Raw genomic sequence first — 101085 nt, forward strand, 5'->3', positions numbered from 1 at the left:
CCGACCAGGATCCGCAGCCGCTCGCCGATCTCGGTGTTCGTCGCCTTGATCCGGTCACGGACGCGACGGATCTCCTCGTTGCCCTCGCCCGCGGCCGCCGACGCGGAAACCCCGGTGGGAGCACGATATTCGCCGAACACCTCGCGCAGCGCACCCGACCATTCACCGGTGGTGACGCCGGCGCGAGCACACTCGATGGTGGCTTCGAACAGGTTCTGCGAGGTCTTCGCGACGGCCTTCAGCTTCTCCAGCGCCGACTCGGCGGCCGCGTTGTCGCGGTGCGTCCGCCATTCCTCGATCGCGGTGACCGCCTGCTTCTCGACGGCGGGGTCGATCGTTTCGATCGCCTTGGCGCCTTCAGCCTGCAACGGCGAAGGCTCGGTGGTCTCGAACTTGTTGACCCCCACCAGGATCCGCTCGCCGTTCTCCATACCGCGCCGGTACTCCGCGAGCGAGGCGACGAGCTGCGACTTCATGTAGCCGCTCTCGACGGCCGCCACCGCGCCACCGAGATCCTGCACCCGCGCGATCTCCTCGCGCGCGCCCGTCATGATCTCGTCGACCTTGGCCTGGATGACGTGCGAGCCGTCGAAGATGTCCTCGTACTCCAGCAGATCGGTCTCGAACGCCAGCACCTGCTGCATCCGCAGCGCCCACTGCTGATCCCACGGCCGGGGCAGGCCGAGCGCCTCGTTCCACGCGGGCAGCTGGATCGCGCGGGCCCTGGCACCGCGGGAAAGGGAGACCGCGAGCATCTCCAGCACGATGCGCTGGACGTTGTTCTCCGGCTGTGCCTCGGTCAGGCCCAGCGAGTTGACCTGCACGCCGTAGCGGAGCCGCCGCGCCTTGGGATCCGTGACGCCGTAACGATCCCGGGTGATCTCGTCCCAGAGCGCGGTGAACGCGCGCATCTTCGACATCTCTTCGACGAACCGCACACCCGCGTTGACGAAGAACGAGATCCGCGCGACGACCTTGGCCATGTCGGCCTGCTCGACCTGGCCGGAATCGCGGACCGCGTCGAGGACGGCGATGGCGGTGCACAACGCGTACGCGACCTCTTGCGTCGGTGTCGCACCGGCTTCCTGCAGGTGGTAGCTGCAGATGTTGATCGGGTTCCACTTCGGCACGTGGTGCACGGTCCACGCGATCATGTCGGTGATCAGGCGGAGACTCGGGCCCGGCGGGAAGATGTAGGTACCGCGGGAGAGGTATTCCTTGATGATGTCGTTCTGCGTGGTGCCGGTGAGCTTCGCCAGCACCTCGTCCACGTCACGGCCCTCGGCTTCGGCCTGCTCACGCGCCACGGAGACGTAGAGCGCCAGCAGCCACATAGCGGGCGCGTTGATCGTCATCGACGTGTTGGCCTCGGCGAGCGGGATACCGTCGAAGAGGCGCCGCATGTCGCCGATATGCGAGACCGGGACGCCGACCTTGCCGACCTCCCCCTTGGACAACTGGTGATCCGGGTCGTAGCCGGTCTGCGTCGGCAGGTCGAAGGCGACCGAAAGACCGGTCTGCCCCTTCGCGAGGTTACGGCGGTACAGCTCGTTGGACGCGGCCGCGGACGAGTGACCCGCGTAGGTCCGCATCACCCAGGGGCGGTCCCGTTCACGGTCCGTGGGATAGGGCACGGTCTACCTCCGGCGCTGGACGACCGTTTGAGTGTACCGGCCGGTAACATCGGCCGCGCAGTTGAATCGAACACAGTCGGGTCATTCTTAGCCGCTGGAAGGTGCCCGGGCCCCGGTGAACGTCACGGGACCCGAGCACCGGGATCAGACGACTTCGAGCCCGATCCGGAACCCGTCCGGGTCGAAGGCGTTGGCGTCCAGGGCGAAATCACTCTGGCCCCCGCCCTGGCTCGCCCAGCGGGTGAAGGTGGGCACGCCCTCCGGCTCGCCTCGGTCGACGGCCAGGATGGACAGGCGCAGGTCGTTGATCTGGACGCCTGGCGGCAGCGGGCGAGTCTCCAGGAACAGCCGGTACTGATCCGGGTCGAAGGAGTTGCTGTCGGTGATCAGGTCGGTCGTGCCACCGCCCTGGCTCGCCCAAGGGGTGTAGGCGACGGGGCCGAGTTCCCTGCCGCCGTCGCGAGCCTGCCCGCCGATCCGGAAGTCGATCTGGTTGAGCTGGCCACCACCGAACGCGGGATTGAGATCGATCCTGGCGCCGTCCGGGTCGAAGTTGTTGCTGTCCCCGGCCCATTGCGACACGCTGGTGCCGAAGTTGGCGAACCCGGTGAACTGCTCGACCCCGAATCCGCCCCGGCCGCCGTTGTCGGCCAGCTGGATGCCGATCCTGAAGTTGGGTGGCGCCGCCTCCGCCATCGCCGGGGAAACGGTGACGGAAAGCCCACCCGCGGCCAGCAGGGCGAGGGTGCTGCTCCAAAGCTTGCGCATTTCTCTCTCTCCTGTCGGGAATGCGTGCCAACGCGGAGAGATTCACATCCGGCACCACCGGGAAATGTTGTGAAGGTGTTGTGGCCGCTAAGGATTCCGGTTTCGCGCCTCTTCGACGGCCTTCGCCAGCTTCTCTCGCACCTTCGCGACGTCGCTGACACCCACCAGGATGACCGGCGGCTTCCGGTCCTTCCCGGTGCCGGCGCCGAAGTTCGCCGACGCCCACGCCAGTACTCCGAGCCTGCCGAAGGTGATCGTCCCGGTCTTGCCCGGCCCCGGGGTGACGACGGGATCCGCCAATCCGGCCAGCGCCGCGGACTCCTCCTTGCGGCGGACGAGCGAACTGGTCGCGATGACCCGGCCGTCCGTCACGGCATACGTCGTCGAGGCGAGCCTGAGGTAGCGGATCAGCGGCCGGCCGGCGAGATGGAGAACGCCCGCGACGGTGAGCAGGACCCACGCGGCCATGTGGAACGCCGTGTCGTGGTTGCCCACGAAGAATACCGTGACGGCGCCGAGCCAGAGCAGGCCGACAGGGACGTTGAAGTAGTCGCCGGGATTGAAGAGAGGCCTGCGCACCGGCTGCCCGGCCCAGATGACCCGTTCGCCTGGAAGGAGGTCGATCTGCCCCTCATGCATGCCACGGCACACTACCCGTCCGGAGGGCGGGCGACAGTGTCCGTTCGTCGGTTGCTCGGCTGGCCGACACGTGTGTCGTCCATCCAGTCACGCGTGTCGTCCGTCTGATCACACGCGCCGTCCCCTGAGACACGCATAACCGCCGAAGCGATACGGCGCCTCGCGACCGGGACTGTGACCGAAATCCGCGAGACTCGCCCGCGCCCGGCGTCTAGCGTGGGTGACCGTGACGTGGAGTTCGTACAGCAGCTATCTGGTCATCGTCGTCCTGATCGTCCTCGCGCCGGGGCCGGACACGATGGTGATGCTCAAGAACTCGCTGTCCGGCGGCACCCGCGGCGGGTTCCTCGCCACGGCCGGGATCTTCGTCGCCAACACTGTCCAGGGCACCGCCGCCGCGCTCGGTCTCGGTGTCGTGATCGCGCAGTCGCAGCCGGTGTTCGTGACACTCAAATGGGTCGGCGCCGCCTACCTCGTCTTCCTCGGTTTCCAGGCGTTGCGCGGCGCGTGGCGGGGCGACTACTCCGGTGTCACGGCGGTGAAGCAGCAACGGTCGAGCGGGTTCCGCCGCTTCCGCGAGGGCTTCCTCTCCAACATCACCAACCCGAAGGTGCTCGTGCTGTATCTGTCGGTGCTGCCGCAGTTCCTCGACCCGGTGACGACGTCGGCCTGGGACGCGCTGCTGCTCGCGTACACGGTCGCCGTGCTCGGCGCGATCTGGCTGCTGACGCTGCTGTTCTTCGTGCACCGCGTGCGGACCTGGCTGGAACGCCGCAAGGTGCGCCGCGCACTCGACGGCGTCACCGGCACCGCACTGGTCGGCTTCGGCGCGGCTTTGGTGCTCGAGTCATGACCTGGGGTGTCTACAGCGGTTTCGCGCTGATGATGCTGGCGCTCGCGCTCGTCCCCGGCCCGGACAACATGGTGGTGCTGAAGAACGCGCTGTCCGGCGGTGTCCGCGGCGGAGGTTGGGCCTGCTTCGGCGTCGGCGCCGCGAATCTCGCGCAGGCGACCGCGGCCGCGCTCGGTCTCGGCGCGGTCATCATGAACTCGCGGCCGGTGTTCGAGGCCGTGAAATGGGCGGGCGCGGCGTACCTCTGCTACCTCGGCGTGCGGGCCTTGATCGGCGCCTTCCGCGGCGACTACGACGGGCTCGCCGAGACCGCCGCCGCCCGGCGGAGCGGATTCCGCCGCTGGCGCGAGGGCTTCCTCTCCAACGTCACCAACCCGAAGGTCCTCGTGCTGTACCTGTCGGTGCTGCCGCAGTTCCTGACCCCTGGCGTCACCGGCACCGGTGACGCGCTGCTGCTGGCGTACACGATCGCCGCGGCGGGCACCGTCGCCCAGCTACTGCTGCTGTTCTTCGTGCACCGCGTGCGGACCTGGCTGGAACGCCGCAAGGTCCGGCGGGCACTCGACGGCGTCACCGGCACCGCGCTGGTCGGCTTCGGCGCCGCACTCGTGCTGGAGTAACCCCTTCGGTCGTTTACGCGATACTCCGGATGTCGCAATGGCGCGACCTCAAGGAGGCTTCGATGAACAAGAAGACCTACGGCGTTCTCGCCGGAGCCGCCTTCTCCCTCATCCTCCTCGGTGCCGGCCCCGCCGACGCCGGCGAGCGTGGCAACTCGGGCGCCCCGCCCGGACACGCGCAGGACACCACCAAACCGCAGCCACCGTCCAAAGCGGACTTCTCCGGGCACGGCGCGAACAAGCACGGGCCGTACGACTCCACCCGGGACGGTTCGCCGTCGGCCAACGGCAACGGCGGTGGCGAAGCGGCCGGGAAGCCCTGCGCCGGATGCGTCGGCAAGGCCGACAACAAGAACCCGCCCGGGCAGCTCCCCGGAGGCTCCGACGCGAACGCGGGCTACGAATGCGACCGCAACCACGGCGTCGGGCGCGGTAACCCCGCGCACACCGCCTGCGTGCCGGACCGGACGCCGCCCGCCACGAAACCGCCGGTCGAGACTCCCCCGCCCGGGGGACCACACGCCGAGGCCGTCCCGCCCGCGGTCGTGCCGGTGGCGGCCGTCTCCGCGGCCCCCGTGCCCCGCGCCGACGTCGCGGTCGCGAGTTCGCCCTCGCTGGCCAAGACCGGTTTCGATCTCGAACCCGTGTTGCTGGCCGGGCTGGGCTCGCTGGCCGCGGGCGGTGCGGCGGTTTTCGCGGGCACCCGGCGGCGCAGGGGCGCATGACTACTTTCGGCGGGTGACTTTCCGGCGTCCACCACGTTGAATCCCGTCTCCAGAAGCATCTAGCCGAGGAGGCCGTTCGTGAGGTTCACCCCCGCCGCCGCCGTCACGGCGATGGCCGCCGCCCTGCTGCTGGGCGGCGCCACCGCCGCGACCGCGATCAACTCCTACAACGCCACCCCGGCGCCCGAGCGCACCGAGGTCGGCGCGCTCGTCGCCACCTGGGACAACGACGGCAACCCCGCCACGCCGGACCGGGTCGACTGGGTGTGCTCCGGCACCATGGTGGACGCCGACACCTTCCTCACCGCCGCGCACTGCACCACCGGCTGGCCCGCCAACGTGCGGTTCTTCGTCTCGCTCGACCAGGACGTGCAAGCGGGTCTCGACGCGGCCGCGAAGAAGTACCCCGGCGACCCGGCGGCGATCGCCAAGGCCGTCGCCGTCGAAGGGGTCGCGCACAGCGAGCCCGGCTACCCCGGCAACTCCGCCGACTCGCACGACATCGCCGTCGTCCAGCTGCCCGCGAAGCAGGTCGCCGCACGCTGGACCTTCACCCCCGCGAAGCTGCCCAGCGCCGGTCAGCTCGACAAGCTCGCCCCGCAGGGGCTGAACTCGACGCCGTTCGTGGTCGCGGGCTACGGCACGCAGGAAGCCGTGAACGGGCCGGGCGGCCACACGCATCCCGGCGGCGGCGTCCGGATGAAGGCGCCCGTCACCTTCGACGCGCTCAACAAGACCTGGGTGCGGCTCGCGATGACGGCGCCCCAGGGCAACGGCGGCGCCTGCTACGGCGACTCCGGCGGGCCGAACTTCGCCACCATCGGCGGCCAGCGTGTCCTCGTGTCGACGACCATCACCGGTGACGGACCCTGCTACGCCACCAATGTCACCTACCGGCTGGACGCGCCGACGGCGCGTGACTTCCTCGCGCCGTTCGTCGCCCTGCCCTGATCGCGCGTGAAGGCCCCCTTCACTCGGCTCAGCCGAGGGAAGGGGGCCTTCACGCGCAATTCCGTCAAGCCCGGTCGGGTTCCCCCGCGACGCGTTCGATCCGGGCGCCGAGCCGGTTCAGGTTCTCCACGAAATGCGGGTAACCACGGTCGATGTGGAAGACGTCCCAGACCTCGGTGACGCCGTCCGCGCACAGCCCGGCCAGCACCAGCCCGGCGCCGGCGCGGATGTCCGCGGCCCACACCGGAGCGCTCGAAAGCTTCTCCACGCCGCGGACGACGGCGTGGTGCCCGTCGGTGCGCGCGTCGCCGGAGAGCCGCATCATCTCCTCGATGAACCGGAAGCGGGCCTCGTAGATGTTCTCAGTGATCATCGAGGTGCCCTCGGAGACCGCGGAGAGCGCCACCGCGAACGGCTGCAGGTCGGTCGCGAAACCGGGGTACGGCAGCGTCACCCAGTCGACGGCCTTCGGGCGCTCGTTCTGGACGATGCGGAAGCCCTTGTCGTCGAACGTCTCGACCTCGGCACCCGCCAGGCGGAGCTTGTCGAGGACCAGGTCGAGGTAGTGCGGGTTGACGCCGCGGACGGTCAGGTCGCCCCGCGTCATCGCGGCGGCGAACGCCCAGGTCGCGCCGACGATCCGGTCGCCGATCACGCGGTGTTCGGTCGGGTGCAGCTTCTCGACGCCCTCGACGGTGAGGGTCGAGGTTCCCGCGCCTTCGACCTTCGCGCCCATCTCGGTCAGCATCGTGCAGATGTCGACGATCTCGGGCTCGCGGGCGGCGTTGTCGATGACCGTGGTGCCCTCGGCGAGCACGGCGGCCATCAGGATGTTCTCGGTGGCGCCGACGCTCGGGAAGTCCAGCCAGATCTGCGCGCCGCGCAACCCGTCGGCCTTCGCCACGACGCAGCCGTGCTCGATGGTGCTGGTGGCGCCCAGTTTGCGCAGGCCGTTCTGGTGCATGTCCAGCGGCCGCGAACCGATGGCGTCACCGCCGGGCAGCGCCACGACGGCCTGCTTGAGCCGTCCGACCAGCGGTCCCAGCACGCACACCGACGCGCGCAGCTTGCCCATCGCGGCCGAATCGGCCCGGTGCGACAGCTCGGCCGGGGTGGTGATCTTGGCGGTGTCGCCGTCGATGACGACGTCGCAGCCGACGCTGCGCAGAACGTCGCCCATCAGGGGGACGTCCAGGATCTGGGGGCAGTTCGTGATGGTCGTCGTACCCTCGGCCAGCAGGGCCGCGGCCATCAATTTCAGGACGCTGTTCTTGGCCCCGACCACGTCGACCTCGCCGACCAGCCGTGCTCCGCCGTGCACGTCGAAGTGCTCGCTCATGGGCGCCAATCATGCCCTCTCGCCCGGATTTGCCTTACGCCGGGCCGGTAGAGTCGGCTTCATGGTCGTTCGCATCAACCGCGTGTACACGAAGGTCGGCGACAACGGCACCACGGCGCTCGGCGACGGCTCCCGCGTGCCGAAGACCTCGCCCCGGCTGGGCGCGTACGCCGACGTCGACGAAGCCAACTCCGTCATCGGGCTCGCACTCGCGATGGGCGGTCTCCCCGAGGAGATCACGCAGGTCCTGCGTGCGGTGCAGAACGATCTCTTCGACGTCGGCGCGGATCTGTGCGCGCCGATCGTGGAGAACCCGCCGTACGAGCCGCTGCGTATCACCGAGCGGTACATCGAGCGGCTGGAAGGCTGGTGCGACGAGTTCAACGAGCACGTGCCGAAGCTGACGTCGTTCATCCTGCCCGGTGGCACTCCGGGGGCGGCGTTCCTGCACCAGGCCCGCACGGTCGCGCGGCGGGCCGAGCGGTCCGGCTGGGCGCTGTTCGAGGCCGAGCAGGCCACGACGAACCAGCTGGCGATCAAATACCTGAACCGGCTCTCGGATCTGCTGTTCATCCTGTCGCGGCTGGCGAACCCGGACGGCGACATCCTGTGGCAGCCCGGCGGGGCGAGCTGACGACGAATCCGGCACCTGCCCGCGAACGCGAACAGGTGCCGGATCTGTGACGGGGTAGGGCTCAGCCCTGTTCTCGTGCTGCCCAATAGCGCTCGAGGTCGACGTCGGGCGTGCCGTCCTTGCCCGGGTCGATCGCCTTCATCGTGATCGTGTCCTCCAGGGACACGGCCTCGGGAAGGTGGCTCCAGCGGTTCGTGTCCTCGCTCTGAGTCATGGAGCGAGAATAGACGTGGATCACGTCCGAAGCCCGGTAGAAATGCCGCTTCGTGATGATCCCATGTTTCCTTTGACGCATTCAGAGGACTAAATGCCCCAGGAAGTCCGGAGCGAAGCGAGAGCTTCGTGGAAGCCTGGGAAGGTCTTCTTCACGCAACCGGGGTCGTCCAGCGTGATCCCCGGTGTCCGCAACCCCGTGACACTGAACGCCATCGCGATCCGATGGTCGCGGCGGCACTTCACGAGCGCCCCCGCCGGCGTGCCCGGCCGGATCTCGATCCAGTCGCGCCCGGTCTCCACCGAAACACCCATCGCGCGCAGGTTCTCTTCGCACGCCGCCAGCCGGTCGCATTCCTTGATGCGCGTGTTGTAGACGTCCTCGATCCGCACCGGCCCGTCCGCGAACGGCGCGATGGCCGCGAGCGTCGGCACGGTGTCGGAGATGTCGCGCATGTTCACGGTGACACCGCGCAGGCCGCCCGTGCCGGTCACGGTCACGGCGTCCGGACCGACCTCGACGTCCGCACCCATCTGCCGCAAAACCTCGACGAAGGCCAGGTCCCCTTGCAGAGCGCCCTGGCCGAGCCCCGGCACGGTCACCGAGCGACCGGTCAAAGCCGCCGCCGCGAAGAAGTAGCTGGACGTCGAAGCGTCGGGCTCGATCTCGTAGCGGCAGGCCTGATACGGCGTGGGCGGCACGACGAACGTGTCGCCGTCGCGGACGACCTCGACGCCGAAGCGCCGCATCATCGCGATGGTGATCTCGACGTAGGGCACCGAAACGAGGTCCGTGACGGTGATCCGCAGGCCCTCGGCGGTCAAGGGCCCGACCAGCAGCAACGCGGTCAGGAACTGTGAGGACAGCCCCGCGTCCAGCGTCAGTTCGCCGCCCTTGATCCCGGAGGCCCGCACCACCAGCGGATGGTGGCCCGGCGCGCCTTCGAAGGTCAGGTCGACGCCCAGCTCCAGCAACGCGTCGGTGAGCGGCCCCAGCGGCCGGGCGCGCATCTGCTCGGAAGCGTCGAACCGGAAGGTGCCGTGCCCGGCGGCGGCCAGTGCGGGCAGGAAGCGGGCGGTGGTGGCGCCGTCACGGCAGAAGACGTCGGCGCTGTCGACCGCGGGGCCCTCGGGCCTGCCCTCGATCGTCCACTCGCCGGGAGCGCGGGAGACCTGATAGCCGAGTTCGAGGAGGCCCTCGGCGAAGCCCTCGGAGTCGTCCGAACGCAGCGGCCTGCTCAGCACGGTCGTCCCGTGGGCGGCGGCCGCGAGGAACAGGCCTCGGGCGGTGATCGACTTCGAACCGGGGATGTCGACGATGGTCACGGCGTGAGCATACGGCGTGCCCGAAGGGCGAACTCGCGTGATCAGAGGCGCGACACGCGTGATTGGAGGCGGGACACGCGTGATCAGACGGACGACACGCGTGATCAGGAAGCGCGCGGCAGGCGGCGGCCCGGTGGGGCCGACTCCAGCCAGGAGAGGAAGCCGGTGAGGGCACCGGGCCCCATCGCGATCTCGATCGCCTCCTGCGTGGCGGACTCACACCGCAGGACGATCGAACCGTCGGGGACGGCGTACGCCTCCGTGCCGGAAGGGTCCCGCCGGTCCGCGATCTCCATGCTTTCGCGCTCGAACACGCGATCCGGGCCCGTCCGCAGGCTCCACACGCGGAACCAGACGAACTTCTCGCCCTCGTAGCGGCCCAGCCCCAGATGCCAGCTGGACCGCGCCTCGTCCGGACGCCACCGCAGGGCGACGCTCACGCCGCCACCGCGGCGCATCCGGACCCACCGCAACGAATACCAGGCCGCGAGAACGGCCAGGATGGTCAGGGCCCCGAGAACACCCACGGCGATTTCCACGGCCCGGCCCCTGCCTCTCGCCCGGTCAGACTGACTGACCGGCCGCGCGAAGCTGGGCGGTCGCCCTAGCCCGCTCTTGCTCGTCTTCGCCGCTCAGCGCCTTCTTGGCCGCATCGACGTCGATCTCGTCCGAAAGCTCGGCGCTCTCGGCGAGGATGCTCACGCCGGTCGCGGTGACCGACAGGAAACCGCCGTGCACCGCGGCGGTCACGGTCTCGCCGTCCGTCGTCGTCACCTTCACGACACCACCCTCGACGAGCTGGCCCAGAACCGGCTCGTGACCGGCCATGATGCCGATCTCGCCCTCGGTGGTCTGCGCCACCACGAACGTGGCGGTACCGGACCAGAGACGGCGCTCGACGGCTACCAGCTCGACAGAAATCTCAGCCACGTAGCTTCCCTTCACCTCAGGTGCTGGCACCGAGTGTAATAGTCAAAGGTTCCGGTATGCGAACGACGGGACCAGCGTCCACAGTAGACACTGATCCCGCCGCTCATCGGAACATCACTTCTTGGTGATTTCCTTGTACTTCTTCTCGAGGTCTTCGAGGCCACCGATACCCAGGAACGCCTGCTCCGGGTAGTGGTCGAAGTCGCCCTTGGTGATGCGGTCGAAGGACTCGATGGTCTCCGACAGCGGCACGGTCGAGCCCGGGATCTGCGTGAACGCCTCGGCGACCAGCATGTTCTGCGACAGGAACCGCTCGATGCGGCGCGCGCGCTGAACGGTGAGCTTGTCCTCTTCCGAGAGCTCGTCCATACCGAGGATCGCGATGATGTCCTGCAGCTCCTTGTACTTCTGCAGGATCCGGATGACCTCGGAGGCCACGCGGTAGTGGTCCTCACCGACGATGGCCGGGTCGAGAATGGTCGACGTCGACGCCAGCGGGTCCACCGCCGGGAAGATGCCCTTCTGGAACACCGACCGGGAAAGCTCGGTGGTGGCGTCCAGGTGGGCGAACGTCGTCGCCGGGGCCGGGTCGGTGTAGTCGTCCGCGGGGACGTAGATCGCCTGCATCGAGGTGATCGAACGACCACGGGTCGAGGTGATCCGCTCCTGGAGCTGACCCATCTCGTCGGCCAGCGTCGGCTGGTAACCCACGGCCGAAGGCATGCGGCCCAGCAGGGTCGACACCTCGGAACCGGCCTGGGTGAACCGGAAGATGTTGTCGATGAAGAGCAGCACGTCCTGGTTCTGCACATCGCGGAAGTACTCCGCCATGGTCAGCGCGGACAGCGCGACCCGCATACGGGTGCCCGGCGGCTCGTCCATCTGACCGAAGACGAGGGCGGTGTCGTTGATGACGCCGTCCTCGGACATCTCCAGGAAGAGGTCGTTGCCCTCACGGGTGCGCTCGCCGACACCGGCGAACACCGAGGTACCACCGAAGTTCCGGGCGACACGGGTGATCATCTCCTTGATGAGCACCGTCTTGCCGACGCCGGCACCGCCGAACAGGCCGATCTTGCCACCCTGCACGTACGGGGTCAGCAGGTCGACGACCTTGAGGCCGGTCTCCAGCATCTCCGTCTTGCCTTCGAGCTGGTCGAAGGACGGCGGGTTGCGGTGGATGCCCCAGCGCTCGAGGTCGTCGCCGTAGCCGGGCTCGTCCAGGCACTCGCCGAGCGCGTTGTAGACGTGGCCCTTGACCTTGTCGCCGACCGGGACGGTGATGGGGCCGCCGGTGTCGGTGACCTCGGCGCCACGGACGAGGCCGTCCTGCGGCTGGAGCGAGATGGTGCGGACGAGGTTGTCGCCGAGGTGGCTGGCGACCTCGAGCGTCACCGTCTTGCGCAGCTGCTCGAACTCGATTTCGACCTTGAGCGCGTTGAACTGGTCGGGAACGGAACCGCGCGGGAATTCGACGTCGACGACCGGGCCGGTCACCGAGACGATGCGCCCCTTGGCACGGGCTTCAGTACTGGTCATCAGTCATCACTTCCTGCTGCGGTGAGAGCGTTCGCCCCACCGACGATTTCGGAGATCTCCTGGGTGATCTGCGCCTGGCGGGCCTGGTTCGCCTCCCGCGTCAGCGTGTTCACCAGTTCGTTCGCGTTGTCCGACGCCGCCTTCATCGCGGTACGGCGGGCCGCGAGTTCGGACGCCGCCGACTCGAGCATCGCCGCGAAGATCCGCGTGTTGATGTACTTCGGCAGCAACGCGGCGAGCAGCTTCTCGGCGCTGGGCTCGAACTCGTAGCTCGGGAGCAGGCTTTCCGGCTTCTCTTCGCCCTCGACGTACTCGACCTCGAGCGGCGCGACGCGCTTGGCGACCGGACGCTGGGTGAGCATCGAGACGAACTCGGTGTAGACGACGTGGATCTCGTCGACACCCAGGATGCCGTCGGCGTTACCGGCCTCGTCGTCGGCGCCGTTCAGGAACGACTCGACGATGAGCTCACCGGCCTCCGCGGCGTTGACGTAGCCGGGCTGGTCGGAGAAACCCGTCCAGCTTTCGGACACGTCGCGGCCGCGGAACCGGTAGTAGCTCAGGCCCTTGTTGCCGGTCACGTACAGCACCGGCTCCTTGCCCTGCTCACGCAGCAGCGTGAGGAGCTCCTCGGTCGCCTTCAGCACGTTGGAGTTGTATCCACCGCACTGACCCTTGTCGCTGGTGATCACGAGGACCGCCGCGCGCTTCGGGTTGGGGCGCTCGACCAGAAGCGGGTGGTCGAGGTTGGCCGAGGCGCCGGCCAGGGCCGAGAGCACGTTCGTGATCTCGTCCGAGTAGGGCCGGGACGCCGCGACCTTCGCCCGCGCCTTGGTGATGCGCGCGGTGGCGATGAGCTCCATCGCCTTGGTGATCTTGCCGATGGACTTGGTCGCCTTGATACGCGACCGGAGTTCTCGGAGTTGTGCGGCCATGAGCTATCAGCTCACTTCTTCGGGGCGGGCTTGTTGACCTTGACGGTCTCCTGCCCGACCTTCTCGGCGTCCATCGCGTCGGAGACCTCGACGAGGCTCTTGCCCTCGGCGGTGGTGAACTCCTTCTTGAACTCGTTCACCGCGTCGACCAGCCCGGAAGCGGTCTCGTCGGAGAACTTGCCCGACTCGCGGATGTCCTTGAGGAGCTCGCCGTTCTTGCGGCGCGCGGACTCGATGAACTCGTGGTTGAAGCGGCGCACGTCCTCGGTCGGGACCGAGTCGTAGTGCCCGTTGGTGCCGAGGTACACCGTGACGACCTGCTCCTCGACCGGGATCGGGGAGTACTGCGGCTGCTTGAGCACCTCGTACAGGCGGGCACCACGCTCGAGCTGCGCCTTCGACGCGTCGTCGAGGTCCGAGGCGAAGGCCGCGAAGGCCTCCAGCTCGCGGTACTGCGACAGGTCGATACGGAGCGAACCCGAAACCGACTTCATCGCCTTGACCTGCGCGGCACCACCCACGCGGGAAACCGAGATACCCACGTCGATGGCCGGGCGCTGACCGGCGTTGAACAGGTCCGACTGGAAGAAGCACTGACCGTCGGTGATCGAGATGACGTTGGTCGGGATGTAGGCCGACACGTCGTTCGCCTTGGTCTCGATGATCGGGAGACCGGTCAGCGAGCCCGCGCCCAGCTCGTCCGAGAGCTTCGCGCAACGCTCGAGGAGGCGGGAGTGCAAGTAGAAGACGTCGCCGGGGAAGGCTTCACGGCCCGGCGGGCGACGCAGCAGCAGCGAGATCGCGCGGTAGGCGTCGGCCTGTTTGGTCAGGTCGTCGAACACGATGAGGACGTGCTTGCCCTCGTACATCCAGTGCTGGCCGATGGCCGAGCCGGTGTACGGCGCGATCCACTTGAAGCCGGCGGAGTCCGAAGCGGGGGCCGCGACGATGGTGGTGTACTCCATCGCGCCGGCGTCCTCAAGGGACTTCTTGACCGCGGCGATCGTGGAGCCCTTCTGGCCGACCGCGACGTAGATGCAGCGAACCTGCTTCTTCGGGTCGCCGGTCTCCCAGTTGGCCTTCTGGTTGATGATCGTGTCCACCGCGACGGCCGTCTTACCGGTCTTGCGGTCACCGATGATCAGCTGGCGCTGGCCACGGCCGATCGGGGTCATCGCGTCGATCGCGGTGATACCGGTCTGCAGCGGCTCGGCCACCGGCTGGCGCTCGACCACCGAAGCGGCCTTGACCTCCAGCGGACGGCGCTCGGTGGTCTCGATCTCGCCGAGGCCGTCGATCGGGGCGCCCAGCGGGTTCACGACGCGGCCGAGGTAGCCCTCGCCGACCGGAACCGAGAGGACCTGACCGGTCCGCTTGACTTCCTGACCTTCGACGACGGTCTCGAAGTCACCGAGGATCGCGGCACCGATGGAGCGCGCGTCCAGGTTCAGCGCCACGCCGAGGACCCCGCCGGGGAATTCGAGCAGCTCGTTGGCCATCGCCGAGGGAAGACCCTCGATGTGGGCGATACCGTCACCGGCGTCGACGACGACGCCAACCTCTTCCCGGCTCACGTCCGGGGCGTAACTCGAGACGTAGTTCTCGATCGCGCTACGGATCTCATCCGAGGAGATCGTCAGCTCCGCCATTTCGTTCCCGCTCTCGCTTCGTTCTTGCCAGTGTGCAAAGTCGTTGTTGTGGGTCAGCCGGCCAACCGGCGACGCAGGGCGTCGATCCGCCCCGCGGTGCTGCCGTCGATGACCTCGTCGCCGACGCGGACGACGAGTCCGCCGCCGAGTGACGGGTCGACCTCGACGTGCAGCGCGAGCTGCCGCCCGTAAAGGGCGTTGAGCTTCTCGCTCAGCCGAGCCTGCTGTTCGTCGGACAGCGCGCTCGCGCTGGTCACCCGGGCGACCGAGCGTTCACGGCGTTCCGCGGCCAGCTGGACCAGCTCCTCGAGGGCGTTGCCGACCCCGCGTCCCTTGGCGCGCAGGACCACCTGCTCGACGAGGGTCTTGGTGACCACGTCCACCTTGTCGGCGAACAAGGTGCGGACCAGGGTCCGCTTCGCCTCGGCGGGAGCGGTCAGGTCGGACAGTGCCCGTTCGAGCTCCGGCTCACCCGCGACGATACGGCTGACCCGGAACAGCTGGTCTTCGACAGCGTCGATGTTCCCGGACTTCTCCGCACTGGTGAGCAGCGCCGAGCGGCCGAGGGCCTCGAGCCCGTCGGTCAGTTCGCGCGGGCTCGACCAGCGGCTGCCCGCCACGGAGTCGAGCACCTGCAGGGCCGGTTCGGAAACCTTGCCCGCGAGGATCCCGCGGGCGAGGCCGATCCGGGCTTCGGACGAGGCCGAACCGTCGGCGACGGCCCGGCGCAGGCCGATCTCCCGGTCCAGCAGGGCGACGACCGAAAGCAGCTCGTCGCCGACCGTCGCCGGGTCCGTACCCGCGGCGGCCAGAACCTCGCCGAGACGCTTCTCGGCGAGGTCGAGCGCTTCACGGCTCGCAGCATGCAGCGTCATTCTGGTCTACTTCCCCGCTCCGTTGGAGGCACCAGCGGTCTCCAGCTCGGCAAGGAACCGGTCCACGGTGCCGTGGCGGCGCGCGTCGTCCGCGAGCGACTCGCCGACGATGCGGCTGGCCAGCTCGACGGAGTTACGGCCGAGTTCGGCGCGCAGTTCGGCGATGATCTGCGCCTTCTGGGCCTGCAGCTGAGCCTGCCCCTGGGCGACGATGCGCTGGGACTCGGACTCCGCCTCGGCCCGCAGCTCCGCCTTGATCTGCTCGGCTTCGAGCCGGGCGTCGTCGCGGATCTTCGCGGCCTCGGAACGGGCTTCCGCCAGCTGCGCCTTGTACTGCGCAAGGTTCTCTTCGGCTTCGGCCTGCGCCTTCTCGGCTCGCTCGATGCCACCCTCGATCAGCTTGGTCCGCTCTTCGTAGGTCGCCTCGAAACGGGGAACGACGTACTTCTTCAGAACGAACAGCAGCAGAAGGAAGGCGACGAAACCGAGGATGAGCTCGGGAATGTGCGGCACGATCGGGTTGGGCGCGTCTCCGGCGGCCAACACCAATTCGGTCTTCAGCACAACGTCTCCTTAAGCGATGAGCGGAACTCAGCCTTAGACGGAGGCGAGGAAGTAGATGACGATACCGATCAGCGCGAGCACCTCGGTCAGCACGAAGGTCGAGAAGGCGATGCTCTGCAGCTTGCCCTGCGCCTCCGGCTGACGGGCGGTGCCGTTGATGACCGCGGCGAAGATGAGACCCACACCGATGCCGGGGCCGATCGCGCCGAGGCCGTAACCGATGGCGGCGAGACCCGGGTTGATGTTGACAGCCTCGGTGGCGGCCTGCGCAAGAACGATGTTGCTCACGTGCGTTTCCCTTCAAACTCGGTCCGCGCGACTCACGCGGATCGGGGGCTTTTGGTGTTTCTCAGTGCTCCGACGCCAGCGCGGCGCCGATGTAGCCTGCGGACAGCAGAGCGAAAATGTATGCCTGCAGGACCTGGATGAATGCCTCCAGGAACGTCATCGCGATGGCGAACAGGAACGCCACCGGCGACGCGGCCTTGACGATGCCTTCACCGTCGGTCAGCAGGAAGCTCCCGCCGAGCGTGAAGACCATGATGATGAGGTGACCGGCGAACATCGCGGCGAAGACTCGGATGGCCAGAGTGGCCGGTGCGATGAAGAACTTCTGCGCGAACTCGATGGTGGAGTACAGCGGCAGAACGAACCCGGGAATACCCGCCGGCGCCAGTTCCTTCTTCAGGTAGCCCTTGAAACCGTGGCGCTTGAACCCGACGTAGTGGTACACCGGGTAAACGACAAGGAACGCGAGAGCGACCGGGAAGCCGATTCGCGCCATGGTCGGGAACTGGAAGAACGGGATGATCCCGAAGATGTTGTTCACCAGCACGAAGCTGAACAGACCCAGGACCAGCGGAATGAACGGCTTGAAGTCGGCAGAGCCGATCTGTTCCCGCGCGATGTTGTTGCGGCCGAAGTTGTAAATCGACTCGGCGATGAACTGTCCCTTACCCGGGACGACCTTCAGCCTGCGCGACGACACCATGAAGTAGGTGACGAGGATGATCAGGGAGATGACCACCAGCAACATCGGCTTGGTGAAGCTCAACCAATAGCCGGAGCCGAACAACGGCGGTAGGTTGAAGTCTTTGACGCCAGGCGGCGTGAACTCCGCACCCTCGGCTAGTACCAGCGCGCCCACTGGGCTCCTTCCGGTTCTCCCGGCCGGCGTTCACTCCGCCGGGGGAATCGTCACGATCTGGACTTAACGTACCCGACACGTATCGGGCCGTCGGAGGCGGCCACCCCACGATGTGCTGAACACGGCTTCACGTTCCGCACACGAGGATTCTCGATGCAGTGCTCCCGGGAGACAGACGCCTACCAGCGGGTAATGAGGGACGATTCAACGCCGCCGCCACACTGCTGTTCGGGGTTCGTCATCAGGAGCCGGCAGCCGAGGCCGCCGCCCATACGCGGACCATATCAGCAGGTTCCGACGGGCCGTACAGGCGTACTACATTGCCCCCGATCGGCCGAGGACCTAGGTCCCGTCCCAGGTCAGGACCTCGGTCCCGCGATCAGCGGGAGGCGGGGATGATCGTCGGGATCTTGGTCTTGCGGAAGGCCGCGAACTCCACCGCGGCGGCCACCAGGATCGCGACGATCATGGTGACACCCAGCGCCATCGGGTGGATCGCGGTCACCCCGCGAAGCAGGCTCAGTGCCGCGAAAAGGACGACGATCTTGAGCACGTAACCACCGAGCGCGATCACCATCACGAACATCGGGTCCATACCCGCGCTGAAGCGCATCAGGCCCAGCGTCGCGAGGGCGGACACGATGGCGAGCACGCCACCGATGACCGAGCCGAGCAGGCCCGGGAGTCCATTGAGGATGGTGAAGACCACGATGCAGATCAGCACCGCGGGCGGAACCAGCTTCAGGGAGGCCTTCATCATCGCGTTGGCCGCCTGCAGAACCACCTTGGCGTGGGGGTTCTCCTCCGCCTCGACGGTCTTTTCGGTCTCGCTCACAGAAAACTCCCTGGTCGTCTCAACCCGCCAGTGTAGGCCCGTGCTTATGCGCGCCGTTCAGGCGGTCCGGTTCCGGGACCGCAGCCTGGGCACGATCGACACCAGCGTCGCCAGCAGGAAGCCGAATCCGACAATCCAGAAAACCGCGACACTGTCGAAGAGCGTCACCGAGACGGCGCCGAACGCGAGCAGACCCGCCCACAAGTAGATGAGCAGCACCGCGCGGCGCTGGGAGTGGCCGATCTCCAGCAGGCGGTGGTGCAGGTGCATCTTGTCCGCGGCGAACGGGCTCTCGCCGCGGCGGGTGCGGCGGATGACCGCCATGATCAGGTCGAGCATCGGCACGAACAGCACCGCGGCGACCACGACGAGCGGCGAGAGCAGCGCGAGCGCGTCCTTCCCGCTGAACTGCGGGTACGGCACGCGGCCCGACGCGGACGTCGTCGCACCGGCCAGCATGAGACCGATCATCATCGAGCCCGAATCGCCCATGAAGATCTTCGCGGGCTGGAAGTTGTACGGCAGGAAGCCGAGACAGGCCCCGGCGAGCGTGGCGGCGATGAGGGCGGGCGGGTACGCGCCGACGTCGCCGCCCGAGGAGTCGAGCAGGCCGAGCGAGAAGGAGCAGGTCGCCGCGGCGGCGATGAAGCCGAGTCCGCCGGCGAGCCCGTCGAGACCGTCGACGAAGTTCATCGCGTTGACCATGACGACCACCAGCACGACGGTCAGCAGCGCGCCCTGGTTCTTGTCCAGCACCAGCACCTGGCCGAAGGAGTCGCCACCGCCGCCCCACGGCACCCAGAACGACACCCACTGCACACCGAAGATCACCAGGATCCCGGCGCACATGACCTGGCCGGCCAGTTTCGTCCAGGCGTCCAGCTCGAACCGGTCGTCGAGCGCGCCGATCAGGGAGATCACGCCCGCGGCGAGCAGGACGCCCAGCGAATCGAAGGAGAAGTCGAAGCCGCGGCTCAGCGCGGGCAGCTGGTGCGCGAGCCCCATCGCGGCGGCGACACCGAGGAAGATGCCGATCCCGCCCATCCGCGGGATCGGGGTGACGTGGACGTCGCGGGCCCGCGGGTTGGCGATCGCGCCGATCCGGATGGCGACCCGGCGCACGACACCGGTGAGCAGGAAGGTCACGGCCGCCGCGGTGAGGGCGACGAGGATGTACTCCCGGATCGGGAGGCCTTGCGTAGGAGGCATGGTGCGTTACGCCGCCGAGGTCCAAGTCACTCGAACACGCTACCGCGTGCGGGGGATACGGCGTCCGACGGTACTGACACCCGGTGAATCAGGCGAGTGACTCCGCGGGCACACCCAGTACTTCCGCGACGGCGGCGCGGCTGACCGCGCCCTCCCGCAGGATGACCGGGTCGTCGCCGGTGAGGTCGACCATCGTGGACGGAACGGGCGCTCCGGTGGAGCCGCCGTCGAGGTACACCGCGACACTGTCGCCGAGCTGGTCGACGGCCTCCTGCGCGGTGGAGGCGGGCGGCTGTCCGGAGACGTTGGCGCTCGAAACCGCCATCGGGCCGACGTCCCGCAGCAGTTCCAGCGCGACCGGGTGCAGCGGCATCCGCAGCATCACCGTTCCGCGTGACTGGCCCAGATCCCACTGCAGGCTCGGCGCGTGCGGCAGGACGATGGAGAGGTCGCCGGGCCAGAACGCCTCGATGAGCGCGCGGGCCTGAGGCGGCGTGCCGAGCACGAGTCCGTCCACAGTGGACCAGGAGCCGACCAGGACACCGACCGGCATGTCCGGGCCGCGGTTCTTGGCCCGCAGGAGGGACTGGACGGCGCCGCCGTCGAAGGCGTCCGCGCCGATGCCGTAGACCGTGTCGGTCGGGAGGACGACGAGGCGGCTGGAGCGCACCGCGCTCGCCGCCGCGGCGAGCCCGTCGGCCCGCGATTCACGCTTGCTGCAGTCGTACACCGCGCTCATGGCCAATGAGCGTAGCCCTGCGTCGTTTCGGGGCTCGCCAAGGTGCCCGTCTCGACCGGGCGTCCGCGTGGACGGCACGTGTGATCAGAGGGACGACACACGTGATCGGCCGGACGTCACGCGTGGCGTCCGAGCAGGCACGTGTGTCGTCCCTCTGATCACGCGAAATCGCCCGACCGTGCGTACCCGAGACCACGGCCGACTCTGGCCCGAATCGCCACTCACGAGCCAAGCCCGCGCTATGAACGGTCCGTTCCTTGCGAATTTTGCAAGGAACGGACCGTTCATGGCATCCGGAGCTCCCGTCAGAAGGCGAAAGCGGTACAGAACGACGTCGCCGTCTTCGCCGGGTCCGCGATCGACGTCGCGGTCAGCTTGATGTGCGCGACGTGGTCACCGCCCGCGGCCCGCTTGGCGTGCGCGGTCGCCGAAGACCGCCCGCCGAACGGGACGGTGGACAGCTCGTTCGGCAGCCGCACCTCCCAGCCCTTCGCGCTGGTGGACGCGCTCAGGCGATAGGTGTCGGTGTTGTACGGCGCCGCCGCACCCTTGGCATCGCCCGTGTTGAGCACCGGGAACGAGCAGCTCGCGAGCCCCTGTTTGGCGAACGCCGGGGCCGACGGCCACAGCGAAACACCCCTGGCCTGCGAGCCCGCGCCGTCGAGCGAAGCCACCGTGACGACGTAGGACAGCACGCCCTTGCGGTCGCGCTCGATGTCGGAGACGAGGAACTTCAGCCTGTTCGCCTCGTCGGTGTACTCGTACTTGCTCGCCGACCCGGTGCCCGCCTTGAACGCGGCGTCGTTGAGCTGGCGGTAGTCGCCGATCGGGATCGGCACCGGGGTGCCGTCCGGCTTCTTGTAGTCGGTCATGCCGATGTCGGCCGGGTTCGCGTCGACGATCCATTCGAACGGCGCGTTGTCCTGGTTCTTCGTCTTCGCGATGAGGACACCGGAATCGGGGGCGAAGGAATCGCTGCCCATCCGGTCGACGACCTCGACGGTGTAATTGTGGTATCCGCCGCCGTCGCAGAACGGATCCTTCGAGCGATCGCATTTCGGCGAAAGGTCCCCGCCGGTGAGCGCGATGTTGATGCCGCTGTAGGCGCCCTGTCCCGGCAGGACCGAACGCGCGGTGATCCTCGCCGAAACCGGGCCGGTCTTGGCGAGCTGGTTCCGGTCGAGCTTCAGTACGTCTTCGGGATCGATGATGTCGAGCTTCATCTTGGTGCGCAGCATGTGGTGCGAGCCCATCGAGCCGCCCTGCGTCGCCGGGATCTGCCAGCGCGTGTGCGGCCCGCCGGGGCCGTTGAAGCTGCCGCGCGACATCATCTCCCACGGACCGGTGTAGGTCCTGGACGGCGGGGTGCCGAACGGGTTGTTGTAGTTGTCACCGATGCCGAGGATATGACTCAATTCGTGCGCGTAAACCGCCTGACCCGAGCTTTCGGCCTGGGTCGAGGAACCGGTGACCGCGTTCGGCCAGATACTCGCCGCCGATTTCCACGACGTCCACGGAACGTACCGGGTGGACGCGGCGTTCGGCATTCCCGCGACACCGGGGCCGAATTCGTCGGGCACGTTCCCCGGCTCGCCGAACTTCATCACGCCGAATTCCTGCCAGGTCGCGCTTTCGTCCTGGCCAGCGGAAAGATAGAAGATGAAGTCGAACTGCTTGGAGACGTCACCGACGTCCGCCCGCCAGGCGGCGCCCGCGTCGGCGCGCAGGTCACGTTTGCAGTTCGCGCCCGGCGGACAGGCGTCGGGCTGGAACTCCATGCCGTATTCGAAGGACTTGCCGGGCAGGCGGTACGGCCCGAACGCGGTCAGTTCGACGCCCATCCTGCCGCCGGAGTCCTCCATCCAGTACTCGTTGATGGTGTGGCCCTGGTTCAGCGCCTGCGGCTTGTTGAGGAAGTCCTGATAGAACTTCGCGACGTTCGCGCGCGGGATGTTGCTCGCGGCGGGACCGGGGTTGCCGAACACCGTCGAACGCGGGGCCTGCGTGACGGCGAACTCCTGATCCGGGTAGTCCGCGAGCACCACGGCGCCCTTGAACATCCGCTTGGTCGGCTTCAGCGCCGGGTCGGCCCAGTTGGTGCCGGGCGGTTTGCGGTAGTCGTCCCACGTCATGTGGTCCTGGTTCTCCCAGGTCGACCCGTCGATGGCGGCGGGCCAGCCTCGTACCGGCGCCTCGGCGGACGCGGGCTGGGCGACCAGACCCGGCAGTAGCGCGACGGTGGCGAGGACGGCGAGTGTTCTGAGTGGGGCTCGTCGGAGAGACGATCGCATCGGGGTACACCTCCCAGTCGGACCGCCGATGAGGCGGCCGTGATCGACGTTAGGAGGTGGGCTTTGCCCTTGGCACCGCCGGAAGTCGTGAGTCCCGCTAACTATCCGGCCCAGCGCCCCTGCTCCATCGAAACGCGGGGAGGTCAGGAGACGCGCAGGGCGGTGACGAAACGCGGCCGTCCGGCGAGGTCGAGGTGGCCCTGCACGTCCGTGAGCACCCGCCGCGCCCGCACGAGCGCCGGGACGGCGGAGCCGTGCGTGTCGTCGTGCTCGATCGCCATCCCGCCGGTGGGCCGCAGCAGGCGCGCGGCGGCCGCGATCGCGTGCCGGATCACCGCCAGCCCGCTCTCCTCCGCGAACACCGCCCGCGGCGGGTCGTGCTCGGCGACCTCCGCCGGTACCGGCGTGCCCTCCGGGACGTACGGCGGGTTGCACAGGACCAGGTCGACGAGCCCGTCGAGTTCGGCGAACATCGTGCTGTCCGCCACGTCGCCGGAGTACAGCCGGATGGGCGTGTCCCCCGCGTCGGCGTGGACGTCGGCGTTGTGCCGGGCCCACGCGAGCGCCTGCGCGTCGATGTCGACGGCGTAGACGACGGCGTCCGGCCGCGCGTGCTGCACGGCCAGCGCCAGCGCGCCGGAGCCGGTGCACAGGTCGACCACCACCGGGTACTCGCGCCCGTGCAGCAGTTTGAGGCCCCATTCCAGGAGCAGTTCGGTCTCCGGGCGCGGGACGAACACGCCGGCGCCGACGTTGACCGTGATGTCGCCGAGCGCGGCCCAGCCGGTGAGGTACTGCAGCGGGATCCGTTTGGCCCGCTGGTTCACGAGCTGGCCGATCGCGTCGACGACCGGTGGGTCCACCAGCGGCACCATCGGCAGGCGGCCGCGTTCGACACCGAGGACGTGGGAGGCGATCAGTTCCGCGTCCGAACGCGGTGACGCCACTCCGGCCTCGGTGAGGATGCGGGTCGCTTCCATGATGGCGAGGCGCAACGGCTGCCGGTTCACTGGTGTTCCTTCACAAGGTCAAGCCTGACACACGAGGCATGCGTGCCGGGGTCGATACACGCGGGCTCAGGGTATCGATTCCTTTCAGCGCACCCGCCACGAGAGCGAGGACAACGTGAGCGCCGCTTCGGCCACCCGCCGCGCGAGGTCGGTCCGGAGGCTCTTCGTCGCGGAAGCGATCCATTCGTCCACGTTCCGTACACCGATGTCGCGATACTCGACGGCCTGAAGCAACATTTCGAGCTTGTCCGCGTCGCGCGCGTACAGCGCCTCCGGACTTGTCGCGGCTTCGTACTCGTCGACGGCGTCGCGCACCGAGTCGCGCGCGGCGTCCGGGAGGGCCGACGTCTGCGCGGCGGTGATCGCCCGGGGATCCGGCTTCTCGACGAAACCCTTGATCGTGTGCGGGAGGTCGCCGGTCCGCGTCTCCTGCGTGTCGTGCCACAGCGCGAGGTACGCCGCCTTCGCCGGGTCCGCGCCACCCTCGGCCGCGAGCAGGCCGGCCAGTTGCGCGACCCGCGTGGTGTGCTCGGCCACCGATTCGGGATCGCGGACCCCGGCCTGCCACCATCCGGCCCGCCGGATCCGCTTGAGCACACCCAGTTCGAATCCGAATCTGGCCAGGGCGTCCACAGTTCTCCTACGCGTTGACGGTGAGATATCCGGCCAGTGTCCCGCGCCGCTGCCGGAGCGTGTCGATGCGGTCGTCCATTTCGGCCAGTTCCCGCCGGATCTCCGCCACCACGGTCGGGCACATGTCCAGCTCGGGCAGTTCACCCGTGGCGCACGGCAGCATCTTCGCGATGACCTGCGTGGTCAGCCCCGCCGCGAGGAGCGCGCGGATCTGCCGCACCGTGGTGACCGCGTCGTCGTCGAAGGTGCGGTAGCAGTTGGCATCGCGCCGCGACACCAGCAGCCCCTGCTCCTCGTAGTAGCGCAGCAGCCGCTGGCTCACGCCGGTCCGCCGGGACAGCTCGCCGATCAGCATGTGACCCCCGTCATCCGAGTTTGACCTTCACATCGATGTCAGTACCTAACGTCGCCGGCATGACGAATCATTTCGCGCACGTCGTCCGCGGTTCCGGTCCCGGCCTCCTGCTCGCCCACGGCGCCGGCGGCGGCGTCGAGGGCAACTTCGGGAGCATCCTCGACGACCTCGCCCGCACCCACACCGTCGTCGGCCCCGACTACCCCGGCTCCGGGGCCACTCCGCGCAGCACCGAGCCGCTGGACCTCGACGCCGTCGCGGACGAACTGGTCTCCATCGCCGTCGACGCCGGTCTCGAACGCTTCGCGATCCTCGGCTACTCGCTCGGCACCGCTGTCGCCGTCCGCGCCACGACGCGGCACCCCGATCGGGTCACCGGGCTCATCCTGACCGCCGGGCTCGCGAAACCGGACAACCGGCTTCTGTTGGGTCTCGACGTCTGGCGCGAACTGCTGCGCGGCGACCGGAGGCTGCTGGCGAAGTTCCTCACCTTCGCCGGCACCGGGGAGAAACAGCTGAACGCGCTGACACCCGCGCAGCTCGAAGCCGCCATCGACGGGCTGGTCGAGTTCATCCCGGAGGGCAGCCCGGAACACGTGGACCTGGTCGCGAAGGTCGACACCCGGGCCGAACTGGCCGGGATCCCGGTTCCCACCCTCGTCGTCGCCACGGCCCTCGACCGGTTCGTCCCACCCACCCATTCGCGCGAGCTCGCGGCCGGGATCCCCGGCGCCGAACTCGTCGAGATCGAGGCCGGGCACGGTATCGGCGCCGAGGCGCCCGGCGAATGGCTCGGCGTGATCCAAAAGTTCCTCTCCGCAAGTGTTGGAGAGGGTACGAACTGATCACCCTGCGGAATCTTCTAAGGTGACGCGGGTGAAGATCCGGGAAATCCGACTGACCTTGGGCGTGTTCTTCGCCGCGCTCGGGGTGCTCCTCGTCCGTTTCCTGGTTCCGCGTCCGATCGGTATGGCGGACAACGGCGACGGCTGGCGCATTCTGTGCCAGCTCGGCGCCCGCGAGCTCGACAGGCCGTCGGAATACTTCGTCCGCTTCTCCTACGGTCCCGCCCCGGCCTGTAACAGCGAGTACATCTCCAGCCAGAGCTGGATCGACAAGATCGCCAGCGAGATCGGGCAGCTGCTCGGCTCGTCGGCGATCCTGAACCTGCTGGTACTGGGTGTGCTGGGCTGTCTCCTGGTCGCGGGCGGGATCGCCGCGATCGTGGTGGGGCTGCGCCTTTCGGTCCGGAACAGCGTCATCGCCACGGCCGCGCTGCTGCTGGTCGCGGCGGACTCGGCCTTCTTCGGGTATTTCGCCTCCGTGCTGAGCGAGGGCGCCGCCTTCGTCGGGATGCTCCTGCTCGCCGGTGGGCTCCTGCTCATGCACCGCACCGGGCCGTGGCGCTACACCGGGGCCGCGGTCACCGTGCTCGGCGCGATGATCGGCATCAACGCGAAATCGCAGACGCTCCTGCTGATCCCGCTGTTCGCGCTCGCGCTGCTGTTCGTCCGACCGGCGGGCAGCCGCGGCCTGGCCCGGTGGGCGCTGCCGCTGGCCGTGCTCGCCGTCGTCGGCACCGGTACCGCGCTGGTGCAGGGGGCGGGCGACTCGGCCAACGCGGAGTACCGCGAGGCCAACATGTACCACGTCGTGTTCAACGGGATCGTGGACGGGAAACACGACACCACCGGCGACCTCGCCGCGCTGGGCCTCCCGCCCGAGTTCGCGAAATACGTCGGCACGGGCTGGTGGAGCGCGAACGCGGCCTGGCGCGACCCCGCGTACGGCCAGTACCGCGACAAGATCAGCCGCCGCAACGTCGCCCAGTACTACCTCGACCACCCGGTGCGTGTCGTCGAGATGCTGCACCGGTCCGCGCAGGAGACGTTGACCGCGCGGGTGCCGAACCTCGGCAGCTTCGGTGAGCACGCCGGCCAGCCGCCGCTCGCCAAGGAGTACCGGATCCCGGTCCTGTCCGGGATCACCGGCTGGCTCGCCCCGCTGGGGCTGTTCGCCCTGCTGCCGATCTGGCTGCTCATCGGGTGGGCGGGGCTCCGCGCCTTCCGGAACCGCACGGGACGCCGCGACGTCGGCATCGTGGTGCTCATGTTCCTGCTCTTCGCGATGGGCCAGATCCTGGTGTCCGGCCTCGCGGAAGGCATCGAGAACGTCAAGCACCAGCAGCTGACGATCTACCCGACCCTGCTCGCCGCCGCCTTCGCCGCACTCTCGTTCCTGCCGCGGCGCAAGGAAGAACCGCCTGCGGCCGAGGAACGCGAGCCCGAGACGGCGGCCCTCTCCGCCTGAGGGATCAGCGCGCCGGTTCCCAGAATCCGGCGAAGCTCCCGCACGCGACCCTCGCGCCCGTGAGTTCGTCCTGGATCCGCTTTTCCACACCGCTGTGGGCGATCGTCCGCGCGTCCGGGCCGACGGCTTCGGGGACCGGCGCGCCCGCGGTCAGCGCAACGGCTTTCACCGTCTGGAAGAGCACGAGGTAATCCCCTTCGCGGTCAAGGTGTTCCGCCGCCTCGACCATCCTTTCCGGACTGTCGCCGGTCAGTTCCATCGGCAGCGGCCAGTCCAGCGGGAACGGGTTGCGGACCCCGAAGACCGGGGCGACGAACGGATTGTCCGGCAGGACCGCGACCTTCGACGCCGGATAGCGGTCAAGGCAGCCCCGGATCTGGGCGACGTAGGTGTAGACGCTGGGATTCGTGCGGACGCCGCGCAGCGCCGGGGCGATGTCCCCGAGATCCTTCGTCAATTCGCCCTGCGGCCGGTCCGCGTACGGCGCCTTGTCGTGCGCGGACATCAGCAGCAGCCCGGCGAGCACGAACGCGGCCGCGGCGAAGACACCACCCGCGAACTCGGGCGGGCGCGGCGGCGGCACGGCTTCCAGCACTCCCAGCGCGAAGATCCCGGCCAGCAGCCCAGGGAGCGGGTAGCCCCAGGAGAGGCTGGCCATCCAGCCGAGAGCGGCGATCGCCAGGTACCGCCATGGCAACCTTCTCCGGACGACGGCGTCGAGTACGGCGGCGGCCAGGAAGAGCCACAGCAGCGTGACAGGCCAGCCGCCCGCGTGCTCGAATCCGCCGTCGGCCACGACGAACACCACGACCGCCAGCACGCACAAGCCCGTCGCGCCCCGGAGCCATCGGCCCGGCTCGCCGATCCGGTCGCGGGCGGACCACGCCACGGCCAGCACGCAGACTCCGAGCAGCACCGGGAAGAAATACGTCCGAGGATCCGCCCGGCCCGCGAAGTCCGCCGTCCAGAAGCGGAAAAGGCCTTCACCCCACGTCTGGGTGCCGCTGGAGAGCTGCGCGATCGCCGACCGCAGGCCTCCGGCGACGGTGACCATGCCGAAGTACAGCAGCGGCGCCGCGCCGAGCACCAGGACGTCACCGAGCAGGCGCGACGGCTTTCTCGGCTGCGCGCTGGGATGGAACAGCAGGATCAGCACCCCGATCGGGGCCGCGAAAAGGAAACTCTGCTTGACGATCGCCGCGAACCCGAGACAGAACAGGCCGAGCAGGCGCCGCCACCGTGAGCCCGAGCGCAGCCCGCTGTCGAGTAGCCACCAGCCGACCGCGACCAGGAAAACGCCGTCGACGGTGTGCCAGGCCATCAGCGGATACGTGTTCAGGCCGACCAGCACGGCGGTGAAGACCAGCCCGAGCCGCAGCGGGCCCCAGTCCAGCGGCGATGTCCCGGTCAGGAACGCGGCGAGGGCGAACGTGGCGACGGTCAGCTGCACCATCATCACGAAGGCCGAGCCGACCATCAGCGGCGCGGGGACGAGATGATCGATCAGGTGCAGATAGGCGGAACCGAACGGCCTCGGCCCGAGGAAATCGACCTGCGGGATCTCACCGTGCCGGACGCGCCACACCTGGGCGAGCACGAATCCCTGATCGGTGGGGTTGAACCCGAACCGGCCGATCCTCGCGACGACGGCCGCGCTCAGCAGTCCCGTTCCGGCGGCGAGAACGAGAGCTCGCGGAACGCGTTTCCGGGTCGCCGGAAACGATCTTTCCATTCGTGTTCTCCCGGGACGGGCTCCCTTATCGACCAGGGACCGTAGCGGAAGCGGGGAATCGACGACAGGCCCGATCGGGCGCCCATCCCCGCCGCGGTTAGGCTGAACGAACCTGTACGCGCCGAAGGGCTCAAGAAACAGTCATGGATCTCCGGGAAACGACAGTCGTCACGCGGATATCGGCGAATATCGAAACCGAGGATCTCGCCGCGGCCGCCGCGCTGGGCGAACGTCTCATCGGCGAATTCGAGGCCACCGAGCTGGAGATCTGCCGGGCGGACCCGGAAGGCGGCTGGACGGGATACCTGGTCTCCGTCGGCTATCGCACGCCTCCGGCCGACGGCGAAGATCCCGCCGAAACACTGCATCGGGCCGCGGTACCCGCGCTTTTTCACTTCGGTCTGAATGCGGAATTCTTCGAAATCCACGGGACGCCGGAGACCGGCCAATACGGAAGCTACGACGCCTACGACACCCCAGCGGACGGATTCACGATCCATTCGCTGATGGCGTCCGTCGGCGGTACCGATCCCCGCGAGCCCGCGCACGTCACCAGGCACGATTTCACCCCGCGCGCGGAAACCGATGTCATTTCACGGGTGCATCTCTACGTCCCCACCGGCGACCTGCGGCTGGCCGTGGACCTGTGCGGCCGCCCCGCGACCGACCTCTCGGCGTCGCTGATCCGGATCAGCACGGACGCGGGACCTTGCGAAGCGGTGCTGCTGTCGGCTTTTCCCGCTCTCGCCGGGGAAAGCGGCGAAGAGGCGCTCAGCCGGGTGACGCACGAGGTGACCGACAGGCTTTCGCACGTGAGCATGTCCGTCCGGGCGATCCATACCGCGCTGGAGGACGATCCGTTCTACACCGAGCCGGGTTAGCGGCCCGGCGGAGAACGTCGGTCAGCCGGCGTGGGCGGCGAGCCGTTCCTCGCGGTCCGCGGTGATGAGCGCGTCCAGCACGCCGTCGAGGTCGCCGTCGAGGACCTGGTCCAGGTTGTACGCCTTGTAGTTCACCCGGTGGTCGGCGATGCGGTTCTCGGCGAAGTTGTAGGTGCGGACCCGCTCGGAGCGGTCGACGGTGCGGACCTGCGAACGGCGCGCGTCCGACGCCTTCGCGGCGGCCTCCTCCTCGGCGATCGCCTGGAGGCGGGCCTGCAGCACCTGCAGGGCACGGGCACGGTTCTGGATCTGCGACTTCTCGTTCTGGCACGAGACGACCACGCCGGTGGGGATATGCGTGATCCGCACGGCCGAGTCGGTCGTGTTCACGCTCTGGCCGCCGGGGCCCGACGAGCGGTAGACGTCGATCCGCAGGTCGTTGGGGTCGATCTCGACCTCGACGTCCTCGGGTTCGGGGTAGATGAGCACGCCCGAAGCGGAGGTGTGGATACGGCCCTGCGATTCGGTGGCGGGCACCCGCTGCACACGGTGCACCCCGCCTTCGAACTTCAGCCGCGCCCAGACGCCGTCGGCCTCGGCCGAACGGCTCTTGATGGACACCGTGACGTCTTTGAAGCCGCCGAGGTCCGAGTCGACGGAGTCGAGCACCTCGGCCTTCCAGCCGTGACGCTCGGCGTAGCGCAGGTACATGCGCAGCAGGTCGCCGGCGAACAGGGCCGACTCCTCGCCGCCTTCACCCGATTTGATCTCCATGACCACGTCGGAGCCGTCGTACGGGTCGCGCGGCAGGAGCAGTTCGGTGAGCTTGGACTCGAGCACGGGGATCTTGGCGGAGATCTCCTCGGCCTCGGCCGCGAAGGTGGCGTCTTCCGCAGCCAGTTCCTTCGCCGTCTCAAGGTCCTCGCGGGCGGTGTCGAGCTCACGGACGGTCTTGACGACCGGGCTCAGCTCCGCGTACCGGCGGCCGAGCTTGCGGGCGCGCGCCTGGTCGGCGTGCACGGACGGGTCGGCCAGCTGCTCTTCCAGCTGGGCGTGCTCTTCGAGCAGACCCTTCAGCGAACTCGAATCCACCACTCCACCTCTCAACGGACCCTGACAGAACCATGAAAAACGGCGCCCACCCGGACATGCGGGTAGGCGCCGTCGTTCAAGCTACTTGGCGTCTTCGGCCTTCTTGCGCTTGCCGTAGCGAGCCTCGAAGCGCGCGACGCGGCCGCCGGTGTCCATGAGCTTCTGCTTGCCGGTGTAGAACGGGTGGCAGTTCGAGCAGATCTCGACGTGGAGGTTGCCGGAGGTCTTGGTGCTGCGCGTGGTGAATTCGTTGCCACAGTCACAGTTCACGTGCGTGACGACGTACTCGGGGTGAATACCGCTTTTCATGGTGTCCTCTCTCGTTGGCCCCGGGTCCCCGAGCGGGGTGAACCGGTGCCGGACTTCAGCGGGTGATTTTGCCAGATGTGCTGGCAGTGGCGTCAACGCACCCCTCCCCCGGCATATTCCACCACGTTGAGTTATCAACTATCGACGTTGAGTTGTACGAAATTTGTACTTGATCACGGGACCGTCTTCCCTGTTGGTAATTCCTCAACAGGAGGTACTGATCATGCGCAGCATCCTCGCCAAGGTGGCGAAGCCGGCGTCCGTCGCCGCGCTGGCCATCGCGGCCCTCGCCGTGGCTCCGGTCGCCGGGGCCGCCCCGGCCGCCCCCGAAGCGGGCGCCACCATCACCGCCGCCGACATCAACCCGGCCGCGGGAACGTTCACCACCGTGTCCGACGGTGACCTGGCCATCCAGGGTGCCGGCGACGGCACGCCCGCCGGCGCCGTCCAGTGGTTCAAGAACCACCTGGGCTCCACCGCTTACCAGGGCCTCTGCGAGAAGGCCGTCGAGAACGCGTACGGGACCACCGGCGTCTGGGCCTCGGCCAACGCGCACTGGAACGGCGCGAGCCCGAAGCACACGACCGGGACGCCGCCGAAGGGCTCCTTCGTCTACTGGAACATCAGCCAGTGGGGTCACGTCGGCATCGCCGACGGCTCCGGCGGGATCTACGCCTCCAGCATCGGCGGCAAGATCGGCCACGCGTCGAGCGTGCACTACTTCAACAACTACCGCGGCTGGACCCCTGCGGCTGTTCCGCACCGCTGAGCCCCTGGCCTCTTGAGTTAGCGCCCCGACAGCGCGTGAAGGCCCCCTTCCCTCGGCTGAGCCGAGGGAAGGGGGCCTTCACGCGCTCAACGGCTACCCACCGCTCACGAGCCCCAGCCAACGCTCAGTCGCGCGCGGCGAGGTCAGCCGCACCACCGGCACCCCAGGATCAGCGACCCAGCCGCGGAGCGTGCGCCGTTTGCGCGCGAACGAGCGGAAGTGCCACACGATGATCGAATCGCCGGAGATCATGCCCCGCAGCGTTTCGACGTTGCCGTTGCAGATCCGGCGACGGGTGACGCAGCGCACCACGGTCCGGCGCAAGAGACGGCTCAGCGAAACCCAGCGTGGATAGTCCAGCGCCACGACCAGTTCGGCGCGGGGCAGCGCGATGTCTCGCCATTTGGCGAACATGCCGTCGATGACCCAGCGATCCCCGGAGACCAGCGCGGCGATCCGTCCCGGCACCCGGCAAAGCCGCCCTTCGCGAGGTCGAGGGGGGTTGTGGCGGGGGGGGGGGGGGGGGGGGGGGGGGGGGGGGGGGGGGGGGGGGGCGGGGGGGGGGGGGGGGGGCCCCCCCCCCCCCCGCCCCCGCCCCCGGCCCCCCCCCCCCCCCCCCCCCCCCCCCCCCCCCCCCCCCTGCCGGGTCCCTCGACAGGGCAAAGTACATGAAGGCCCCCTTCCTTGCGCCTGGCGCAAGGAAGGGGGCCTTCATGTACTAACGGGACCGAAGATCAGTCGTCGTCGTTCGAGCCGAGGGCCGTCTTCGAGACCTGCATGAGGAACTCGATGTTGGTCTTCGTCTTGCGCAGACGCGAGATCAGCAGGTCGATGGCCTGCTGCGAGTCCAGCGCGTGCAGCACCCGGTGCAGCTTGTGGGTGACCGCGAGCTCGTCCGGCGAAAGCAGCAGGTCTTCCTTGCGGGTACCGGACGGGTTGATGTCCACCGCGGGGAACACGCGCCGCTCGGCGATCTTCCGGTCGAGCTTGAGGTCCGCGTTCGCGGTGCCCTTGAACTCTTCGAAGATGACCGTGTCACCGGTGGACCCGGTCTCGACCATCGTCGTGGCGAAGATCGTCAGCGAACCGCCGTTCTCGATGTTGCGCGCCGCGCCGAGGAACCGCTTCGGCGGGAACAGCGCCGTCGAGTCGACACCACCGGAGAGGATCCGGCCGGACGCCGGGGCCGCCAGGTTGTACGCACGGCCGAGGCGGGTGATCGAGTCGAGCAGCACGACGACGTCGTGGCCCATCTCGACCAGGCGCTTCGCCCGCTCGATGGCCAGCTCCGCGACCGAGGTGTGGTCGGACGGCGGGCGGTCGAAGGTCGAGGCGATGACCTCACCCTTCACCGACCGCTGCATGTCGGTGACCTCTTCGGGACGCTCGTCCACGAGCACGACCATCAGGTGGCACTCGGGGTTGTTCGTCGAGATCGCGTTCGCGATGTCCTGCATGATCGTCGTCTTGCCGGCCTTCGGCGGCGACACGATCAGCGCACGCTGCCCCTTGCCGACCGGCATCACCAGGTCGATGACGCGGGTGGTGAGCTTGTGCGGCTCGGTCTCGAGGCGCAGCCGCTCGTTCGGGTACAGCGGGGTCAGCTTGGTGAACTCGGGACGACGCTTGGACTCGTCCGGCTCCAGGCCGTTGATCGAGTCGACGCGCACCAGCGGGTTGAACTTCTGCCGCTGCTGCTCGCCGTCGCGCGGCTGGCGCACGACACCGGTGATGGCGTCACCGCGGCGCAGGCCGTACTTGCGGACCAGCGAAAGCGAGACGTACACGTCGTTCGGCCCGGCGAGGTAGCCCGAGGTGCGCACGAACGCGTAGTTGTCGAGCACGTCCAGGATGCCCGCGACGGGCAGCAGGACGTCGTCCTCGCGGATCTCGGTGTCGGGCGAACCGCCCTGTTCGCGGCCACCGCCGGAACCCCGGCGGCGACGATCGCGGAAGCGACGGCCGCGACGGCCGCCTTCCTCGTCGTCGTCACCCTGCGGACCCTGGCCCTGGCCCTGGCGCTGGCTGTTGTCCTGGCCGCCGCCCTGCTGGTTGCGCTGGCGGTTGTCCTGGCCACGGCCGTCGCGGTTGCCCTGACGGTTGCCGCCCTGGTCGCCGCGGTCGCCCCGCTCGTTGCGGTCACCCCGGTCACCCCGCTCGCCCCGGTCACGCTGCTGGCCACCCTGCTCGGGCGAACCCGCGGCACGGTTGGAGCCGCGACGACGACGGCTGCGGCCGCCCTCCTCCTGCTGCGGCTGGCCGTCCTGCTGGCCCCCGTTGTCCTGCTGCGCGGGCCGCTCGGCGGCGGGCGCGGAGCCGTTCTCCGAAACCTTCTCGGCCTTTTCGGCGCGAGGAGCCTCGGCCGGAGCGGCTTCGGCCTTGGGGGCCTCCTGCTTCGGGGCCTCTGTCTTGGGCGCTTCGGCCTTCGGGGCCTTACGCGGTGCGTCGATCCCCTCGAGCGGAAGCGTTTCGCTCGCCGCGGCGGGGGTCTTGCGCTTGGTCTTGCCCTGGCGCTCGCGGATGGCCGCGATCAGATCGCCCTTGCGCATACCCGTCGTCTCGCCGATGCCAAGGTCCCCAGCGATCGAGCGCAGTTCGGCGACGGTCTTGCCGGTCAATCCGCCGACCGTGCGCTTGGGAGCGACGACGCCGTTCGACTCGGCGGCGCCACCTTCGACGTCGCTCAAAAGATCGGTGTTGCTCACAAATGTCCTTCCTGACCGATCCACGCCTCCAGGTGGATCAGCGGACCGCCGCTCGCGTCCGATTGCGAAACGGCGTAATTGGCCCCCGATACGGGCGATCAGCTCCTCGGCCGTGTTGAACACAGCTAGAAGGCCTCCAGCACAGGGATTTGCGTCCTCCAAACGGAGGAAGCCGAATTCGGCACCGCCGGAACCGGGAACCCGCCTGCGTCCATCCGCTACTCCCCGCTTGCCAGGCGGTGTACGGAACTGGCGGATCAACGAAGGATGCGGGCCAAGGATGACACTGGTCACCTGGACCGGCACCGGGTGCGGAAACGCACGGTGATCGAACGCCCCCGAGGGTAGACCGCGCCACGGTCCGGTGCAACAACCACCCCCCGCGTGGCGGGGCGAGGCTCCGGCATGTGACCGAGGCTTTACTGAGCCGCAACCTGAACGCCGCCCGGATCGATCGGCAGCTCGGTGACGTCGAAAGACGTAACGTCGACGCCGGCCGGGAGTATTCCCTCGGTGGTCAGTGCGAGCACGGTCGGTCCGGCTCCGGAGATGGCCGCGGCCACCCCTTCCGCCCGCAGCGCGCGCACCAATTCGCTGCTCGCCGGGTACGCGGACGCCCGGTAATGCTGGTGAAGCCGATCTTCGGTCGCGGAGAGCAACAGGTCCGGACGCGCGGTCAGCGCGTGCACCGCGAGCGCCGCGCGACCGGCCGTGAACGCCGCGTCGGCGTGCGGGACCCGGTCGGGAAGCAGCCCGCGGGTGGCGTCGGTCGAAGACCTCAGCGCCGGGACGGCGACCACGGGCCGGATGTCGTGATGCGGCTGGAGCCGTTCGGCGCGGAACCGCTCGCCCTCGTTCCACGCCACCACGAAGCCGCCCAGCAGGCTCGCCGCGGCGTTGTCGGCGTGTCCTTCGAACCCGGCGGCCAGCTGCAGGGCGTCGTCGTCCAGCGGCTTCTCGGCCAGCGCGTACGCCGCCGCGACGCCGGTCACCACAGCGGACGCGGACGAGCCGAGGCCGCGGGCGTGCGGGATGGCGTTGAAACAACGCAGGTGCAGGCCAGGCGGCTGGAGACCGAGGTGCTCGCAACCGCGCCGGAAAGCCCGGACGACCAGGTGTGATTCGTCGGTCGGGACGTCGTCCACGCCGCCCGCGCCGACGTCGGTCACCTCGATCTTGAGCCCGGCGTCGGTGATCTGGAGCTCGACCCGGTCGTACAGGGCGAGCGCCAGGCCGAGCGCGTCGAACCCCGGGCCGAGGTTCGCCGAAGACGCCGGGACCTTGATCTTGAGCAGCGTCATCGCAGGTCCAGCGCGGCGGCGACGGCGGTCGGGTCGACGGCGAGCGGCTCGACCTCGACGTTGCCCTCCAGCGCCGTGGCCGGATCCTTCAGACCGTGCCCGGTGACGGTGCACACAACGGTCGAGCCCTTCGGCAGGCGGCCGTCGGCGGCCGTGGCGAGCAGGCCCGCGACGCTGGTCGCCGAGGCGGGCTCGACGAACACGCCTTCCTTGCGGGCCAGCAGCCGGTACGCCTCGAGGATCTTCTCGTCGGTGATCGCCTCGAACAGCCCTGCGGAAGCGTTTTTCGCCTTCATCGCGCCGTCCCAGGACGCGGGGCTGCCGATGCGGATCGCGGTCGCGATCGTGTCCGGATCGGCCACCGGCTCGCCGTGCACCAGCGGCGCGGCACCCGCCGCCTGGAAACCGAACATCCGCGGGGTGTTCTTCACCACACCGTCACCCGCGTACTCGGAATATCCGGCCCAGTAGGCGGTGATGTTGCCGGCGTTGCCGACCGGCAGGCAGTGGATGTCCGGCGCCCGGCCGAGCACGTCGCAGATCTCGAACGCGGCCGACTTCTGGCCGGCGATGCGCACCGGGTTGACCGAGTTGACCAAGGTCACCGGGTAGTCGATCGCGGTCTTCTGCGCCAGTTCGAGGCAGTCGTCGAAGTTGCCGTCCACCTGCAGGATCCGCGCGCCGTGCAGTACGGCCTGGGCGAGTTTGCCCATCGCGATCTTGCCCTGCGGGACGAGCACCGCGCAGGTGAGCCCGGCGCGGGCCGCGTACGCCGCGGCCGACGCCGACGTGTTGCCGGTGGAGGCGCAGATGACCGCCTTGAGGCCGCTGGCGAGCGCGTGCGTGATGGCCACGGTCATCCCGCGGTCCTTGAACGACCCGGTCGGGTTCGCGCCTTCGACCTTGAGGTGGACCTCGCAGCCGGTCAGTTCCGAGAGGTGCGGGGCGGGCAGCAGCGGGGTGTTGCCTTCGCCGAGCGTGATCACCTTCGCACCGGACGGGACCGGGATCCGGTCGGGATAAGCCTGGATGATTCCTGGCCATGGTTGGGGAATCACTGGTCTTCGCCTTCCACACGCATCACACTGACGACCTGGTTCACCACATCGAGTTTGGCAATGTCGTCCACAGTGGACCGCAATGCCGCGTCCGGCGCCAGGTGGGTGACCACGACCAGGCTGGCCGTGTCGTTCGCGTCGCGCTGGCGCACGGCGGCGATGCTGACACCGTGCCCGGCGAACGCCTGGGCCACCTGGGCGAGGACGCCCGCTCGATCGGCCACGTCGAGACTGACGTGGTACCGCGTCGGCGTCTGGCCCATCGGCCTGACCGGGAGCGCGGCGTGCGCGGATTCGCGCGGGCCGCGGCCGCCGACGACCCGGTTTCGAGCCACCGCGACGAGGTCGCCGAGCACGGCACTCGCGGTCGGCGCGCCACCGGCGCCCTGACCGTAGAACATGAGCTCACCGGCGGCGTCGGCCTCGACGTAGACGGCGTTGTACGCGCCGCCGACCCCGGCGAGCTGGTGGCCGCGCGGGATCATCACCGGATGCACGCGCGCCGAAACGGATTCGGTGCCGTCGTCGGCGGTGACGCGCTCGCAGATGGCGAGCAGTTTCACCGTGCGGCCCAGTGCGTTCGCCGCGGCGAGATCCGACGCGGTGACGTCGGCGATGCCTTCCCGGTGCACGTCGGACGCGGTCACCCGGGTGTGGAACGCGAGCGAGGCGAGGATCGCGGCCTTGGACGCCGCGTCGTAGCCGTCGACGTCGGCCGTCGGGTCCGCCTCGGCGTATCCGAGCCTGCTGGCCTCTTCCAGGGTTTCCGCGTAGCCGGCGCCGGTGGAGTCCATCGCGGAGAGGATGTAGTTGGTGGTGCCGTTGACGATGCCCATCACGCGGGTGATGCGGTCACCGGCCATCGATTCGCGCAGCGGGCGCAGCAGCGGGATCGCCCCGGCCACGGCCGCTTCGAAGTACAGGTCGACACCCGCCGCGTCGGCGGCCTCGAACAGCTCCGCGGAATGTTCCGCCAGAAGCGCTTTGTTCGCCGTGACAACGGATTTCCCGGCCTTGAGCGCGTCGAGCAGCCACTGCCGCACCGGCTCGATACCGCCGACCAGTTCGACGACGACGTCGACGTCCGGGGAGGTCACGAGCTTCGTCACGTCGGACGTCACCAGCTCCGGCGGCAGCTCGGGGTGCTTGTCGGGGCGCCGCACCGCGATACCCGCCAGCTCCACCTTGGCGCCCGCCCTGGCGGCGAGCTCCTCGGCCTGCTCGGTGAGCAGCCGGACCACCTCGCCGCCGACCGTCCCGCAGCCCAGCAGGGCGACCCTGATCACGCGTCCGTCTACAGTAGACACTTGCTAGACCTCCAGGCGCAGCATGTCGTCCGTCGTCTCCCGCCGCAGCAGCACGCGGGCGCTGCCGTTGCGCACGGCCACCACCGCGGGCCGCGGCTGCCGGTTGTACCCGCTGGCCATCGAGTAGCAGTACGCCCCGGTGGCCGCCACGGCGAGCAGGTCGCCGGGAGCAAGGGTGTCGGGGAGCCAGCAGTCACGGACGACGATGTCGCCGGACTCACAGTGTTTTCCCACGACCCGGGACAGCGCGGCGCTCGCCTGGCCGTCCCCGTCGTCGTCGGCCGACCGGGATACGAGACGGCAGTCGTACACCGCGTCGTAGAGGGCGGTGCGGATGTTGTCGCTCATCCCGCCGTCGACGCTGACGTAGCGCCGCGCGGCCTTGTCACCGAGCGAGACGTCCTTGATGGTGCCGACCTCGTACAGCGTGATCGTGCCGGGACCGGCGATGGCGCGGCCGGGCTCGCCGGCGATCTTCGGCACCGGAAGGCCCGCGTACTCGCATTCCTTGCGGACGATCTCGCGGATCTGCGTGATCATCTGCGCGGGCGGGGGCGGGTTGTCCTTGTCGGTGTAGGCGATACCGAAACCACCGCCGAGGTCGACGATCGAAAGCTGGTCGAGCAGATCGGAGCCGTGCTCCTTGGCGAGCTCGGCCAGCAGGCCGACCACGCGGCGGGCCGCGACCTCGAAACCGTCGGCGTCGAAGATCTGCGAACCGATGTGGCTGTGCAGGCCGATCAGCTTGAGCGACGGCGAGTTGAGCACGCGGCGCACGGCCTCGGCCGCGTCACCGGAGGCCAGCGAGAAACCGAACTTCTGGTCCTCGTGCGCGGTCGCGATGAATTCGTGCGTATGCGCCTCGACGCCGACGGTCACCCGGATGAGGACGTTCTGCACGACGTCGTGCCGCGCGGCGACATCGGCCAGCCGCGCGATCTCGTAGTAGGAGTCGACCACGACCGTGCCGACACCCGCTTCGACAGCGGCGTCCAGTTCGGACAGCGACTTGTTGTTGCCGTGGAAGGTGATCCGCTCGGCCGGGAAGTTCGCGCGCTGCGCCACGGCGAGTTCGCCGCCACTGCAGACGTCCAGGCTCAGCCCCTGCTCGGCCACCCAGCGGGCGATCTCGATGGACAGGAACGCCTTGGACGCGTAGTGCACGAGCGCCGGGTCGTCGAACGCCTCGGCGTAGTCGGCGCACCGGGATTTGAAGTCGGCCTCGTCGACCACGAACAGCGGCGTGCCGTACTTCTCGGCGAGTTCGCGGACGTCGACGCCGGCGATGCGGACGACGCCGTCACCACCGCGGAAAGTGTTGCGGGGCCAGACTTTCGGGTACAGCCTGTCGAGTTCTTCGGGACTCGACGGCGGGAAACCGGAGGCGTCGGCGTGAGGGTAGACGTCGGCGTGGCGGGGGCCCGCGGGGTGAGCCATTTGCTTTTACATCCGTTCCGGAGCAGAGACACCGAGCACGTTGAGGCCGTTCGCCAGCACCTGGCGGGCGGCCTGGCAGAGCGCGAGCCGGGCGAACGTGAGGGGGGTGGCCTCCTCGTCGCCCTGGGGAAGAACACGGCCGACCGTGTAGAACTTGTGGTACGCGCCGGCGAGTTCTTCGAGGTACCGGGCGACGCGGTGCGGTTCGCGCAGCTGTGCGGCCCGGCGGAGGACGGTCGGGAATTCGCCGATCGTGCGGATCAGATCGCCCTCGGCGGGCAGCGTAAGCAGTCCGAAGTCGACAGCGCCATCCGATTTCAGGCCGAGGTCGGCGGCGTTGCGCTGCAACGAGGCCAGCCGCGCGTGGGCGTACTGGACGTAGTAGACCGGGTTGTCGTTGGAATGCTTGCGCAGCAGGTCGAGGTCGATGTCCAAAGTGGAATCCACCGAGTAGCGGATCAGCTCGTAGCGGGCCGCGTCGACGCCGACGGTGCCGACGAGGTCCTCCATGGTGATCACCGTGCCGGCGCGTTTGCTCATCCGGACGGGTTTGCCCTCGGAGACCAGGTTGACCATCTGGCCGATCAGCACCTCGACCACGGCCGGGTCGTCGCCGAAGGCGGCCGCGGCGGCCTTAAGCCGGGCGATGTAGCCGTGGTGGTCCGCGCCGAGCATGTAGATGCAGAGGTCGAAGCCGCGTTTGCGCTTGTCCTGGAAGTAGGCGAGGTCACCGGCGATGTAGGCCGGGTTGCCGTCCTTCTTGATGACGACGCGGTCCTTGTCGTCGCCGTGTTCCTTGGACTTGAGCCACCAGGCGCCGTCTTCGAAGTACAGGTTCCCGGAGTCCTTCAGCTGCTGGACCGAGGACGCCACGGCGCCGGACTCGTGCAGCGAGTTCTCGTGGAAGTAGACGTCGAAATCGGTGCCGAAGTCGTGCAGGCTCTGCTTGATCTCGGTGAACATCAGCTCGATGCCGACCCGGCGGAAGGTCTCGGCCCGCTCGTCGTCGGGCAGCGAGAGCGCGCTCGGCTCCTGGCGGATGACCTCGGCGGCGATGTCGTTGATGTAGCCGCCCGCGTAACCGTCCTCGGGAGCGGGCTCGCCCTTGGCGGCGGCGATCAGGGACCGGACGAAGCGGTCGATCTGCGCGCCGTGGTCGTTGAAGTAGTACTCCCGGGTGACCTGGCCGCCCTGCGCGGACAGCACGCGGCCCAGCGCGTCGCCCACCGCCGCCCAGCGGGTGCCGCCGAGGTGGATCGGGCCGGTCGGGTTCGCCGAAACGAACTCGAGGTTGATCTTGACGCCCGCCAGCGCGTCGCCGAGGCCGTACTTCTCGCCGGCGTCGAGCACCTGCTGGACGATCTGGCCCTGCGCGTCGGCGGCGAGCCGCAGGTTGAGGAAGCCCGGGCCGGCGACCTCGGCCGATTCGATGCCGTCGGTGGCCGAGAGCGCCTCGGCCAGCGCGTCGGCGAAGTCGCGGGGCTTCATACCCGCCTTCTTGGCCACCTGCAGCGCCAGGTTGGTCGCGTAATCGCCGTGCTCGGGATTGCGGGGACGCTCGATCGTCACCTTCTCCGGCAGCACGGAATCGTCGAGGCCGCGCGCGGTGAGAACCTGCACGGCGGAGTTACGGACCAGGTCGGCGAGAGCTGCGGGAGTCACTCGCGGAATTCTAGGTGTGACCTGGTCCGGGCTTCGCAGCGACCGCCGGAAGGTGTGAGCCAAGCCGGTGATCTTCCAGCTGTTCACGGTGATCAGACGCGCGGTCTCTACACTGGCCCGCGCAGGGACCACCCCCTTTGGAGAACGCAGGAGCCATGGCTAACGGGACAACCAGAAAAAAGGGCGCGTCGTCGAAGAACGCCATGAAGGCCGCCCGTAGTTCCGTCGTGTCCAAGAAAGGCACGCCCTGGGGCACGATCATCGCGGTCGTCGCGATCGTCGCCCTGGCTGCCTCGGTGGTCACCTACTACATGATCGCCTCGGCGCCGAAGCGCGACCAGAAGACCCGTGAAGAGGCCGCTGCCGCCTTCGCGCCTTCTCAGCAGGACCCGGACCCCTCCAAGCGGATCCCGGGGGTCGTCACCGCGACCTATTCCGCGGGCGCGCACGTCAGGGCGACAGAGCGGGTGGCCTACGACAAGACCCCGCCCTACGGCGGCCCGCACGACGACAGCTGGGCCTCCTGCAACGGCGTCGTCTATCCGAACGCGGTTCGCACCGAGAAGCTCGTCCACGGCCTCGAACACGGCGCCGTGTGGATCGCCTACAACCCGCAGCAGGTCAGCGGGGCCGCGCTGGACCTGCTCAAGGTCCGTGTCGAAGGCAAGCCGTACAGCATGATGTCGCCCTACCCTGGGCTCGACAAGCCGATCTCTCTGCAGTCGTGGGGCCACCAGCTGAAGCTGGACAACGCCGATGACCCGCGGATCGACCAGTTCATCGCGGCGCTGCGCAGCAACCCGAACGGCGTTTACCCGGAACTGGGCGCTTCCTGCGACTCCTCGATCGCTCCGGAGGACGAGCCGCCGTTCGACCCGGCTCCGCCCGGACCTGACGCCAAGCCCATGGACTACAAGGGCACTGCGGGCACCTCGCCCGACGCGCCTCAGCAGTCCCAGATCCCGCCGTCTGCGCCCGCCTCGAAGTGAGCCAGATGGACTCAGATCTCGACCACGTCGACGAGGCGGGGGAGGAAGCACCGTCCTCCCCTGCCCGCCGATGGCTGGTAGCGGGGGCCGCGCTCGTCGTCGTCCTCATCCTCGGCCTCGGCATCGGAGCGTTCCTCGTCCGCCTGATCGACAACGAACCAGCGGCCGTCACCCCCGCCGCCGGTTCGGTCGAAGTCGGGTTCGCCCAGGACATGTCGGTGCATCACCTCCAAGCGGTCACCATGGCGAACTGGGCGCGTGACCACTCGACCGACCGGCAGGTCGAACAGCTCGCGTTCGACATCCAGAGCACGCAGACAGAGCAGATCGGCAGAATGAAGGGCTGGCTCATGCTCTGGGACCAACCGGAGCAGGCCGCCGGAGCCCCCATGACCTGGATGACCGAGCCCATGGCCGGGCATTCCGGGCACGGGCAGGAGGCGACGGGGCCGTCCAACGGATCCCTTATGCCCGGTATGGCCACCACCGCCGAGCTGACCAAGCTGCGCTCGCTTCAGGGTAAGGACCTGGATGTCTTCTTTCTGCAGCTGATGCTCCGGCACCACCAGGGTGGGACGGCGATGGCGCAGTACGCGCAGGATCACTCCAGCCTGCCCGCGCTGAAGGCCTTGGTCACGAGCATCCTGGCCTCACAGGGCGCGGAAGCGGACCTGATCACGCGCATGCTCGCGACCCGGGGCGCCCAGCCTCTGCCGCCTCCCTGATCGCGAAATACGTGAAGGCCCCCTTCATTGCGTCTAGCGCGATGAAGGGGGCCTTCACGTATTTCGCGCCACCGGGGTAACCCTGGACGCCGTGACGCGGCGGCCTGAGGGCACCTGCGGCGGCACAGGGGTCGCGAGTGACGCGGTTCCACCTCCCCGAAATATATGAAGACCCCTTCTTTGCCACTCACGAGATCTTCACCTTTTCGGCCGATGCGGCCGACAATAAATCACCAGTAGTTTCGAACTGCACAAGGAACGAGGCATGGGGGGGCTCCGGTACGTTTGCCGGACCGGGAGATCGTGACCGTCCACCGAAACGGTCACAGCGAATACCGCCGGGGGGCGCGTGGGATTTTTTGTGCCATGAGCAGGTTCCGTCGACCAGGACACGGGTTGACCTGAGCTCTGCGTACGTACCCTTCGGCTCAATATTCCGGGATTTGTGACCACGTAACCGGCGGAATTTTGAACTCGCCGTCGCAATTAAGTTCAGCCAATTCACGAGTCCCCTTTCTCAGGCTTCTGAGTCGTTCCATGAAACAGTCCATGCAACCTGGAGGGGAATTCCTTGGAAACCAAGAAGCGAGCGAAGCAGGCGATCGCCGGGGCCGCCCTTGCCCTGGCCGCGGTCGCCGGCGGCACGGCGACCGCCTCGGCCGCGCCGGACACCGTGCTCACCGACTGCTTCGTCACCACCATCGGCGTACCCGCATACGACTATCCGAACCGCAACATCGTGGTGTGGGTCGGCCAGGGCCAGGGTCTTTTCCTGACCCAGTCGTCCGGCTACTGGCGCAAGGGCAACCTGTGGGGCGGTCAGTCCAATGTCTGGATCCACTCGAACTACCTGCGCATGGCCAACGGCGCGCCCTGCTGAAAGCCGTGAAACGGCCCAGCGCACCCGGAGGCTGAGCCGCCCCGGAGTGACACACTAGTGGCCCGGTCGTGAGTGTTCAGGAGATGCCTCCTGAACACTCACGACACGCGCTACCAGGAGAGTTCCCGGCAGCGCTGCGCGCACTGGGGCACTTCTATCTGCAGGGTCGCGTGCTCGATCGAGTAGCGGTTCGCCAGGAGGTTCTGCGCCTCGGTCAGCACCTCGGCCTGCTCGACGGTCGGCGCGATGGTGAGGTGCGCCGAAGCGACCTCCATGCCCGAGGTCAGCGTCCAGACGTGCAGGTCGTGAACGTCCTCGACGCCCTTCAGGCCCCCGAGCTCGGCCTGGATCCCGGCGACGTCGACCCCCTTGGGCGCGTGCTGGAACAGGATCCGTAGCGCGCGACGGGCGAGGGCGTAGGTGCGGGGCAGGACGAACAGGCCGATCGCGACACCGATGATCGGGTCGGCGTAGCGCCAGCCGGTCAGCAGCGTGATCGCGCCGCTCAGCAGCACCCCGACGGAGCCGATCAGGTCGGCGAGGACTTCGAGGTACGCGCCCCGGACGTTGATGCTCTCCTCCGCGCCCTTGCGCAGGATCATGAAGGAGACGATGTTGGCGACGAGGCCCGCGGCCGCGGCCAGCAGGACGGGCAGACCGGGCACGGCGGGCGGGTCGCTGATCCGGCCGATGGCCTCGACCAGGACGTAGCCCGCGACGCCGAACAGCAGGATGGCGTTGCCCAGCGCCGCGAGCACTTCGGCACGGTAGAACCCGAACGTCCTGGTGAGCGTCGGGCCACTGCGCCGGGCGAGCAGGATGGCCGCCAGCGCCATGCCGACACCGAGGACGTCGGTGAACATGTGCGCGGCGTCGGAGATCAGCGCGAGCGAGCCGGTGGCGAACCCGACGATGAACTCCATGACCATGAAGCCGGCGCCGATGACCAGCGCGATCGTCAAGCTCTTGAGGTAGCGGCCTGACGCGCTCGACGGCGAGGCCGTCCCATGCCCGTGCCCGTGACCCATTGCTCCGCCTCTCGTGAAGTCGACAGGCCGAATATATTGTCACATGCGCATATGTGCAATACAGGTGAGCCTAAGTTCACCATGTCTTAAGCCACACAAGGAAGCCATCCCCCAGGAGGGCCTTCCCGAAACTTGGACCGCCACGCACCGCTACCGAAGCGACCGGAAGAACCCCCGCAACTGGCCGACGAAGGCCTCGGGCTGCTCGAACGCGGCGAAGTGACCGCCCTTGGCCAGCACCTCGTACCAGCGAAGATCGGTGTAGCGCAGCTCCGCCCAGCGCCGGGACGGCCGGACGATCTCGCGCGGGAAGATGGAGATACCCGAAGGAACTTCAACGGGCGAGACGTCCCGCTCCTTGTTCTCCCAGTAGATCCGCGCCGACGAGGTCGCCGTGCCGGTGAACCAGTAGACGGAGATCGCGTCGAGCATCTGCCGCCAGGACAGCGCGCTCTCCGGCGAACCGTCGTTGTCGGTCCACTCCCAGAACTTCTCGGCGATCCACGCGGCCTGCCCCGCCGGCGAGTCGGTGAGCCCGTAGCCGAGCGTCTGCGGACGCGTGGCCTGCTGCTGCGAGTAGGCGGACCCGACCGCGCGGAACCGCGCGAGATCGCCGATCGCCGCCTTCTCCTCCGCCGTCGGCTCACCCAGCACGTCCGCGTCGTACGGGACGCCCGCCATGTTCACGTGGACGCCGATCAGCCGCTCCGGCGCGATCTTGGCGAACATGTTCGCCACCCCGGAGCCCCAGTCTCCACCCTGTGCGACGTAGCGCTCGTAGCCGAGCCGCCCCATCAGCTCGTCCCAGGCCCGGGCGATGCGCTCGACGTTCCACCCCGTCGACGACGGTTTGTCACTCCAGCCGAACCCCGGCAGCGACGGCGCCACGACATGGAACGCGTCCGCGGGATCGCCCCCGTGCGCGGCGGGATCGGTCAGCGGCCCGAGCACGTCGAGGAACTCCACGACCGAACCCGGCCAGCCGTGCGTGAGCACGAGCGGCGTCGCGTCCGGCTCCGGCGAGCGAACGTGCAGGAAGTGGATACCGAGACCGTCCACAGTGGTCTTGAATCCCGGGAAAGCGTTGACCCGGGCGGCCAATCCGAAGTCGTACTCCTCCGCCCAGTACCGGCACAACTCCCGCGCGAACTCCAGCGGGACCCCCTGTTCCCAATCGTCGACAGTGGCCGGCTCGGGCCAGCGCGTCGCGCGCAGCCGAGTGCGCAGGTCTTCGACGGCGGATTCGGGGATCCGCACCTCGAACGGTTCGATCACCATGTCCTCCCAGTTCGTTGGTGCCACCAACGCTACGCTTCCCGGATGGACACCGCCCCCGTCCGGCTCCGGACCAAGGCCAGCTGGCTGGTCAACCAGGCCGCCACCGTGGCCCACCGGCTCGCCATGGACGAGTTCGCCCGCAGCGGCGCGCGCCGGTACCACTACGGGATCCTCGCGGCCCTCGACGAGGACGGCCCGTCCAGCCAGGCCACCCTGAGCCGCCGCACCGGCATCGACCGCAGCGACGTCGTCGCCGTCATCACCGAACTGGCCGGCGCGGGCTACGTCGACCGCGCCCCCGACCCGGCCGACGGCAGGCGCAACCTGATCAGCCTCACCGACACCGGCACCCGGCGCCTCGACCAGCTGGAAGGCCAGGTCAGAGACACCCAAGACAGGTTCCTCGCACCGCTGAACCCCGCCGAACGGGAGCAGCTCACCGGCCTGCTGGCGCGCCTGGTCGAGCACCACAACGGTTAACGACCACCACTCGCGAGGGGCCACTGGGACATGCGCTAAGCTTCCAACGTCGCCCAGGCGGCAACGCCCTCGTAGCTCAGGGGATAGAGCACTGCCCTCCGGAGGCAGGTGTCGCAGGTTCGAATCCTGCCGAGGGCACACTTCTGACCAGGCCAAATGCCGTCCACCAGTCTAGGCTGGACGGTTATGTGACAAGTAGCGTGGCAAGACCTCCGCGACAGTGAGTCGCGGTAATACTGTCCTCCGGCGCGGCCCCCGCGGCTCCATCAGCCGCCTCCCCAGCGGCTCACTCCGGGTGCGGGTCTACGTTGGCACCGGTCCGTTCACGCACCGCGCACACATGCTCAGCCAGACCATCCCCGCCGGACCGACCGCTCTCGATGATGCGGAGGCGGCAGCCCGGCGGCTGCTGACGCAGGTCCGCGAGCGCCGCGAACTCCGTACCGACGTCACCCTGACCGAACTACTCGCCAGTCACCTGGCCCTCTTGCACGCCAGTGGCACTACCCGGCACTCGTACCAGTGCATGGTCACCAAGCACGTGCAGCCGCTGCTGGGACACCTGCGGCTCTCCGCGATCAACCCGGAACTACTGGATCACTACTACTCCGAACTCCGCCGCTGCCGCGACCCCTGCCGGCGGCCCGCAGAAGAACCATCGCTGCCGACCGCTCGCCCCCGCCACGGTCCGCAAGATCCACTATCTGCTCAGCGGGGCCTATCACCGCGCCGTCCGCTGGGGCTGGATCGACCTCAGCCCCACCATGGATGCCGCGCCACCGCCCAAGGCGTATCTGGAACCCCAACCACCCACCCCGGCCGAGGCCGTCCAGATCATGGACGCCGCTGCGCGGCACCCTAACCTCGGTCCCCTGGTCTGGCTGGCCATGGTGACCGGCGCCCGCCGCGGCGAACTCTGCGCACTACGCTGGCGCCACTTCGACCCGGTCCACCGCGTCCTGGTCATCCGGGCCAGCATCGCCCAAGTCGGCACCACGACCTGGGAGAAGGACACCAAGCTGCACCAACGGCGTCACATTGCCCTCGACGCGGACACCACCGCCATGCTCGTGCGCTACCACCACGCCCAGCAGCACCGCGCCGCCTCGATCGGTGCCGCTCTTACACCAGACAGCTTCGTGTTCTCCGCCCGCGCCGACGGCGCCACCTGGCGCCAGCCGGACTCCCTCACCCGCCAGTATCGTCACCTGGTCACCGCCTCGGGATCCGCACCACCCTGCACAAACTGCGCCACTACTCGGCCACCGAACTCATCGCCGCCGGCGTCGACGTGCGTACAGTCGCCGGCCGACTCGGCCACTCCGACGGCGGCACCACCCTCGCCTACTACGCCGCCTGGGTCCGCGAAGCCGACCAACGCGCCAGCGACATCCTCATCTCCCGACTCCCCACACCCCGGCGTCCACTCGCTACCAAGCCCGACACTCGCACCACCACCCGCCGACCACGCTGCCCGTACGAAACGATCGCCGCCGAACTGCGCACCGCCATCACCGACGGCACTCTCACGCCCGACTCCGTTCTCCCCACCATCCAGGAACTCGCGACCATCCACCACGTTGCCCCCAGCACCGCCCACCGTGCGATAGCCCACCTCGCCCGCCAGCACCTCATCACCGTCACCCGAGGCTGCCGAGCCCGCGTCAACAAAGCAGTCCCGAGTACATGAGAAAGCCACCGATACCAACTGCCTAACCCGCCGAGCATCCACAATGAACTCACGCTGCGCCACTCACGCGTCGGCAGAACTCCTCACCATGACCACCGCCCGCCACCAGTTGCGTCGGCTAGAACGCCGCCCGATCCCGACTCGATCTACCCACGTAACACCCGCGCCTTGTCGAGCGACCTTTCCAGGCACCTCTGCCTGATCAAGGAGTTCCACAGTGCGCACCACTCGACTCATCGCCCTCGCCGGCACCGTCGCCGTACTCGCCACAACGGGTGCGTGCGGAACCCAGCCCGCGCCGACAACACCGGACGCCGCCGCACTCCCCAGCGCGTCGCCCCAGGCCGCCGCGCCGACCGACAACGCCCCCGCCGGGGCCAACGCTCAAGGCAGGGTGCCGAAGCAGTTAGGCGAGGCCGCAGGGTTCACGAGCCAGGACGGCACAACAAAAGTCGTCACATTCACAATCGACAAGATCACCGTCGACCCAAAGTGCGACCCATACATGAAGCCCGAGGCAGGAAAGCACACACTACTGCTGGACATCCGCGTCGCGACGAACCAACTCTCGCCAGAAGACGCGATCCAGCTAGGCGGGACGATCAACCCCTTCGCATTCCAAGTCGTCACACCGGACGGCGTCACGACCCCGGCCGAGCTCGGCATGTGCAAGAGCAGCAGCCTGAAGGCACTGCCTAACAACTGGGCGTCGAACTCGAAGTACACCGGCCAAATAGAGCTCCAGGTCGCAGCCAAGAACGGCGTACTCGCGCTGATCCCCGGCGGACTGACCAACGCCGGAGGCGGCTGGGAGTGGAAGTATTAGCCCTAGCATCCGATCGCGGATTCCGGTGAACCTACGAGCCACACCAAAGTGCTCACCCACAACATCTCTCGCTACATGCTGGGCCGCCTGAACTCCTCAACCTGGTGGCAGCAAGCAAGATCGAGGACAAACTACGGGCACCTCACTCTTCCCCGCTTAAACCTCTGCCGCAGAGACACAACCGGCGGCGTCACGGTCAATACATGACGCTCCAGCAGCCGTACTTGATCCGCAGATAGGGCGACCATCCATGGTGATCGACTACAATGTCAGCGACCATTGGTCGGAGGACGATCCTGACTGGTTGATGTCTTTGGTGTCGTCTCTCGATCGGAACCGCGGCGTCAGCACCGTCCTGCCTCTCACGGTCATCGTCGAGGAGATCGCCGAGTGGGTCGAACTCGCCAGCGGCACCGACGCCTGGCGGAAAGCGGCCAACCGAGACTCGCTCCAATACGATCTCGACGAGTCGATAGGTGCAGTCGGTTCATCGCTTCGTGCGCACATCGCTGGCCTGCTCGCCGCCTTCCAGGCAGCCTTTGCGGACCTCACCCATAGCTCTTCGGCGGTCCTCAGCCAGCCACCTGGAACTCGCGTCGCCGCCGTCTGGACGGAAGCGCTCTCGGCCGCCCGCAGCCTGTTAAACGCTCTCGACTCGGACCAAGCCGTGCGCGCGAGCTGGGACGATCTGATCGCGACGGTCCAGGATCGAACCCTTTCCCGACGCGAGTACCGCCCGATCGCTGACCTGTTGTTCGATCAGGTGCAGCGACGAGGCCGCAGCGCAGAACAGACGTTCCGCGATCTAGTCTCGATCGTCGCGTACGGTCGAGACCCCGATGGGATTCCCACCGGCACGAAGGACGCACCGCTCGCAGAGCGGCTTGCGAACGCCCGCACCTTCGTCGGGAAACCCGCCACGGTCGAGCCGATCGCCGTCTGGCTCGGATACCAGGGTCGGATCCGTCTCCACCTCTCCGCAGGGCGCGTGTCGTTCATCGACGCGCATTGGGCAGTACCGAACGCAGAGCCAGGCGGGCAGGACTTCGAACACAAGGCAGAGCTCTGGGAGCTCATCCAGCACGGCGACATGTTCAAAGTCGCGAAGCTGGTGGATGAGGAGTCTGATGTCGATTTCCTGGTGCGCGTCGACCTCGGCAACACAACCGCCGCCGGTGCTGTCACGCGCGCCATCGACATCGTGAACACGATCCTGAACGTGGCGATCCACAACGAGGGCGGGATACGTCCACACCTCGCTCAGCACGGCCTTATTCGCTCGGGCAAGCCCGCCTCGTTTGGTTTCAGGGGTCCTGGGCGCGAGACCGGCCGTCCCGACGACCACTACGGAACACAGATCACCGCTGACGCGATCGAGGCGCACGGGCCGCGGGTTGCAGAGGCACTCGCCCGCGAGGAACTCCCCCGGTTCCTGGCTGCGGCCATCGAGGTGCAAACAACTGCCGATCAACCGTTCAGCCGTGACATGGCACTGCGCAAGCCATCTGAAGCCGACATTAGCAGCGTGATACCGCTCGCCGACCGCGTCGTACAGCACGTCGCAGCTCACGCGGCGATGACCCCGGACGACCTCTTCAACCTGTTGAAGGACCGCTGGCCACATGCCCGGTGGCTTACGGACCTTCAACGCGCGGCTGGGATGTGCCTGCTCCGCGGCGATCGACCCAACAAACTACGCAACGAGCTGATCGCGAAATGGTATTATGGCAATCCAAAGCAGCCGTGGATCCTGTTCCTCGCGGATCGAGCCGACGACTTTATCTCGCTATGCCGCCTCGAACACGAGCTCGCCTGGATCACGCGAATGTTCGCGAGCATCAGCGAGCACGCCAAATACAGCACCCTAATCGACGAGTACACAGCCGAGAGCAAAGTGCTCGAAGCACGCCGTCGCCGCGTCCGCAACGCGTTGGTCCACGGCAACCCCGCCAGCTTCACGGTGGTGCAATCCGTGCGCGACTACGCCGAGTTCCTGGGCGGCAGCACCCTCTCACTGGGACTCGAGTCCTACGTAGAAGGCACGCCGCCCGCCGCGGCATTGGCGACGAGAACGGACGAATTCATCGCCATGCAGGGCGGACGGGATGCCGCGAGCTACTGGCGCGCTCGCATCACGGAGGACGGATGGCCGGCCACCTAACTCAAGTCTGACCGTCCACGTTCTCAACGCCGAGCATCAGATGCATCTGCATCAGGAGTTACACCGCTCGCCCTCGACGCTGCTGCAATCCACAACAAGTCGACGTCCACTCGTCGGCAGAGGCGGACGTTCGCGGTGCACGACCAGCGGCATGACAGAACAGCCGTGGCGCTCGAAGGTGCCGATAGGAGCGAGCACGGAATCGCGGTTGGGTCGAGGTCGTGGATGGGGTCGACTCGGGGCCTTGCTTATCGGGTCGCTGTCGATGTTGTGGCCCGGCTACCGTGTCCGAGTCGATCATCCGAGCTTCCGAAGGACGACCCAGCCGATCATGAGCACTTCGTACGTCTACCGGATCACCAAGTACGACCCGGCCGATCGCGACGACCGGGGCACGTACCGCGGGTCCGAGGACGTGTCGAGCGACCATGGTCCGGTGGAGGCCGCCTACCTCGCCGCCGTGACGGCGTTCGCCGAAGACACCGGCGTGACCCTGCTGGCCATCCGCGACCCCGAGGTCACCGGATTCGTCCACTTCGGAGTGGAGCCGCCCGTCGACGGCCACGGACTGCGCGGGTTGTTCCCCTCCGACCTCACCGGCTACCACGACGGCGCGCAGATCACTGTGGACGTCGGACGTGAACTGGTGCGCGCCATGTTGCGCGACAACGGCGCGTGGTGCCGGCTTGAGGCCGAAGACCGGTTCTTCGTCCACATCGGATACGACCAGTACATGTACATCGGCAGCGACCGGCCGTGCGGACATGCGGTCGCTCTGACCAATGCGAACGGTTTGTTCGCCGAATCGGTGGACGGCTCGCCCTACGACCCGGATGACGACGAGCCGCACCAATCACGTCCGGCGGACGCGGCGTTCTGGGCCGAGGTGGCGGCACTCGTGGCGCAGCGCGGCGCGGTCCTGTTGGAAGAGCAGGTCGTCGGCAATCACTCCCGTTGGCATCGGCTCACCTCCGACACCGTGCCGCCCTTGGGTCCACGCGCCCTCCTGAACGTGTGGCCAGACCTGTACACCGACGCCCCGGCAGTGCTGCGCGCGATGCCGCCGGGCTTCGCCGGCTGGGCCGTCTTAGAGCAGCCGGACGGCCGCATCCACGGCTTCCACGCCGACAGCGAGGACCGAGTGGGCCTGGCCGAAGCGTTCGCGGGCGCACGCGCGGCGATCCTCCTGTCGCTCACCACCGACGATCACAACCCGCTGCTGGTGGCCGTGCGACCGGACGATGACGGAATCGTCCGTGCCCGTTGGCCCGGCTGAACCGCGGACGAACTAACCCGACGGTGAGCCAGGCTCTCACCGCGACCTCCGCAGCCACAACACACGGACCTTCTCACACCGGCATGAGCGGACAGCGGCGGGAACGCACCCCTCGCGGCATGACAGGACGTTTGGCGAGGTGTGGCTGCACTGGTTGATCCAGGCACGGAATTGCCTGTGGCAGGAGCTGTTGCGGCGTGCCCGATGGGCGATAATGAGACGTGACTGATGGGGTGGAACGAGTGCGGCACCGGCTTCCTGTTCTCAAGTGGTGGTGGGTAGCGGCTGCTGCTGCCACCGCAATTCTGCTGACGGGCGGGACGATTTGGTTGTTGCTGGTCGTCTTGGGCAAGCAAGCGAGCACTGAGCAAGCAAAAGCCCAGTTGGATGCGATCCGTACCGCGCTGACCGTCGGCGTGGGAACCGGTGGGGCGTTCGCTCTGTGGGTGGCCGCGCGCAGGCAGCGATCCACAGAGATTCAGCTGCACGAGAGTGCAAGAGCTGCTGTCGCCGTTGAACTCGACTCGCGTGAGCGGCGACTGACGGACCTCTACGTCCAAGCGGTGGAACAGATCGGGTCTGACAAGGCACCGGTCCGACTCGGCGGGCTCTACGCACTCGAACGGCTGGCGAGGGATGACATCGGTCGCCGCGCGGTTGTGATCAACGTGCTGTGTTCCTACCTGCGGATGCCCTATCTCGTCCCGGAGCAACTCAAGAACGGGCGATACCGGCTTCCTGCTGCTTCCGACGTGCGACAGCATGAGGAATGGCAGGTCCGGATCACCGTCCAGCACCTTCTCGCCGGCCTGCTCCGGGATCAACCGTACGACCTGGATCTCCGTGGAGCGACCCTGATTGAGTTCGACCTCAGGGAATGCGCGATCGGCAAGGCACTCTTTCAGGACGCCCAGTTCATCTCCACGCCGAAGTTCATGGACGCGACGTTTCACGACGAGGTGTGGTTCTTCGACACGTCGTTCGATATCGTCGCGCGCATGGAAGGTGCGACCTTCCTCGACCGGGCCATCTTCACCCGCTGCGTGTTCTATGAACTTCGCCTGCAGAACGCCACCTTCGCGGGCGGCGCGTACTTCACTCAGTCAATGTTCGCAGGCAAGGCGGACCTGTCACAGGCGACGTTCAAGTCAGGCATCGAGTTCGAGGACTGCGTGCTCGACATGGACCGCTACGCGGCTGCTGGGATGCGGGAGCACGGCTGGGAATCGCCCGAGATCGAACTCACCGGGGCCGTGGCGGATGTGCCATCGCTCGGTACCCCAGTGAAGTTGCCATCTGGCTGGCAACTCCAGGGATCGAGCATCGTTCGCGCGGCGACGCTTGAGCCGAAGCCATCCGGTGCGACGGTGAATGAGACGCCGCATCGTCGATGAGAGAGCGAGGCCTGCTTCAGGGAAGCAGTCGCCACGGGACGTGCCCCGTTACCATCCCGCGTTCACCGAAGCCCAGTTGAAGACGCTCGCTTCGGCACGCACACGCTCTCTCAAACGCCAGACCTGCGGCATGAGCGGACGTTGAGAATGTGGGTGGTCCGGTGTGTCTTGTAGCAGTCTGCTCGATCCGGTCGATACTGGTAGCTGACAGTCTGGGGCGGAGCGAGGGGTTTCGTGTGATCGAGTCGGTGGAGTTGGTGCTGGCAGCGTTGGCGGCTGGTGCTGCGGCGGGTGCTCGTGAGACGGCGTCGACGGCCGTCAAGGATGCGTATACCGGGGTGAAATCGTTGACTGTGCGGGTGCTGCGCCGCGCGGAGCCGGTGCCGGGCGAGGTTGTGGAGATGGTGGAAGCCGACGCGGTCACCCCGGCTGGGGATGAGAGCGGTGCCGCGGGGCGCCGTGAGCTCAGCGCTGCGCTGACCGCTGCGGGCGCCGGGGATGATGAGGAGCTGGTGGCGGCGGCGGTGAAGGTGCTGGAGCTGACTGACCCCGACGGAGCCCATGCGGGTAAGTACCGGGTTCTGCTGCACGGCAACAAGGGCGTGCAGGTGGGTGACCACAACACCCAGACCAACACATTCCACTGAACGGGCCCTCAATGCCCACCGACCAGTCGCCCCCGCACTCGGAACATCCCGACCCCGTCGGCTTAGTGCCGCCAGTGCACGCGGTGAACAACAGCCGCGGCGTGCAGGTCGGCGACAACAACATCCAGCACAACTACAGCACCGTCAGGCAGACTCCACTGCCCGCGATCGAGTCAGTGCCCCCGGTACCGGCTCTGTCCCGGGTCCCTCTGGATGCAGCCCTGTTCGTGGGCCGCTCCGATGAGCTGAACCGGCTCGACGAGGTGTTGTGCGAGGCCGGGCGAGCGACGGTGGTCGCGGTGCACGGTTTGGGCGGGGTGGGCAAGAGCACGCTGGCGGCCCGGTTCGCGCACCTGCACGCAGGCCGGTTCGGGTTCCGGTGGTGGATCACCGCGGACTCCCTCGCCGCCGTCGACGCCGGCCTCGCCGACCTCGCCGAAACCCTCCAGCCCGCGACCAGAACACTCCCCGTGGCGCAGCGCAGTGCACTGGGGGCCCGGTGGCTGGCAACCCATGAGGACTGGCTTTTGGTGCTGGACAACGTGACCAGCCCGCGGGATGTGGCAGGCCTGTTGGAGCGGGCGCGGAGCGGCACAGTGGTGATCACCAGTCGTCAGCGCTCGGGGTGGCGGACGGTGGAGACGGTGTCCCTGGACGTACTCGCCGAGGACGAGGCCGTGGCGTTACTGGCCCGGATCGTGCGGTCGGACTGGGCAGACGCAGACCTGACCGGCGCCGCGCAGTTGTGCAGGGAGCTGGGGTGGCTGCCGCTGGCGATCGAGCAGGCAGGCGCCTACCTGGCTCAAACCCGGACCAGCCCCGCCGCCTACCTCGAGTTGCTGGCGCGGTTTCCCGCGCGGATGTTCACCGCGACGGCGGAGGGCGGTGACGCACAGCGGACGATGGCGAGGGTCTGGCACGTCACTCTCGACCACCTGACCAGCACCCCGGCCGCGGGGCAGGTACTGAGGCAGCTGGCCTGGTTCGCCCCGGACGGAATCCCCCGGGGGCTGCTGGAAGGTGAAGTGGGGGAGCCGGAGCTGTCCGAGGCGCTGGGCCGCCTTGCCGCCTACAGCATGATCACCCTCACCGGAAACACCGTCGCCGTGCACCGCCTGGTTCAAGCAGTCACCCGCACACCCGACCCGACCGACCCACACCGCCAACCCCTTGACATCACTACCGCCCGCGACAGCACCGCGACCCTCCTGGCGAACGCCCTCCTCGAGCTGGATCCACACACACCCGAAGACTGGCCGGCCTATCGAATGGTCCTGCCCCATGCGCGGGCTCTGCTGGACCACGCCACGTCCGACACCGACACCACGCAGACCAGCCACCTGCTCAACCGGTTGGGTCGCTACCTTGCAGGGCAGGGCGACGTCGGCACCGCCATCAGCTACCACACCCGCGCCTGCGACAGCTTCCAACGCCTCAACGGACCCGACCACCCCAACACGGTGACCTCACACAACAACCTGGCGAGCGCCTACGAGTCGGCAGGTGATCTCGCGCGGGCGATCCCGCTGTTCGAGGCCACCCTCGCCGACAGCGAGCGGGTACTGGGCCCCGACCACCCCAGCACGCTGATCTCGCGCAACAACCTGGCGAGCGCCTACGAGTCGGCAGGTGATCTCACACGGGCGATCCCGCTGCTCGAAGCCACCCTCGCCGACAGCGAGCGGATACTGGGCCCCGACCACCCCGATACACTGATGTCGCGCAACAACCTGGCCTACGCCTACCGATCGGCGGGTGACCTTGGCCGGGCAATCCCACTGTACGAAGCCACCCTCACCGATCGAAAACGGGTACTGGGGCCTGACCACCCCGACACATTGATGTCGCGTAACAACCTGGGGAGCGCCTACGAATCGGCGGGTGATCTTGGCCGGGCAATTTCGCTGTTCGAAGCCACCCTCGCCGACAGCGAGCGGGTACTGGGGCCCGATCACCCCGATACACTGATGTCGCGCAACAACCTGGCCTACGCCTGCCGATCGGCAGGTGACCTTGGCCGGGCAATCCCACTGTACGAAGCCACCCTCACCGATCGAAAACGGGTACTGGGCCCCGACCACCCCCACACACTGACCTCGCGCAACAACCTGGCGAGCGCCTACGAATCGGCGGGTGACCTTGGCCGGGCAATCCCACTGTACGAAGCCACCCTCACCGATCGAAAACGGGTACTGGGCCCCGACCACCCCGACACATTGATGTCGCGTAACAACCTGGGGAGCGCCTACGAATCGGCGGGTGACCTTGGCCGGGCAATCCCACTGTACGAAGCCACCCTCACCGATCGGGAGCGAGTACTGGGATCCGACCACCCCCACACACTGACCTCGCGCAACAACCTTGCCTACGCCTACCAATCGGCAGATGACCTTGGCCGGGCAATCCCACTGTACGAAGCCACCCTCACCGACAGCCAACGTGTACTAGGCCCCGACCACCCCAACACGCTGACCTCGCGCAACAACCTGGCGAGCGCCTACCGATCGGCAGATGACCTTGGCCGGGCAATCCCACTGTACGAAGCCACCCTCACCGACAGCCAACGGGTACTAGGCCCCGACCACCCCGACACATTGATGTCGCGCAACAACCTGGCGAGCGCCTACTGGTCGGCGGGTGACCTTGGCCGGGCAATCCCACTGTACGAAGCCACCCTCACCGACAGCCAACGTGTACTAGGCCCCGACCACCCCACAACCGAGATCATCCGGTCGAACCTCGATAGCGTGCGATCGACCTAAAGTTGCATCACGCGGTCGTCACGGAACTGCCGACGGTAAACCGAGCGTGCATTCATCGGCACGAGAGCACGTGACCGATAGTCGCCACCAGACAGGGAGTTAGCCGGATGCCCGCATGTCCGACTGTCCAACGCGAGGTTACCTCCAGGCAGTGCCATGCCACCAGCTTCCGAAAGAGCTGAGCGTCCGGCTGCCAAGGAAATCCCGACCCCTCCCCCGCTTGAGTGATTTCCGCGAGCTAGTCAAGCCGAGTTTTCATGACATGGATCATGACATGAACCAGAGTGATCTGGTGGGATCTCTGAGGCCTATGCGGTTCCAAGTGATACTAAAGTCGCTGGTAGAGGCCATAGTTAAGGCACTTAACGGCCCTCCGGAGGCAGGTGTCGCAGGTTCGAATCCTGCCGAGGGCACACAGTTGGACGGCGTTTTCAGCACTGCGACCATGTCGATCATGACATCGCTCGTGACATGAACTCGCCAAATGGGCCGCCCCGCACCTTTAGCAGTCTCTGCCAACTCCATCAACAGCGTTACACAGTTTTCAGCCAGGCTTGCTCAGACGCTGCGATTCGATCGACGGGTTTGGCATGGCGAAGCTGGTCCAGTGGACGACTCGAGGCAGGTTCTCGAGCCCGGACATCCGGCAAGCCCGCGATCAGCCGGGAGCCAAGTTTCAGGTCATCGTGAACACTGCCCACGAGGCGGCAGATGACGCAGGCGGCGCCCTGGGATGGCGCATACGTCGTCGACCAAACAGGTGTGCTTCCGCACGATCCGACCAAACGTCCCCGTGACGTCTTGACGAAGTGCCGAGCACGACTTGTGCTAAGCCGATGTTCTAGAGCTGAGGCCACGCTTCGTCAGTCCCGCACTTCTGCTGCCGCAGCTCAGCAGCACGCTCGCCGGCAAGTGCCGGCGTTTCGGCTGGTGACCCGGAGCGCGCACTTTCCGTGGCGAGTGCACACATCCGGTCAATGAACCGCTGTGCGTGTTGCGGTGGAGGTACGACGGCTCCGGTGGGATGTCGCCGCAGAATTGCCACCAGAGACCGCGGGGTTCGATGCAGCGTGTGGCGTGGTCGGTTCCGAGTGCCTGCGGCGGGGACATCAACAACAGCGCGGCGGTGGAACGGGCTATCGCGCTTTCGATCGGCGAGGCGGACCGAGAGTCAAAGACGCCGCAGCGACAGCTATCCGAATAGCAGCTTTTCCCGACGTTGACTCTACGAAATTCAGAGACGTCACGCTCACATTTAACTCACAGCTCGTCAGCGCTTGACATGGTCGAACGACTCCCGGTAGACAGGTCGCGTTAGTTCTCAACCAGGGGGAAGATGAGAAAATAGCTGAAATAGCCGGACCGTGCGCAGTCGTCGTCACCTGTCTCGGCTCCCCACCTGGTTGCGATTCGGGTTCCCGCTACCACAATTGGGGTAAATGTGCGTTTCGGAACTTCGCGAAGACATTATTTTGTCACGGTGTTGACCTGCGCTTTTCTGCTCATTGTCCAACAGGCCGGAAACGCGTCCGCGAACACTCGCAACGGGCGCTTCATAGTCACCATCACCAACAACGATCAGCCTGCTCACGCGAGCCTTCCCGGGCCCGATACGCTGGCTCCTCCGCGGGAAGCCACGTTCGCCGAGGGCCGTCTGGCAGCAGCGCAAACGGGCGCTCATTCTTATGTTTCGCCCGCCGATTCCGCGGTGCGACAGCAGATCGAAGAACTCGGGTCGGCGAACACCCGCAAGCGTGTCGCCGAACAAGATCCGCCTCAGTCGATCGTCGATACCTGCCGCAACGATCCTCGCGCAGATGGTGGCAAGGGTCACGTATTCCATCGGTTATGGTGGTGCCAGGAACACGGGTTCACCGCGAGGGCAACCGACACGAACGGAAACCTCCTCGGCGAGGCTTCAGTGAACTATGTCGCGATCGCCTGGGGCAGTTACACCAGCCGTGACATCCTTGTCGAACTCCAGAAGACAACACTCGGCAAGCCCACCGGGGTATTCTCCGATCCAGATGCCGTCCGTTTCATCATCGGCGCGAACTGCGCCGATACCGGAACCGGAAACGGATGCGCCGTGCACTACCCCACGGTGAACAAGACCCTGACCGAGTGGGGAAACGACCAGGAATGGCATAACTGGCTGATCACCTCCGACGAAAGCAAGAGCACGTCCCCCGACCTCGTGCTGCGGCACCGCTGGAATCTCTCCGCGAGCGTCGAGGTCCCTGGCGGCACCGGCGGTCCCTTCCCGTCCCCCACGCCCTATCACCTGATCCGCTGTGACTCGGCTACCTACTTCGCCGGGCGCCCCAAGGCCTGCATCAACGACGAGGTCCTTCCCTACATCACCTACGAGATCAACTCCGCACCGGCCATCAGCGTTCACGACGTCGCGGTCCATATCCGCGAAGCACAAGACACGCCTGATCTGACCTTCCCGCCGTCACCCACGCCGAAGAGAATCCCCGGCAAGTACATCTACGAGAATCCCAAAGACAACGGGCTCCGGCGCATCCCCGAAGCCGACGAAGGCCCCAACCGTGCCGTGGTGCGCCAAGCCTGCGACCAGCTCAGACCGATCCCGAGTGACGAACAGTGCGACGAATACCCGTTCGCCTCGACCATGGAAGGCGCCGCCAGCCCCGACTGGGACTTCTCCGCGAAAGCCGTGAACGGCCGCGAGAACACGCGCGCCGGCGGCTATTTGCGCTGGTATGTCTTCTGGGATCGCATGCTCTACCGCGACATGGACAGCTACTACGTCAACATCATAGATTGAGCCCATGAGCCAGCCGATCGCTCAGGCCACCATCCAGGTCAGGATCGTCGAAGGGCACTTCCTCATCGAAGACGACGACATCGACCCGCCGACTTTCCCGGCCTTCGAGGAGGCCGACGACTGGCTGCTCACCACCGACGACCAGATCGCTGTCTGCAGCGCTTCGGGGGAATGGCACGTCCCCGAAGCGCTGCTTCAGCGGTGGACCACCACACCGCCGTCCCCCGGCCCCGGCTGGGAAGTCCACCAGCAGCGGCAGTGCCACTTCTCCAGCGGCGTCCTCAACATCCTGAACCCCGCACGCGAAGAAATCTTCGGCACCTTCGACCTCGAGACACCAGGCTCGTACCACGTACGCGCCCACACAACCGACCGAGACCGCACCAGACGCCTGCTCGACCACGCCGCGACCACGGCCGGCGACCAACCCATCCACGGCATCGAAAAGTTTCTCATCCAGTTCTGGCCAGCACCAGAACACCCCAGCGACCACACCTCAACAGCGACCGAACCACACACCCCGGACTGGCTCACCGACGTCACCACACTCGAGCGAACCACCCGAGAACGGCGACAACGTGCCCACGACGCGCATTGACCGGGTGCCGCAGGACAGATGACTCGGCCCGTCCCCGAAGCCCCCCGGGGCCGGTGGGCAACAGGGCGGGCAGGTTCTACGAACTCTCAGCCGGCGCGGCATCCACCGTCAACCGCACACGTTGTCCACAGGATGTTGGCGACCGTCCAGCACATTGGTGTCCCGACGCGCTCCGCGCGTGCCGCAGACGCGATAGAGCAGGCGAACCGCACCTAGAGGCGGCAAGGCATCCGTTTCTGCGGAACCCAGGGACACGTCACGGGCACCGTCCGGCTCAGAGGTATCACCGGCCACGGCCGGGCTGGCGTCCCAGGGTGACGGGCGCGCCATCTCGGCGATCGCCGAGGCCGCTCCCCTGATGTATTGGTACTCGAACAGGAACCACAACCGTAATGCCGCGGGCAGCGTGCCCACGATCTACGGAAACGCAGGACCGTGCGACTCGGCCGGCCAGTGCCGGCCGGCTGATCGGCCCCGCCTTGGAGCAGCAGGCCGTTGACGTCGGTGGCCGAGCTCGTAGCGCCTGGTCCGCGGTGGCCAAGGACCTGGGGAATCCGGGACTTCCGACCTCTGGCCCGGAGAGGTGGGCGCGGCCATGCTGGGTATCGCCGGACGTCGAGGCCGAGGCGATGGCGGTGCACGAGGCCGCTTGCACCGGAGCCGCCGCACGGACTCGGCATCGTGTCGCCCGATCCGTCATCCCTGTCCGCGCAAGGACGATCGTGGCTGACGAATCGAAGGTCCACAGTAGACATGGCGGACCGACAGGGAGGTATTCATGACACACCAGCCGGATCCCTTCGCCCACGCCGAGCAGAGAGCGCAGGAGTGGCTGGCCGCCGTCGCGCACGGCCTCGGCACAGAAGATCGCCGCTACGCGTTTCGCGTGCTGCGTACATGGCTCCATCTCGTGCGCGACCGGCTCACCGTCGACAGCGCGGCGCATTTCGGTGCTCAGCTGCCCGAGTTGTTGCGCGGCGTCTATTACGAGGGGTGGACACCCAGCCGGGTGCCCGTGCGGTACGGCAACGCTTGGTTCACCGACCACTTCGCCCTCGAAGCGGGCATCGCCCCCGCTGACGTGCCCGCGGCCGCGGGTGCCGTGTCCGCGGGGCTGGGTGCTTTGTGCTCACCGGGGCAACTCGAACACGTCCTCGCGCTCATGCCCGCCGACCTGCGCGGCGAGCTCGAAGGCGTGGCCGCCGCCCCTGCCGATCGTCCCCGCGTGGCCAAGGAGCGGGCTCGGATCGACGAGCTGGAGCACAGACTGCAGGCCATCACGGAGGCCGTCAGCGCACTCGCCCACGGCCTGGAGCGGCTCCCCGACAGCGAACCCACGACGGACGACACCGCGAAGGCCGCACAGGAAGCCCATCGCATCCTGTTGGAACACGGCGCCATCACCCGGTGACCGGTCGTTCGAACGGCATCAGGTCCGGCTCCGTCCGGACACCGTCCTGGCGGAGGCGTGCCCGCCACCGGAGAGAATGAACAACGCGCCGAGCAGGAACCCGAAGTCGTACCAGCCTCCGTTGTTGCGGACCTCGTACATGCCGACGTTGTCGTTGAACAACGAGATCACGAACGTGACCGGGCAGATGATCCCGTGCCAGACGCCGAGCCAGAATCCGGCGATCGGCGGCGGTCCGGTATGCGCGACCGTGTTCGGGCCGGCGGCGCAGGCCGCGAGCAGCACGGCCGCCAGTGCGACCACCGCGAGGGTCTTGAGTGTTCTGGACATCGCCACACCTCCGGAAACGTCCTTGGACCCTGGCCCGGTAGCGAACCCGAACCGAAAAGGAGGTCGCGCGATGCCCGCCGCGGACAGGCACCGGATCGTCGAAGGTCTCATCGGACCTGTCGACTACACCGCACCCACTCGCTACCGCAGGGCGCCCCGGCTGTACCAATGGCTCCAGCCGCTGGGGCTGTGGTTGACCGGCCACGGGCTCAGCCCCGCGTACGCGGTGGTTCTGGAGGTTCCAGGACGCCGGAGTTCGGTGATCCACCGGACGACGCTGGTGCGGGTCGCACTAGACGGAGAGCACTATCTGGTGTCACTGGCCGGTGAATCGCAGTGGGTCCGCAACGTGCGCGCCGCCGGTGGCCGCGCGGTGCTCGGCCGCCGGGTACGCCGTGCGGTGAAACTGGAGGAGATCCCGGTCGCGGAGCGGCCACCCGTGATCAGGGCCTATCTCGACCGGACAAGGCGACCCGGTCGCTCATGGGGACGAAAGGACGAGGCGCGACACTACTTCGGTGTCAGCGCCGAACCATCCCCGGCCGAGCTCACCGCCGTGGCCGTGCGTTATCCGGTCTTCCGGATCCTGATGTCTCGGTGACGCGGTCGAGTTCCTCGCGCAATGCCCGGGTGAGCACACCGAGGTCGGGAAACCGGTCCGCGATCGCGGTGATGGTGACAGTGCCCGCATAGGTGAAGACCTCGAAATAGACGGTGATGTTCCCGGCACCGGCCACCCCGATCGGGATGGCCGATCGGATCGGCCTGCCGAGGAAGGTGAGCGGCCGGTCCGGCCCGCGGACATGGCTGACCAGCGTGTGCATACGACGCTGGTGGTTCATGTACCAGCGGTAGACGCCGAGCGCGGCCAGTGGCCGGAACAGCCAGCCGAGCACCGCGATCGGCGGCGGGCCCGTGGCGGAGGACTTGCCCGCACGGACCGCGGCCGAGGTGCGCCTCAGGCGTTCCTCGAGGTCGCCGGTGGTCGGTACGGACACCAGCAGCGGGCTGACCATGTTCCCGTGTGCCGGTTCGCCGGACGCGTGCCCGGACACCGGCACGCCGATCGCCACGGTGCGGAGGGATTCTCCGCGGTCGCGCAACGCCCGGTTCAGCGCTGCGGCGACCGCCACGAGTATCGCGTCGTTGACCGTCGCGCCATATCGGTGCGCCACCGCCCGCAGTGCCGCCGCGGGCGTGCGGACCACGGCCAGCCTGCCCGGTCCCCCGATCCGGCTCGACAGCGAACACGGTTCCGCGCGCGGCGGATGCAGCCCGCCGGCGGCGGCCGTCGACGCGCGCAGCGACCTCATCGCCGCACCGGCGCGCCGCACCATTCGGAACCGTTCCGACCACGCGTCACGGGCCAGCCGGCCGATGGTCGGCCGCGGCCGGGGAAAGGGCGCGCCGGACGGGGCCGCCCCCGGATCGAGCAGACCCGCCAGGATGGCGAGCCCACCGACGCCGTCCGTGAGCACGTGGTGCGCCACGATCACCAATGCGGCCCCGCCGTCGGCGAGCCCCGTCACGAACACCGCCGCCCACCTCGGATCCGTGCGCGGCAACGGGGTCGCGATCACGGAATACGCGAGGTCCAGCAGTGCCTTTTCGTCCCCGGGGCCGGCGCAGCGCACCACGCGGACCTGTCGCCCGATATCGAATCTCTCGTCGTCGACCCAGATCGGCCCACCACATCCGGGCGGTGTCCGGATCAGCCGCTGACGCAACCGCGGCACCGCGGCGACTCGTTCGGCCAGCACCTCCCTGGCACGTACCGGATCGAACCCGTCAGCCTCGCCGAACCGCAGTATCACCCCGAAATGCTGTGGAGCCCGCTTCGAATCCATCGCCAGGAAAGCACGATCTGTCGCACTCGCCCTGTCGATCGGCCGATACGGTTTCAGCACTCCTGAGCCGTCGGAGCGCGACCGGCCCGCGGCCCGGTGCCGCTCGGGTGAGCGGACGAGCTTGACGCATTCGGAATGCGTCAGGGGAACCTGGTCCATACGCCCACAGTCCTCTCGTCCCACCAGTGTCCATAATGGACACAAAGCAACTCTCTTCGATCAAGGGTGCGCGTCCGGGCGCGACCGGGCTAGGGAACAAAGTCGATTCGACCGGGGCCGTAGAGCTCTGTCAGCGGGCGTCGCGGCCGGAAGGCCCGCAGGCAAAGGGCTTTGGTCTCTCACCGGCTCCCGGATCGGGCAGGGAACATCCGGCCGACCACAGAATCCAGGAGGCCGAGATGACGACAGGAAAGAAGACCCGAAGCGACAGCGGCAGAGACGCGGTGCGCGCCTTCAACAAGCGAGTACTGAACCCAGCGATGCTGCGGCTGGCCGGCAGAAAACACTGGTACGTCTCCGTTCTCCGGCATACCGGTCGCCGCTCCGGCAAACCGTACGCCACACCGGTGGTGGCGGCGCGCACCGAAACCGGCTTCATCATCCCGTTACCGTACGGAACGAAGGTCGACTGGTTGCAGAACCTGCTGGCCGCCGGGCACGCCACCATCGAGCAGAAGGGTGACAGCCACGAGGTCGTGAATCCCACGATCATCGACGCCGCCGCGGCTTTCCCTCAGCTCTCACACGCGCGCGGCCGCACCTGGCGGCTCTTCGGCATCCAGCAGTACGTGCAGGTGCGCGACACTGACGAGCGCCCTGAGGCCTGACGCTGAGGTACTTGGCACGTATGGGCCGAAAGACCCGCACGGCCGCGCTTTTAGCCTCTTCGCCGAACTCTCGCCGGGGCGCACAGTCATCCGTATGGACAACGACTTCGACGACAAGGACCGGCCGCCGGTCGACGGCGGCAAGTTGTGGGCGGGTGGAGCGGCGACGGCGGTGACCGCGGCGCTGACCGCGATCGTCGGGATTCTGATCGCCCGCGGCCTGGTCAAAGTGGCGGTACTCGCACCGAGCAGCGAAAGCGCGTGGGGAGGGGCGAACACCGTCACCTACGCGCTCGCGTCGGCCGCGGTGGCGCTCGGCGCGACGGCTCTGCTTCACCTCCTCCTGCTGACCACGCCGAGGGCACGGCTGTTCTTCGGCTGGATCATGGTGCTGTTCACCGCGATCGCCGTGGTGATGCCGCTCAGCCTGACCGCCGACCTCGACGCGCGCCTCGCGACCGCGATCATCAATCTCGCCATCGGGCTCGCGATCACCATCACGCTTTCCGGCGTGGCCCGTGCGGCGCTGCGGCGGATGGCGGAAACCGGTTCAGGCGAACAGTGATCGCCGTAGCCGCAGGGAAGCCACACCGAGGAACAGGATCGCGAAGCCGCCGAGCACGGCCAACGGCCCCAGGATGTCCCCGAGTCCGCCACCACGCGAAAGGATGGCGGTCCAAGCGTCGACGGCCCAAGCGTGCGGCGTCGCGTGCCCCACCGTGCGAACGACCGGCGGCACGATCTCCAACGGCCAGGTGCAGCCACCGAGCATACCCGCGCCGATACCGATCGCCGGGCCGATGGCCGACGCCTGCTCCGGGGTGCGGAACACGGTTCCGCTCAGCATCCCCGCTCCCGCGCCGACCAGGGCCCAGGTGACCGTCAACGTCGCGGCGGCGACCGGATCTCCCCAGCTCACACCGAAGAGCAATGCCCCCACGACGATGATCAGGCCTGACTGGAGCAGGGTCAACGCCAGGTAGCACAATGTTTCGCCGAGTACGACGTCGCGTGGCCGGACAGGCCCGGCCAGCACCCTCGCGTGTATCCCTAGCCGCCTGGTCTGGATGAGCGCCGCGCCGCCCGCGAGCGCGTTGATGAAGACGAAGAACACCAGCATCGTCGGGGCGCTGTAGCTGAACCCTGGCGGAAGGATCTCACCGGTGCTGCCGACGGTTTCGGCGCGGACGGTGATCTGGGGAACGGCGGCGTCGAGTGACCTGGCGAGCGGCAGCAGCCGTTCGAAGGATCCACCTGTTTCCCGTGCGGCGAAAGAAGCCGCCTGCACCGCCGCCGCGTGGTCGGCGACCACCGCGGCGACCGCCGGCCACGCACCTTGCCCGGACCCCGACGCCGCGGTCGTGAGCAGGGGGAGTTCGACGGACCCGCCGGCGGCGAGCGTGTCGTCCAAGCCGGGCGGTATGCGGAGGACCGCGTCGATCTCGTTACGCCGCAACGCGTCCGTGGCCTCGGCCTGACTGTCGAACCGACTGGTCACGAGCGACCCGGCGCCCGCGAGGCCACGGGTGAGTTCTCCGGCGAACCGCCCTTCGTCCGCCACCACGCCGATCCGGAACCCACCCTGCCCGCGTGCCACCGCCCCGATCACCAGTATCACCACCACCGGCAGCAACACGATGAAGAACAAGGCGATCCGGTCACGAGCCAGCCGCCGCAGCGAAACCATCGCGATGGTCACGACGTTCATCGAAGCCTCCACCGGTACAAGGGCACGGTGATCGCCGAAACCACCACGCAGAACAGGAGGATCGCGGCCAGCGGGAGGACGACGGCGGACCATCCCGCCCCGCCGGCGAGATCGGTGAAGGCCCGCAGCGCCCATCCGTTCGGGGTCAGCAGGGCGAGCCGCCGCATGTACTCCGGCGCGCCACCGACCAGGAAGAAGTTCCCGCCGAGCAGCACCAGGCCGAAAACGACGATCGACGCGATGCCGTCGGCCTGCCGGTCGTTGCCCGCCACCGCGATCACGAAGGCGGTCAGGCAGACCAGCGTCAGAGCCAGCGCGACGATCACCGCGGCCACGGCCAAGGGCGGCCCCCAGTCCGCGCCGAACACCAGACCGGTCACCAGCGCGACGGACGACAGGCTGGCGACGCCGTAGACGAAAGTGGCCAATGCCTTGCCCGTCAGGATCGCGGCCGGCCCGACCGGAGCGACGGCGATCCGGTCGAGTGTCCCGTTCTGCCTTTCCTCGAAATAGCCCTTGGCGCCGAAACCGATGGCGAAGAACATGAAGAAGATCCCCATCGCGGGGCCGTAATAGCCCACCCCGCTGATCTGTTTCGTCCCCGCCGGTCGCGGGACGACCTGTTCCGGAAGGCGCAATGCCGCGGCTTCCGCCGGATCACCGGGCGGCGCACCGGCGGCCAGCGCGGTCGCGATCGAGAGCCGGTCGGCGTTCAGCTGCGCCACGAACGACTCGGCGATCGACCGCGCGACCGCGCCGGCCAACGGCGAGTCCACACTGGACAGTACGGTCACCGGGCCGGGCGTGCCACCGTGGGCGGCGTCGGAGAAACCGGCGGGCAGGACGAACACCGCGCCGAGTTCGCCGTCGTCGAGCCGCGTTCGCGCATCGGCGCTCCCCTTCACCGGCTCCACCGTGAGCACCGAGCCCAAGTCGGGGTTCGACAGGAAACCCGTGAACGCCGTCGCCAGCGGACCGCGGTCTTCGTCGACGACGGCGACCTTGGTGTGGAAGGATTCGACTCCCTGGAAAGCGAAACTGACCAGCATCGCCACGGCCACCGGTGCGAGGAAGCCGAGCACCCATGCCGACCGGTCCCGCAGACGCTGACGCAGGTCCTTGGCCGCCACCACGAACACCGCGTTCATCGGCCACCTCCTGTGGTTCCGGAACCTGATATCGGAGCCCTAGTCGCGGAGCGCGGTCCCGGTGAGGTGCAGGAAGACCGCCTCCAGATCCGGTTCGGTCACCTCGACCGAACGCACGGCCACCCCCGCCTTCTCCACCACGTTCAGCACCGACGGCAGCATGCGCCTGCCGTCCCGCACGATCAGCTGCGCTTCGTTCCCCGCCAGGCCGGCCTTTTCGACACCCGGCACCGCACGGAGGCTTTCCGCCAGCCCGGCCGGAGCGGAGTCGGCCGACAGGATGATCCGGTCGTGCTCGCCGAGCCGCTCGATCAGCTCCCGGCGGGTGCCTTCGGCGATCAGGCGGCCGTGGTCGATGATGCCGACCCGGTCGCACAGCCGTTCGGCCTCCTCCATGTAGTGCGTGGTGTAGAGGACGGCCATCCCCGCCGCGCCGAACGACCGGACGTTCTCCATGATCGCGTGCCTGCTCTGCGGATCGACCCCGACCGTCGGCTCGTCGAGGACCAGCAGAGCGGGCCGGTGCAGCAGGCCCGCGCCGATATTGAGCCTGCGCCGCATGCCCCCGGAAAACGACTCGACCCGCTCCTTCGCACGATCGGTGAGACCGATCAGCTCCAGTACCTCGCCCACCCGCCGTTCGAGTCCCTTCCCGCGCAGCCGGTACAAGCGGGCGAAAAAGCGAAGGTTCTCCCGCGCGGTGAGATCCGGATACAGGGCGACATCCTGTGGCACGTAACCGATCCGCGCCCTGGCGGCGATCATCCCGCCGCCCGTCTCGCCCGCGATCGTGACGCTCCCCGCGTCCGCCCGCAGCAGGCCGCACACGAGCCGGATCGTGGTCGTCTTCCCGGCGCCGTTGGGTCCGAGCAGGCCGTAGGTCTCACCGGCGGAGATCGAAAAGCCGACGTCGTCGACGGCGACCCGGTCACCGAACCGCTTGGTCAAACCGGCCACCGCGAGCACTGCCATCTCAGGCCGCCGGGGTGATCAGTCCGTAGTGACCGTCGTAGCGGTGATAGAGCACGCTGCCCCGGCCCCGCTCGGCGTCGAGGAAGAACAGGAACGGCAGTCCGGTCAACCCGATTCGTTCCACAGCCTCCATTGTGGACAGCAAGGGCGCCGGCTGCGGGCTGATGGTGACCGCCAGTTTGAACGGGCTGAGGATATGCGGTCCCGGCGGGGTCAGCTGCGCGAGCCGGTGCATGGTCGGGCCCGCGTGGTAGAGCACGCTGTCCTGCCTGCTCCCGGCTTCGGTGAACAAGTGGAAGTCGTAGTCGAGGAGGTGCATTTCGGCGTAGGCCTCGTCGATGGTCGACCGGGCCAGTGAGTAGGACTTGTGCCGGACGATCTCCCGTTCCGCCTCCGGCCGCGGATACCAGGGCGGCCGGATCGCCGGCGCCGACTCGTGCCGCCACTCTCCGGGATCGGCGTCCAGCCCCACGCTTCTCGATGCCCGGAAATACGTCGTGCTCCGTTCCAGCTGGCGGCGGAGCCGGGCGCACAGCCGGTCGATCGCCTCCTCCGCGTTCGGCGCCGTGACCTGCGCGCGGACCGGCCTGCCGCTCACGTCGAAGCCGGCCTGCGCGACGACCGGGCATTCGACGGAGCGGTTTTCGTTCCTGCTCAACCGCACCGACGCGGCGAGGACCGGGCGGGGCGCGAACCGGAAGAGCCGCGCGACCTTCTTTCCGGCGCGTCCGGCCGCCTCCACCGGGATCTCGCCACGTACCGTCACCCGCACTTCCGGTGTCACCGTGGTTCCGTTGACCCGCATCGATTCGGTGTCCTCTCTGCCAGACGTGTACGCCTTATTGGCTACGCCTGCCCGGCCGGGACCGGCCAGGGACCAACGGCGCCTCCGAGAGAGACTTAGGGACCTGGCTCCGCCGACGGCCTCCCGTGAGGACCGCGGGACCCTGACAGCGAGGCCCTTCGACCCTCCTGCCGCCGAGGCCGCGGGCAGATCCTCGTTCCATGACCTATCAAGTGCACGTCACCGACCTCGAACCCGTGACCACCGCCCACGTGCACCGGCACACCACGACCGAGGAGATCGGGAACGCCGTGAGTGCCGGCTTCGCGGAGCTCTATTCCGGCGTGACCGGAGCGGGGGCGACGCCGGCCGGACCGCCTCAAGCGGCGTATCCGGCCGATTTCAAGCCTGGCGACGAGATCGGCATCGACCTCTACGTGCCCGTCACCGGCACTCCCCCGTCGCGAGGCGGCATCGACTACGTCACCCTGCCCGGCGGCCCGGCCGCGAAAACCTCGCACCGGGGACCGTACGACCAGGTCGGCTCCGCATACGACGCACTGTTCGCCTGGGTCCGCGAGCACGGGCGTACCCCGGCCGGACCGCCACGCGAGCTATATCTGAACGGCCCGGACACCGTGACGGATCCCGCCGACTACCTCACCGACGTGATCGTGCCGCTGCGCGCGGAGTGAGCGGTTCACCGCTCGCGATGGTCCGGATGCCGGTGATCAGGCGGTCGATGTGCTCGGGCGTCGTGCCGATGCCGATGCTCGCGCGCACCGCCGTCGGCGCGGTCGCGCCCGCCTGGTCCAGCAGCCGCCGGGTGAACGGGTGGGCGCAGAACAGGCCGTCGCGCACACCGATGCCGAACTCCTCGGCCAGCCGGGTGGACACGGTGCGCGTCTCGACGCCGTCGACGGTGAACGACACGATGCCCAGCCTGTCCGGCCAGCCGCCGCCCAGGATCCGGACCGCGGGGATCGCCGCCAGGCCCTCGTGCAGCCGGGTCGTCAGCGCGTCCTCGTCGGCCCGGAGCGCGTCCAGATCCGCCGCCGCGAGGGCATCGCACGCGGCGGCCAGCGCCACCGCGCCGATGACGTTCGGGGAGCCCGCCTCGTGCCGCGCGGCGCCGACCGCCCAGTGAACGTCGCCATCGGTGTCCCCGACGTGGGCGGTGGCCCCGCCGCCCGAGAGGTACGGCCGCGCGCTGTCCAGCCAGTCGGCCCGGCCCGCGAGTACGCCGACGCCGAACGGGGCGTACAGCTTGTGGCCGGAGAAAGCCACGTAGTCGAGGCCGAGCGCGGCGACGTCGATCCGCCGGTGCGGCGCGAGCTGGGCGGCGTCGACCGCGATGCGGGCGCCGAAGCGGTGGGCGGTGGCCGCCAGTTCGGCGAGCGGCCAGACCTCACCGGTCACATTGGACGCGCCGGTGACGGCCAGCAGGACCGGACGTCCGGCGGTCCGCGCGGAGAGCGCGGCCTCGACGGCGGAAACCGCCGCCTCCGGTGAAGACGGTGCCGGGAGCCGGACGACGTCGGCCCACGGCAAGAGGTTCGCGTGGTGCTCGCCTTCGAACGTGACCACCACGGTGCCCGGCGGAACGGCGTGGGCCAGCAGGTTCAGCGCGTCGGTGGTGTTGCGGGTGAACACCACCTCGTCGTCGGCTCGGCAACCGAGGAACGCGGTGACGGATGACCGGGCGAGTTCGTACTTTTCCGTGCACAACCGGGAAAGCGCGCCCGCGCCCCGGTGCACGCTCGCGTAGAGCGGGAGCAGTTCTCCCACGACGTCGGCCACTTCGCGCAGGCAAGGCGCGCTGGCCGCGTAGTCCAGGTTGGCGTAGGCGATCTTCGTCCCGTCGGCCAGCCCCACTTTGACGTCGGAGCCCAGCACACTCAGCGTGTTCCCACTCATCACGAAGCTCCTCCAAAGATCCACGGTGAGACGGCGATCGCGCAGCCGTTCCGTTCGAACCGCTCGGGATGGCGCGAGACGAGGGTGCCCAGATCACGCCGGACGGGCACCGCGATCGCACCCAGCCTGCCTTCCCAGTCCGCCACCGGCAGCGCACCCAGCACCTTCGTGATCGCGTCCGGCAGTTCTTCCAGTGGCGGCACTGGAATGTCCAGCTTCGAGCACAGCGCCCCGACGTCTTCGGTGACGATCGCGAGGAGCCCGTCGGCAGCGGCGAAGACACCGTCGACGGCGGTGGACGACGGCTCGCGCAGGAGTGCGTCGGCGGCGGCGAGCAGCGACGTCGTGACCGCGCCGCCGCGGCCGGTGCGCTGACGTGCCACCAGCGCGGCCAGGATCCCTTCCGCCGAAACGAATCCTCCCGCGATATCCACCATGATCATCAACGTCGGGCGCGGCGGCGCGCCCGCGGGCGTCAGCGCGTCGGCCACCCCGGAGTAGGCCTGGACCATGTAGTCCGTACCGGCGGGCGGATGCTTCCCCAGCGCGTCACCCCAGCCGCACGCCGCGGCGTAGACCAGCCCGGGGTTCACCGCGTGCATGGCTGCCGCGTCCAGGCCGAGTTCGACGTCCTTGCCCGGTGCCCAGTTGTGCAGGAACACGTCGGCGTCGCGGACCAGGTCCATGACCTCATCCCGGCCCGCGGCCGATTTGAAGTCGATCTCGGCGATCCGCTTGCCGTCGTTGAGCACGCGGAACTTCGCCGAGCAGTCACCCGCCATCGGCGGCATACCCCGCAGCGGATCACCACCCGGCGGTTCGATCCGGGTGACGGTCGCGCCGAGCAGCGACAGCAGCCGGGTCGCCAGCGGGCCCTGCACCCGGCGGGTCGACTCGACGACGTGGATCCCGGCGAGCGGCAGACCGGCGTCGGCACCGGATGCCGGCGGCGCCGCCCGTCCGGCGCGAAGTGTCCATGGGGGCAGGCCCGCGTCCGGGTCGGCGCGCCGCTCCGAAACCGTCCGAACAGGACAGACGTGCATCCCGGTCGAGGCGGCGATCGTGCGGATCTCCTCGAACGACGTGGACTCGACCGCCTCGTGCAGCTCGCGCGGAAGCACCGCCGACGCGCGCTCGTAACGGAGGAGGAACGGCCGCCAGCCACGGGCGATCGCGCGCTCCGGCGTCCCCAGCGAGGACCAGAACCCTTGCCAGGCCTCACCGCTGAAGGACTCGACCTCGAACGCGATCCCGTCGGCGGAGACGAACGGCGGCCGCGCTGTCGACGGCAGGTCTTCGTACCCCTCGGGATCCTCGTCCGCGGTGGCCGCGGCGATGTACTGCCCGACCGCGAGCAACGCGACCCCGTCCGCGCCCAGCTCGACGCGAGACACGGGGTTTCCGCGCAGTTGAGCCAAAGTCGCGGCCAGCATGCCCTGGACGGCGGCGATCCCGGTGAGTATCGAAACGTAGTCGACACCCAGCGGCCGCGGCTGCGCCTCGGACCGTCCGTGCAGTGCCATGATCCCGCAGCCCGCCTGCACGAGATTCTCCGAGAACGGCCCGCGCAGACAGGCCTCGACCGAGACATCCGGCCCACTCAGGCCGAAGGCACCGAGCCGCCCGCCACCGACGTCGGCCTCCAGCATCCGCAGCCGGTCGAGAACCGTCTCGACGACCGGGCCGGATCCGGAGAGCCGGGCTTGAAAACCCTTCAAGGGCGCGGAAAACGACACGGCGAACCTCCATGCTGGACCGGCCTGGCGTCCGCTTGTGGCGGACACCAGGCCGGCGGATCGAGGAGCAAGGGACTAGACCGGGACCGATTCCTCACGCGGTCGCGGCAGCGCGGCCGCGGCCTTGCGGGCGGCACGGCGCTTGATGACCCGCTCACCCCAGTTCATCAACGGACGTTCCAGCACGTAGTACGAGATCGTCGACAGGATGATCGTGCCGACCAGGGTGACCAACTGCAGTTCCCAGAAGCCGGTACCGGCGCGGATCAGCATCAGCGGCATCGGCTCCCCGTTGAAGTAGGCGTTCGGCTTCTGCAGGTAGAAATGCATCACCGCGAACTGCCACAGGTAGACGCCGTAGGAAATCTTGCCGATGAACAGGATCACCCGGTTGGTGAACACGGCGCGGATCACGCGCGACTCGGGTCCAGGCGCGACCATCGAAAGCAACAGGCTCGCCGAGAGAATGGCCAGCAAGCCGTAGAAGATCCCTAGCGCGGTGAGACTGTAGTAGTCGTCCATGCCGATTTCACTGCCGGGACGGGCGCAGTTGATCAGCAGGCAGGTCAGCGCGATGCCGAGGAACAGGACGCGGTGGCGGCCGGCGAAGGTGAGCAGCTTGGGCGCCTCGTTCGGCGAGGCCTTCTGCAGCTCCAGCCAGATCGCGATGACCATGCCGATCGCGACCTCCGGCATCAGGCCCATCGGGTACCAGAACAGCGCACGGGTACCGAGACCGTTCATCTGCGAGTACAGCAGCCAGGCGATACCGGCCGCGAACAGCAGCGGCACGGGGAGCATCATCCGGTACGCCCGTGCCCGCGCGGTCTTGCCGCGGGAAGCGAACTTGAACGTCGCCCAGGCCAGCAGCGGAAGCAGGAGGTAGAACTGTGCCATGTCCGGCACGGTCCAGGTGATCTCCATGCCGTTGCTCCAGCCATCCCAGTCGTAGATGTGCAGCAGCGCCAACGGCCGGAAGACGTCCCATACACTGTCGATCTGCTGGAGGTTCAGCGCGATGAGGACCACGAAGTACATCACGTAGTACGCGGGGAGCAGGCGGAGCACACGGCGGATGACCGTGCCTTCGCGTTTGCGCGGGGTTCCGTTGATGACCGATTTCGCGAACCCCTGGTAGACGAACATGCCTGTGAGCACGAAGAAAACGCCGGCGAAGATCTGCAGGCCGCCGGTGAAGAATCCGCCGACCGCGCTGGTCGAAGCGATCGTGCCGCCGAGTTCCTTGGTGCCCAGCACCCCCGCGATCATCGCGACATGCGTGAAGAGCAGGGCCAGCGCGCAGACCCCGCGCAGGCCGTCGACGGCCAGATAGCGTTGTTTGGCCGGCTTTTCCGCGGCTGCGGGCGGCCCGCCTTGCCGCGTTGCGGTAACGCTCATTGTGCGTCCTTTCTCCCAAAGCGATGGGGGTGAACCGCGTTCGAGCATTTCCACGTCACGCGGCGGAACCCAGGCCGGAAACCGGCTGCACTGCAAGCTTCGCATTGTGGGGATGGGCTCGTCTTATTCCATTCTGCGAGAATGCGCGTCGTGAAAACAGATCGTGAGTACGGCGGGCGGTCAAGCTCGCGGCCGTCTGCGATCGTGTCGTGAAAGCCACTTTCGGGACATCACACGTCGCGAAAGTGGCTTTCGCGACACACGCCCGGACCGTGGGGCTCACCAAAGCCACGTCGGCGGCGTAGCGAAGGCCTCCTTCCCTACCTTCAGCGTAGGAAAGGAGGCCTTCACCACCCTGAGCCGGCCACGCTCCCGCCCCCGCAGACGTTGCGAAAGCCACTTTCGCAACCTTCAACGTTGCGAAAGCGGCTTTCGCAACCTGCCACCTTCGCCTTACCTCTCAAAAGAACCGTCCTCACCACTCACCAGCGAGTCAGGCGGCTTCTTCTTCCAGCCGTCGCGCGATGTCCGCCCGCAGCACCTTCTTGTCGATCTTGCCGATCGGGGTGCGCGGCATCGCGTCGACGATCACCAGCCGTTCGGGGAGTTTGAACCGGGCGACCCCCGCCGTCTCCATGACGTCGATGACGTCCTGCAACGCGACGGAGGTGCCGGGCGTCGGCACGACATAGAGGCAGCCGCGTTCGCCGAGCACTGGGTCCGGCATCGCGACCGAGGCCGCCATCTCCACCGAATCGAGCTGGTAGGCGAAGGATTCGACCTCCTCGGCCGCGATCTTCTCGCCGCCGCGGTTGATCACGTCCTTGGTGCGCCCTTCGACGACGACGTAGCCGTCCGGGCGCAGCCGCACGACGTCGCCCGTGCGGTACCAGCCGTCCGGGGTGAACGCACGCTCGTTGTGTTCGGGCGCGCGGTAGTAGCCGCGGATCGTGTACGGGCCGCGGGTGATCAGCTCGCCCTGCTCGTCCGGCGGGACCGGGTTCCCGTCCGCGTCGACGACGCGCAGTTCGTCGGCCGGGTTGATCGGACGGCCCTGGGTGTCGCAGGTGATGTCGAACGGATCGTCCAGCCGGGTGAGGTTGGTCAGCCCCTCCGCCATCCCGTAACCCTGCTGCAGCGTGCAGCCGAACACCGAGCTGATCTGGCGGACCAGCTGATCCTGCAGCCGCGCGGCGCCCAGCGTCAGCACCTTGAACGACGACAGGTCGTGGTGCTTGTCGGCTTCGCGGTATTCGAGCCAGCGCACCACGATCGCCGGCACCACCGACGTCACCGTGGCCCGTTCGGCTTCGATCGCCCCCAGCGAATCCCGCGGGGACGGCGACGGCGAGACGACCACCCGGCCGCCCGCCCACAGCACGCCGAGGATCGCGCTCAGCGGGTAGTTGTGGCCGAACGGCAGCACGGCGAGATACACCGACGACGCGTCGAAACCGAACGCGTCGGCGGATCCGTCGACATAGCAGGCGTAGTCGTCGTGAGTACGTGCGATGAGCTTCGGCAGCCCCGTGGTACCGCCGGAAAGGATCAGCAGCGCTACCGACCGCGGGTCCGGTGTCAGCGCGTCCAGCTCCGCGCGCGCCGCCACCGGGTCCGATGCCGGGGCGCACAACGCACGCAGTTCCACGTGCCCGTCGCGGGCGTCGCCGGCGACGATGACGTGCTCGATGGTCTCGGCCCCGGCGGCGATCCCGGCCGCCAGTTCCTGGTGGTCGAAGTCCTTCACCCGGTCCGGCACGGCGATCGCGCGCGCTTCGGACAGCTCGGCCAGATAGGACAGTTCGTGCCTGCGGTGCTGGATCAGCGCCATCACCGGGATCACGCCGAGCCGGAAGCACGCCAGCGTCAGCACGACGAACTCCCAGCCGTTGGGCAGCTGGACGAGGAGCCGGTCGTCGGGCCGGAGTCCCAATGCCCGCAGCCGCTGGGCCGCACCGTCCACACGGGACAGGAGTTCGGCGTAGGTCAGCCGGAAGCCGCCGTCGGTCAACGCCTCGGCGTCCGGGGTCGCGTCGGCGGCGGCCACGAAGCGCGAGGCGAGCGCCTGGCCCTTCCAGTGGCCTTCGGCGACGTAACGCTCGACCAGGTCGGCGGGCCAGGGGACCGTTCCCGCACGGCTCGGCTGGACAGGTTTCGAGGGCACGACGGCCTCCCTTTCTTGGGGAATCATCCGAAGCGGGCGGGCATGGACTTGGCGCCGTTGACGAAATTCGATTCGAGCCGGGTCACCGGCCCGGTCAGGCGCAGGCGGGACAGATGCGGCAGCAGTTCGGTCAGCAGCGTCGCCATCTCCAGCCGGGCCAGATGCGCGCCGAGGCAGAAATGCGGGCCGATACCGAAGGACAGGTGGGGGTTCGGGTCGCGGCCGAGGTCGAGGCGGTCAGGGTCGGTGAACACGGCCGGATCGCGGTTGGCCGAGGTGTAGTAGACGACGACCTTGTCGCCCTCGGCCACCGGCTGCCCGGCGATCTCCGTGTCCCGCACGGCGGTGCGGCGGAACTGCATGATCGGCGTGACCCAGCGGATCAGCTCGTCGACCGCGGTGGCCACCGGCACTTCGCCGGACACCAGCCGGTCGCGTTCCGCCGGGTTGTTCACCAGCGCCTCCAGCGAACCGGAGATCAGGTGACGGGTGGTCTCGTTGCCCGCGACCACCAGCAGCAGCCAGAAGCTGCAGAACTCCCGGTCCGACAGGTGTTTCCCGTCGACCTCGGCGTTGACCAGACGGCTGATCAGATCGTCGGCCGGGGTTTCACGCCGGTTCATGCCGAGCTTCATCGCATAGGCGAACGCCTCCGCGAACGTCCGGCGGTAGGCCTCGACGTCGCCGCCACCGAACTCGGGGTCGTCGAAGCCGACCAATGCGTTGCTCCAGCGGTACAACAGGTGCCGGTCCTCCGGCGGGAACCCGAGCAGGTCGCAGAGGACCAGAAGCGGCAGCTCGGCGGCGAAGTCGGCGACGGCGTCGAACTCCTCGCCGTCGGTGACCTTCTCCACCAGCCGCCGGGCGTGTCCGGCGATGCTGTCGCTCAGCCCGCGGACGGATTTGGGGGTGAACACCGTCGCGACCAGGCGGCGGATCCGGACGTGCTCGGGGCCGTCCATGCTGACCAGCAGCTGCCGGGTCTGCTTGAGATCGCCCGGGGTCCGCGGGTCGGGCAGGAAGGCGCCCTTGGCCGCCGAAGAGAACTCCTCAGGGCGCCGCGACACCGAGTACACGTCGTCGTACCGCGTAACCGCCCAGTAGCCGGACCCGCGCTGAGTGGTACTGCCGGCGCTGGAGTGCCTGGTCAGCAACGGCTCCGGGGTCCACGCCACCGGTTCGGTCTCGCGGCGGCGGGCGAACTCCGCATGCGGCACACCGTCGGCGAACGTCGCGGGATGCGCGATGTCGGGCCGCTCGATCCCGATCGCCGCGAAGCTCTTGCGCAGCACGTCCTTGCGGAGCTTGCCGGTCGCCTCGCGGGGCAGCCGCGGGATGACGTGATACGCCCTCGGTGTCTTGAACCCCGCCAGCGACTCACGGCAGAACGGATCCAGCAGGGCGAACAGGTCTTCGGGGGCGTCGGCGGTGACCTCCACGACGGCGGCGACGCGTTCACCGAACTCGTCGTCGGGGACGCCGATCACCGCGACGTCCTGGACCACCGGATGATTGATCAGCACGGCCTCGATCTCGGCCGGGTAGACGTTCACCCCGCCGGAGACGATCATGTCCTGGGCACGCCCGGTGAGATAGAGGAAACCGTCCTCGTCGAGGTGGCCGACGTCGCCGAAGGTGAAGGTGCCCGGTTCCAGATGCGCGGACCGCGTCTTCTCGGGGGCGTTGTGATACGAGAAGCTCTGTCCCTTGACCCGCCGGACGAACACCTGCCCGGTGGCGCCCGGCGGCCGCGGAGTGCCGTCTTCGCCGAGGATCACGATCTCGTTCGGCGGCACGGCCTTGCCGACGCTGCCGGGGTGCGCGAGCCAGTCACGCGAGCCGGTGAGCGTGACGGCGCCGCCCTCGGTGGCGCCGTAGTACTCCGTCAGCACAGGGCCCCACCAGTCGATCATCCGGCGTTTGACGTCCGGCGAGCACGGTCCGCCGCCGTGCCACACGCGGCCGAGGCTGGCCCCCGAGAACCGCTCACGGACCTCCGCGGGCAGCCGCAGCAGGCGGATGAACTGGGTCGGCACCAGATGCGCGGCGGTGATCCGCTCCCGGTCGATGATGTCCAAAGTAGACTCGGGGTCGAAGGACCGGCGGATCACCAGTGTCGAGCCCAGCAAGAGCCCGAGCAGCGAGAAGAACAGCTGGGACGAGTGGTACCAGGGCCCGTCGAGCAGGCACCGTTCGCGCGACGGGACGTCGAGGACGACGTGCGCGTACCGCGTCAGTTTCGCCACCCTGGAGAACGGCGCGCCGGTTACGAACAGGCCGTTCACCACGCCTTTCGGCGCACCGGTGGTCCCGGACGTGTACAACATCGTGGCACCGCAGGTCTGTCCTTCGGGTTCGGCCGCGGACATCAGGGCCAGCAACGGTTCCACCGCTTCGAACCCCGACTCGGCCGCGGAACCGGTGACCAGCAGCGTCGTGCATTCCCCGGTCGACCGGGCCACCGCGCGGCCGGCCGTTTCGGCGTACGCGGGCTCGACGACCAGGGCCTTGCTGCCGGAATCCGAGACGATGTAGGCGATTTCGGGATCGGTGAGATGCCAGTTGATCGGCACCACGGTGATCCCGGAATGCAGGCACGCCAACAGGACCTCGAAGGTCTCGCGGCGGTTGCCGAGTACGCAGGCCAGCCGGTCTCCCTCGCCGAGCCCGCGATCCCGCAGCAGGGCGATCCAGCGGTTCACCCGCTCCCCCAGCAGGCGCCAGCCGACCGCGCCCGCCTCGTCGGCGATCGCGGTCCCGGCACCGCCCTCGGCGATGTAGTCGTTCAGTAGAGCCGGCATGACCCTTCCTTCCCCCTCAGTCCAGCAAGTCCGGCTGGCGGCGCACCAGATCGGCGTACAACGGCCGGAAGTTGAGCCGCCCCATCCCCGGCGTCCCGATGGTCGATGCGGTGTGCCGCGCGACCTCGGGCTCGATCCGCACCGGATTCCCGGCCGCCTCCGCGAGCAGCTGCACGTGACACGAGCTGTCCATGGTGGTGAACCACCAGGCGGCCTCCTGTACCGTGCCGCCGACCGTGAGCAGCCCGTGGTTGCGCAGGATCACCGCTTTGCCCGTGCCGAGCCGGACCGCGATCCGTTTGCCCTCGTCGGAATCCAGCACCACGCCGCCGAATTCGTCGAAGACCTCGTGGTCCTCGTAGAAGGCGCACGCATCCTGGGTGATCGGGTCGAGTTTGCGGCCGAGCGCCGCCCACGCGCGCCCGTAGGTGGAATGCGCGTGCGCGACCGCGACGACGTCGGGCCGTGCGGCGTGGACGTGCGAATGGATGACGAACCCGGCCGGGTTGATCCTCCCGTCGCCCTCGACGATCTCACCCCGGCCGTCGACCAGCAGCAGGTCGCTGACCCGCACGTGTCCGAAGTGGACACCGAACGGGTTGATCCAGAACCGGTCCGGGTCGCCGGGGTCGCGGGCCGTCACGTGCCCGCCCGCGCCCTCGTCGAAACCGCGCACCGCGAACAGCCGCATGGTCGCCGCCAGCCGTTGTTTGCGGTAGAGCCGTTCTTCTTCGACGGTCCTCATCCGCAGCCGCCCGGGCTGTCCCAGTCGTAGGCGGCGCCCTCGTCCAGCAGCTCGGCGGGCACGCCGTACCACTGGTCGGTGGGCAGCTCCGTGACCGTGGCCTCCTGTTCCTCGCTCATGCCGCACGCTCCTCTCGCACCGTCGGCCGCCAGACCCCGAGGAAGCCGTCCAGCCGGTCGAACCCCCAGTAGCGGTGGCGGCCCCATTTGAAGTAGGGAATGCCGAAGATGTCGTCGAGATAGGCCTGGTAGAGACAGTCGACGCCCTCGGCGCGGATCTCCGGGTCGTCGACCGCGCCGACGGCCAGCTCCGGATCGAGGCCGGCCTGCTCGGCCGCCGCCCGCACGATGTCGGGCTCGCAGATGTTGTCGCCGCGGCCCCAGCGCGCCTCGTTCAGCGCGTCGTAGAACGGCCACTGGACGCCCTCACGGCGCGCACGCAGCCAGGCCAGATGCGGCAGCTCCCACCACGGCTCGATGTCGATCGGCCAGGCCATCTTGCGGCCCTGCGCCTCGGCGATCCGTTTGGTGTCCATCAGCATGTACAGATGCTTCGCGCGGCTCATCTGCACGTAGTGGAACTCGCCGCCGCGCTCGTCGAGGCCGGCGCCGGTCACCGTGTCCGGATCCCAGTACGGGTAGCACTCCAGCTGTTCGAGGGCACCGGGCACCTCGTCGCGCAGCTTGTTGATCGCGAGCCAGCTGTACGGGCTGCGCAGCGAGAAGTACAGCTTGGCGGGCCGGCTCACGTCCGGTCCCCGATCAGCGCGTGCACCACACCCTCGTCCAGCTCGGCCATCCCGCCCGCGCCCGGCCCGGCCGCGATGGCGTAGCCGTGCAGGATCTGGGCGGTGGCGACCGGGACGAGTTCCTGTCCACGTTGGACGTAGCAGTCCATGCGGCCGTCGAACATGACCCCGCGCAGGATGTCGGTGACGGTGAAGACGGTGTGCACCGTCTCCTCCATCCGCGCGTCCTCCAGCAGCCGGACGCGGGCACGGGAGACGACCGGGATCCAGGCGCGTTCGGACAGCATGCGGCCGACGGAGATACCGCGGTCGGCGAGGTACCGGTCGACGACCTCCTCCAGTGTCCGGACGAAACCGGAGTGCTGGACGCGGTCGGAGTAGTGGCAGTAGAAGTACGGCGCCCGCCACGACCACAGGAACGCGCCCGGCGAGGCGGTCAGCACCGACTCGGCCGTCTCCCCGGCCGGGATCGCGATCCGCTCCACAGTGGACTTAAGCGCCGGGACTTCCAGCTGCGCCAACGCCTCGGGCGCAGCGGCCCGGGTGTCGGCCGCCCGCTCGCGGACCAGCGCGACAGTGACCTTGCCGCGCAGCACGGTGACCTTCTCGCCGTCGCGGACCACCGAGAGCTGGACGTTCAGCTTGTCGCCGCGGCCGGGGGTGACCTCGACCTCGACCTCGTCGTCGAGTTCGAGCACCGCGGGCAGCTGCACCGAGCAGTCCACGATCTCCGCGCCGAGACCGTGCTCGAGGAACAGGTCGCGCGCGCTCGTGCCCTGGTCGCGCAGCCACTGCAGGACACCCTGCTCGACCAGGTACATGAAGTGCTTGAAACCGATCCAGGTGCGGATGTTGGCGCCCTCGAACGCGGGGCGGCCGTGCGTGATGGTCCGGGTCGGCCGCAGGACTGCGGTCATCGGAGCTCACCTACCTTCGGAAGGGTCCGGACGTCTTCGACGAGGCCGGTCACCTCGGCCGCGGCGTACCGGGCGTAGCGGACGTGGAAGAAGTGGTCACCGCGGTCGAGCGTGTGCAGCGTCGCGCCCGGCATGCCTTCGGCGAGGGCACGCGCGGACTCGGCGGGCAGCGTCGGGTCCAGGCCGCCGACCAGCACCTTCGTCGGGATCTCGACGTTGCCGAGCTGGAGGTCGGCGCTCGCGGCGTAGCGGTCGAACACCGCCGCGAAGCCGAGCGGGCCGGCGCGGTTCAGCGCGATCTTGACCATGCCGTCGACGACCTCGGGGTCCAGCGAGGCCGCTCGTTTGCCCAGCCGGGCCCGGACACCCTCGCCGACGTGCGCGGTGAAAGTCTCGCGCGAGCGTTCGAACATCCGCCAGGTCACCTCGTAGCGGGGCAGGCGATAGAAGGGGCAGAACAACGCCACCGACGAACCGACGCGCGGGTCGAGCGCGCACATCAGCTCCAGTGCGGCGTTGGCGCCGAACGAATGCGCCACGAGGACGTCCGGGGCGGCGCCGACCATGTCCAGTCCGTCGCCGAGCCACTTGCCGAAGGAGCGGTTGCGCCAGCGGAAGTCGTTGCCCGCCTTCCACGGCAGCTCCAGCGAAACGATCCGGTAGCCCTGATCGAGGTGCGCGGCCAGTGGCGTCCAGCTCTTCCAGTGGCCTTCCATCCCGTGCGCGAACAGCACCAGCGGCGCACCGGGCCTGCCGGGCGCGATCGTGTGCGCCTTCACCGCCGAACCGTTCACCGGTACCCCATCTCATCGCTGTGCTCGGTGTCTGTTGGTGAACCCGCGTCCGCGATCACGTCGGCAGGACGCTGCTTGGCCATCCACGTCACGACGGCGGCCAGGGCGTCCTGCCACCGCGATAGCGGGGCCTTCGGCCGGGGCGGGTTCACGCGCTCGGTCCTGTTCGCGAGTCCATCTCAGCTCCGCCAACAGGCTCGGTGACGGCGACCGAAACCGACGGCCCGCCGTCCGGACGCCGCGGGCCGATGCCCACGGGGCCTTCGCCTTCCGTGACGGCGAGGTGGGCGGCGAGCGCGAGCTCCACGACCCCGTGCGCGCCGTAGAAGTCGCCCCACCGTTCCTTGACGTCGAAGCCACCGGGGCCGACCGTGCGCCGGGGCGGCATGGCCTCGCCCGGGCCGATGTCCACTGCGACGTTCCCGGCGTTCTCGCGCCAGGGCTCGAGGATCGCGCACGCGCTCCCCGCGCGCAGCGGTCCGTCGTGCAGGATCGAGGCGATCTCGTCGTCGGGCTCGGCCCCGACGAGCACCACCCGCGTGGCGCGGCCGGAGCGCAGCAGCACGCTCGCCATCCGCAGACCGGCGTGCCCCGCCGTGCCGCCGGAGCACAGCATCAGGTTGGGGCCGCCGAAGCCGAACCACAGCGCGACCGTGCTGGCCACGACGTTCGGCGAAACGTTGGGCGCGTCGAGCACGCTCACCGCCCGGCCGCCTTCCGCCTCCACCGCGCGCGTGACCTTCGCGACCGTCTCGACATTGCCGAGGTTGCTGCACGCGACCACCGCGGTGCCGGTCTCGATCGGCCCGGTGGCGCGCTGTCCCGGTTCGTACCCGAGCGCGCGGTGGACCGCGCACAGCGCCAGCCGGGTCGAGGGTTCCTTGTACAGCAGGCCTTTCCGCCCGAGGACGGTGGCGGCCTTCTCCGGCGGCGCGCCGTCGAACTCCGCGATCCCCGGCAGGTGCAGGCTCCAGCCCGTGAGGAGCAGGCGGGTCTCCCTCGCGCGGCCGGTCATGCCCGCTCCAGCAGTGTGACGGCGTTGACCCCGCCGAAGCCGAACGCGTTGACCTGCACCAGTTCCGGCCGGGCGGCGACCGCTTCGCCGATGACCAGGCGCAGCCCGGTGGCCTCGTCGAGAGGTTCGGAAAGGCCGGTGACCGCCGGGACCTCGCCCGAGGCGAAGATCCGCAGAGCGACGTCCACATTGACCAGTGCGGCGCTGCCGGAGGTGTGTCCCGTGGCGCCCTTGACCGCGGTGACGAGCGGGTTTCCGCCGCCACCGAGGACGACCTTGCGCAGGGCGTCGCATTCGACCGGGTCGTTGAGCGTGGTGCCGGTCGCGTGCGCCACCACCACGTCCACATCGGACGGTATCCGGTCCGCACGCGTGTAGGCGTCGGACATCGCGCGGGCGATGCCCTCGATGTCCGGCGCCGTGGCGTGGTAAGCGTCGCAGGAGAGGCCGGTCGCGGTGACCTTGCCGAGCGCCGGGCCGTCCCAGGTCTCGGGCACGACGACGAGCACCGCCGCGCCCTCGCCGAGGAGCACGCCGGTGCGGTCGCGGTCGAACGGGCGCACCCGCCCGGTCGGTTCCTCGGCGACCCGGCCGACCATGGCGAGCATCGACCGCGTCATCGCGTCGGCGGCGGCGACCACGACGGCGTCGCATTCGCCCAGTTCCAGCAGATCCTGCGCGAGCGCCAGCACGTGGCCACCGGCGCTGCACGCGTTGACGACCGTGGTCACGTCCGTTACGCCGGGCAGTGCTCCGGCCACGACGTCGGCGAAGTCCAGCCGATCGGCGGGCACGGTCTCGCCGGTGAGCGCCAGCCGTTCCACCGCGGACAGCTCACGAAGACCCGTGCCGACGAGGACGGCGGTCCGCTGGGTGACGGTGTCCACACCGGACTGCGCGACGGCTTCCTTCAGGCATTCGGCAAGGAGCCGTCCCGCGCGGAACGGCTCATCGGTCAGGTCGGCGTGGTAGCCATAGGCGACGTTCAGCTTTTCCGGGTCGCCGTACCGAAGCGGTGAGACGCCGCAGGCGCCGCGAAGCAGGCCCTCGAACGTCTCCGCTCCCGAACCGAGGCAGGTGCGCACCGCGCTACCCGCGATCAGGACCGCCATCGGCGTACCTCCTCACGATGGCGGCGCCCACGGCACCGTCCGCGCCCCGCGCGGTGAGCAGGCACAGCCCGCCAGGCCGGGCATCGCGGTCTTCGGCGAGCAGGGCACCCAGCGCCACCGCTCCGGAGGCCGCGTCGCATTCGCCGAACAGCCGCTTGACCATGACCCGTTCCGGACTGTGGCCGAGCGCGCGGACGATCGGGCCGTATTCGCGGCGATCGCCGTCGCCGGCCTCGCCCGTGTACACAGTGGACACTTCAGACGGGTCGGCACCCGCCTTCGCCAGCACCCGGTGCACACATCCGGCGAGCGCGGTCTCGGCGGCTTCACCGCCGCCCGGTCCGAACGCCGTGGCGACCGCGAGGACACCGGCGCGCTGCCGCGTGCCCGCCCACTCCGGCGTGTCCTCCTTGGCCAGCACGAACATCCCCGCCGCCTCACCGGCGGCGACGACCTCGGTCGCCCCGGTCAGATGCGTCGACCACGCGCGGTGCGGCGTGAACTCCTCCACCGCACCGGCGACCACGACGTCGACATGGCCGCGCTCGATGGCGTTTCCGGCGTAGCGCAGGGCGTTGAGGAAACCGAGCGTGCCGCCCGCGATGGTGGTGTTCACCCCGCGCAGACCGAACCGGATGGCGACCTGGCCGGCGGCGCAGTTCATCACCGTGTTCGGGAACAGCATCGGGTTGACCAGGTACGGCTTCTCCTGCACGAGGGTCTCGCGGGTGTAGTCGCTGGTGGACTTGAAACTGCCCAGCGAAGTACCGAGCACCACGCCGATCCGCGGCCGGACCTCGTCGTCGAGGGCGACCCCCGCCTCGCGCAGCGCCTCCTGGCAGCACACCACGGCGAGCCCGGTGGCGCGGTCGTAGGTGCTGGTTCCCTTACGGCCCAGATGTTCCCGCGGGCTGAAGCTCGGCAGGAAGTGCCCATTCGCCGCGGGTAACGGCTCCTCGTAGAGATCGCCGATCTCCTGGCCCTTCTCGACCTGACCGGCCTCGGCCAGTTCGAGCCGCTTCGCCAGCGCGTCCACGCCGACGCCCGCGGAGGTCAGCGCGCTCCAGCCGGTCACCACCACACCGCTCATTCTGGCGCTCCCAACATCACGATGGCGTTGTTGCCACCGAAGGCGAAACCGTCGTTCTGGACCACCCGCACGTTCGCCGGGCGGGCCGCGTTCGGCACCGGATCGACGCCCAGCTCCGGGTCCTCGGTGGTCCAGTTGACCGTGGGCGGCAGGAATCCGCGGTCGATCGCGATGGTCGAGGCGATCGCCCCGAACCCGCAGGCCGCGCCCATGGTGTGGCCGAGCATCGACTTGATCGAGCTGATCGGCGGCGGGCGCTCGCCGAAGACCTCGATCACGGCCTTGCTCTCGACCAGATCGTTCACCTGCGTACCGGTGCCGTGCGCGCAGATGTAGTCCACATCGGACGGTGAGATACCGGAGTTGCGGTGCGCGATGCGCATGCACTCCGCGACCGTCGGCGCGTCCGGCGTGACCGGGTGGATGGCGTCGCAGTTGACGCCGTACCCGAGCAGTTCCGCGTAGATCGTGGCGCCCCGCTTCGTCGCGTGCTCCAAGGTCTCCAGCGCGAGCACCGCGCCACCCTCACCGGTGAGGATGCCCGCGCGGTCCTTGTCGAAGGGGGTGCAGGCGTCCTTCGCCAGCGCGCCGAGCCGGTAGAACCCGGCGTGCGCCCAGCGGCACACCGAATCGGCGCCGCCGGCGAAGACGACATCGGCCTCGCCGCCTGCCAGCAGGTCGTAGGCGTAGCCGATCGCGTAGTTGCTCGCCGAGCAGGCGGTCGCGATGGTCAGCGACTCCCCGGAGAGCTCCAGCTCCTCGCTGACCGCGTTCGCCAGCCGGTTGGCGGGCAGCTGCGTCAGCAGGGCCGGGTCCTGCGCGGCGAATCCGCCGTCGATGATCTGTTCGGTGAGCGCCTCCGCGACCGCGGACTCACCACTGGTGGTGCCCATGATCGCGTGGGCACGCCCCGGCGTCACCGACGTCAGGTCGAGCCGGGCGTCGGCCACCGCCAGCTGTGCGGCACTGGCCGCGAACTGGCTGGACCGGCCCCAGCGCGCCGGGTCGACCCGGCGGAGCCGGTCACCCGGATCGAAGGTCTGGACCTCGCCCGCGTTCCGGTGCGGGAACCCGGCCGGGTCGAAGCTGGTGATGGGCGAGATCCCGGATCGGCCGGTGCGGAGCGCCTCGGCGAACGCGGCGATCCCGATCCCGATGCTCGACACCGGGCCGACCCCGGTCACGACAACGCGGGCCACGGTTCATCCCTTCTTGACGGAGTGCCGGATCAGGGCGTCGTTGACCGCCTTGAGCGTGCGCAGCTCGGGCAGCTCGGCCTGCGGGATCTCGATCTTGTACTGCTTGTCGATCCGGGCGAGGATCTCGATGGCGCGCAGGGAGTCGGCCTCGTAGTCGTCGATGAAGTCCCCGTTGTCCTCGAGTTCCTCGGGCTCGAGCTCCAGCACCTCGGCGACCAGCTCGCGGAGCTCCTCGAGCTGGGTGTCGGTCTGCGTCATGACGATCCTCCGGTTTCGTTGTCCCGTGCGGTTCTCACGCCGCGGGCCGCACAGGGCGCCGCGTCGCGGTCAGGGTGGTGACGGTGGCGATCAGGCGATCCCCGGCCCAGGTCCGGCCGGTGGCGAAGGCCGTGTCGGCCAGCACCGACTCCAGCCGGACCTCGTGGCGGAGCACGTCACCAGGGCGGGCGGCACCCGTGAAGCGATAGTCACGGGCACCGATGAACATCAACGTCGTGTCGTCGTCCTCGACCGGCGCGCGGCCGTCGAGCCAGAGCAACGCGGCGCTCTGCCCGAACGACTCGATCATCAGCGACTTCGGGTAGTCGTACCGGTTCGCCGGCGCGCCGTCGGGAATCCCCGCATAGCACGGCTCGGTGCCGGTGACCGCCTTGATCGTCACGATCGATTCGCCGGGGACCAGCTCCAGCACGCGGTCCACCAGCAGCAGCGGATACCGTTGCGGGAGCAGGACCCGGATGTCGTGGTGCTCGGTCATTCGACCTCCTCCTCGAAGGTCGCGCGGACTTTGGCCGTCGTCGTCTCGCCGAGGGCGGCCTTCCCCGTGACGTCCCAGCCCTCCTGGGTGCGCTTCGCGGTGGCCGTGAGGACCATGCGGTCGCCGTCGAGCACCGGGGCGAGGAAGCGGACGGACCGGACGGTGCGCAGCCGGGCGTTCGCGGCCTCGCGCATCGCCTGTTCCAGCGTCTCGATGACGAAGATGCCGGGATACACCGCCTGGCCGGGGAAATGCCCGCGCAGGTTGGGTTCCTTGCCGTCCACGGTGATCTGGGCGACCAGTTCGAGGTCGTCCCCGCACGCACGGACGTCCAGCAGGTCGACCGCCCGCAGCGGCGCGGCGAAGTCGGGAAGCCCGGTCACAGCGTGATCCCCCCGTCGACCTGCAGCACCTGTCCGGTGATGTAGGAGGCGCGGTCGGAGACCAGGAACGCGACCAGTTCGGCGACGTCCTCCCCGGTGCCGAACCGCTTGGCCGGGATCTGGGTCAGTGCCTTGGCACGCTGCTTGTCGCCGAGGGCGCCGGTCATGTCGGTCTCGATGAAGCCGGGCGCGACGACGTTGACCCGGACGCCGTGCCCGGCGACCTCCTTGGCCAGCGACTTGCTGAAGCCGATGATCCCGGCCTTGCTGGCGGAGTAGGCGGTCTGGCCCGCGTGGCCGTAGACACCGGCGACCGAGGACATGTTGACCACGACGCCGCCGCGGTTCTTCATGAACCGGAAGGCCATGGCACGGCAGAAGTTCCAGGTGCCGGTGAGGTTCGTGTCGAGCACCGCGTGCCAGTCCTCGGCGCTGGCGAGCACCAGCGGGCTGTCCCTGGTGATACCGGCGTTGTTGACCAGCAGATCGATCGTGCCGAGCTTCTCCTCGGCGTCCTTCACGAATCGCTCGACGGCTTCGGAATCGGTGACATCGCATTCCGCGAAATAGGAGGGAACACCGATCGCGGCGATGTCCTCTTCGGTTTCCGCCGACGCCGCGCTCGCTTTCGAGAAACAGCCGGCGACGGCGTAGCCCTCCTGGGCCAGCCGCAGCGCCACGGCCCGGCCGATCCCTCGTGAAGCCCCGGTGATCAGGGCCCGGTGGTGCTCCGCCACGACGCCTCCTCGTTTTCCAGCACACTTTGTTTTCATTTTATGAAGCGCGGCGCAAACTGTTCTTCTCATCGTTTGCCGCGAGCTCCGAAAGCACTTCTTCGGTATCCGCGCCCGGCCGCGGCGCGCCGCGGCGGACCTTCGTCGGAGTACGGGAGAACTTCACCGCCGGCCCGACGATCGGCGCGACGGATCCGTTGCTCAGCACCGTTTCCTGCAACATCGCCCGCGCCTTGACGTGTTCGTCGGCGACGGCTTCGGTGAGCGTGCGTACCGGCGCGGCGACGAGGCCGCGACCGTTCAGCACTTCGAGCGCCTCGGCCAGCGGACGCCCCGCGCACCAGCCCGCGACGATCGCGTTGACCGCGTCCCGGTTGGCCAGCCGTTCGGGTGCCGTGCCGAATCCCTCGGCACGGCCGAGTTCCGGTCTGCCGATGATCTCGGCGAGCGTGCGCCAATGCCGGTTGATCGCGACGGCGAGGTACAAATGGCCGTCGGCGCACGCGTAGACGTTGGCCGGGACGACGAAATCCGTTTCGTTGCCGAGCCGCTGCGGCGGTGCGCCGGTCGCGGCGAGGGTCGGCAAACCGCTGCTGCTGGCGAGCAGACAGTCCACCATGGACACATCGACGTGCTGCCCTTCGCCGGTCCGGTTCCGGTGCGCCAGCGCGGCGAGGCCGCCGATCGCCGCGTGCAGGCCGGCCAGTTCGTCGGCGAGGAACGTCGGCGCGCGCACCGGCGGGCCTTCCGGCAGGCCGTTGAGCGACATCCAGCCCGCCGCGGCCTGGATCGCGGGATCGTAGGCGGGCAGATGCGATTTCGGGCCGTACTGCCCGAAGCCCGACACCGACACGAACACGATGTCCTCGCGCACCGCGCGGCAGGCCTCGTATCCGGCACCCCAGCCGTCGAGCGTGCCGGGCTTGTAGTTCTCGACCACGATGTCCGCGTGCGCCACCAGTTCGAGGAACCGGGCACGGCCGGCCTCGTCGCGCAGATCCAGCCCGGCACTGCGTTTGTTGCGGTGCACGGTTTCCCGGAACCACGACAGGCCGGTGCCGGGGATGTTCGGCGGCACCTCCCCGTCGTGGCCGTCGGCGAGCTCGACGCGGACGACGTCGGCCCCCATGTCCGCCATGACACAGGTGGCGAGCGGGCCGGACCAGACCTTGGTCACGTCCAGGACGCGTACGCCTTCCAGCGGGCCCACCGAACCGGCCCGTGCCCGGCGGAAGAAGTCTTCTTCGCGCATGGTCAAAGCCTTTCCAGCAGTGAGGCGGTGCCGAGCGAACCGCCGCAGCACATGGTGATCAGCGCGGTCGAAGTGCCGGTGCGCTCGAGTTCGTGCAGCGCCGTCACCAGGAGCCGGGTCCCGGTCGCGCCGAGGGGGTGGCCGAGCGCGATGGCGCCGCCGTTGACGTTGACGCGGTCGATATCCGCGCCGTGCGCCTTGGCCCAGTTCAGCACCACCCCGGCGAAGGCCTCGTTCACCTCACAGATGTCCACATCGGACAGTCGTCGTCCGGTCTTGCGCAGGACCCGTTCGGTCGCCACCACGGGCCCGTCGAGCAGGTAGTACGGATCCGCGCCGGTGACGACTTGCCCGACCAGCCGCGCCCGCGGGGTCAGGCCCAGTGCGCGGGCCTTCCCGTACGACATCCAGAGGATGGCGGCGGCGCCGTCGGAGATCTGCGAAGTCGACCCGGCGGTGTGCACCGCGCCCTCGACGTTGGGGCGCAACGCGGCGAGCCCTTCGAGCGTGGTGTCGCGGACGCCTTCGTCGCGGGTGACCGAACCGACCGGGGAGACCTCGCGATCGAACCGGCCTTCTTCCCATGCCCGCGCCGCCCGCTGCTGGGAAAGGAGGCCGTAGTCGTCGGCGTCCGCGCGCCCGATGCCCTCCCGCGCGGCGATCCGCTCGGCACCGCCGAACTGTGCCTTCGGCGGGTCTTCCCACGGGTAGTCGGAAGTCTTGTAGTGCCCGGGCCCCTGGTAGAGGTTCGTCCCGATCGGCACCCGGCTCATCGACTCGACGCCGCAGGCGATCCCGGTGTCGATGGCGTCCGCGGCGATCAGCGCGGAGATCAGGTGGTTGGCCTGCTGGGCCGAGCCACAGGAAACGTCCACTGTGGAGCAACCGACGGCCGGGTCGTGGCCGGAGTTGAGCCAGGCGTTACGAGTGACGTTGAGGCTCTGCTCGCCGGACTGCGTCACACAGCCGCCGATGATCTGCTCGACGTCGCCGGGTTCGATACCGGCGCGGGCGATCACCTCCAGCTGGACATGCCGCATCAGCTCGACGGCCTTGAGCCCGGCGAGCACCCCACCGCGTTTGCCGAGCGGGGTGCGGACGGCGGAGACGATGACCGGGGTCCGGTCGTTCAGCGCGGCCACGCGGGTACCTGCCTCTCCACCGGACGCGGCGCCCGGCTCCACCATCGTGGTGCGGCCCACGACGGGGGAACGTCTCTCGGATTGCGGTGCCGACCGGGGGTTCTCCGTAGTTGCGGGAATGGTTCGCGCACCCCCTCACGATCATCGGCGCTGGCTATGGTGCCTACATGCGGCTGGACGACAGCGAAGATCAAGCGGCATTCCGGGCGGGCCTGAAAGCCTGGCTCGCCGAACAGTTACCCGAAGCCACGCCGAGCGCCCCTCGCGCGTGGTCCGCCGACGAACTGCGCGCCTGGAGCAAGGCGTTGCACGCGGCCGGATACGCCGGTCTGACCTGGCCCGCCGAACACGGCGGACGCGGCCTTTCCCCGTCGTACCAAGCGATCTACGCCGAGGAGAGCGCGCTGGCCGAAGCGCCGGACCACGCCGGGGTGATCGGGCTCGGCATGGTCGGCCCCGCGATCGTCCACTATGGAACGGACGCGCAGAAGGCCGAGCACCTGCCTCGGATCCTTTCCGGGGAAACGATCTTCTGCCAGGGCTTCTCCGAACCGGACGCCGGCTCGGACCTCGCCTCGGTGCGCACCCGGGCCCGCCGCGTCGACGGCGGCTACGTCGTCGACGGCGAAAAGGTCTGGTCTTCTTACGCGCATCTGGCCGACCATTGCCTGCTGCTCGCCCGCACCGATGCGGACGCGGCCAAACACCGCGGCCTGACCTGTTTCCTGCTCGACATGCGCGCGCCCGGCGTCGAAGTGCGGCCGCTGCGTCAGCTGTCCGGCGACACCGACTTCAACCAGATCCTGCTGAGCGGCGTCGAAATCCCCGACCGCTGTGTACTCGGCGAGCCCGGCCAGGGCTGGCGGGTCGCGTTGACCACCCTCGCGCACGAACGCGGCACGTTCGGCATCACCCTCACCGCGCGGCTGTCCGTGCAGCTCGACAGGCTGGTCAAGACCGCCAAAGCAGGCGGAAGCGACACCGATCCCCGGGTCCGTGCCGAGATCGCCGAACTGTACGTCGACCTGCAGGGCCTGCGGTTCACCGGCTACCGCGCGCTGGCCGCGATGGAACGGACCGGCGAGCCGGGGCCGGAGAGCTCGATCCTGAAACTGCGCTGGTCGCAGGCGAATCAGCGGGTGAGCGCGCTCGCGCTGCGGCTGCTCGGCGCGGGCGCGGCGGCCGACGGGGCCGACGCCTTCTGGGGCGGCTACTGGCAGCACCAGCGGTTGCGCAGCCGGGCCAACAGCATCGAGGGCGGGACTTCGGAGATCCTTCGCGGCATCGTCGCGGAGCGGGTCCTGGGCCTGCCGAAATCACGTTAGGGGGCCATCGATGGACTTCGCGTTGACCGAGGATCAAGCCGGGCTCAAGGCCGCTGCCCGCACCTACCTTGAGGACACGTACGGCTTCGAGCGGATCGGGACGCTCGCCGACGACGGTGGACAGGATCTCGCTGCCTGGCCGGAGCTGGTCCGGCAAGGTTGGCTGGATCCGGACCTCGGCCTGGCCGAACTCGTCCTGCTGGCCGAGGAAGGCGGACGTGCCCTGCATCCGGTGCCCTGGTTCGCCACGGCCGGGCTCGCCCTGCCGGTGTACCACGCCGCGGGCGTCGAACCACCCGGCCCGGCGACGCTCGCCGACGGCTCCGGCGTCTGCCGCGCGACCCGCCGCGACGACGGCTGGCGGCTGGACGGCGCCGTGCAGGCCGTCCTGCACGCCGACGTCGCCACGGAGATCGTGGTCGCGGCTCGCACTCCGGCCGGGGTGGCACTGTTCGGCGTCGACCCGGCCGCCGCTTCGCTGTCCGTGCGCTCCGGCGTGGACCCGCTCCGGGCGACGTCGGACATCGCGCTCGCCGGTGCCGAGGCCCGGCTGCTGGCCGGGCCGCCTTCCGCCGCGCCGTTGCTCACCGCGATCCGGAGCCGGGCGACGACCCTGCTCGCGGGTGAGGCCATCGGCGTCGCCGACCGGGCGCTGGCGATCGCCGTCGACCACGCGAAGACACGGTCCCAGTTCGACCGCCCCATCGGGTCGTTCCAGGCGGTGAGCCAGCAGCTCGCCGACGGCTACGCCGAGGTCGAGCTCGCGCGTTCGCTGGCCTATCGCGCCGCCGGCGCTCCCACGACGGAAGCGGTCGCGTGCGCCGCCCACGCCGCGAGCCGCGCGGCGGTCTCCGTCTGCGAGACGGCGATCCAGGTCTGCGGCGGAATGGGCGTCACCTGGGAGTTCCCGCTGCACCGCTGGTTCCGGCGCGCGCTGTGGCTGGAGGCGGAACTCGCCTCGGGCCCGTTGGAAGCGATCGCGCACTCACTGTTCGGAGAGCACTCATGAGCCTGCAACTGCACTGGTTCCTGCCGTCGCACGGCGACGGGCGGGAGATCGCCAAGACCGCCGACGGCGTCGCGGCCCCCGGCGCCCGCCGCGAACCGGACCTCGAATACCTGACCCAGGTCGCGCTCGCCGCGGACCGCTTCGGGTTCACCGGGATGCTCACACCGTTCGGGTTGTTCTGCGAGGACCCGTGGGTCGTCGCCTCGGCGCTCGTGGGGGCGACCCGGTCGGTGAAGTTCATGATCGCGCTGCGACCGGGGTTCATCTCGCCGCTGCTCGCCGCGCAGACGGCGGCGACCTTCCAGCGCGTCTCCGATTCGCGGCTGCTGCTGAACATCGTGACCGGCGGCGACCCCGACGAGCAGCGCCGCTACGGCGACTGGCTCGACCACGACCAGCGGTACGCGCGCACCGGCGAATTCATGGACGTCTTCCGGCAGGCCTGGCCGGGTTCGCGATTCGACTTCTCCGGCACGCATTACACGTTGAAAGCCGGGATGGTCGCGCGGCCGCATCCGGTGCGGCCGACGCTGTTCCTCGGCGGTTCTTCGTCGGCCGCGCTGGAGGTCGCGGCCGCTCAGGCCGACGTGCTGCTGATGTGGGGCGAAACTCCGTCGGCGATGGCCTCGCACCTGGCCCGGTCACGGGAACGCGCGGAAGCACTGGGGCGTTCGCTGCGCTTCGGCACGCGATTCCACGTGATCAGCCGCGATACCTCGGCCGAAGCCTGGAAGGTGGCCGACCAGCTGCTCGCCGGGATGGACCCGGCCCGGATCCGGCAGGCGCAGGAACGGTTCGCCGCCACCGAATCCGAGGGCCAGCGGCGGATGGCCGCGCTGCACGCCGGCCGCACCGACTCACTGGAGATCCACCCCAACGTCTGGGCGGGCTACGGCCTGGTGCGTCCCGGCGTCGGCACGGCGCTCGTGGGCAGCCACGAGGAAGTGGCCGAACGGATCGAGGAGTACCACGCCCTCGGGCTCGACCACCTGATTCTTTCCGCTCAGCCGCATCTGGAAGAGGCTTACACGTTCGGCGAAGGTGTCATGCCGCTGCTGCGTAAACGGGGTCTGCTCGCGGAAACACTCTGAGGTTCCGTGCTCGTTGGCGTGTTTCGCGTGATTGGAGCCGGAACTCGCGTGATTGGAGGCGTTCCGGCTCCAATCACGCGAGATCCGGCTGGAAGCACGCGAGTTCCGCGATTGCGGCACCTGAAGTAGTCTTACTCGGCGATGAAGGAATTGGGACACGCGACGTCCCAATTCCTTCATCGCCGTCGTGCGTCAGCTGAAGCTGATGATCACGCCGCCGCCGTTGCCGGCGGCGTCACCGAGACCGACGACGCAGGAGATGGCCGTGCAGTCCACCGGGCCGTAGCTGCTGCCGTCGGGCAGGACGCCGGTGAAGTTCTTCTGCACGGTCACCGAGGCCGAGATCTTCCCGGTCGCGTCAGCGACCAGCGACTGTTGCGAAGGGCTGCAAGGGAACTGCCCCGCCGCGTCCTGGGCGCATTCGCCGACGCGATAGGTCACGCCCGGCGTCAGCCCGGTTCCGGTCACCTGGACCACCGCACCGTCCGAGAGCCCCGACGACGGCGTGACCGTCACGGCCGCGGCGGCCGAGGCACCCGGCGCGACGACGGCAAGGAGGCCGAGAGCGGCGATGGCGGAACCGGCGAACTTGGCGGCAAGCTTTGCGGACACAGTAATCACTCCGATTCATTGCTAGGGATTTTCTGACTTCACCAGGCGCGGGTTCCGTTACCCCCCGGCGGCCTGGTAACAACGTTACGATCATCGAACGTAGATCGTCAACCATTTCTTCAAGCAGTTTTCGAGTAGGCCGTAAGAAAAAAGGTGCAATAAACTCGCGCGCTTCGTGCGTAATTCATACGCGGCGGGCAAGCCAGGAGAAGAAGGCGCGACGGCGCACACGGGAACCTGATTCAGTGACCTCTTCCAGCTCCGATTTCCTGTTCGGGGGCGCGCCAGAAAGGCACGCCGCCTACGCCGCGATGCGCGAAAGCGGCCCGGTCCGCAGGATCACTCTCTCCTCCGGCACCGCCGGCTGGCTGGTGAGCGGCTACGCCGAGGTCCGCCAGGCGCTCGCGCATCCCGGGCTGAGCGGGCGCACCGGCGCCGTCGGCGACCGGCGCGGGCTGTCCGAGGACGTCCGGCTCGGCATGAACACTCACATGCTGAACCTCGATCCGCCGGATCACACCCGGCTCAGAAAGCTGGTGTCCGCCGCCTTCACCGTGCGCCGGATCGCCCAGCTGCGACCCAGAATCGAGGCCATCACGGCCGAACTCCTCGACGCCGTGGCCGACTTCGACGAGGTCGACCTGATCAAGGCGCTCGCCCTGCCGCTGCCGATCCGCATCCTCACGGAGATGCTCGGCGTGCCGGAGGACGAGGCGGGCGCGTTCCACGGCTGGACCGAGATCCTCACCGCCAGCGCGCTGCCCGTCGACGAACTCGACGCGGCCGCCGCCGAAATGCTGCGCTATGTCAGGAAACTCCTCGCCGAGAAACGCGCGAACCCCGGCACGGACCTGCTTTCGGCGCTCGTCACGGTGCACGACGGCGACGATCGGCTCACCGAGCACGAGCTGACGTCGATGGTCTTCCTCCTGCTCATCGCCGGGCACGAGACCACCGTCCACCTCATCGGCAACGCCACCCTCGCGCTACTGGAGAACCCGGCGCAGCTCGCCGCGTTGCGCGCGAACCCGGACGGGATGCCCGCCGCGGTCGAGGAATTCCTGCGCTACGAGAGCCCCGTGCACGCGGCGATGCGTTACGCCAACGAGGAAGTCGAACTCGGCGGCGTGACGATCCCGGCCGGTTCTCTGGTCATCGTTTCGTTGCTGGCCGCCAACCGCGACCCCGCCCGTTTCCCCGGCGCGGACGCCCTGGCACTCGACCGCGCGGACAACCCGCAGCTCGCTTTCGGACACGGCATCCACCATTGCCTCGGCGCGCCGATGGCCAGACTCGAAGGCGGAATCGCACTCTCCGCCCTGCTCACCCGGTTCCCGGAACTGCGCGCGGCCGTCCCCGCGGAAAGTCTCCGCTGGCGCGTCAGCATGGTGATGCACGGCCTCGAAGCCCTTCCCGTACGCCTTCGCTGAGGTCCCGAAATCACGCAGACTGGAATAAGACGTGTGAGAAACCGTGGTGCGACACTTTTGAGACGATCACGAATTCGCGGTGCGTATCTCACGTCCGCGAGCCGCGTCATCTCCTATTCCTGGGAAGGGAGTAGAACGTGTCCCAAGACCTAGGCACCCCGGTCACGAGCGCCCCGCCACGGGGCGCCGCCCCGTCCGCGCGGACGCCGAAGAAGAAGACCAAGACGGGGCTGTCGGCACTGGCCGCCAAGCGCATCGCCGTCCTCAGCGCGCTCGTCGCCGGCGTCGCCTACGGGTGGGGTATCGGCGGGAACGCCGCACACTACGCGTACGCCGCCGCGGTGCGCAGTATGTCCGCGAACTGGCACAACTTCCTTTACGGCGCCTACGATCCCGCTGGGTTCATGAGCGTCGACAAGGCACCCGGCGCGCTCTGGCTGCAGGCGCTTTCCGTACGTGTCTTCGGTTACGAGACCTGGGCGCTGCTGCTGCCCGGCGTCATCGCCGGAGCCGTCTCGGTGTACGTGCTGTTCGTGCTCGTGCGCCGCTGGGCCGGGCACGCGCCCGCGGCACTGGCCGCGGTCCTGCTCGCCGCGACCCCGATCACGATCGCGGGCACCCGGGTCAACCTGCCCGACTCGACGCTGATCCTGACGCTGCTCGTCGCGACCTACGCCTTCTGGCGGGCGCTGGAGAAGGCGTCCCCGCGCTGGCTGCTGCTCGCCGCCGCGCTCGTCGGCGTCGGCTTCCACATCAAGCTCGCCATGGCACTGGCCATTCTTCCGGTGCTCGGGATCGTCTACCTCGTCGCCGCGCCGACCTCGCCGGGACGGCGGGTGCTGCATCTGCTCGGCGCCGGAGCGGTCACCGCCGCGGTGTCGTCGATCTGGATGCTGATCGTCGGGCTGCCCCCCGCGGGCTCCCGCCCGTACATGGACGGCAGCACCTCGAACTCCGTATGGCAGATGGTGTGGTCCTACAATCTCTTCGACCGCGCGGACGCCGCGAAGGCCGGGAATTCGGCCGAGCTGCCCGTCCTGCCCGACGGCAAGGTCACCCCGGTCGACCAGGGCGGCGACACCGGCGTTTTCCGGCTGTTCAACGATCTGATCGGCGGCCAGATCTCGTGGCTGCTGCCGCTGGCCGTGCTGCTGCTCGTCGTCGGCCTGGTCGCCGCGGGCCGCGCGCCGCGCACCGACAAGGCGCGCGCGGGCTGGCTGCTGTGGGGTGGCTGGCTCGTCCTCTTCGCCGGCGCGCTCAGCTTTTCGCAGAGCATCCACCCGTACTACACGAGCATCCTGGCGCCCGCCATCGCCGCGATCGCCGGCACCGGCCTGCACCTCGCCTGGACGGATCGCCGGTTCACGTGGGCGCTGCCGGTCGGCCTGCTCGCCACCGGCGCCTGGGCGTTCGTGCTGATGAGCCGCTCCAGCGACTATGTGCCGTGGCTGCGGCCGGTCGTCGCGATCGCCGCCGTCGCCGCCGCGGTGCTGGTCCTCGTGCGCCGCACCGGGAAGTTCGCCGTCGTGACCGGCGCCGTGGCCGGGGTCGCGCTGCTGGCCGGGCCTGCCGCCTGGGCGGCGCCCGCCTTCCAGCCGCCGACGGATCCGCGCACGGCGATGTTCCAGAACTTCAACCCCCTCGCGGGACCGAACCCGAACGCGCTCTCGACCGGTATCGACCTGACCAAGCTGATGGCCGGCGGCCCGAAGCCCGGCGCGTCCGGCGGACAGGCCATGCCGCTGCCCCCGCCGATCATGTTCCAGATGATGCCGTCCGACGCCGACCCGAAGCTTCTCGGCTTCCTCAAGGCCAACAAACGCGGCGAGCGCTTCGATCTGGCGACGGTCGGTGGCACCGGCGCCTCGCCCTACATCCGGGCGGGCCTGTCCGTGATGCCGATGGGCGGCTTCGTCGGCACCATGCCGATGCCGACCGCCGACGGCCTCGCCGACGCCGTCCACAGTGGACAGCTGCGGTACGTCCTGTTCGGCGGGTTCGCCTACGACAGCCCGACCGCGCTGGCCCGTAAGGACTGGGTGGTGCGCAACTGCGTCCGGATCCCGCCGCCCGCCTACACGGCCAACCCGTGGATGGGCTTCACCTCCGCCCTGTTCGACTGCAAGCCGGGAGCGTGATGCCCCATGACGGCTGAACTCACCGCGGCACCCCGCGTCGCACCGGGAAGCCGCACGACGGCGACCGTCGAGATCGTCATCCCGGTGCTCAACGAGGAACGCGCCCTGATGGGCTGCATCACCACGCTGAGCGCGTACCTCGGCGACGGCTTCCCGTTCCCCTGGTCGATCACCATCGCCGACAACGGCAGTACCGACCGGACCTGGGAGATCGCCACCGAACTGGCCGAGGAGAATCCGCGCATCTCCGCGCGGCGGATCCCGGTCCGCGGCCGCGGCGCGGCCATCAAGGCGACGTGGGGGTCGAGTACCGCCGACATCGTCGCCTACATGGACGTCGATCTCTCGACCGGCCTGGAGGGTCTGCTCCCCCTGATCGCACCGCTGGTCAGCGGGCACTGCGAGATCACCATCGGGACCCGGCTCGGCCGCGGCTCGCGGATCCGCCGCAGCCTCAAACGCGAGATCGTCTCCCGTACCTACAACGCGATCACGCGGCATGTGTTCGGGCTGCGCAGCACCGACACGTCCGCCGGATTCAAGGCGGCCCGGCGCGAGGCGGTGGCCGGGCTGCTGGAGGCGGTCGAGGACGACCACTGGTTCTTCGACACCGAGATGCTGATGCTGGCCGAGCACAACGGCCTTCGGGTGCACGAGGTGCCGCTGGACTGGGTCGAGGACGTCGATTCGCGGGTCAAGGTCACCCAGACCGCGATGGGGAACTTGAAGGGCCTGGTCCGCGTGGGCCGGGCGATCGCCGCCGGGAAAGGACGGGTGAACGTGCCGGAGATCCCGCAGTTGCGCGCCACCCATCCGGACGCCGTACTCGCCGAGCCGCGGGCCGCGACCCTGGCGAAGTTCCTCGGGTTCGCGGTGATCGGCGTCATCTCGACAGTGCTCTACACGCTTCTGTATCTCCCGTTGCGTGTCCCGCTGACGCCGGCGGGGGCGAACCTGGTCGCGCTGGTGCTCGTCGGGGTGGCCAACACCGAGGCGAACCGGCGCTGGACGTTCAACCGCGGCGGCGGGCACCGGCTCGGCCTGCACACCCGGGCCGCGATCCTGTTCGCCACCACGTATCTGCTGACCACGTCGGCGGTGACCGGGCTCCATCTGATCGCCCCCGGTTCGGGGCCGGTCGTCGAGCTGTTCGTGCTCATCGTCGCCTACGGGCTGATGACGTTGCTGCGGTTCGTGGTCCTCGACCGCTGGGTCTTCGCCCCGCATCGGAAGGAGCGACGGTGAAGACGGAGGACGTCACCCGGATCACCGAAATGGAAGACCGCCACTGGTGGTTCCGGGAGAAGCGGCACATGCTCGCCGATGAACTGAACCGGCTCGGCCCGCCCGGCCGCGCGCTCGACATCGGCGCGGCGGGCGGCGGCAACACGCGGGTGCTGCGCTCGCGCGGCTGGGACGTCGTCGCCACGGACTACGACGAGAACGCCGTCGAGATCGCGCGCTCACGCGGTCTCGACGCGATCCACGCCGACGCCCGTGACCTGCCACTGCCGTCGTCGTCGTTCGATCTGGTGGTGGCGTTCGAGATCCTCGAACACATCCAGGAGGACGACCAGGCCGCGGCGGAGCTGTTCCGGGTGCTGCGGCCCGGCGGCTCCGCGCTGATCAGCGTCCCGTCCGGAATGGACCTGTGGTCGGCGCACGACGTCGCGGTGCACCATGTGCGCCGGTACGACCGGGCTTCGCTGCGGAAGGTCATCGAGGACGCCGGCTTCGTCGTCGAGGAACTGTGGAGCTGGAACGTCCTGCTGCGGCCGGTGGTGGCGCTACGGCGGCGCTCGGCGCGCGGCAACGAGCTCAACGAGCACACGCCCTGGCTGGTCAACCGGGCCCTGACCGCGATCGTCACGGCCGAGCGCTACCTCCCGACCCGCTCGCGGCGCGGTGTTTCGCTGATCCTGAAGGCGCACAAGCCCTGACGGATCGCGCGTGAAGGCCCCCTTCCCTCGGCTGAGCCGAGGGAAGGGGGCCTTCACGCGCGTTCCGGGGGGGTCAGCACGCCGCCGGGGGGGGGGGGGGGGGGA

At 68.6% G+C, this 101085-nt stretch carries 96 protein-coding genes and 2 tRNA genes (1 of these 98 cut by a window edge); 36 read left to right on the plus strand and 62 right to left on the minus strand.

What is annotated here, in order from left to right:
• The 3 genes from ACIBTM_RS02125 to ACIBTM_RS02135 form a co-directional block, all read right to left on the minus strand.
• Window positions 1-1634, minus strand: the 5' portion of a protein-coding gene (locus tag ACIBTM_RS02125) for a protein meaA (protein WP_395874681.1). 388 nt of this gene lie to the left of the window's left edge; 1634 of the gene's 2022 nt are visible here — the first part of the coding sequence; its start codon is at window positions 1632-1634; its stop codon lies beyond the left edge, outside the window.
• A 144-nt stretch (window positions 1635-1778) separates the two neighbouring features.
• Entirely contained in the window at window positions 1779-2402 is a 624-nt protein-coding gene (locus ACIBTM_RS02130) for a hypothetical protein (RefSeq protein WP_395874683.1), read from the minus strand.
• Window positions 2403-2489: 87 nt separating this feature from the next.
• Window positions 2490-3041 (minus strand): hypothetical protein, encoded by a 552-nt coding sequence (locus ACIBTM_RS02135; protein WP_395874685.1) that lies wholly within the window; start codon window positions 3039-3041, stop codon window positions 2490-2492.
• 226 nt (window positions 3042-3267) lie between these two features.
• Between ACIBTM_RS02135 and ACIBTM_RS02140 the strand changes: the two genes are divergently transcribed.
• The 4 genes from ACIBTM_RS02140 to ACIBTM_RS02155 all read left to right on the plus strand — a co-directional run bounded on the left by ACIBTM_RS02140 (window position 3268) and on the right by ACIBTM_RS02155 (window position 6190).
• On the plus strand, window positions 3268-3894 hold the full coding sequence (locus ACIBTM_RS02140; RefSeq protein WP_395874687.1) for a LysE family translocator: 627 nt from the start codon (window positions 3268-3270) through the stop codon (window positions 3892-3894).
• The gene (locus ACIBTM_RS02145) at window positions 3891-4514 is read left to right on the plus strand and encodes a LysE family translocator (RefSeq protein ID WP_073848271.1); all 624 of its coding nucleotides are present in this window, start codon (window positions 3891-3893) and stop codon (window positions 4512-4514) included. The genes ACIBTM_RS02140 and ACIBTM_RS02145 overlap by 4 nt, the downstream gene beginning before the upstream one ends.
• Before the next feature lie 62 nt (window positions 4515-4576).
• Entirely contained in the window at window positions 4577-5239 is a 663-nt protein-coding gene (locus tag ACIBTM_RS02150; RefSeq protein WP_395874689.1) for a hypothetical protein, read from the plus strand.
• A gap of 78 nt (window positions 5240-5317) precedes the next feature.
• Entirely contained in the window at window positions 5318-6190 is an 873-nt protein-coding gene (locus tag ACIBTM_RS02155) for a trypsin-like serine protease (protein WP_395874691.1), read from the plus strand.
• 64 nt (window positions 6191-6254) lie between these two features.
• On the opposite strand, the gene murA is transcribed toward ACIBTM_RS02155, so the two are convergent.
• Window positions 6255-7529, minus strand: coding sequence for a UDP-N-acetylglucosamine 1-carboxyvinyltransferase (murA, locus tag ACIBTM_RS02160; protein ID WP_395874693.1), 1275 nt, complete (start codon window positions 7527-7529; stop codon window positions 6255-6257).
• Between the two features lie 61 nt (window positions 7530-7590).
• Here murA and ACIBTM_RS02165 point away from each other — a divergent pair, with 61 nt between their 5' ends.
• Window positions 7591-8163, plus strand: a complete 573-nt coding sequence (locus tag ACIBTM_RS02165; protein WP_395874696.1) for a cob(I)yrinic acid a,c-diamide adenosyltransferase — start codon at window positions 7591-7593, stop codon at window positions 8161-8163.
• Between the two features lie 61 nt (window positions 8164-8224).
• Here ACIBTM_RS02165 and ACIBTM_RS02170 read toward each other — a convergent pair whose 3' ends face one another.
• The 18 genes from ACIBTM_RS02170 to ACIBTM_RS02255 all read right to left on the minus strand — a co-directional run bounded on the left by ACIBTM_RS02170 (window position 8225) and on the right by ACIBTM_RS02255 (window position 24413).
• Window positions 8225-8377 (minus strand): hypothetical protein, encoded by a 153-nt coding sequence (locus tag ACIBTM_RS02170; protein ID WP_378416656.1) that lies wholly within the window; start codon window positions 8375-8377, stop codon window positions 8225-8227.
• A gap of 89 nt (window positions 8378-8466) precedes the next feature.
• Window positions 8467-9702 carry a 3-phosphoshikimate 1-carboxyvinyltransferase gene (aroA, locus tag ACIBTM_RS02175; RefSeq protein WP_395874698.1) on the minus strand — a complete coding sequence of 412 codons (1236 nt, stop codon included), beginning with the start codon at window positions 9700-9702 and terminating at the stop codon, window positions 8467-8469.
• A 104-nt stretch (window positions 9703-9806) separates the two neighbouring features.
• A complete protein-coding gene (locus ACIBTM_RS02180; protein WP_395874700.1) occupies window positions 9807-10241 on the minus strand; it encodes a DUF2550 domain-containing protein in 435 nt (144 codons plus the stop codon).
• Window positions 10242-10266: 25 nt separating this feature from the next.
• The gene (locus tag ACIBTM_RS02185) at window positions 10267-10632 is read right to left on the minus strand and encodes a F0F1 ATP synthase subunit epsilon (protein WP_044852809.1); all 366 of its coding nucleotides are present in this window, start codon (window positions 10630-10632) and stop codon (window positions 10267-10269) included.
• Window positions 10633-10746: 114 nt separating this feature from the next.
• Window positions 10747-12171, minus strand: coding sequence for a F0F1 ATP synthase subunit beta (gene atpD / locus ACIBTM_RS02190; RefSeq protein ID WP_007028325.1), 1425 nt, complete (start codon window positions 12169-12171; stop codon window positions 10747-10749).
• A complete protein-coding gene (locus ACIBTM_RS02195) occupies window positions 12171-13106 on the minus strand; it encodes a F0F1 ATP synthase subunit gamma (RefSeq protein ID WP_395874702.1) in 936 nt (311 codons plus the stop codon). The genes atpD and ACIBTM_RS02195 overlap by 1 nt, the downstream gene beginning before the upstream one ends.
• Before the next feature lie 11 nt (window positions 13107-13117).
• Window positions 13118-14755, minus strand: a complete 1638-nt coding sequence (gene atpA, locus ACIBTM_RS02200; protein WP_125689676.1) for a F0F1 ATP synthase subunit alpha — start codon at window positions 14753-14755, stop codon at window positions 13118-13120.
• A 53-nt stretch (window positions 14756-14808) separates the two neighbouring features.
• Window positions 14809-15630 (minus strand): F0F1 ATP synthase subunit delta, encoded by an 822-nt coding sequence (locus tag ACIBTM_RS02205; protein ID WP_340683751.1) that lies wholly within the window; start codon window positions 15628-15630, stop codon window positions 14809-14811.
• Between the two features lie 6 nt (window positions 15631-15636).
• Window positions 15637-16194, minus strand: coding sequence for a F0F1 ATP synthase subunit B (locus ACIBTM_RS02210; RefSeq protein ID WP_395874705.1), 558 nt, complete (start codon window positions 16192-16194; stop codon window positions 15637-15639).
• A gap of 33 nt (window positions 16195-16227) precedes the next feature.
• Window positions 16228-16482, minus strand: a complete 255-nt coding sequence (locus ACIBTM_RS02215; protein WP_125792172.1) for an ATP F0F1 synthase subunit C — start codon at window positions 16480-16482, stop codon at window positions 16228-16230.
• A 61-nt stretch (window positions 16483-16543) separates the two neighbouring features.
• On the minus strand, window positions 16544-17341 hold the full coding sequence (atpB, locus tag ACIBTM_RS02220; protein ID WP_007028331.1) for a F0F1 ATP synthase subunit A: 798 nt from the start codon (window positions 17339-17341) through the stop codon (window positions 16544-16546).
• A 379-nt stretch (window positions 17342-17720) separates the two neighbouring features.
• Window positions 17721-18176 carry a hypothetical protein gene (locus ACIBTM_RS02225; protein ID WP_395874707.1) on the minus strand — a complete coding sequence of 152 codons (456 nt, stop codon included), beginning with the start codon at window positions 18174-18176 and terminating at the stop codon, window positions 17721-17723.
• Window positions 18177-18233: 57 nt separating this feature from the next.
• Entirely contained in the window at window positions 18234-19385 is a 1152-nt protein-coding gene (locus tag ACIBTM_RS02230) for a glycosyltransferase family 4 protein (RefSeq protein WP_395874709.1), read from the minus strand.
• 88 nt (window positions 19386-19473) lie between these two features.
• A complete protein-coding gene (locus ACIBTM_RS02235) occupies window positions 19474-20124 on the minus strand; it encodes an L-threonylcarbamoyladenylate synthase (protein WP_395874711.1) in 651 nt (216 codons plus the stop codon).
• Between the two features lie 305 nt (window positions 20125-20429).
• Window positions 20430-22415 (minus strand): M6 family metalloprotease domain-containing protein, encoded by a 1986-nt coding sequence (locus ACIBTM_RS02240; RefSeq protein ID WP_395874713.1) that lies wholly within the window; start codon window positions 22413-22415, stop codon window positions 20430-20432.
• 143 nt (window positions 22416-22558) lie between these two features.
• Entirely contained in the window at window positions 22559-23425 is an 867-nt protein-coding gene (gene prmC, locus ACIBTM_RS02245) for a peptide chain release factor N(5)-glutamine methyltransferase (RefSeq protein WP_063277146.1), read from the minus strand.
• Between the two features lie 84 nt (window positions 23426-23509).
• Entirely contained in the window at window positions 23510-24058 is a 549-nt protein-coding gene (locus ACIBTM_RS02250; protein WP_395874715.1) for an HD family hydrolase, read from the minus strand.
• Window positions 24059-24065: 7 nt separating this feature from the next.
• Complete coding sequence (locus ACIBTM_RS02255) at window positions 24066-24413, minus strand: MerR family transcriptional regulator (RefSeq protein ID WP_395874717.1); 348 nt, start codon at window positions 24411-24413, stop codon at window positions 24066-24068.
• A gap of 59 nt (window positions 24414-24472) precedes the next feature.
• Between ACIBTM_RS02255 and ACIBTM_RS02260 the strand changes: the two genes are divergently transcribed.
• Window positions 24473-25258, plus strand: a complete 786-nt coding sequence (locus tag ACIBTM_RS02260) for an alpha/beta fold hydrolase (protein ID WP_395874719.1) — start codon at window positions 24473-24475, stop codon at window positions 25256-25258.
• A 31-nt stretch (window positions 25259-25289) separates the two neighbouring features.
• Complete coding sequence (locus ACIBTM_RS02265) at window positions 25290-26723, plus strand: hypothetical protein (protein WP_395874721.1); 1434 nt, start codon at window positions 25290-25292, stop codon at window positions 26721-26723.
• A 4-nt stretch (window positions 26724-26727) separates the two neighbouring features.
• Here the strand turns inward: ACIBTM_RS02265 and ACIBTM_RS02270 are convergent, their stop codons facing one another.
• Window positions 26728-28455, minus strand: coding sequence for a hypothetical protein (locus tag ACIBTM_RS02270; RefSeq protein WP_395874723.1), 1728 nt, complete (start codon window positions 28453-28455; stop codon window positions 26728-26730).
• Window positions 28456-28598: 143 nt separating this feature from the next.
• Between ACIBTM_RS02270 and ACIBTM_RS02275 the strand changes: the two genes are divergently transcribed.
• The gene (locus ACIBTM_RS02275) at window positions 28599-29336 is read left to right on the plus strand and encodes a hypothetical protein (protein ID WP_395874725.1); all 738 of its coding nucleotides are present in this window, start codon (window positions 28599-28601) and stop codon (window positions 29334-29336) included.
• A gap of 21 nt (window positions 29337-29357) precedes the next feature.
• On the opposite strand, the gene prfA is transcribed toward ACIBTM_RS02275, so the two are convergent.
• Window positions 29358-30428, minus strand: a complete 1071-nt coding sequence (gene prfA / locus ACIBTM_RS02280) for a peptide chain release factor 1 (protein ID WP_395874727.1) — start codon at window positions 30426-30428, stop codon at window positions 29358-29360.
• An 81-nt stretch (window positions 30429-30509) separates the two neighbouring features.
• The gene (rpmE, locus tag ACIBTM_RS02285) at window positions 30510-30737 is read right to left on the minus strand and encodes a 50S ribosomal protein L31 (RefSeq protein WP_007028345.1); all 228 of its coding nucleotides are present in this window, start codon (window positions 30735-30737) and stop codon (window positions 30510-30512) included.
• Between the two features lie 223 nt (window positions 30738-30960).
• On the opposite strand from rpmE, the gene ACIBTM_RS02290 reads away from it, so the two are divergent.
• Entirely contained in the window at window positions 30961-31506 is a 546-nt protein-coding gene (locus ACIBTM_RS02290; RefSeq protein ID WP_395874729.1) for a CHAP domain-containing protein, read from the plus strand.
• A gap of 93 nt (window positions 31507-31599) precedes the next feature.
• On the opposite strand, the gene ACIBTM_RS02295 is transcribed toward ACIBTM_RS02290, so the two are convergent.
• The 7 genes from ACIBTM_RS02295 to argS all read right to left on the minus strand — a co-directional run bounded on the left by ACIBTM_RS02295 (window position 31600) and on the right by argS (window position 40976).
• The gene (locus ACIBTM_RS02295; protein ID WP_395874731.1) at window positions 31600-31974 is read right to left on the minus strand and encodes a hypothetical protein; all 375 of its coding nucleotides are present in this window, start codon (window positions 31972-31974) and stop codon (window positions 31600-31602) included.
• A gap of 266 nt (window positions 31975-32240) precedes the next feature.
• Entirely contained in the window at window positions 32241-34211 is a 1971-nt protein-coding gene (gene rho / locus ACIBTM_RS02300; protein ID WP_395874733.1) for a transcription termination factor Rho, read from the minus strand.
• A gap of 419 nt (window positions 34212-34630) precedes the next feature.
• Entirely contained in the window at window positions 34631-35512 is an 882-nt protein-coding gene (gene thrB / locus ACIBTM_RS02305) for a homoserine kinase (protein ID WP_395874736.1), read from the minus strand.
• Entirely contained in the window at window positions 35509-36570 is a 1062-nt protein-coding gene (gene thrC / locus ACIBTM_RS02310; RefSeq protein WP_038508901.1) for a threonine synthase, read from the minus strand. Before thrC ends, thrB begins: the two co-directional genes overlap by 4 nt.
• Window positions 36567-37877, minus strand: a complete 1311-nt coding sequence (locus tag ACIBTM_RS02315) for a homoserine dehydrogenase (RefSeq protein ID WP_395874738.1) — start codon at window positions 37875-37877, stop codon at window positions 36567-36569. The genes thrC and ACIBTM_RS02315 overlap by 4 nt, the downstream gene beginning before the upstream one ends.
• 3 nt (window positions 37878-37880) lie before the next feature.
• Window positions 37881-39314, minus strand: a complete 1434-nt coding sequence (gene lysA / locus ACIBTM_RS02320; protein ID WP_395874740.1) for a diaminopimelate decarboxylase — start codon at window positions 39312-39314, stop codon at window positions 37881-37883.
• A gap of 6 nt (window positions 39315-39320) precedes the next feature.
• Window positions 39321-40976 (minus strand): arginine--tRNA ligase, encoded by a 1656-nt coding sequence (gene argS, locus ACIBTM_RS02325; RefSeq protein WP_395874743.1) that lies wholly within the window; start codon window positions 40974-40976, stop codon window positions 39321-39323.
• A gap of 203 nt (window positions 40977-41179) precedes the next feature.
• Here argS and ACIBTM_RS02330 point away from each other — a divergent pair, with 203 nt between their 5' ends.
• The 3 genes from ACIBTM_RS02330 to ACIBTM_RS02340 all read left to right on the plus strand — a co-directional run bounded on the left by ACIBTM_RS02330 (window position 41180) and on the right by ACIBTM_RS02340 (window position 43570).
• Window positions 41180-41965, plus strand: a complete 786-nt coding sequence (locus tag ACIBTM_RS02330) for a DUF3105 domain-containing protein (RefSeq protein WP_395875772.1) — start codon at window positions 41180-41182, stop codon at window positions 41963-41965.
• Window positions 41966-41970: 5 nt separating this feature from the next.
• On the plus strand, window positions 41971-42690 hold the full coding sequence (locus tag ACIBTM_RS02335) for a DUF305 domain-containing protein (protein ID WP_395874745.1): 720 nt from the start codon (window positions 41971-41973) through the stop codon (window positions 42688-42690).
• A gap of 571 nt (window positions 42691-43261) precedes the next feature.
• On the plus strand, window positions 43262-43570 hold the full coding sequence (locus ACIBTM_RS02340; protein WP_395874747.1) for a hypothetical protein: 309 nt from the start codon (window positions 43262-43264) through the stop codon (window positions 43568-43570).
• 110 nt (window positions 43571-43680) lie between these two features.
• Here the strand turns inward: ACIBTM_RS02340 and ACIBTM_RS02345 are convergent, their stop codons facing one another.
• On the minus strand, window positions 43681-44598 hold the full coding sequence (locus ACIBTM_RS02345; protein ID WP_395874749.1) for a cation diffusion facilitator family transporter: 918 nt from the start codon (window positions 44596-44598) through the stop codon (window positions 43681-43683).
• A 150-nt stretch (window positions 44599-44748) separates the two neighbouring features.
• Window positions 44749-45900 (minus strand): epoxide hydrolase family protein, encoded by a 1152-nt coding sequence (locus ACIBTM_RS02350; protein WP_395874751.1) that lies wholly within the window; start codon window positions 45898-45900, stop codon window positions 44749-44751.
• Between the two features lie 18 nt (window positions 45901-45918).
• On the opposite strand from ACIBTM_RS02350, the gene ACIBTM_RS02355 reads away from it, so the two are divergent.
• From ACIBTM_RS02355 to ACIBTM_RS02410, 12 genes are all read left to right on the plus strand, one after another.
• Window positions 45919-46356 carry a MarR family winged helix-turn-helix transcriptional regulator gene (locus tag ACIBTM_RS02355; protein WP_395874753.1) on the plus strand — a complete coding sequence of 146 codons (438 nt, stop codon included), beginning with the start codon at window positions 45919-45921 and terminating at the stop codon, window positions 46354-46356.
• A 65-nt stretch (window positions 46357-46421) separates the two neighbouring features.
• Window positions 46422-46494, plus strand: a tRNA-Arg gene (locus ACIBTM_RS02360).
• 1099 nt (window positions 46495-47593) lie between these two features.
• On the plus strand, window positions 47594-48046 hold the full coding sequence (locus tag ACIBTM_RS02365; RefSeq protein WP_395875773.1) for a GntR family transcriptional regulator: 453 nt from the start codon (window positions 47594-47596) through the stop codon (window positions 48044-48046).
• Between the two features lie 217 nt (window positions 48047-48263).
• Window positions 48264-48872 (plus strand): hypothetical protein, encoded by a 609-nt coding sequence (locus tag ACIBTM_RS02370; protein WP_395874755.1) that lies wholly within the window; start codon window positions 48264-48266, stop codon window positions 48870-48872.
• A 250-nt stretch (window positions 48873-49122) separates the two neighbouring features.
• Entirely contained in the window at window positions 49123-51033 is a 1911-nt protein-coding gene (locus ACIBTM_RS02375) for a hypothetical protein (protein WP_395874757.1), read from the plus strand.
• Between the two features lie 331 nt (window positions 51034-51364).
• Window positions 51365-52309: an RNA-binding protein gene (locus ACIBTM_RS02380; RefSeq protein ID WP_395874759.1), complete on the plus strand. Its 945-nt coding sequence runs from the start codon at window positions 51365-51367 to the stop codon at window positions 52307-52309.
• A 221-nt stretch (window positions 52310-52530) separates the two neighbouring features.
• Window positions 52531-53703: a pentapeptide repeat-containing protein gene (locus tag ACIBTM_RS02385; protein ID WP_395874761.1), complete on the plus strand. Its 1173-nt coding sequence runs from the start codon at window positions 52531-52533 to the stop codon at window positions 53701-53703.
• A gap of 236 nt (window positions 53704-53939) precedes the next feature.
• Window positions 53940-54350: a hypothetical protein gene (locus tag ACIBTM_RS02390; RefSeq protein ID WP_395874763.1), complete on the plus strand. Its 411-nt coding sequence runs from the start codon at window positions 53940-53942 to the stop codon at window positions 54348-54350.
• 11 nt (window positions 54351-54361) lie between these two features.
• A complete protein-coding gene (locus ACIBTM_RS02395; protein ID WP_395874765.1) occupies window positions 54362-57112 on the plus strand; it encodes a tetratricopeptide repeat protein in 2751 nt (916 codons plus the stop codon).
• A 345-nt stretch (window positions 57113-57457) separates the two neighbouring features.
• Window positions 57458-57522: transfer RNA gene (locus tag ACIBTM_RS02400), tRNA-Arg, on the plus strand.
• 1070 nt (window positions 57523-58592) lie between these two features.
• The gene (locus ACIBTM_RS02405; protein ID WP_395874767.1) at window positions 58593-59906 is read left to right on the plus strand and encodes a hypothetical protein; all 1314 of its coding nucleotides are present in this window, start codon (window positions 58593-58595) and stop codon (window positions 59904-59906) included.
• 4 nt (window positions 59907-59910) lie between these two features.
• Window positions 59911-60504, plus strand: a complete 594-nt coding sequence (locus ACIBTM_RS02410; protein ID WP_395874769.1) for a hypothetical protein — start codon at window positions 59911-59913, stop codon at window positions 60502-60504.
• 108 nt (window positions 60505-60612) lie between these two features.
• On the opposite strand, the gene ACIBTM_RS02415 is transcribed toward ACIBTM_RS02410, so the two are convergent.
• Window positions 60613-60918: a hypothetical protein gene (locus tag ACIBTM_RS02415; RefSeq protein WP_395874771.1), complete on the minus strand. Its 306-nt coding sequence runs from the start codon at window positions 60916-60918 to the stop codon at window positions 60613-60615.
• Between the two features lie 364 nt (window positions 60919-61282).
• On the opposite strand from ACIBTM_RS02415, the gene ACIBTM_RS02420 reads away from it, so the two are divergent.
• A complete protein-coding gene (locus ACIBTM_RS02420) occupies window positions 61283-61915 on the plus strand; it encodes a DUF2267 domain-containing protein (RefSeq protein ID WP_395874773.1) in 633 nt (210 codons plus the stop codon).
• 18 nt (window positions 61916-61933) lie between these two features.
• Here the strand turns inward: ACIBTM_RS02420 and ACIBTM_RS02425 are convergent, their stop codons facing one another.
• Complete coding sequence (locus ACIBTM_RS02425) at window positions 61934-62245, minus strand: hypothetical protein (protein ID WP_395874775.1); 312 nt, start codon at window positions 62243-62245, stop codon at window positions 61934-61936.
• 70 nt (window positions 62246-62315) lie between these two features.
• Between ACIBTM_RS02425 and ACIBTM_RS02430 the strand changes: the two genes are divergently transcribed.
• Window positions 62316-62846, plus strand: coding sequence for a nitroreductase/quinone reductase family protein (locus ACIBTM_RS02430; RefSeq protein WP_395874778.1), 531 nt, complete (start codon window positions 62316-62318; stop codon window positions 62844-62846).
• Here ACIBTM_RS02430 and ACIBTM_RS02435 read toward each other — a convergent pair.
• Window positions 62794-64251 (minus strand): wax ester/triacylglycerol synthase domain-containing protein, encoded by a 1458-nt coding sequence (locus tag ACIBTM_RS02435; protein ID WP_395874780.1) that lies wholly within the window; start codon window positions 64249-64251, stop codon window positions 62794-62796. The two genes, ACIBTM_RS02430 and ACIBTM_RS02435, sit on opposite strands and share 53 nt — an antisense overlap.
• A gap of 35 nt (window positions 64252-64286) precedes the next feature.
• On the opposite strand from ACIBTM_RS02435, the gene ACIBTM_RS02440 reads away from it, so the two are divergent.
• Window positions 64287-64919, plus strand: a complete 633-nt coding sequence (locus tag ACIBTM_RS02440; protein ID WP_395874782.1) for a nitroreductase family deazaflavin-dependent oxidoreductase — start codon at window positions 64287-64289, stop codon at window positions 64917-64919.
• Window positions 64920-65013: 94 nt separating this feature from the next.
• On the plus strand, window positions 65014-65484 hold the full coding sequence (locus tag ACIBTM_RS02445) for a DUF6069 family protein (protein WP_395874784.1): 471 nt from the start codon (window positions 65014-65016) through the stop codon (window positions 65482-65484).
• Here the strand turns inward: ACIBTM_RS02445 and ACIBTM_RS02450 are convergent.
• The 4 genes from ACIBTM_RS02450 to ACIBTM_RS02465 are packed head-to-tail and all read right to left on the minus strand — an operon-like array spanning window position 65470 to window position 69552.
• Complete coding sequence (locus ACIBTM_RS02450; RefSeq protein ID WP_395874786.1) at window positions 65470-66627, minus strand: ABC transporter permease; 1158 nt, start codon at window positions 66625-66627, stop codon at window positions 65470-65472. The genes ACIBTM_RS02445 and ACIBTM_RS02450 overlap by 15 nt on opposite strands.
• On the minus strand, window positions 66624-67775 hold the full coding sequence (locus ACIBTM_RS02455; protein ID WP_395874788.1) for an ABC transporter permease: 1152 nt from the start codon (window positions 67773-67775) through the stop codon (window positions 66624-66626). Before ACIBTM_RS02455 ends, ACIBTM_RS02450 begins: the two co-directional genes overlap by 4 nt.
• A 39-nt stretch (window positions 67776-67814) precedes the next feature.
• Window positions 67815-68747 (minus strand): ATP-binding cassette domain-containing protein, encoded by a 933-nt coding sequence (locus tag ACIBTM_RS02460; RefSeq protein ID WP_395874790.1) that lies wholly within the window; start codon window positions 68745-68747, stop codon window positions 67815-67817.
• Between the two features lies 1 nt (window position 68748).
• A complete protein-coding gene (locus ACIBTM_RS02465; protein WP_395874792.1) occupies window positions 68749-69552 on the minus strand; it encodes a sigma 54 modulation/S30EA ribosomal C-terminal domain-containing protein in 804 nt (267 codons plus the stop codon).
• A gap of 200 nt (window positions 69553-69752) precedes the next feature.
• Between ACIBTM_RS02465 and ACIBTM_RS02470 the strand changes: the two genes are divergently transcribed.
• Complete coding sequence (locus tag ACIBTM_RS02470; RefSeq protein WP_395874794.1) at window positions 69753-70226, plus strand: GyrI-like domain-containing protein; 474 nt, start codon at window positions 69753-69755, stop codon at window positions 70224-70226.
• Here ACIBTM_RS02470 and ACIBTM_RS02475 read toward each other — a convergent pair.
• The 20 genes from ACIBTM_RS02475 to ACIBTM_RS02570 all read right to left on the minus strand — a co-directional run bounded on the left by ACIBTM_RS02475 (window position 70192) and on the right by ACIBTM_RS02570 (window position 91435).
• Window positions 70192-71448, minus strand: coding sequence for an aminotransferase class V-fold PLP-dependent enzyme (locus ACIBTM_RS02475; RefSeq protein ID WP_395874796.1), 1257 nt, complete (start codon window positions 71446-71448; stop codon window positions 70192-70194). The genes ACIBTM_RS02470 and ACIBTM_RS02475 overlap by 35 nt on opposite strands.
• Complete coding sequence (locus ACIBTM_RS02480; protein WP_395874798.1) at window positions 71448-73184, minus strand: CoA transferase; 1737 nt, start codon at window positions 73182-73184, stop codon at window positions 71448-71450. Before ACIBTM_RS02480 ends, ACIBTM_RS02475 begins: the two co-directional genes overlap by 1 nt.
• Before the next feature lie 75 nt (window positions 73185-73259).
• Complete coding sequence (locus ACIBTM_RS02485; RefSeq protein WP_395874800.1) at window positions 73260-74582, minus strand: acyltransferase family protein; 1323 nt, start codon at window positions 74580-74582, stop codon at window positions 73260-73262.
• Between the two features lie 493 nt (window positions 74583-75075).
• Complete coding sequence (locus tag ACIBTM_RS02490) at window positions 75076-76746, minus strand: (2,3-dihydroxybenzoyl)adenylate synthase (protein WP_395874802.1); 1671 nt, start codon at window positions 76744-76746, stop codon at window positions 75076-75078.
• 23 nt (window positions 76747-76769) lie between these two features.
• The gene (locus ACIBTM_RS02495; protein ID WP_395874804.1) at window positions 76770-79547 is read right to left on the minus strand and encodes a cytochrome P450; all 2778 of its coding nucleotides are present in this window, start codon (window positions 79545-79547) and stop codon (window positions 76770-76772) included.
• Between the two features lie 16 nt (window positions 79548-79563).
• Complete coding sequence (locus ACIBTM_RS02500; RefSeq protein WP_016336889.1) at window positions 79564-80292, minus strand: class II aldolase/adducin family protein; 729 nt, start codon at window positions 80290-80292, stop codon at window positions 79564-79566.
• Window positions 80289-80411 carry a hypothetical protein gene (locus tag ACIBTM_RS02505; RefSeq protein ID WP_256464200.1) on the minus strand — a complete coding sequence of 41 codons (123 nt, stop codon included), beginning with the start codon at window positions 80409-80411 and terminating at the stop codon, window positions 80289-80291. Before ACIBTM_RS02505 ends, ACIBTM_RS02500 begins: the two co-directional genes overlap by 4 nt.
• Window positions 80408-81040 carry a 2-hydroxychromene-2-carboxylate isomerase gene (locus tag ACIBTM_RS02510; RefSeq protein WP_395874805.1) on the minus strand — a complete coding sequence of 211 codons (633 nt, stop codon included), beginning with the start codon at window positions 81038-81040 and terminating at the stop codon, window positions 80408-80410. The genes ACIBTM_RS02505 and ACIBTM_RS02510 overlap by 4 nt, the downstream gene beginning before the upstream one ends.
• Complete coding sequence (locus tag ACIBTM_RS02515; RefSeq protein WP_395874807.1) at window positions 81037-81957, minus strand: thioesterase; 921 nt, start codon at window positions 81955-81957, stop codon at window positions 81037-81039. The genes ACIBTM_RS02510 and ACIBTM_RS02515 overlap by 4 nt, the downstream gene beginning before the upstream one ends.
• Complete coding sequence (locus ACIBTM_RS02520) at window positions 81954-82751, minus strand: alpha/beta fold hydrolase (RefSeq protein WP_395874809.1); 798 nt, start codon at window positions 82749-82751, stop codon at window positions 81954-81956. Before ACIBTM_RS02520 ends, ACIBTM_RS02515 begins: the two co-directional genes overlap by 4 nt.
• A 148-nt stretch (window positions 82752-82899) precedes the next feature.
• Window positions 82900-83766: a beta-ketoacyl synthase N-terminal-like domain-containing protein gene (locus ACIBTM_RS02525; protein ID WP_395874811.1), complete on the minus strand. Its 867-nt coding sequence runs from the start codon at window positions 83764-83766 to the stop codon at window positions 82900-82902.
• Window positions 83763-84878, minus strand: coding sequence for a beta-ketoacyl synthase N-terminal-like domain-containing protein (locus ACIBTM_RS02530; protein ID WP_395874813.1), 1116 nt, complete (start codon window positions 84876-84878; stop codon window positions 83763-83765). The genes ACIBTM_RS02525 and ACIBTM_RS02530 overlap by 4 nt, the downstream gene beginning before the upstream one ends.
• Window positions 84856-85968, minus strand: coding sequence for a beta-ketoacyl synthase N-terminal-like domain-containing protein (locus tag ACIBTM_RS02535; RefSeq protein ID WP_395874815.1), 1113 nt, complete (start codon window positions 85966-85968; stop codon window positions 84856-84858). The genes ACIBTM_RS02530 and ACIBTM_RS02535 overlap by 23 nt, the downstream gene beginning before the upstream one ends.
• The gene (locus ACIBTM_RS02540; RefSeq protein ID WP_395874817.1) at window positions 85965-87167 is read right to left on the minus strand and encodes a beta-ketoacyl-[acyl-carrier-protein] synthase family protein; all 1203 of its coding nucleotides are present in this window, start codon (window positions 87165-87167) and stop codon (window positions 85965-85967) included. The genes ACIBTM_RS02535 and ACIBTM_RS02540 overlap by 4 nt, the downstream gene beginning before the upstream one ends.
• A gap of 3 nt (window positions 87168-87170) precedes the next feature.
• Window positions 87171-87425: an acyl carrier protein gene (locus tag ACIBTM_RS02545; RefSeq protein WP_005155526.1), complete on the minus strand. Its 255-nt coding sequence runs from the start codon at window positions 87423-87425 to the stop codon at window positions 87171-87173.
• A gap of 34 nt (window positions 87426-87459) precedes the next feature.
• Window positions 87460-87924 (minus strand): 3-hydroxyacyl-ACP dehydratase FabZ family protein, encoded by a 465-nt coding sequence (locus ACIBTM_RS02550; protein ID WP_395874818.1) that lies wholly within the window; start codon window positions 87922-87924, stop codon window positions 87460-87462.
• Entirely contained in the window at window positions 87921-88307 is a 387-nt protein-coding gene (locus ACIBTM_RS02555) for a 3-hydroxyacyl-ACP dehydratase (protein ID WP_395874819.1), read from the minus strand. Before ACIBTM_RS02555 ends, ACIBTM_RS02550 begins: the two co-directional genes overlap by 4 nt.
• Complete coding sequence (gene fabG, locus ACIBTM_RS02560) at window positions 88304-89044, minus strand: 3-oxoacyl-[acyl-carrier-protein] reductase (protein WP_395874820.1); 741 nt, start codon at window positions 89042-89044, stop codon at window positions 88304-88306. The genes ACIBTM_RS02555 and fabG overlap by 4 nt, the downstream gene beginning before the upstream one ends.
• A 37-nt stretch (window positions 89045-89081) precedes the next feature.
• Complete coding sequence (locus tag ACIBTM_RS02565) at window positions 89082-90293, minus strand: CaiB/BaiF CoA transferase family protein (protein ID WP_395874821.1); 1212 nt, start codon at window positions 90291-90293, stop codon at window positions 89082-89084.
• A 2-nt stretch (window positions 90294-90295) separates the two neighbouring features.
• Window positions 90296-91435 (minus strand): steroid 3-ketoacyl-CoA thiolase, encoded by a 1140-nt coding sequence (locus ACIBTM_RS02570; RefSeq protein WP_395875774.1) that lies wholly within the window; start codon window positions 91433-91435, stop codon window positions 90296-90298.
• Between the two features lie 167 nt (window positions 91436-91602).
• On the opposite strand from ACIBTM_RS02570, the gene ACIBTM_RS02575 reads away from it, so the two are divergent.
• Genes ACIBTM_RS02575 through ACIBTM_RS02585 form a run of 3 tightly spaced genes read left to right on the plus strand, consistent with a single transcriptional unit; the run spans window position 91603 to window position 94860 of the window.
• Window positions 91603-92760: an acyl-CoA dehydrogenase family protein gene (locus ACIBTM_RS02575; protein WP_395874822.1), complete on the plus strand. Its 1158-nt coding sequence runs from the start codon at window positions 91603-91605 to the stop codon at window positions 92758-92760.
• 10 nt (window positions 92761-92770) lie between these two features.
• Window positions 92771-93769, plus strand: coding sequence for an acyl-CoA dehydrogenase family protein (locus ACIBTM_RS02580; protein WP_395874823.1), 999 nt, complete (start codon window positions 92771-92773; stop codon window positions 93767-93769).
• Window positions 93766-94860, plus strand: a complete 1095-nt coding sequence (locus tag ACIBTM_RS02585) for an LLM class flavin-dependent oxidoreductase (RefSeq protein WP_016336904.1) — start codon at window positions 93766-93768, stop codon at window positions 94858-94860. The genes ACIBTM_RS02580 and ACIBTM_RS02585 overlap by 4 nt, the downstream gene beginning before the upstream one ends.
• A 192-nt stretch (window positions 94861-95052) precedes the next feature.
• Here ACIBTM_RS02585 and ACIBTM_RS02590 read toward each other — a convergent pair whose 3' ends face one another.
• Entirely contained in the window at window positions 95053-95472 is a 420-nt protein-coding gene (locus ACIBTM_RS02590) for an enediyne antibiotic chromoprotein (protein WP_395874824.1), read from the minus strand.
• Window positions 95473-95717: 245 nt separating this feature from the next.
• Here ACIBTM_RS02590 and ACIBTM_RS02595 point away from each other — a divergent pair, with 245 nt between their 5' ends.
• The 4 genes from ACIBTM_RS02595 to ACIBTM_RS02610 all read left to right on the plus strand — a co-directional run bounded on the left by ACIBTM_RS02595 (window position 95718) and on the right by ACIBTM_RS02610 (window position 100980).
• Window positions 95718-96902 (plus strand): cytochrome P450, encoded by a 1185-nt coding sequence (locus ACIBTM_RS02595; RefSeq protein WP_395874825.1) that lies wholly within the window; start codon window positions 95718-95720, stop codon window positions 96900-96902.
• A 137-nt stretch (window positions 96903-97039) separates the two neighbouring features.
• A complete protein-coding gene (locus ACIBTM_RS02600) occupies window positions 97040-99040 on the plus strand; it encodes an ArnT family glycosyltransferase (protein WP_395874826.1) in 2001 nt (666 codons plus the stop codon).
• A gap of 6 nt (window positions 99041-99046) precedes the next feature.
• Window positions 99047-100285, plus strand: a complete 1239-nt coding sequence (locus ACIBTM_RS02605; RefSeq protein WP_395874827.1) for a glycosyltransferase — start codon at window positions 99047-99049, stop codon at window positions 100283-100285.
• Entirely contained in the window at window positions 100282-100980 is a 699-nt protein-coding gene (locus ACIBTM_RS02610) for a class I SAM-dependent methyltransferase (RefSeq protein ID WP_395874828.1), read from the plus strand. The genes ACIBTM_RS02605 and ACIBTM_RS02610 overlap by 4 nt, the downstream gene beginning before the upstream one ends.
• Window positions 100981-101085: the final 105 nt, after the last annotated feature.

The organism is Amycolatopsis sp. NPDC049868 (genome assembly GCF_044461365.1).
Classification (GTDB): Bacteria; Actinomycetota; Actinomycetes; order Mycobacteriales; family Pseudonocardiaceae; genus Amycolatopsis.

What these genes read in the sequence shown, in the direction of transcription:
- ACIBTM_RS02170 (WP_378416656.1), bottom strand. Translation starts at nt 8,377, where the DNA reads ATGACTCAGAGCGAGGACACGAACCGCTGGAGCCACCTTCCCGAGGCC.
- ACIBTM_RS02270 (WP_395874723.1), bottom strand. Translation starts at nt 28,455, where the DNA reads ATGGAAAGATCGTTTCCGGCGACCCGGAAACGCGTTCCGCGAGCTCTC.
- ACIBTM_RS02395 (WP_395874765.1), top strand. Translation starts at nt 54,362, where the DNA reads ATGCCCACCGACCAGTCGCCCCCGCACTCGGAACATCCCGACCCCGTC.
- ACIBTM_RS02455 (WP_395874788.1), bottom strand. Translation starts at nt 67,775, where the DNA reads ATGAACGCGGTGTTCGTGGTGGCGGCCAAGGACCTGCGTCAGCGTCTG.
- ACIBTM_RS02460 (WP_395874790.1), bottom strand. Translation starts at nt 68,747, where the DNA reads ATGGCAGTGCTCGCGGTGGCCGGTTTGACCAAGCGGTTCGGTGACCGG.
- ACIBTM_RS02260 (WP_395874719.1), top strand. Translation starts at nt 24,473, where the DNA reads ATGACGAATCATTTCGCGCACGTCGTCCGCGGTTCCGGTCCCGGCCTC.
- ACIBTM_RS02420 (WP_395874773.1), top strand. Translation starts at nt 61,283, where the DNA reads ATGACACACCAGCCGGATCCCTTCGCCCACGCCGAGCAGAGAGCGCAG.
- atpA (WP_125689676.1), bottom strand. Translation starts at nt 14,755, where the DNA reads ATGGCGGAGCTGACGATCTCCTCGGATGAGATCCGTAGCGCGATCGAG.
- ACIBTM_RS02355 (WP_395874753.1), top strand. Translation starts at nt 45,919, where the DNA reads ATGGACACCGCCCCCGTCCGGCTCCGGACCAAGGCCAGCTGGCTGGTC.
- ACIBTM_RS02165 (WP_395874696.1), top strand. Translation starts at nt 7,591, where the DNA reads ATGGTCGTTCGCATCAACCGCGTGTACACGAAGGTCGGCGACAACGGC.
- ACIBTM_RS02525 (WP_395874811.1), bottom strand. Translation starts at nt 83,766, where the DNA reads ATGACCGGCCGCGCGAGGGAGACCCGCCTGCTCCTCACGGGCTGGAGC.
- ACIBTM_RS02550 (WP_395874818.1), bottom strand. Translation starts at nt 87,924, where the DNA reads ATGACCGAGCACCACGACATCCGGGTCCTGCTCCCGCAACGGTATCCG.
- ACIBTM_RS02505 (WP_256464200.1), bottom strand. Translation starts at nt 80,411, where the DNA reads ATGAGCGAGGAACAGGAGGCCACGGTCACGGAGCTGCCCACCGACCAG.
- ACIBTM_RS02465 (WP_395874792.1), bottom strand. Translation starts at nt 69,552, where the DNA reads ATGCGGGTCAACGGAACCACGGTGACACCGGAAGTGCGGGTGACGGTA.
- ACIBTM_RS02425 (WP_395874775.1), bottom strand. Translation starts at nt 62,245, where the DNA reads ATGTCCAGAACACTCAAGACCCTCGCGGTGGTCGCACTGGCGGCCGTG.
- ACIBTM_RS02535 (WP_395874815.1), bottom strand. Translation starts at nt 85,968, where the DNA reads ATGAGCGGTGTGGTGGTGACCGGCTGGAGCGCGCTGACCTCCGCGGGC.
- ACIBTM_RS02445 (WP_395874784.1), top strand. Translation starts at nt 65,014, where the DNA reads ATGGACAACGACTTCGACGACAAGGACCGGCCGCCGGTCGACGGCGGC.
- ACIBTM_RS02450 (WP_395874786.1), bottom strand. Translation starts at nt 66,627, where the DNA reads ATGAACGTCGTGACCATCGCGATGGTTTCGCTGCGGCGGCTGGCTCGT.
- ACIBTM_RS02235 (WP_395874711.1), bottom strand. Translation starts at nt 20,124, where the DNA reads ATGAGCGCGGTGTACGACTGCAGCAAGCGTGAATCGCGGGCCGACGGG.
- ACIBTM_RS02230 (WP_395874709.1), bottom strand. Translation starts at nt 19,385, where the DNA reads ATGCCTCCTACGCAAGGCCTCCCGATCCGGGAGTACATCCTCGTCGCC.
- ACIBTM_RS02605 (WP_395874827.1), top strand. Translation starts at nt 99,047, where the DNA reads ATGACGGCTGAACTCACCGCGGCACCCCGCGTCGCACCGGGAAGCCGC.
- ACIBTM_RS02545 (WP_005155526.1), bottom strand. Translation starts at nt 87,425, where the DNA reads ATGACGCAGACCGACACCCAGCTCGAGGAGCTCCGCGAGCTGGTCGCC.
- thrB (WP_395874736.1), bottom strand. Translation starts at nt 35,512, where the DNA reads ATGACGCTGCTCAAGATCAAGGTCCCGGCGTCTTCGGCGAACCTCGGC.
- ACIBTM_RS02130 (WP_395874683.1), bottom strand. Translation starts at nt 2,402, where the DNA reads ATGCGCAAGCTTTGGAGCAGCACCCTCGCCCTGCTGGCCGCGGGTGGG.
- ACIBTM_RS02565 (WP_395874821.1), bottom strand. Translation starts at nt 90,293, where the DNA reads ATGCGCGAAGAAGACTTCTTCCGCCGGGCACGGGCCGGTTCGGTGGGC.
- ACIBTM_RS02330 (WP_395875772.1), top strand. Translation starts at nt 41,180, where the DNA reads ATGAAGGCCGCCCGTAGTTCCGTCGTGTCCAAGAAAGGCACGCCCTGG.
- ACIBTM_RS02470 (WP_395874794.1), top strand. Translation starts at nt 69,753, where the DNA reads ATGACCTATCAAGTGCACGTCACCGACCTCGAACCCGTGACCACCGCC.
- lysA (WP_395874740.1), bottom strand. Translation starts at nt 39,314, where the DNA reads ATGGCTCACCCCGCGGGCCCCCGCCACGCCGACGTCTACCCTCACGCC.
- ACIBTM_RS02500 (WP_016336889.1), bottom strand. Translation starts at nt 80,292, where the DNA reads ATGAGGACCGTCGAAGAAGAACGGCTCTACCGCAAACAACGGCTGGCG.
- ACIBTM_RS02240 (WP_395874713.1), bottom strand. Translation starts at nt 22,415, where the DNA reads ATGCGATCGTCTCTCCGACGAGCCCCACTCAGAACACTCGCCGTCCTC.
- ACIBTM_RS02430 (WP_395874778.1), top strand. Translation starts at nt 62,316, where the DNA reads ATGCCCGCCGCGGACAGGCACCGGATCGTCGAAGGTCTCATCGGACCT.
- ACIBTM_RS02515 (WP_395874807.1), bottom strand. Translation starts at nt 81,957, where the DNA reads ATGACCGCAGTCCTGCGGCCGACCCGGACCATCACGCACGGCCGCCCC.
- ACIBTM_RS02495 (WP_395874804.1), bottom strand. Translation starts at nt 79,547, where the DNA reads ATGCCGGCTCTACTGAACGACTACATCGCCGAGGGCGGTGCCGGGACC.
- atpD (WP_007028325.1), bottom strand. Translation starts at nt 12,171, where the DNA reads ATGACCAGTACTGAAGCCCGTGCCAAGGGGCGCATCGTCTCGGTGACC.
- ACIBTM_RS02440 (WP_395874782.1), top strand. Translation starts at nt 64,287, where the DNA reads ATGGACACAAAGCAACTCTCTTCGATCAAGGGTGCGCGTCCGGGCGCG.
- ACIBTM_RS02255 (WP_395874717.1), bottom strand. Translation starts at nt 24,413, where the DNA reads ATGCTGATCGGCGAGCTGTCCCGGCGGACCGGCGTGAGCCAGCGGCTG.
- ACIBTM_RS02335 (WP_395874745.1), top strand. Translation starts at nt 41,971, where the DNA reads ATGGACTCAGATCTCGACCACGTCGACGAGGCGGGGGAGGAAGCACCG.
- ACIBTM_RS02380 (WP_395874759.1), top strand. Translation starts at nt 51,365, where the DNA reads ATGAGCACTTCGTACGTCTACCGGATCACCAAGTACGACCCGGCCGAT.
- ACIBTM_RS02485 (WP_395874800.1), bottom strand. Translation starts at nt 74,582, where the DNA reads ATGAGCGTTACCGCAACGCGGCAAGGCGGGCCGCCCGCAGCCGCGGAA.
- ACIBTM_RS02375 (WP_395874757.1), top strand. Translation starts at nt 49,123, where the DNA reads ATGGTGATCGACTACAATGTCAGCGACCATTGGTCGGAGGACGATCCT.
- ACIBTM_RS02275 (WP_395874725.1), top strand. Translation starts at nt 28,599, where the DNA reads ATGGATCTCCGGGAAACGACAGTCGTCACGCGGATATCGGCGAATATC.
- ACIBTM_RS02135 (WP_395874685.1), bottom strand. Translation starts at nt 3,041, where the DNA reads ATGCATGAGGGGCAGATCGACCTCCTTCCAGGCGAACGGGTCATCTGG.
- ACIBTM_RS02575 (WP_395874822.1), top strand. Translation starts at nt 91,603, where the DNA reads ATGCGGCTGGACGACAGCGAAGATCAAGCGGCATTCCGGGCGGGCCTG.
- ACIBTM_RS02345 (WP_395874749.1), bottom strand. Translation starts at nt 44,598, where the DNA reads ATGGGTCACGGGCACGGGCATGGGACGGCCTCGCCGTCGAGCGCGTCA.
- ACIBTM_RS02530 (WP_395874813.1), bottom strand. Translation starts at nt 84,878, where the DNA reads ATGGCGGTCCTGATCGCGGGTAGCGCGGTGCGCACCTGCCTCGGTTCG.
- ACIBTM_RS02580 (WP_395874823.1), top strand. Translation starts at nt 92,771, where the DNA reads ATGGACTTCGCGTTGACCGAGGATCAAGCCGGGCTCAAGGCCGCTGCC.
- murA (WP_395874693.1), bottom strand. Translation starts at nt 7,529, where the DNA reads ATGAGCGAGCACTTCGACGTGCACGGCGGAGCACGGCTGGTCGGCGAG.
- ACIBTM_RS02195 (WP_395874702.1), bottom strand. Translation starts at nt 13,106, where the DNA reads ATGGCCGCACAACTCCGAGAACTCCGGTCGCGTATCAAGGCGACCAAG.
- rpmE (WP_007028345.1), bottom strand. Translation starts at nt 30,737, where the DNA reads ATGAAAAGCGGTATTCACCCCGAGTACGTCGTCACGCACGTGAACTGT.
- ACIBTM_RS02585 (WP_016336904.1), top strand. Translation starts at nt 93,766, where the DNA reads ATGAGCCTGCAACTGCACTGGTTCCTGCCGTCGCACGGCGACGGGCGG.
- ACIBTM_RS02150 (WP_395874689.1), top strand. Translation starts at nt 4,577, where the DNA reads ATGAACAAGAAGACCTACGGCGTTCTCGCCGGAGCCGCCTTCTCCCTC.
- ACIBTM_RS02475 (WP_395874796.1), bottom strand. Translation starts at nt 71,448, where the DNA reads ATGAGTGGGAACACGCTGAGTGTGCTGGGCTCCGACGTCAAAGTGGGG.
- ACIBTM_RS02410 (WP_395874769.1), top strand. Translation starts at nt 59,911, where the DNA reads ATGAGCCAGCCGATCGCTCAGGCCACCATCCAGGTCAGGATCGTCGAA.
- ACIBTM_RS02435 (WP_395874780.1), bottom strand. Translation starts at nt 64,251, where the DNA reads ATGGACCAGGTTCCCCTGACGCATTCCGAATGCGTCAAGCTCGTCCGC.
- ACIBTM_RS02290 (WP_395874729.1), top strand. Translation starts at nt 30,961, where the DNA reads ATGCGCAGCATCCTCGCCAAGGTGGCGAAGCCGGCGTCCGTCGCCGCG.
- ACIBTM_RS02205 (WP_340683751.1), bottom strand. Translation starts at nt 15,630, where the DNA reads ATGACGCTGCATGCTGCGAGCCGTGAAGCGCTCGACCTCGCCGAGAAG.
- ACIBTM_RS02145 (WP_073848271.1), top strand. Translation starts at nt 3,891, where the DNA reads ATGACCTGGGGTGTCTACAGCGGTTTCGCGCTGATGATGCTGGCGCTC.